Origin of the sequence: Paracoccus pantotrophus, assembly GCF_008824185.1 — a bacterium.
GTDB classification, from domain to species: domain Bacteria; phylum Pseudomonadota; class Alphaproteobacteria; order Rhodobacterales; family Rhodobacteraceae; genus Paracoccus; species Paracoccus pantotrophus.
Window position 1 is genome coordinate 1,252,648 of record NZ_CP044426.1, and the last position, 108,951, is coordinate 1,361,598.

General features: G+C 66.3%; 110 protein-coding genes, 2 tRNA genes and 9 pseudogenes (2 of these 121 cut by a window edge). 45 read left to right on the forward strand and 76 right to left on the reverse strand.

The window, feature by feature from the left end; all coding sequences use genetic code 11:
* The 9 genes from ESD82_RS16660 to ESD82_RS16700 all read right to left on the reverse strand — a co-directional run.
* Window positions 1–1,115, reverse strand: the beginning of a protein-coding gene (locus tag ESD82_RS16660; RefSeq protein ID WP_167521780.1) for a PriCT-2 domain-containing protein. Its footprint begins 1,159 nt before the window's first position; 1,115 of the gene's 2,274 nt are visible here — the first part of the coding sequence; it begins with the start codon at window positions 1,113–1,115; its stop codon lies off the left edge, out of view.
* Entirely contained in the window at window positions 1,115–1,339 is a 225-nt protein-coding gene (locus tag ESD82_RS16665; protein ID WP_119896261.1) for a DUF6511 domain-containing protein, read from the reverse strand. The genes ESD82_RS16660 and ESD82_RS16665 overlap by 1 nt, the downstream gene beginning before the upstream one ends.
* Window positions 1,336–3,072 carry a DEAD/DEAH box helicase gene (locus ESD82_RS16670; protein ID WP_147427788.1) on the reverse strand — a complete coding sequence of 579 codons (1,737 nt, stop codon included), beginning with the start codon at window positions 3,070–3,072 and terminating at the stop codon, window positions 1,336–1,338. The genes ESD82_RS16665 and ESD82_RS16670 overlap by 4 nt, the downstream gene beginning before the upstream one ends.
* On the reverse strand, window positions 3,066–4,070 hold the full coding sequence (locus ESD82_RS16675) for a PD-(D/E)XK nuclease family protein (protein WP_147427786.1): 1,005 nt from the start codon (window positions 4,068–4,070) through the stop codon (window positions 3,066–3,068). The genes ESD82_RS16670 and ESD82_RS16675 overlap by 7 nt, the downstream gene beginning before the upstream one ends.
* Complete coding sequence (locus ESD82_RS16680) at window positions 4,070–4,432, reverse strand: hypothetical protein (RefSeq protein ID WP_147427784.1); 363 nt, start codon at window positions 4,430–4,432, stop codon at window positions 4,070–4,072. The genes ESD82_RS16675 and ESD82_RS16680 overlap by 1 nt, the downstream gene beginning before the upstream one ends.
* Before the next feature lie 64 nt (window positions 4,433–4,496).
* On the reverse strand, window positions 4,497–4,997 hold the full coding sequence (locus ESD82_RS16685; protein ID WP_147427782.1) for a DUF669 domain-containing protein: 501 nt from the start codon (window positions 4,995–4,997) through the stop codon (window positions 4,497–4,499).
* A gap of 19 nt (window positions 4,998–5,016) precedes the next feature.
* The gene (locus ESD82_RS16690) at window positions 5,017–5,763 is read right to left on the reverse strand and encodes an ATP-binding protein (protein WP_043869389.1); all 747 of its coding nucleotides are present in this window, start codon (window positions 5,761–5,763) and stop codon (window positions 5,017–5,019) included.
* A complete protein-coding gene (locus tag ESD82_RS16695) occupies window positions 5,763–6,248 on the reverse strand; it encodes a hypothetical protein (RefSeq protein ID WP_147427780.1) in 486 nt (161 codons plus the stop codon). Before ESD82_RS16695 ends, ESD82_RS16690 begins: the two co-directional genes overlap by 1 nt.
* Window positions 6,249–6,259: 11 nt before the next feature.
* Window positions 6,260–6,469 carry a helix-turn-helix transcriptional regulator gene (locus tag ESD82_RS16700; protein WP_147427778.1) on the reverse strand — a complete coding sequence of 70 codons (210 nt, stop codon included), beginning with the start codon at window positions 6,467–6,469 and terminating at the stop codon, window positions 6,260–6,262.
* 106 nt (window positions 6,470–6,575) lie between these two features.
* Between ESD82_RS16700 and ESD82_RS16705 the strand changes: the two genes are divergently transcribed.
* From ESD82_RS16705 to ESD82_RS16715, 3 genes are all read left to right on the forward strand, one after another.
* The gene (locus ESD82_RS16705) at window positions 6,576–7,829 is read left to right on the forward strand and encodes a recombinase family protein (protein ID WP_147427777.1); all 1,254 of its coding nucleotides are present in this window, start codon (window positions 6,576–6,578) and stop codon (window positions 7,827–7,829) included.
* Window positions 7,826–8,215 (forward strand): hypothetical protein, encoded by a 390-nt coding sequence (locus ESD82_RS16710; RefSeq protein ID WP_147427776.1) that lies wholly within the window; start codon window positions 7,826–7,828, stop codon window positions 8,213–8,215. The genes ESD82_RS16705 and ESD82_RS16710 overlap by 4 nt, the downstream gene beginning before the upstream one ends.
* 147 nt (window positions 8,216–8,362) lie before the next feature.
* Complete coding sequence (locus tag ESD82_RS16715) at window positions 8,363–9,367, forward strand: ATP-binding protein (RefSeq protein WP_147427775.1); 1,005 nt, start codon at window positions 8,363–8,365, stop codon at window positions 9,365–9,367.
* A gap of 72 nt (window positions 9,368–9,439) precedes the next feature.
* Here the strand turns inward: ESD82_RS16715 and ESD82_RS16720 are convergent.
* Window positions 9,440–9,796: pseudogene (locus ESD82_RS16720) on the reverse strand (DUF3883 domain-containing protein); the annotation flags it as partial.
* A gap of 54 nt (window positions 9,797–9,850) precedes the next feature.
* Here ESD82_RS16720 and tnpA point away from each other — a divergent pair.
* From tnpA to ESD82_RS16740, 4 genes are all read left to right on the forward strand, one after another.
* Complete coding sequence (tnpA, locus tag ESD82_RS16725) at window positions 9,851–10,279, forward strand: IS66-like element accessory protein TnpA (RefSeq protein WP_197029475.1); 429 nt, start codon at window positions 9,851–9,853, stop codon at window positions 10,277–10,279.
* Window positions 10,276–10,623: an IS66 family insertion sequence element accessory protein TnpB gene (gene tnpB / locus ESD82_RS16730; RefSeq protein ID WP_011746417.1), complete on the forward strand. Its 348-nt coding sequence runs from the start codon at window positions 10,276–10,278 to the stop codon at window positions 10,621–10,623. The genes tnpA and tnpB overlap by 4 nt, the downstream gene beginning before the upstream one ends.
* A gap of 62 nt (window positions 10,624–10,685) precedes the next feature.
* The gene (locus ESD82_RS16735; protein WP_011746418.1) at window positions 10,686–12,314 is read left to right on the forward strand and encodes an IS66-like element ISPpa5 family transposase; all 1,629 of its coding nucleotides are present in this window, start codon (window positions 10,686–10,688) and stop codon (window positions 12,312–12,314) included.
* The gene (locus tag ESD82_RS16740; protein ID WP_011746419.1) at window positions 12,314–12,610 is read left to right on the forward strand and encodes a hypothetical protein; all 297 of its coding nucleotides are present in this window, start codon (window positions 12,314–12,316) and stop codon (window positions 12,608–12,610) included. Before ESD82_RS16735 ends, ESD82_RS16740 begins: the two co-directional genes overlap by 1 nt.
* A 14-nt stretch (window positions 12,611–12,624) precedes the next feature.
* Here the strand turns inward: ESD82_RS16740 and ESD82_RS16745 are convergent.
* From ESD82_RS16745 to ESD82_RS16755, 4 genes and pseudogenes are all read right to left on the reverse strand, one after another.
* A pseudogene (locus ESD82_RS16745) lies at window positions 12,625–13,113 on the reverse strand (DUF3883 domain-containing protein); the annotation flags it as partial.
* 663 nt (window positions 13,114–13,776) lie between these two features.
* Window positions 13,777–13,956: pseudogene (locus tag ESD82_RS22270) on the reverse strand (IS110 family transposase); the annotation flags it as partial.
* 6 nt (window positions 13,957–13,962) lie between these two features.
* Window positions 13,963–14,562: pseudogene (locus ESD82_RS22275) on the reverse strand (MsnO8 family LLM class oxidoreductase); the annotation flags it as partial.
* 117 nt (window positions 14,563–14,679) lie between these two features.
* On the reverse strand, window positions 14,680–15,228 hold the full coding sequence (locus ESD82_RS16755; RefSeq protein ID WP_147427774.1) for a cysteine hydrolase family protein: 549 nt from the start codon (window positions 15,226–15,228) through the stop codon (window positions 14,680–14,682).
* Between the two features lie 105 nt (window positions 15,229–15,333).
* Between ESD82_RS16755 and ESD82_RS16760 the strand changes: the two genes are divergently transcribed.
* From ESD82_RS16760 to ESD82_RS16770, 4 genes are all read left to right on the forward strand, one after another.
* Entirely contained in the window at window positions 15,334–16,311 is a 978-nt protein-coding gene (locus tag ESD82_RS16760; RefSeq protein WP_147427773.1) for a GlxA family transcriptional regulator, read from the forward strand.
* Window positions 16,312–16,537: 226 nt separating this feature from the next.
* Entirely contained in the window at window positions 16,538–17,464 is a 927-nt protein-coding gene (locus ESD82_RS16765; RefSeq protein WP_147427772.1) for an MBL fold metallo-hydrolase, read from the forward strand.
* 30 nt (window positions 17,465–17,494) lie between these two features.
* Window positions 17,495–17,686 (forward strand): hypothetical protein, encoded by a 192-nt coding sequence (locus ESD82_RS22695; RefSeq protein ID WP_456152425.1) that lies wholly within the window; start codon window positions 17,495–17,497, stop codon window positions 17,684–17,686.
* Window positions 17,665–18,189 (forward strand): P-type ATPase, encoded by a 525-nt coding sequence (locus tag ESD82_RS16770; protein WP_456152426.1) that lies wholly within the window; start codon window positions 17,665–17,667, stop codon window positions 18,187–18,189. Before ESD82_RS22695 ends, ESD82_RS16770 begins: the two co-directional genes overlap by 22 nt.
* 106 nt (window positions 18,190–18,295) lie before the next feature.
* On the opposite strand, the gene ehuA is transcribed toward ESD82_RS16770, so the two are convergent.
* The 4 genes from ehuA to ESD82_RS16790 all read right to left on the reverse strand — a co-directional run bounded on the left by ehuA (window position 18,296) and on the right by ESD82_RS16790 (window position 21,379).
* The gene (ehuA, locus tag ESD82_RS16775) at window positions 18,296–19,114 is read right to left on the reverse strand and encodes an ectoine/hydroxyectoine ABC transporter ATP-binding protein EhuA (protein ID WP_028710977.1); all 819 of its coding nucleotides are present in this window, start codon (window positions 19,112–19,114) and stop codon (window positions 18,296–18,298) included.
* Entirely contained in the window at window positions 19,111–19,782 is a 672-nt protein-coding gene (ehuD, locus tag ESD82_RS16780; protein ID WP_028710976.1) for an ectoine/hydroxyectoine ABC transporter permease subunit EhuD, read from the reverse strand. The genes ehuA and ehuD overlap by 4 nt, the downstream gene beginning before the upstream one ends.
* Before the next feature lie 3 nt (window positions 19,783–19,785).
* Window positions 19,786–20,451 carry an ectoine/hydroxyectoine ABC transporter permease subunit EhuC gene (gene ehuC / locus ESD82_RS16785; RefSeq protein WP_147427771.1) on the reverse strand — a complete coding sequence of 222 codons (666 nt, stop codon included), beginning with the start codon at window positions 20,449–20,451 and terminating at the stop codon, window positions 19,786–19,788.
* 97 nt (window positions 20,452–20,548) lie between these two features.
* Window positions 20,549–21,379, reverse strand: coding sequence for a transporter substrate-binding domain-containing protein (locus tag ESD82_RS16790; protein WP_197029496.1), 831 nt, complete (start codon window positions 21,377–21,379; stop codon window positions 20,549–20,551).
* A 739-nt stretch (window positions 21,380–22,118) separates the two neighbouring features.
* On the opposite strand from ESD82_RS16790, the gene ESD82_RS16795 reads away from it, so the two are divergent.
* On the forward strand, window positions 22,119–22,340 hold the full coding sequence (locus tag ESD82_RS16795) for a hypothetical protein (protein ID WP_024846230.1): 222 nt from the start codon (window positions 22,119–22,121) through the stop codon (window positions 22,338–22,340).
* Window positions 22,341–22,453: 113 nt separating this feature from the next.
* On the opposite strand, the gene ESD82_RS16800 is transcribed toward ESD82_RS16795, so the two are convergent.
* The 7 genes from ESD82_RS16800 to ESD82_RS16830 all read right to left on the reverse strand — a co-directional run bounded on the left by ESD82_RS16800 (window position 22,454) and on the right by ESD82_RS16830 (window position 30,360).
* The gene (locus ESD82_RS16800) at window positions 22,454–23,386 is read right to left on the reverse strand and encodes an IS5-like element ISPpa8 family transposase (protein ID WP_028713484.1); all 933 of its coding nucleotides are present in this window, start codon (window positions 23,384–23,386) and stop codon (window positions 22,454–22,456) included.
* Between the two features lie 74 nt (window positions 23,387–23,460).
* The gene (locus ESD82_RS16805; RefSeq protein WP_024846097.1) at window positions 23,461–23,898 is read right to left on the reverse strand and encodes a hypothetical protein; all 438 of its coding nucleotides are present in this window, start codon (window positions 23,896–23,898) and stop codon (window positions 23,461–23,463) included.
* 122 nt (window positions 23,899–24,020) lie between these two features.
* Complete coding sequence (cydX, locus tag ESD82_RS16810) at window positions 24,021–24,158, reverse strand: cytochrome bd-I oxidase subunit CydX (RefSeq protein WP_074991410.1); 138 nt, start codon at window positions 24,156–24,158, stop codon at window positions 24,021–24,023.
* Between the two features lie 14 nt (window positions 24,159–24,172).
* Window positions 24,173–25,336: a cytochrome d ubiquinol oxidase subunit II gene (gene cydB, locus ESD82_RS16815; protein ID WP_024846098.1), complete on the reverse strand. Its 1,164-nt coding sequence runs from the start codon at window positions 25,334–25,336 to the stop codon at window positions 24,173–24,175.
* A 5-nt stretch (window positions 25,337–25,341) separates the two neighbouring features.
* The gene (locus ESD82_RS16820; RefSeq protein WP_024846099.1) at window positions 25,342–26,952 is read right to left on the reverse strand and encodes a cytochrome ubiquinol oxidase subunit I; all 1,611 of its coding nucleotides are present in this window, start codon (window positions 26,950–26,952) and stop codon (window positions 25,342–25,344) included.
* Between the two features lie 124 nt (window positions 26,953–27,076).
* Window positions 27,077–28,714 (reverse strand): thiol reductant ABC exporter subunit CydC, encoded by a 1,638-nt coding sequence (cydC, locus tag ESD82_RS16825; RefSeq protein ID WP_028710959.1) that lies wholly within the window; start codon window positions 28,712–28,714, stop codon window positions 27,077–27,079.
* The gene (locus tag ESD82_RS16830) at window positions 28,711–30,360 is read right to left on the reverse strand and encodes an ABC transporter ATP-binding protein/permease (protein WP_024846100.1); all 1,650 of its coding nucleotides are present in this window, start codon (window positions 30,358–30,360) and stop codon (window positions 28,711–28,713) included. The genes cydC and ESD82_RS16830 overlap by 4 nt, the downstream gene beginning before the upstream one ends.
* Window positions 30,361–30,504: 144 nt before the next feature.
* On the opposite strand from ESD82_RS16830, the gene ESD82_RS16835 reads away from it, so the two are divergent.
* Window positions 30,505–31,002, forward strand: a complete 498-nt coding sequence (locus ESD82_RS16835) for an RrF2 family transcriptional regulator (protein ID WP_024846101.1) — start codon at window positions 30,505–30,507, stop codon at window positions 31,000–31,002.
* Window positions 31,003–31,269: 267 nt separating this feature from the next.
* On the opposite strand, the pseudogene ESD82_RS22280 reads toward ESD82_RS16835, so the two are convergent.
* Window positions 31,270–31,443 (reverse strand): annotated as a pseudogene (locus ESD82_RS22280) (type II toxin-antitoxin system RelE/ParE family toxin); the annotation flags it as partial.
* 62 nt (window positions 31,444–31,505) lie between these two features.
* Here ESD82_RS22280 and ESD82_RS16845 point away from each other — a divergent pair.
* Window positions 31,506–31,880 (forward strand): annotated as a pseudogene (locus tag ESD82_RS16845) (IS5-like element ISPpa8 family transposase); the annotation flags it as partial.
* A gap of 49 nt (window positions 31,881–31,929) precedes the next feature.
* On the opposite strand, the gene ESD82_RS16850 reads toward ESD82_RS16845, so the two are convergent.
* From ESD82_RS16850 to ESD82_RS16870, 5 genes and pseudogenes are all read right to left on the reverse strand, one after another.
* On the reverse strand, window positions 31,930–32,139 hold the full coding sequence (locus tag ESD82_RS16850) for a phage head-tail joining protein (RefSeq protein ID WP_074991569.1): 210 nt from the start codon (window positions 32,137–32,139) through the stop codon (window positions 31,930–31,932).
* Window positions 32,140–32,141: 2 nt separating this feature from the next.
* The gene (locus ESD82_RS16855; RefSeq protein WP_244314535.1) at window positions 32,142–33,920 is read right to left on the reverse strand and encodes a phage terminase large subunit family protein; all 1,779 of its coding nucleotides are present in this window, start codon (window positions 33,918–33,920) and stop codon (window positions 32,142–32,144) included.
* A 20-nt stretch (window positions 33,921–33,940) separates the two neighbouring features.
* Window positions 33,941–34,731: pseudogene (locus ESD82_RS16860) on the reverse strand (IS3 family transposase); the annotation flags it as partial.
* A 213-nt stretch (window positions 34,732–34,944) separates the two neighbouring features.
* Complete coding sequence (locus tag ESD82_RS16865) at window positions 34,945–35,877, reverse strand: IS5-like element ISPpa8 family transposase (protein WP_028713484.1); 933 nt, start codon at window positions 35,875–35,877, stop codon at window positions 34,945–34,947.
* Window positions 35,878–36,427: 550 nt separating this feature from the next.
* Window positions 36,428–36,655, reverse strand: a complete 228-nt coding sequence (locus tag ESD82_RS16870) for a helix-turn-helix domain-containing protein (RefSeq protein ID WP_147427769.1) — start codon at window positions 36,653–36,655, stop codon at window positions 36,428–36,430.
* A 97-nt stretch (window positions 36,656–36,752) separates the two neighbouring features.
* Here ESD82_RS16870 and ESD82_RS16875 point away from each other — a divergent pair, with 97 nt between their 5' ends.
* The 5 genes from ESD82_RS16875 to ESD82_RS16895 all read left to right on the forward strand — a co-directional run bounded on the left by ESD82_RS16875 (window position 36,753) and on the right by ESD82_RS16895 (window position 38,363).
* Window positions 36,753–37,052 carry a zinc ribbon domain-containing protein gene (locus ESD82_RS16875; protein ID WP_244314536.1) on the forward strand — a complete coding sequence of 100 codons (300 nt, stop codon included), beginning with the start codon at window positions 36,753–36,755 and terminating at the stop codon, window positions 37,050–37,052.
* The gene (locus ESD82_RS16880) at window positions 37,049–37,231 is read left to right on the forward strand and encodes a hypothetical protein (protein ID WP_147427767.1); all 183 of its coding nucleotides are present in this window, start codon (window positions 37,049–37,051) and stop codon (window positions 37,229–37,231) included. The genes ESD82_RS16875 and ESD82_RS16880 overlap by 4 nt, the downstream gene beginning before the upstream one ends.
* Window positions 37,228–37,734, forward strand: coding sequence for a DUF1176 domain-containing protein (locus ESD82_RS16885; protein WP_147427766.1), 507 nt, complete (start codon window positions 37,228–37,230; stop codon window positions 37,732–37,734). Before ESD82_RS16880 ends, ESD82_RS16885 begins: the two co-directional genes overlap by 4 nt.
* The gene (locus ESD82_RS16890; protein WP_147427765.1) at window positions 37,734–38,012 is read left to right on the forward strand and encodes a hypothetical protein; all 279 of its coding nucleotides are present in this window, start codon (window positions 37,734–37,736) and stop codon (window positions 38,010–38,012) included. The genes ESD82_RS16885 and ESD82_RS16890 overlap by 1 nt, the downstream gene beginning before the upstream one ends.
* A gap of 141 nt (window positions 38,013–38,153) precedes the next feature.
* Window positions 38,154–38,363 carry a hypothetical protein gene (locus ESD82_RS16895; protein WP_147427764.1) on the forward strand — a complete coding sequence of 70 codons (210 nt, stop codon included), beginning with the start codon at window positions 38,154–38,156 and terminating at the stop codon, window positions 38,361–38,363.
* 364 nt (window positions 38,364–38,727) lie between these two features.
* Here ESD82_RS16895 and ESD82_RS16900 read toward each other — a convergent pair whose 3' ends face one another.
* The 5 genes and pseudogenes from ESD82_RS16900 to ESD82_RS16920 form a co-directional block, all read right to left on the reverse strand.
* Window positions 38,728–39,906 (reverse strand): MFS transporter, encoded by a 1,179-nt coding sequence (locus ESD82_RS16900; RefSeq protein WP_036765906.1) that lies wholly within the window; start codon window positions 39,904–39,906, stop codon window positions 38,728–38,730.
* Window positions 39,903–40,994: an ACR3 family arsenite efflux transporter gene (arsB, locus tag ESD82_RS16905; protein ID WP_028710993.1), complete on the reverse strand. Its 1,092-nt coding sequence runs from the start codon at window positions 40,992–40,994 to the stop codon at window positions 39,903–39,905. Before arsB ends, ESD82_RS16900 begins: the two co-directional genes overlap by 4 nt.
* Before the next feature lie 15 nt (window positions 40,995–41,009).
* Window positions 41,010–41,441 (reverse strand): annotated as a pseudogene (gene arsC, locus ESD82_RS16910) (arsenate reductase (glutaredoxin)).
* Window positions 41,442–41,451: 10 nt separating this feature from the next.
* Window positions 41,452–41,988: an arsenate reductase ArsC gene (locus ESD82_RS16915; protein WP_208852064.1), complete on the reverse strand. Its 537-nt coding sequence runs from the start codon at window positions 41,986–41,988 to the stop codon at window positions 41,452–41,454.
* A 5-nt stretch (window positions 41,989–41,993) separates the two neighbouring features.
* The gene (locus ESD82_RS16920; RefSeq protein WP_051419865.1) at window positions 41,994–42,515 is read right to left on the reverse strand and encodes a DUF6428 family protein; all 522 of its coding nucleotides are present in this window, start codon (window positions 42,513–42,515) and stop codon (window positions 41,994–41,996) included.
* A gap of 42 nt (window positions 42,516–42,557) precedes the next feature.
* On the opposite strand from ESD82_RS16920, the gene ESD82_RS16925 reads away from it, so the two are divergent.
* Window positions 42,558–42,896 carry an ArsR/SmtB family transcription factor gene (locus ESD82_RS16925; protein WP_028710997.1) on the forward strand — a complete coding sequence of 113 codons (339 nt, stop codon included), beginning with the start codon at window positions 42,558–42,560 and terminating at the stop codon, window positions 42,894–42,896.
* A gap of 143 nt (window positions 42,897–43,039) precedes the next feature.
* The gene (locus tag ESD82_RS16930; protein WP_147427762.1) at window positions 43,040–44,212 is read left to right on the forward strand and encodes an ATP-binding protein; all 1,173 of its coding nucleotides are present in this window, start codon (window positions 43,040–43,042) and stop codon (window positions 44,210–44,212) included.
* 223 nt (window positions 44,213–44,435) lie between these two features.
* Here the strand turns inward: ESD82_RS16930 and ESD82_RS16935 are convergent, their stop codons facing one another.
* The 6 genes from ESD82_RS16935 to ESD82_RS16960 form a co-directional block, all read right to left on the reverse strand.
* Window positions 44,436–45,008, reverse strand: a complete 573-nt coding sequence (locus ESD82_RS16935) for a hypothetical protein (protein WP_143091279.1) — start codon at window positions 45,006–45,008, stop codon at window positions 44,436–44,438.
* 18 nt (window positions 45,009–45,026) lie between these two features.
* Entirely contained in the window at window positions 45,027–45,314 is a 288-nt protein-coding gene (locus tag ESD82_RS16940; protein WP_024845134.1) for a type II toxin-antitoxin system RelE/ParE family toxin, read from the reverse strand.
* Window positions 45,311–45,556 carry a type II toxin-antitoxin system ParD family antitoxin gene (locus tag ESD82_RS16945; protein WP_024845133.1) on the reverse strand — a complete coding sequence of 82 codons (246 nt, stop codon included), beginning with the start codon at window positions 45,554–45,556 and terminating at the stop codon, window positions 45,311–45,313. Before ESD82_RS16945 ends, ESD82_RS16940 begins: the two co-directional genes overlap by 4 nt.
* A 104-nt stretch (window positions 45,557–45,660) precedes the next feature.
* Window positions 45,661–47,022 carry a plasmid recombination protein gene (locus ESD82_RS16950; RefSeq protein WP_028710598.1) on the reverse strand — a complete coding sequence of 454 codons (1,362 nt, stop codon included), beginning with the start codon at window positions 47,020–47,022 and terminating at the stop codon, window positions 45,661–45,663.
* Window positions 47,015–47,872, reverse strand: a complete 858-nt coding sequence (locus ESD82_RS16955; protein WP_028710599.1) for a hypothetical protein — start codon at window positions 47,870–47,872, stop codon at window positions 47,015–47,017. The genes ESD82_RS16950 and ESD82_RS16955 overlap by 8 nt, the downstream gene beginning before the upstream one ends.
* A 233-nt stretch (window positions 47,873–48,105) precedes the next feature.
* Window positions 48,106–48,189: transfer RNA gene (locus ESD82_RS16960), tRNA-Tyr, on the reverse strand.
* Window positions 48,190–48,353: 164 nt separating this feature from the next.
* Between ESD82_RS16960 and rlmB the strand changes: the two genes are divergently transcribed.
* From rlmB to ESD82_RS16975, 3 genes are all read left to right on the forward strand, one after another.
* The gene (gene rlmB, locus ESD82_RS16965; protein WP_024845130.1) at window positions 48,354–49,151 is read left to right on the forward strand and encodes a 23S rRNA (guanosine(2251)-2'-O)-methyltransferase RlmB; all 798 of its coding nucleotides are present in this window, start codon (window positions 48,354–48,356) and stop codon (window positions 49,149–49,151) included.
* A 99-nt stretch (window positions 49,152–49,250) separates the two neighbouring features.
* A complete protein-coding gene (locus ESD82_RS16970) occupies window positions 49,251–49,664 on the forward strand; it encodes a YHS domain-containing (seleno)protein (RefSeq protein WP_024845129.1) in 414 nt (137 codons plus the stop codon).
* Between the two features lie 183 nt (window positions 49,665–49,847).
* On the forward strand, window positions 49,848–50,300 hold the full coding sequence (locus ESD82_RS16975; protein WP_024845128.1) for a CoA-binding protein: 453 nt from the start codon (window positions 49,848–49,850) through the stop codon (window positions 50,298–50,300).
* A gap of 66 nt (window positions 50,301–50,366) precedes the next feature.
* Here the strand turns inward: ESD82_RS16975 and ESD82_RS16980 are convergent, their stop codons facing one another.
* Complete coding sequence (locus ESD82_RS16980; protein WP_024845127.1) at window positions 50,367–51,386, reverse strand: ribose-phosphate pyrophosphokinase; 1,020 nt, start codon at window positions 51,384–51,386, stop codon at window positions 50,367–50,369.
* 81 nt (window positions 51,387–51,467) lie between these two features.
* Here ESD82_RS16980 and ESD82_RS16985 point away from each other — a divergent pair, with 81 nt between their 5' ends.
* On the forward strand, window positions 51,468–52,067 hold the full coding sequence (locus tag ESD82_RS16985) for a 2-hydroxychromene-2-carboxylate isomerase (RefSeq protein WP_024845126.1): 600 nt from the start codon (window positions 51,468–51,470) through the stop codon (window positions 52,065–52,067).
* Complete coding sequence (locus ESD82_RS16990) at window positions 52,064–52,840, forward strand: alpha/beta fold hydrolase (RefSeq protein ID WP_147427761.1); 777 nt, start codon at window positions 52,064–52,066, stop codon at window positions 52,838–52,840. Before ESD82_RS16985 ends, ESD82_RS16990 begins: the two co-directional genes overlap by 4 nt.
* 6 nt (window positions 52,841–52,846) lie before the next feature.
* Here ESD82_RS16990 and ESD82_RS16995 read toward each other — a convergent pair whose 3' ends face one another.
* The 7 genes from ESD82_RS16995 to ESD82_RS17025 form a co-directional block, all read right to left on the reverse strand.
* Window positions 52,847–53,197, reverse strand: a complete 351-nt coding sequence (locus ESD82_RS16995; RefSeq protein ID WP_024845124.1) for an H-type lectin domain-containing protein — start codon at window positions 53,195–53,197, stop codon at window positions 52,847–52,849.
* 94 nt (window positions 53,198–53,291) lie between these two features.
* Window positions 53,292–53,738: a F0F1 ATP synthase subunit epsilon gene (locus tag ESD82_RS17000; protein ID WP_024845123.1), complete on the reverse strand. Its 447-nt coding sequence runs from the start codon at window positions 53,736–53,738 to the stop codon at window positions 53,292–53,294.
* 9 nt (window positions 53,739–53,747) lie between these two features.
* Window positions 53,748–55,172 (reverse strand): F0F1 ATP synthase subunit beta, encoded by a 1,425-nt coding sequence (gene atpD / locus ESD82_RS17005; RefSeq protein WP_024845122.1) that lies wholly within the window; start codon window positions 55,170–55,172, stop codon window positions 53,748–53,750.
* A 17-nt stretch (window positions 55,173–55,189) separates the two neighbouring features.
* Window positions 55,190–56,062, reverse strand: a complete 873-nt coding sequence (locus tag ESD82_RS17010; protein WP_024845121.1) for a F0F1 ATP synthase subunit gamma — start codon at window positions 56,060–56,062, stop codon at window positions 55,190–55,192.
* Between the two features lie 12 nt (window positions 56,063–56,074).
* Window positions 56,075–57,610 (reverse strand): F0F1 ATP synthase subunit alpha, encoded by a 1,536-nt coding sequence (gene atpA, locus ESD82_RS17015; RefSeq protein ID WP_024845120.1) that lies wholly within the window; start codon window positions 57,608–57,610, stop codon window positions 56,075–56,077.
* Window positions 57,610–58,176 carry a F0F1 ATP synthase subunit delta gene (locus ESD82_RS17020; RefSeq protein ID WP_024845119.1) on the reverse strand — a complete coding sequence of 189 codons (567 nt, stop codon included), beginning with the start codon at window positions 58,174–58,176 and terminating at the stop codon, window positions 57,610–57,612. Before ESD82_RS17020 ends, atpA begins: the two co-directional genes overlap by 1 nt.
* A gap of 315 nt (window positions 58,177–58,491) precedes the next feature.
* Window positions 58,492–59,274: a methyltransferase domain-containing protein gene (locus ESD82_RS17025; RefSeq protein WP_024845118.1), complete on the reverse strand. Its 783-nt coding sequence runs from the start codon at window positions 59,272–59,274 to the stop codon at window positions 58,492–58,494.
* A 51-nt stretch (window positions 59,275–59,325) separates the two neighbouring features.
* On the opposite strand from ESD82_RS17025, the gene gloB reads away from it, so the two are divergent.
* Window positions 59,326–60,072 carry a hydroxyacylglutathione hydrolase gene (gloB, locus tag ESD82_RS17030; protein ID WP_024845117.1) on the forward strand — a complete coding sequence of 249 codons (747 nt, stop codon included), beginning with the start codon at window positions 59,326–59,328 and terminating at the stop codon, window positions 60,070–60,072.
* A 261-nt stretch (window positions 60,073–60,333) separates the two neighbouring features.
* A complete protein-coding gene (gene clpA, locus ESD82_RS17035) occupies window positions 60,334–62,655 on the forward strand; it encodes an ATP-dependent Clp protease ATP-binding subunit ClpA (RefSeq protein WP_024845116.1) in 2,322 nt (773 codons plus the stop codon).
* A gap of 433 nt (window positions 62,656–63,088) precedes the next feature.
* On the opposite strand, the gene mfd is transcribed toward clpA, so the two are convergent.
* Both mfd and ESD82_RS17045 read right to left on the reverse strand, forming a co-directional pair.
* Window positions 63,089–66,553, reverse strand: coding sequence for a transcription-repair coupling factor (gene mfd, locus ESD82_RS17040; RefSeq protein ID WP_147427760.1), 3,465 nt, complete (start codon window positions 66,551–66,553; stop codon window positions 63,089–63,091).
* 42 nt (window positions 66,554–66,595) lie between these two features.
* The gene (locus tag ESD82_RS17045; RefSeq protein ID WP_147427759.1) at window positions 66,596–67,162 is read right to left on the reverse strand and encodes a hypothetical protein; all 567 of its coding nucleotides are present in this window, start codon (window positions 67,160–67,162) and stop codon (window positions 66,596–66,598) included.
* Between the two features lie 151 nt (window positions 67,163–67,313).
* Between ESD82_RS17045 and hemB the strand changes: the two genes are divergently transcribed.
* Window positions 67,314–68,312 carry a porphobilinogen synthase gene (hemB, locus tag ESD82_RS17050; protein ID WP_147427758.1) on the forward strand — a complete coding sequence of 333 codons (999 nt, stop codon included), beginning with the start codon at window positions 67,314–67,316 and terminating at the stop codon, window positions 68,310–68,312.
* Between the two features lie 70 nt (window positions 68,313–68,382).
* Complete coding sequence (locus ESD82_RS17055; RefSeq protein WP_028710600.1) at window positions 68,383–68,955, forward strand: lipid-binding SYLF domain-containing protein; 573 nt, start codon at window positions 68,383–68,385, stop codon at window positions 68,953–68,955.
* Window positions 68,956–68,996: 41 nt separating this feature from the next.
* Here the strand turns inward: ESD82_RS17055 and ESD82_RS17060 are convergent, their stop codons facing one another.
* A complete protein-coding gene (locus tag ESD82_RS17060) occupies window positions 68,997–69,644 on the reverse strand; it encodes a lytic transglycosylase domain-containing protein (protein WP_024845111.1) in 648 nt (215 codons plus the stop codon).
* 206 nt (window positions 69,645–69,850) lie between these two features.
* Here ESD82_RS17060 and ssb point away from each other — a divergent pair, with 206 nt between their 5' ends.
* The gene (gene ssb / locus ESD82_RS17065) at window positions 69,851–70,357 is read left to right on the forward strand and encodes a single-stranded DNA-binding protein (protein WP_024845110.1); all 507 of its coding nucleotides are present in this window, start codon (window positions 69,851–69,853) and stop codon (window positions 70,355–70,357) included.
* A gap of 59 nt (window positions 70,358–70,416) precedes the next feature.
* Here the strand turns inward: ssb and ESD82_RS17070 are convergent, their stop codons facing one another.
* From ESD82_RS17070 to ESD82_RS17105, 8 genes are all read right to left on the reverse strand, one after another.
* Complete coding sequence (locus ESD82_RS17070; protein ID WP_147427757.1) at window positions 70,417–71,187, reverse strand: FadR/GntR family transcriptional regulator; 771 nt, start codon at window positions 71,185–71,187, stop codon at window positions 70,417–70,419.
* A gap of 8 nt (window positions 71,188–71,195) precedes the next feature.
* Complete coding sequence (locus ESD82_RS17075; RefSeq protein WP_147427756.1) at window positions 71,196–72,680, reverse strand: M81 family metallopeptidase; 1,485 nt, start codon at window positions 72,678–72,680, stop codon at window positions 71,196–71,198.
* Window positions 72,677–73,936, reverse strand: coding sequence for a Zn-dependent hydrolase (locus tag ESD82_RS17080; RefSeq protein ID WP_167521782.1), 1,260 nt, complete (start codon window positions 73,934–73,936; stop codon window positions 72,677–72,679). Before ESD82_RS17080 ends, ESD82_RS17075 begins: the two co-directional genes overlap by 4 nt.
* A gap of 11 nt (window positions 73,937–73,947) precedes the next feature.
* Window positions 73,948–74,652: an ABC transporter ATP-binding protein gene (locus tag ESD82_RS17085; RefSeq protein ID WP_147427754.1), complete on the reverse strand. Its 705-nt coding sequence runs from the start codon at window positions 74,650–74,652 to the stop codon at window positions 73,948–73,950.
* Window positions 74,649–75,416 (reverse strand): ABC transporter ATP-binding protein, encoded by a 768-nt coding sequence (locus ESD82_RS17090; protein ID WP_147427753.1) that lies wholly within the window; start codon window positions 75,414–75,416, stop codon window positions 74,649–74,651. The genes ESD82_RS17085 and ESD82_RS17090 overlap by 4 nt, the downstream gene beginning before the upstream one ends.
* 1 nt (window position 75,417) lies before the next feature.
* On the reverse strand, window positions 75,418–76,389 hold the full coding sequence (locus ESD82_RS17095; protein ID WP_244314537.1) for a branched-chain amino acid ABC transporter permease: 972 nt from the start codon (window positions 76,387–76,389) through the stop codon (window positions 75,418–75,420).
* 2 nt (window positions 76,390–76,391) lie between these two features.
* Entirely contained in the window at window positions 76,392–77,246 is an 855-nt protein-coding gene (locus ESD82_RS17100; RefSeq protein WP_024845103.1) for a branched-chain amino acid ABC transporter permease, read from the reverse strand.
* Between the two features lie 66 nt (window positions 77,247–77,312).
* A complete protein-coding gene (locus ESD82_RS17105) occupies window positions 77,313–78,524 on the reverse strand; it encodes an ABC transporter substrate-binding protein (RefSeq protein WP_147427751.1) in 1,212 nt (403 codons plus the stop codon).
* A gap of 334 nt (window positions 78,525–78,858) precedes the next feature.
* On the opposite strand from ESD82_RS17105, the gene tpa reads away from it, so the two are divergent.
* Both tpa and pdxR read left to right on the forward strand, forming a co-directional pair.
* Window positions 78,859–80,238, forward strand: a complete 1,380-nt coding sequence (tpa, locus tag ESD82_RS17110) for a hypotaurine--pyruvate aminotransferase Tpa (protein WP_147427750.1) — start codon at window positions 78,859–78,861, stop codon at window positions 80,236–80,238.
* A 75-nt stretch (window positions 80,239–80,313) separates the two neighbouring features.
* Entirely contained in the window at window positions 80,314–81,807 is a 1,494-nt protein-coding gene (pdxR, locus tag ESD82_RS17115) for a MocR-like pyridoxine biosynthesis transcription factor PdxR (RefSeq protein WP_024845100.1), read from the forward strand.
* Between the two features lies 1 nt (window position 81,808).
* Here the strand turns inward: pdxR and zapE are convergent, their stop codons facing one another.
* The 8 genes and pseudogenes from zapE to ESD82_RS17155 form a co-directional block, all read right to left on the reverse strand.
* Window positions 81,809–82,912, reverse strand: a complete 1,104-nt coding sequence (gene zapE / locus ESD82_RS17120) for a cell division protein ZapE (RefSeq protein WP_024845099.1) — start codon at window positions 82,910–82,912, stop codon at window positions 81,809–81,811.
* A gap of 71 nt (window positions 82,913–82,983) precedes the next feature.
* Window positions 82,984–83,588 (reverse strand): annotated as a pseudogene (locus ESD82_RS22655) (DUF6778 family protein).
* 683 nt (window positions 83,589–84,271) lie between these two features.
* On the reverse strand, window positions 84,272–85,582 hold the full coding sequence (locus ESD82_RS17130; protein ID WP_024845097.1) for an MFS transporter: 1,311 nt from the start codon (window positions 85,580–85,582) through the stop codon (window positions 84,272–84,274).
* A gap of 192 nt (window positions 85,583–85,774) precedes the next feature.
* Entirely contained in the window at window positions 85,775–87,289 is a 1,515-nt protein-coding gene (locus ESD82_RS22295; protein WP_024845096.1) for a hypothetical protein, read from the reverse strand.
* A gap of 178 nt (window positions 87,290–87,467) precedes the next feature.
* A tRNA-Thr gene (locus ESD82_RS17140) sits at window positions 87,468–87,543 on the reverse strand.
* Window positions 87,544–87,594: 51 nt separating this feature from the next.
* Complete coding sequence (locus ESD82_RS17145) at window positions 87,595–89,361, reverse strand: heme biosynthesis protein HemY (RefSeq protein WP_024845007.1); 1,767 nt, start codon at window positions 89,359–89,361, stop codon at window positions 87,595–87,597.
* A gap of 10 nt (window positions 89,362–89,371) precedes the next feature.
* The gene (locus ESD82_RS17150; RefSeq protein ID WP_024845008.1) at window positions 89,372–90,853 is read right to left on the reverse strand and encodes a hypothetical protein; all 1,482 of its coding nucleotides are present in this window, start codon (window positions 90,851–90,853) and stop codon (window positions 89,372–89,374) included.
* A gap of 127 nt (window positions 90,854–90,980) precedes the next feature.
* The gene (locus tag ESD82_RS17155) at window positions 90,981–91,655 is read right to left on the reverse strand and encodes a uroporphyrinogen-III synthase (RefSeq protein WP_024845009.1); all 675 of its coding nucleotides are present in this window, start codon (window positions 91,653–91,655) and stop codon (window positions 90,981–90,983) included.
* 64 nt (window positions 91,656–91,719) lie between these two features.
* Here ESD82_RS17155 and tsaD point away from each other — a divergent pair, with 64 nt between their 5' ends.
* Genes tsaD through ESD82_RS17180 form a run of 5 tightly spaced genes read left to right on the forward strand, consistent with a single transcriptional unit; the run spans window position 91,720 to window position 96,281 of the window.
* Complete coding sequence (gene tsaD, locus ESD82_RS17160; protein WP_024845010.1) at window positions 91,720–92,790, forward strand: tRNA (adenosine(37)-N6)-threonylcarbamoyltransferase complex transferase subunit TsaD; 1,071 nt, start codon at window positions 91,720–91,722, stop codon at window positions 92,788–92,790.
* The gene (locus ESD82_RS17165; protein ID WP_024845011.1) at window positions 92,787–93,731 is read left to right on the forward strand and encodes an NAD(P)H-dependent glycerol-3-phosphate dehydrogenase; all 945 of its coding nucleotides are present in this window, start codon (window positions 92,787–92,789) and stop codon (window positions 93,729–93,731) included. Before tsaD ends, ESD82_RS17165 begins: the two co-directional genes overlap by 4 nt.
* A complete protein-coding gene (locus tag ESD82_RS17170; protein WP_147427749.1) occupies window positions 93,728–94,003 on the forward strand; it encodes a YciI family protein in 276 nt (91 codons plus the stop codon). The genes ESD82_RS17165 and ESD82_RS17170 overlap by 4 nt, the downstream gene beginning before the upstream one ends.
* Window positions 94,003–94,428, forward strand: coding sequence for an EVE domain-containing protein (locus tag ESD82_RS17175; protein ID WP_024845013.1), 426 nt, complete (start codon window positions 94,003–94,005; stop codon window positions 94,426–94,428). Before ESD82_RS17170 ends, ESD82_RS17175 begins: the two co-directional genes overlap by 1 nt.
* Window positions 94,429–94,469: 41 nt before the next feature.
* Complete coding sequence (locus tag ESD82_RS17180) at window positions 94,470–96,281, forward strand: ABC transporter transmembrane domain-containing protein (RefSeq protein ID WP_024845014.1); 1,812 nt, start codon at window positions 94,470–94,472, stop codon at window positions 96,279–96,281.
* Between the two features lie 128 nt (window positions 96,282–96,409).
* Here ESD82_RS17180 and ESD82_RS17185 read toward each other — a convergent pair whose 3' ends face one another.
* A complete protein-coding gene (locus ESD82_RS17185) occupies window positions 96,410–96,871 on the reverse strand; it encodes a CAP domain-containing protein (RefSeq protein WP_231486838.1) in 462 nt (153 codons plus the stop codon).
* A 214-nt stretch (window positions 96,872–97,085) separates the two neighbouring features.
* Between ESD82_RS17185 and lysM the strand changes: the two genes are divergently transcribed.
* The 5 genes from lysM (at window position 97,086) to ESD82_RS17210 (ending at window position 101,652) form a co-directional block, all read left to right on the forward strand.
* Window positions 97,086–97,580 carry a peptidoglycan-binding protein LysM gene (gene lysM, locus ESD82_RS17190; RefSeq protein ID WP_024845016.1) on the forward strand — a complete coding sequence of 165 codons (495 nt, stop codon included), beginning with the start codon at window positions 97,086–97,088 and terminating at the stop codon, window positions 97,578–97,580.
* Between the two features lie 128 nt (window positions 97,581–97,708).
* Complete coding sequence (locus ESD82_RS17195) at window positions 97,709–99,595, forward strand: acyl-CoA synthetase (protein WP_147427748.1); 1,887 nt, start codon at window positions 97,709–97,711, stop codon at window positions 99,593–99,595.
* A 158-nt stretch (window positions 99,596–99,753) separates the two neighbouring features.
* A complete protein-coding gene (locus ESD82_RS17200) occupies window positions 99,754–100,542 on the forward strand; it encodes a glycosyltransferase family 61 protein (protein ID WP_147427747.1) in 789 nt (262 codons plus the stop codon).
* 1 nt (window position 100,543) lies between these two features.
* Window positions 100,544–100,825, forward strand: coding sequence for a hypothetical protein (locus ESD82_RS17205; protein WP_151208818.1), 282 nt, complete (start codon window positions 100,544–100,546; stop codon window positions 100,823–100,825).
* A gap of 8 nt (window positions 100,826–100,833) precedes the next feature.
* The gene (locus ESD82_RS17210) at window positions 100,834–101,652 is read left to right on the forward strand and encodes a glycosyltransferase (RefSeq protein ID WP_147427745.1); all 819 of its coding nucleotides are present in this window, start codon (window positions 100,834–100,836) and stop codon (window positions 101,650–101,652) included.
* Between the two features lie 50 nt (window positions 101,653–101,702).
* Here the strand turns inward: ESD82_RS17210 and ettA are convergent, their stop codons facing one another.
* From ettA to rimO, 3 genes are all read right to left on the reverse strand, one after another.
* Window positions 101,703–103,358, reverse strand: coding sequence for an energy-dependent translational throttle protein EttA (gene ettA, locus ESD82_RS17215; protein WP_147427744.1), 1,656 nt, complete (start codon window positions 103,356–103,358; stop codon window positions 101,703–101,705).
* A 69-nt stretch (window positions 103,359–103,427) separates the two neighbouring features.
* Window positions 103,428–104,285, reverse strand: a complete 858-nt coding sequence (locus ESD82_RS17220; protein ID WP_024845021.1) for a sulfotransferase family protein — start codon at window positions 104,283–104,285, stop codon at window positions 103,428–103,430.
* Window positions 104,286–104,364: 79 nt separating this feature from the next.
* Entirely contained in the window at window positions 104,365–105,747 is a 1,383-nt protein-coding gene (gene rimO / locus ESD82_RS17225) for a 30S ribosomal protein S12 methylthiotransferase RimO (protein ID WP_024845022.1), read from the reverse strand.
* A gap of 109 nt (window positions 105,748–105,856) precedes the next feature.
* On the opposite strand from rimO, the gene ESD82_RS17230 reads away from it, so the two are divergent.
* Window positions 105,857–106,333, forward strand: a complete 477-nt coding sequence (locus ESD82_RS17230) for a hypothetical protein (RefSeq protein ID WP_114669383.1) — start codon at window positions 105,857–105,859, stop codon at window positions 106,331–106,333.
* A gap of 64 nt (window positions 106,334–106,397) precedes the next feature.
* Complete coding sequence (locus ESD82_RS17235) at window positions 106,398–106,754, forward strand: hypothetical protein (RefSeq protein ID WP_147427743.1); 357 nt, start codon at window positions 106,398–106,400, stop codon at window positions 106,752–106,754.
* Between the two features lie 47 nt (window positions 106,755–106,801).
* Here the strand turns inward: ESD82_RS17235 and ESD82_RS17240 are convergent, their stop codons facing one another.
* The 3 genes from ESD82_RS17240 to ESD82_RS17250 all read right to left on the reverse strand — a co-directional run.
* The gene (locus tag ESD82_RS17240; RefSeq protein WP_147427742.1) at window positions 106,802–107,563 is read right to left on the reverse strand and encodes an ABC transporter permease; all 762 of its coding nucleotides are present in this window, start codon (window positions 107,561–107,563) and stop codon (window positions 106,802–106,804) included.
* Window positions 107,560–108,489: an ABC transporter ATP-binding protein gene (locus tag ESD82_RS17245; protein WP_147427741.1), complete on the reverse strand. Its 930-nt coding sequence runs from the start codon at window positions 108,487–108,489 to the stop codon at window positions 107,560–107,562. Before ESD82_RS17245 ends, ESD82_RS17240 begins: the two co-directional genes overlap by 4 nt.
* Before the next feature lie 106 nt (window positions 108,490–108,595).
* Window positions 108,596–108,951: the 3' end of a lysophospholipid acyltransferase family protein gene (locus ESD82_RS17250; RefSeq protein ID WP_024845027.1), read on the reverse strand. The gene runs 409 nt beyond the window's last position; only the last 356 of its 765 coding nucleotides appear in the window; the start codon falls outside the window, past its right edge — the gene reads right to left on this strand; its stop codon occupies window positions 108,596–108,598.

Consider the following 108,951-nt stretch of genomic DNA (forward strand, 5'->3'; position numbering starts at 1 on the left):
CAGAGGCTCGCCCCGAGCGACAGAAGCGGTTGCGGGCGGCGGGCAGTGGCGAGCATATAGCCGGTCAGCTCGCCGACGAGACCGTCGGGGATGGTCAGGCTGAACGCGGGATTTTCCGGGTCGGCGACGGTGGGCGCGCTCCCCTCCAGCCGGGCCAGCAGGTCGGCGGCTGGATGCGGGCCGTCCGGATCGAGGCTGCCATCGAGGCGCAAGGCGGTGTCGGGCCGCCAGCCGCGTTCCATGGCGAGATGATAGATCGTGCCCGCACCAATCCGATCGGGCTTGAAGCTCGCCCAGGCGCGGGCCGTGGTCGCGGGCACGTCTTTGGCCGCCTGTGCCGACCAGGTGGCAAAGACCTCGCCGCCCTCATCGCCGAGCGCGCCCTTCAGCGCCATGCCGACGCGCATCCAGCTGTCGTAATCGAGCTCGTCATTCGGCAGCCAGTCGAGCGCCGACCGGATGGCGGGCAAGGTGCCGATCTGCCCGTGGTTGCGCAGCACGGTGGCCGGTGCTGCCGAGCGCAGCCCACGCTGGCGCAGGGCCTCGGGCAGGATCGCATAGGCTTCATCCAGAAAGGCCGCCGCCGCTTCCTCGGTGATTTCCGGAAGGTCGGTGATATCGAGATCGGCCAGCCCCTCGTCGGGCCAGACATATGGCGCACCGGTATCAGGGTGGTTGGCATAAGCCAGAAACTGCTGCCCGAGGCAGAGCACCTCAAGCGGATGGCGCTTGATGCCCCGAAACGGTGCGGCCGTGCGATAGACCAGCATGCGCTTCGGGGCGCGGCCGATGCGCAGCGCGGGCGTGTCGCCGAGGCGCGCCCGGGCCAGCACCTCGATCTGCAATGCCAGTTCGGCGTCCGCCGCGATGTCGATATCGACCGCCGCTACCGCTCCACCGACGATGCCGATGCCGCAATCGGGCCAGGCAGCCCAGGTCGCGACCTCAACCTCCGTGGTCGGGCGTTCGGCATGGCGGTTCCATTCCGGGTAATCGGCCCAACCGCCGCGCTGGAACCGGCCGGGTTTCTTGGTGCCCGGGCCGATCGGCAGGATGGCATAGCCATTGGTGACGAGCCGCGCGCCGAAGCGCGCCATCCAAGACGTGTCGGCCATCAGAACGGCACCTCCGGGGCCATCGCGTCGAGCCGGTTGCGATCCTTCGCCGCCAGCGCGCGCAGGTGGTCGCAATAGCCGGTGACGACGGCATCGAGAAACCGGGCCCATTCCTCCTCGGACAGGGTCGCGAGGTCGGACTTGCCAATGGCTTCCAGATATTCGCCGCCCATCTGGCCGCCTTTGGCCATGGCCTCGGTCTCATTCGGGGTCGGATCGATCATGCCCTTCCTCCCATGGCAGAGGTCCTGACAGGCACGGCTGCAGAGCCGCTTGCGGCTGGCGTCGCGCCGCGGGTCGGTGCGGCGGAACCCCGGCTCGAACCAGCCAAAGCCGCGAGGTTCCCGGTGGCAGACGGCGCAGAGGCCGGGGTCGGATGGGCGCATGGGGCGAACCTGTAACCGGAGATCTCAAGATAGCGGCCCGAGGGGCGGACCGAGATGTCGCTGGGGCGCGCAAGGCGGCTCGTCTGCGCGAGGGCCTCGGCCACGCTCAGCGGCACGGGGCAGCCGGGCGCGCGCTTGCGCCACCACTCGGCCGCCTTCTGGCGGGCATAGCCCTGATGCTCGAGGCAGACCCATTCGCTGTAGGTGGCAAGGCCGCTACTATAGGTCACCTTGAGCGACAGACGGCCGCCCGCCTTGTCGTGGCGGCTATAGGAAACGCCCGTGACCTTGAGCCATTGTTGCTTCGGCGAAAGCACCGGCAGCGTGGCGGCCGTCGGCGCGATCTTCACCTCGCGCGCCGGGAAGACATAGCCGCAATCTGGGCATTCGGTCGCCGAGAGCGCCATGATGCTGTCGCAGTCCGGGCAGACCTTGGTCGGTGCCTCGCCCCCGCCGCCATCACCAGGGCGGTTGGGCCGCACCAGATCGATCGGCCCGTGGCGACGGACATTGCCCGCGAAGTCCAGGACCAGGCAGTTCTCCTTGCCCGGCGCGAGACGGGTGCCGCGCCCGACCATCTGCACATAGAGCCCGGCCGATTGCGTGGGACGCAGCAGCGCGATCAGATCGACACCGGGCGCGTTGAAACCGGTGGTCAGCACGCCCATAGAGGCCAGCGCCCGGATTTCTCCGCGCTTGAAGGCGGCAAGGATCGCATCGCGCTCGTCCTTCGGCGTGTCGCCGAAGATCGTGCGGCAGCTGACGCCCTGGCGGCCGAATTCCTCGGCCACATGACGCGCGTGCTCGACGCCCGAGCAGAAGGCCAGCCAAGATTTTCGGTCACGGCCATGCTCGATGATTTCGGTGACGGCCGCGCGGGTGATGGCATCCTGGTCGACCGCCGCCGCCAGATCACGCGCGATGAAGTCGCCAGCGCGGGTGCCCACCTTCGAGACGTCGAGCCGGGTGGCGGGCTGTTTCGAGAACAGAGGGCTCAGATACCCCGCATCGATCAGCGCGCGGACCGGGGCCTCATAGGCGATGTCGGTGAAGAGCGCATTCTGCCCCTCATGCAGCATCCCGCAATCGAGCCGGAACGGCGTGGCGGTCAGCCCGATCACCTTGAGCGCCGGGTTGATCGCTTTCAGCGCGTCGAGGAAGCGCCGATACATCGTGCTCGACTTGCCGGGGATCAGATGCGCCTCGTCGATCAGCACCAGATCGGTATGGCCGATCTCGGCCGCGCGGCGGTGGATCGACTGGATACCGGCGAAGAGGATCCGCGCCTGCGCCTCGCGCTTGCCGAGGCCCGCCGAATATATGCCCGCCGGCGCTTCGGGCCAGATGCCGATCATCTCGGCATGGTTCTGGGCGATCAGCTCGCGGACATGGGTCACGATCAGGATGCGCTGATCGGGCCAGGCCTTCAGCACGCCCTCGATGAAGGACGCCATGACCAGCGACTTGCCGCCCGCGGTCGGGATGACCACCAGCGGATTGCCGGTGTGGGTCTGGAAATAGCCGTAGATCGCGGTGATCGCGGCCTGTTGATAGGGGCGCAGGGTCAGCATGGCGCAGCCTCCGGGGAACGGGCGTCGTTGGTCCAGGTCGTGCCATCGGCCATGCGGTAGGTGACGACATCGTCGCCCGCATCGATGACCTCGCCCGGGATGAGGTCGGGGATGAAGAGATGGCGGCCGCAGGAGGCGCGTTGCTCGGCAGGCGACAGCATCCGGTCGTGCCGGGCGCAGTGCCATCCACCAACGTCTTTGCTGGTCGCGCTTCCGGACGAAGAACCGGTATCCACTTCTTCTGGAAGCGCTCCGACCGGCGTCGCATGCAGGCAGGACCGGCAGGTCACCGCAGCGCCACCGCCGTCATGGCAGGCCGCATGGTGATCGCAGAACCGGCATTCGAACCAGGCCGGGTCCTCCCTGATCCGCGCAGGCGGATGCTGGGCGAAGATGATGCGCCCGGCCTTTTCTAGAAGACGCTCGGCCATGGCGCGGTCCGCCTCGATGCGCTCGACATGCAGCGCGTCGGTGTCCTTGCAGACCGCGACGTAGAGGGCGCGCGTGATGCCCGTCAGGTGCATGTAGATCTGCATCTGCGCGGCGTGCTGGGGCTTGGACAGAACGACGCCCTTCGCGACCAGCTCGTTGAAGCTCTTGACCGAGTGGGTCTTGAACTCCAGCACATGCCAGGTCTTCGGCGCCTCCAGGAGCCCGAGGGCCACGCCGTCGAGCGAGCCGCCGAAATGGCCGCCATGGGCCTCGACCCGGAACTGGCGGCCGGTCTCGGGATCGACCTCGAGCACGGTCGCCCCGGTGGCGCGGAGGTTGCGCACGAGCCGATCCTCTTCCAGCTGGCCCGTCTCGAAGAGGCGCAGAAGGCGGCCAGAATGGCGCGCGAGCGTGATCCAGCGGAAATCATACCAGAGCGCCCGGGCACAGGATTTGCCGATGATCGAGGCGCCGAGGTGATCGCGGAAACCGTCGCCTTGGCGGGCCTCATAATCGGCATAGATCGCCGTCAGCGTCGGCGTGGGGGCGCAGGGCAACTCTGCCATCACATACCCTCCCGTTCGCTGCGGGCCTGTGCCTCGGCCAGAATGCCATCCCAGGTCTCGGGGTCATGGCGTTCGCGCAGGATGCCGATCAGCGCGTCCTTGAGCTTTTCGCGGCGGCGACGGCCGGTGCCTTGGGCCAAGAGTTCCGCCCGCTCGCGGCACAGGTGACGCAAGGCCGTGCGGGCCCGGTGGAACCAGTCCGGATCGATGGGCTTCTGGCCGCGCTGGCGGGCCAGATCGGCCATCGCGATCTGCGTGCGGATCTTGGCGATGGCATCGTCGAGCTCGATCAGCCGCCGCTGGTTTTCAGGCAAGCCGGGGTTGTTCACGGCCACGGGGGCCGCGTTGGTCATGTCAGTCATGGGAGTATCCTCAGATGGGGTTGCGCGCTGCCCTGTCAGTCAGGGCGCAGGGCAGCGCGGGTGCTCAGCCCTTCTTGTTCCAGGGCGCGGAGGCCATTTTCGGCGGCACCGAAGAGCTGGCCGGATCGGGCGCGGGCTTCGCCGGGCGTCCGCCCGGGGCCGAACCCCGCTCGGGCGGCAGATAGGCAATCGCGTTGCTCTCGCCGTAGCCGTTCTTCGGCGGGCGGATCTTCACCTGGATCATCATCGGGATCAGGTGCAGCTCCTCGCTGTCGCTGACATTCATCCGGCCCGTGGCGTGGCAGATCGCCGAGAGCGTGCGCTGCGCGATTTCCACCGTGGTCGGGTTCGGATTCACCAGGTTCAGCTGGTCGAAGATCTTCCGTCCCTTATGCTCGCCCTCGAGGATGTCGAGCATCAGCCAGAGGAACTGGCCCATGCCGTTCTTGGTGACGCGCATCTCGCTCTCGACGATCTGCGCGCGGTATTTGCCGGCGGGCAGCAGCTCGTAGGCGGCGGTGGGTTCGACGCTGGTGGCGTCGAAGGACGTGTCGAAACGTGCCATGGTCTTGTCCTTGTTCAGTTCATTGGGATTGGGGCATGGCCGCGAGGAACTCCGACCACATCAGCGGAAGGGTGTCCGGAAGGCCGTAACGGTTCTTGGCGAGGAAGGCGGGGCGCTCTTCGGTGTGCATGACGCGCGCACCGGACCCGAGCGCCCGGGTCACCTTCTTGTTGAAGCCGACATCGGATTTCGCGACCGAGATCTGATAGTTGGCGAAGAGCACCACGTCCGAATGCTCCTGCAGCAGCGCCGAGGCGCGGGTCTGCAGCTTGATGACATAGCGGTCGTAGGGCTCGTGCTCGGGGCTGTCGAAACGCTTGATGTCGGTATGGGCGATCTGGATGACCACCATGCCCTTGCGGTCGCGCAGCGCGTTGAGCCGGTCGAGATATTCGCGCCAGATGGTCAGCGCCTCGGCATAGCCCTTGCCAAACCCCGGCGCCTCGATGGAGGCCCAGCCGTTGCGCTTGCAAGCCTCGGCCCAGATCAGCGGCTCCAGCCAATCGACGCTGTCGACGACGACCGTGCCGAAATCGTGGTCCTCGTTCAAAAGCGCATCAAGCGCCTCGGCCACCTCGGCATAGCTGGTCGCGAGCGGGAAGTGCGGGACCTGCAGCTTTCCCAGCCCATCCTCGGTCATGAGGAAAACGGGCCTGTCGGCATCGGCCGCGAAGGTGGATTTGCCCACCCCGGCCACACCGTGGATCAGAATACGCGGCGGGGTCAGCACGGATGTCGTGCGCAGGGACGCGAGCGAAATGGCCATCAGCGCACCTCCTCGTTCAGCACGAGGCGGAACTTCGGCTTGCCCGTGCGGACCGTGCGCGCGGGCTCGAAGCCCTTGCGCCAGCTTTCCGGCAAAGCGCCGTATTTGCGCTCGGACACCGACAGCTTGGTCTCGATGAATTCCGCCGGGTCCTCGCCCGCCGAGGCGATGTTTTCGGCGATCTGCGCCAGCAACGCCTGATCCCAGTCGATGCGCTTGGGCAGTTCGGCGATCACGGTGACGCCGTCATCCTCGAACCGGATCGTGCCGGTGTCCTTGCCCGCCTCCTGGCGGGTTTCCTGGGCGCGGTCCGCGTATTTCAGCGAGATGGCGCCGTCGAGCCAGTCCGCGACCGACTTCGCCTGCGTCAGTTGCTCGTCGGCCGCGCCTTTCAGCAGCGCGAGCTGATCGGCGGGCAGCGCCGCGATCTGGCCCACCGGCATGCGGTGGATATCGGCCAGGGTGATGTGGTTGGAGATCGTCATGTTCCGCGCCCTCACGCCGACATCGGACGATGGGGTTCGTGATCCACGCCGCGGATCTGTTCGGCCTCGAAGGCCTCGACATCCTCGAGCCGGTAGATCACCCGGCCGCCGAGCTTGATGAATTTCGGGCCTTCGCCCGTCCCCCGCCAGCGCTCCAGCGTGCGGTGCGAAATATTCCAGCGAGCCGCCAGCTCGATCTGGGAAAGGTGCCTGGTCGCCATGTGAACCTCCTTGGGATTTCTGCGAACACTTGCGGGTTCAACATGGCGGAGGGGGTGGTAGGGCTGCGCCATCTACACACGCAAGTCGAGCGAGGAAGGGCTCGACATGGAATTCAACAGCCTCGACGCCCAGCGGGAGGCCTGCGAGGCCTATATCGCCAGCCGGAAATCCGAGGGCTGGGTCGCCACCCGCGACCGCTATGACGACGGCGGCTTTTCGGGTGGAAATCTGGACCGGCCGGGGCTGAAACAGCTGCTGGCCGACATCGACGACGGGCTGATCGATGTGGTGGTGGTCTACAAGATCGACCGGCTCAGCCGCGCCCTGATGGATTTCTCGAAGCTGGTCGAGGTCTTCGACCGCAACGGCGTTACCTTCGTTTCGGTCACGCAGTCCTTCAACACGACCACGTCGATGGGGCGGCTGACGCTGAACATCCTTCTGAGCTTCGCCCAGTTCGAGCGCGAGGTAATCGGTGAACGCATCCGCGACAAGGTTGCCGCCTCGCGCAAGCGCGGGATCTGGATGGGGGGCTATGTGCCGCTCGGCTACGATGTGCAGGACCGCAAGCTGGTGATCAACGAGGCTGAGGCCGCCTCGGTACGCCGGATCTTCGAGCGGTTCGTCGAACTCGGCTCGGCCACGATGCTGGCGAAGGAGTTGCGGCGGGAGGGGTTTCGCAGTAAGCAGGGCACGCTGATCGACAAGGGTTACCTTTATCGGGTGCTCCGCAATCGCGTCTATCGCGGCGAGGCCGTCCACAAGGGCAAGGCCTATCCCGGCGAACACGACGCCATCGTCACCGACAAGGCTTGGGATCAGGTCGATGCGATCCTGCAGGGCAACCGCCACGCGCGGTCCAGCAACAGCCGCATGCAGACGCCCGCGCCGCTGAAGGGCCTGATCTTCACCGACACCGGCGCGGCGATGACCCCGACCGCGACCAAGAAACGCGGCAAGCTCTACCGCTATTACGTCTCGATGGACGTGATCAAGAACCGCACGACGGAGGACGACAGCGGCGGCGATCAAGCACCGACCCGCTTGCCTGCGGGCATGGTCGAGGACGCCATCGTCACCGAGGTCCGGCGCATCCTGCAGACACCCGAGGTGGTCACGCAGGTGCTGGCGGCGTTGAAGCGCGATCAGGTATCCGAGGCCGAGGCCATCGCGGCGCTGCATGATTTCAACACCCTCTGGGCGCAGCTGTTTCCGCTCGAGCAGGCGCGGATCATCCAGCTTCTGGTCCGGCGCGTCACTGTCACCGCCGCCGGGCTCGAGGTCGACATCCGGCGCGAAGGCGTCGCAGGCGTCATCCGCGAGATGATCGCCCCACGCGACATGGAGGCCGCCGAATGACCCGAAACAATGACACGATCCGCGTACTGATCCCCCTGAAGCTGCGCAAGAAGAACGGGCGGCCCAAGATCATGCCGCCTGCCGATTACATCCCCAGCGAGGATCAGGCGCAGGACCCGCACATCCTGCGCGCCATCGGCCGGGCATGGGGCTGGCGGCGGCGCATGGAGGCAGGCGAGTTCGCCACGATTCAGGAACTGGCCGAGGCCGTCGGCTTGGCAGAACGCCACGTCAGCCGCCAGCTGCGCCTCGCCTATCTGGCGCCCGAGGTGCTCAAACGCCTGACCTGCGGGCGCGAGGCGTCGGCGGTCAGCCTCTATGACCTGTGCTTTCTGGCGGGGGAGACATGGCAGGAGCAGGCTGAGCGGGTGTTCGGGCGCGCTTAGAAACGTGGCCAGGAATTTGACGCCGTCCCGCACTCAGTGGCGCTGGAACATGGCTGTCCAAGCATGTATTTCATGAGAAAGGTAGCGCCTGACCGTGGGCATGCCCAAATTCTGATATTTTCTAGGCTATTGGAAAGCTGATTTCGAATGCGCGTGGACGTCCCCTACGATTTGTCGCCGGTTAGCCTCGCGGGGTTCGCCTGCATGCTCCGAGATCTTCCAGACGCAGCCGAATACGAGTTCCACTTTGGCGGCGAGCGTTGGTTCCCTCCGTTTTCGATGCTGCTCCTTTCTGCTCTGCTTCGCCAGTTCCGAGGCAATCGACCAGAAGCTCGTCGACGAGCACGGGATCATGAAAATCACTCATACGCAGCGCATTTCGGCTTCTTCCGATCTTTTGGTCTCCAACATGGGAATGCTCCCGGTGAGGCACCTGGAAGTTCTAGGTATGTTCCGATCAGCGAGCTTGATGTCGCAGAGATTCGCCAAGAGGCATTCGACTCCTTTCAGGAAGTAGGAGACGTAATTGAGGGGAAAGCCGCCGAGCTTGCTGGGCTACTTACGCGCCATCAACAGGGAGAATTACAGGATACCCTTACATATTCCATCCGCGAGATCATGCGAAATGTCGTCGAGCATAGTGGTTCTGAAAAGATTTACATTTGCGCTCAATATTGGCCCCAACGCCATGAGGTGGAAGTTGGAATTGTCGATGACGGCATCGGCATCCATAGGGCTCTCACCGGGAACCCAGCCTTCGATGGCTTGACGGAACCGGAAGCCCTTCAGATGGCCTTGATGCCCGGAATCTCTGGGAATCCTCACGCCGGGCGGGGTAACGACCAATGGAACAATTCTGGCTACGGCCTCTATATGACCAGCCGCATCTGCAGGAACGGTGGAAGTTTCCTGTTATGTTCGGGCGGAACCGGAATTGAGCTAAGCCAAGAAGGGAAGCATACATTCGATTCGGATTTCCAAGGGACTGCAATCAGGCTAGTGATCGACACAGCCAATTTAAGTGCATTGCGGGAACGTCTCCAACAGTTTGCGGCGCAAGGACGAGTTGCAGCCGCTCAGATCGCCGGCGCCAACGTCAACGTTGCTTCTACTGCATCTCAGATGCTTACCCGAGATTTCCGGCAAGAATAGGCATCTATAGAGCCGTAAGGCGTTGTAATCTTGTGAAGGCGATCAAGCGGCGCAAAGGAGCTGCTTGGGGAGTCAATGAAAACTCGCCTGAAAGGACGTCGCGGTCAGCGAGACATGCGCGTCCAGCGGCGGGTGCAGCTCAAACGCTTTCGGCTCGCGCGCGAAGTTCCAGAGCCGGAACAGGGACCATTCCGAGCGCCGCTCCTCGGCCACGGCCAGCTCGTTGCGGCTGATGTGGAAAGGGGTGCGTTCCCAGCCGTTCGTCGTCTTCACCTCGATTAGGCGCGGACGGCCATCCGGCGCGAAGCTGGCGATATCGTAGCCGGCACCATCGCCATCCTCCTCCGACACCCACCTGACCTTGCGCGCAAGATCGTCACGGCCCGCTGATTTCAGGGATGCCCATTCGTGCGCCAGCACGCGTTCCTCGTAACGGCCCGATTGTTACCGCCTGCCTGAGTTTGGGCTGATGGATTAAGGCACGTGCATAGTGACGTCGTTAATGACGTGTCTTATGCGGGTGTGGGGATGCGGGGCGATATTCTTGGACTGGAGCGGCGGCGGCGGTGGAGCGACGAGGAGAAGCTCGAGATCGTTTTGTCGGTCGGCGTGGACGGGGCGACGGTGACGCAGGTTGCACAGCGGCACGATGTGACGCGGCAGCAAATCTATGCCTGGCGGCACCAACTGAAGAAGAAGGGCGTGGTTTCGGCGTCTCCGGAGACGCTGTTTCTGCCGGTTGGATTGGACCGGCCCACGGAATTGGTGATGCAGACAGCGGCCATCTGCACAGGAGCGCCTCGGCCTGCCCAGATCGAGTTGCAGTTGGCGAATGGTCGCTGCCTGCGCTTCGATCCGGCTCTGGATACCGTGACGCTGACACATGTGATCCGTGCGGTGGAAGGGGCATGATCGGGCCGGGAACCGGCGTTCGTGTCTATCTGGCCTGCGGCGTGACCGACATGAGGAAGGGAATCTCCGGGCTGGCTGCACTTGCCCAGGATGTTCTGCGCCAGAAGCCGGCCGGCGGTGCGGTTTTTGCATTCCGCGGGCGTCGCGGCGACAGGTTGAAATTGCTTCATTGGGATGGTCAGGGCTTCTGCCTGTATTACAAGGTGCTGGAGAAGGGGCGCTTTCCCTGGCCGATGCGCGGGGATGGTGCGGTTCGCCTGACCTCGGCGCAGCTGGCCATGCTGTGGGAAGGCATTGACTGGCGCAGGCCGGATTGGGGCGCGCCACCGGCCCGGGTGGGCTGATTTACCCTGCTAAAACGCCTTGTTTTTATGGCAATTTTGCCTGCCTTGTGGTAGGTGGGCGCATGTCGAATGCGGCCCAGACCCTTCCTGATGATCCGGCGCTTCTGAAGTCGCTGATCGCGGCGTTGCAGGCGGAAAACGCGAAGATCTCGGCCACGTTGCGCGCCCATGACCAGTTGATCCAGTCCCTGCGGCTGCGCATTGCCAGGCTGAAGAAGCAGGTCTTCGGCCAGTCCTCGGAAAAGATCGAGCGCGAGATCGAACAGCTGGAGCTGGCGCTCGAGGATCTCATGATCGCAGCGGCCGAAGGCCAGCCTGACGTCGTGAACGACGGCCAAAACGATGATGGGTTGGAAACGGCACCTGCCGATGAAGCTGCCGAGCGCCCATCCCGCCGACGTCCCCGGGTCTCGGACAGCACGCCGCGCGAGCGGCGGGAGCTCGACCCCGGCAGTTGCTGCCCCGATTGCGGCGGCGATTTGCGCCTGGTGGGCGAAGATGTCAGCGAGATGCTGGATCTGATCGCGGCACAATTGAAGGTTGTCCAGATCGCCCGCCTGAAAAAGTCCTGCCGCCGCTGTGAACGCATGGTGCAGATGCCGGCCCCCAGCCGGCCGATCCCCGGCAGCATGGCCGGTGCGAACCTGCTCGCCCACATCCTCGTCTCCAAGTTTGACGACCACCTTCCGCTTTATCGCCAGCATGAGATCTTCACCCGGATGGGCGCCGACATCCCGGACAGTACCTTGGTCGACTGGTGCGGTCGCGCCATGAAGGTGCTGGCACCGCTGATCGAGCGGATCGAGGTGGATGTGATGGCCAGCGACCTCCTTCATGCCGATGACACACCGATCCGGGTGCTGGATCGCGCGGGCCGCGACAAGGGGGTGGGCAAGGGTGTGAAGAAGGGCCGGATCTGGGCCTATGTCCGCGATCAGCGCCCTTGGGCAGGCGCCTCACCGCCCGGCGCGGTCTATGCCTTCGCGCCCGACTGGAAGGAAGAGCACGTCCACGGCCATCTCGCCAACACCCGCGGCATTCTCCAGGCCGATGGCTACAAGGGTTATGCCAAGCTCTATGAACCGGAACCCGACGGGAAGCCCCGCCTTCGGGAGGCCGCGTGTTGGGCTCACCTGAGGCGTGACTTCCATGATGAATGGACCAAGACCAAATCAACGATCGCCCGCGAGGCACTCGACCGTATCGGCGCGCTCTATGACATCGAGCGGGAGATCACCGGCCATCCCGCCGATATCCGCCTTGCCGCGCGCCGGAAACACAGCGTTCCGAAGGTCGAGGTCTTCTTCGCCTGGTCAGAGCAGCAGCTCTCGCGGATCCCCGGCAAGGGCGATCTGGCCAAGGCCTTTCGTTACGGGCTGAGCCGCCGGGACGCTTTCAGCCTGTTCCTTGAGGACGGCCGGGTGGCGATCGACAACAATCCTGCCGAGCGCGCGCTGCGCCCGATCGGTGTCGGGCGCCGCAACTGGCTCTTCGCCGGTGCGGATACCGGAGCCGAAACGCTGGCCCGCGCCATGACCATCGTTGAAACCGCCAAGATGAACGGCCTGGACCCCCAAGCCTATCTGGCCGACATCCTGGCCCGCATCCATGATCACAAGATCAATCGGCTCGACGATCTGTTGCCCTGGAACTGGTCGCCGCTGCCCTCCGCCCTGCACGAGGCCGCCTGATGGCAACCGTCACCCACGTCTGCACCCTCGACTACATCGCAAAGATGCTGGGCGAAGACCCCGAGCTTCTCAAAGCCATCGTCTACAACGACGACAACCTGACCTATGGCTCGATCATCAGCGTCTATACCGGCCCGGATGACACCGTCACCGCCCTGACCGATGACGGTATCGATGAACTGAAAGACATGCTCAGGGACGCGCGCATCACCACCGAAACCTGGCACGCGTTCCTCGACGACTTTGTCGATGACGCGGAACTCGTCGCCCGCATCAAGGCTCAGTCGCCGCGGTAACAATCGGCCGGTTACCGTTCCTCACCGGCACGGCCGAGCGCGCGGTTTCGCTCGTCTCGCGCCGCGACATCGAATTTGCGGGCGATGTGCAGCATCTGCTCCAGCTCTTGCGGCGGCGGCTGGTTCGACAACGTAGGCGGCGGCCCGATCCAGATCGGCCGCGCCTCCGCGAGGCCAGTCGGCGCTCCGGGACCCGAATGGCGGCCCAGCCAGGCCGGGTTCAGCGCCAGCCAGCGCACCACGGCATCCACGAGCGTCAGCTGGAAATTGAAGGCAGGCTTGTAGCCCGGGATCCAGTCCTCACCCAGCCCCTTAAGCACGGCGCTGATGTTCTGGTGCTTGAACTCGACCGATCCCTCGGACCGATCATTCAACAGCGGCAGAAGCCCACGCCGGTGTTCGGCCTTGTTGTAGGGGCGACCACAGACGTCGTCGGCCAGCATCGCGAAGTAATCCGCGACGATCAGGTCGTTCTCTTGATCGTTCCAGGCCCCATTTGACATCGCGCCAGGCTAGGGGCGGAAACTGCGTTTGTCATCAGAGACTTCGCGCAAAACTCCCAAGACATACCAACGACCACGCCGCCCGTGTCGCGCCTCCATCTGCTTTGAGACAAGCCGGAACCAGCGAAACACGGGCGCAGTGCGATCCCGTCAGCTCACTGAATTATATGGGGATTTTTCACCCGTCTCGCCGGGAGCGGGGGGCGGGTGGAAAGAGACGGTGGGCGTTTGGAGACCGATCTCGCGCGGCAGGGCAGTCTCCGAAGGGCGGATGGTCCCTGCAAACCCCTTTGGCACATAAAGAAAAAGGCCCCGCGAGGGACCTGTTTTCGGGTTTGCTATGTGCAAGTGGCGGAGGGGATGGGCCTGAAAGACAACCTTCTCTTGTGGATGCCGCTCTCATTTGCAAGGAATTTCTGAACTTTAGGCATGTGATCGAGTGCGGACTCTTGTCAGGCCTGTTCACGCGGCCCGATAGATGCCGCTGGCCGAGATGGTGATGCGCGGACTGGGGCCAAATCTCCAACAGCGAGCTCGAAGCTCTGAGAAGGTTTCTGGTTTGCCCAACCCGGATCATGTCGATCATTTGCCCATGCAGTTCATGCCTTCCTCACAACTCTGCGGTCCGGTTTCGCGGTTTGCTGCCGGATCAAGCAGCGCTGGCGGATCGCGATAGCCTTCACCGCGCGTGAGCATCGCCCAGATGCCGCGCGCCATCTTATTGGCCAGCGCAAAGGCCGCGACCAACGGCGGCTTGCGTTCCAGCATGCGCTCAAGCCAAGGGTTTTGAGGTGCACCACGACGCAGGGCCCAGCGGACCACCGCCATCGCTCCGGTGACAAGCTGCGCGGAATAGCCCGATGAGCCCAGCAACCACACCGGCGGCCGCGGAGTCGAACGCGGCAGGTCGTTCTCGCTGTCCTGCCAGGGTCCGGGGACGGCGTTCACCCGGCCTCCATAAGGGCTGCCGGCGGGGAAGTCGGCATCGAGGAAGGCGAGAAGCTCCATGAGCTGGTTTGGGAAATCCTCGGCGCCGATCTGGCCGCGCCGCAGGGCCGCGGCCGTCGTCATGTCCGTTCCGGGCGCCCGGCCGATGCCGAGGCCCACGCGGCCCGGCGCCATCGCGGCCAGCAGCCCGAACTGTTCTGCCACGACCAATGGCGGGAAGTTCGGCAGCATCAGGCCGCCCGAGCCGAGCCGGATCCGCCTTGTCTCGCCCGCCAGACGGGCAAGCAGCATCGGCGGCGAGGAGGTGGTGACGCCCGGCATGGAATGATGCTCGGCCACCCAGTAGCGGGTAAAGCCCCGCCGATCGACCAGGCGCGCCAGTTCCACGCTGGCCGCCACCGCGTCGCGCGCGGTAACGCCTTGCCCGGCCATGACGAAGTCGAGGATCGAGATGGGCACGGGCGCATTGCCGGCGCGCGTGCCGATGATCTGGGAAATCACGTCTGCTACTCCGAAAATCTTTCGCCGTGCGCAGGGCTCACCATCTGCCGGGGAGTGTCCTCGCCCGGCAGATGGATTTCGGCGGTCGAGTCTCGCCGCCGTCTCTCGCAGAGACCTCTACTGGGCGGTGTAGGCGTCGGTGTCGGTGATGGTCGCATAGGCGAAGCCGAGCGCCGACATCATCGCGGCATGGACCGATGCTGCGGGCACGGTCACGCCCTCATGCTCGAGATCGCGCGTGGCGCAGGCGTCCTGAACCACGATCGTCCTGTAGCCGTAATCGCTCGCGGCGCGGGTGGTCGCGTCGATGCACATGTGGCTCATCGCACCGACGACCACGACGTCCTCGATGCCGTCGGCGTCCAGGATCTCCTTGAGTTCGGTCTTCAGGAAGGAGTTCGGGTGGTTCTTGACCACGACCGTCTCGCCCTCGCGGGGCGCCACGGCCGGGTTGATCTTGATGCCTTCGGAATCCGGCGTGAAGAACGGCGCGTCCTGTGTGGGGAAGATGTGCTGGACGTGGATCACGCGGTCGCCCTTTTCGCGGGCGGCCTCGATCACCCGGGCCGCATTCGCGGCGGCCTTGTCGATGCCGACGAGTTCATATTTACCGCCGGGGAAATAGTCGTTCTGCAGATCGACGACGACGATGGCGCGTTTGCTCATGGTCTGACCTTCCAGTTGTTCAGGGTTTCCATGACTGGACAAATAGTCATCGTCCCGATCTATGCCCATCGGCGATATCGACATAATCAGGGGGAAAAGTGACAGATGGCTGATGAGCAAGAGACCGAGGTCGGAATCCTGCTCTATCCGGGGGCGCAGATATCCGCGGTTCTCGCGATGACCGACCTCTTCATCGTCTCCAACCGGTTTTCGCCTCCGCGAGCCACGGCTGAGCCGAACCGGATCACCGTCAGCCACTGGGGCAGCGAGGGCGAGGGCAACCCGCCACATCGTGTCTACGATACCGGCTCATCGACGCGCGCTGGTCCTGATGTCCTGATCCTGCCGCCGAGCCTCGATTCCCCGGCAACGGCGGCGATCGCCGCGCCTTATCTCGACTGGCTGCGCGACCTCCATTCCGCCGGCAGCATTCTCGCCTCGATCTGCGCCGGCGCCTTCCTGTTGGGGGAAACAGGACTTCTGGACGGCCGGCCCGCGACGACACACTGGATCCTGGAGGATCAGTTCCGCTCGCGGTTCCCCGAGGTTCTTGTCGATGTGGACCGCCTGCTGATCGACGGGGGGCAGGTTCTGACGGCCGGCGGCGTGATGTCATGGACGGATCTGTGCCTGCGGCTGGTCGAGCGCCTGCGCGGGGCCGAGGTCATGACGCAGACCGCCAGATTCCTGCTGGTAGATCCGCCGGGGCGCGAGCAGCGCTACTACAGCATTTTCTCTCCGCGAATGGGGCATGGCGATGCCGCCGTGCTCGAGGTCCAGCGCTGGTTGCAGGAAACCGAAGCCAAAGACATTTCTCTGGAAACACTAGCGAATAGGGCGGGACTCGAGCGGCGCACCTTCCTGCGCCGATTCCGCAAGGCGACCGGCATGACGACCTCGGAATACGGGCAGCGGCTGCGCGTCAGCAAAGCTTGCGAGTTGCTCCAGTTCGGCTCTCTCGCGGTCGAACAGATCGCCTGGGAAACTGGCTATGGCGATCCGGGAGCCTTCCGCAAGATCTTCGCCAGGTTCATCGGGCTCACGCCAGGCGAGTATCGCCAACGCTTCGGCATCGCGTCCTGAACGACGCGGAAGCAGGCGGACTGTCACTCTCGCCCCTGACTATGTCGCTTCCGGCAGTGGCCGCGGGATCGCGAGACGGCTATGGTTTCAAGCGGACCGATGGTGCTGCGCGACGTCCCTGCACAGGCTTGCCAAGCGGAAGCGGAGCCCTCGGGCCTGCTGTCATTAAAAGCTGTCGGTCAGTGGAGGCAGGAAACATGGGAACTCTGGCTTCGGAGGCTCGGGCATGACAATGGAACTCATCTATTCGGTCACTTTCAAACGCCGCAGTTTCCTGCAGTTTCTGGGCGCCTCGGCCCTCGCGGCGGGCATGGTCCACCCACGCCGGGCAATGCCGCAGGAAAGCCCGGCGCCCCAGATGTGCAACGACGGCTATCTGGTGCTTGACCCAGGCTTCTTTTTCCCTGACGCGCCACCTGACGCGTTGGCAGCCGAGTTAGGAACCGCCGATCTTGCGACGCCTATCCTGATGCCCTGCACTGTTCCGCTCCTGCGTCATGGCGATCAGACCATTCTCTTTGACACCGGCGCGGGGCCTGCGTTTATGGAAACAGCCGGCAGTCTTTCCGCTTCGCTTGAAAGCGCGGGTGTTCCGACCGACCAGATCACCGACATTATCTTCACCCATTGCCATCCAGACCACCTGTGGGGCGTGACAGACGACTTCGACGAACTCGCCTTCCCGAACGCGCATTATCATCTGGCGCAGAAGGAATACGATTTCTGGACCAGTGCCGATGCGATGGGAGCGATGCCCGAGAACCTGCATAACTTCGTCGCAGGCGCGCAGACCCGGTTGCCGCGCATCGCCGAACGGACAAGCTTCTTCGAAGACGGGGCCGAACCCCTGCCGGGAATCGAAGCGATCGCAACGCCGGGCCACACGCCCGGGCATTGCAGTTTCCTGCTGCATCTGGGCGATGATCCTCTGCTGTTGACCGGCGACGTGTTTTCGGATCCGCTGACAGTCCGCTACCCGGACTGGAGCTGGGGGACCGACCAGGACCCCGCCACCGCATCCGCGACGCGACGGCGAATGATCGACCGTATCGTGGGGGACCAGATGCGGGTCGCGGTCTATCACATGCCGCCGCCCGGCTTCGGTCGGATCGAGATGGGGGCGGACGGTGCCCACTGGGTACAGGAAGGTTGACCGATCACGGCCGCAACGAACGCGCTGGTGATGCTCGGCCACTATCTGGAAGCCAAGGCCAAGGGCCGGACCTCCGAGGCGAACAAGCGACTGGTCGGGCTGCAGCCGAAGGGCGAGCGTGATGGCCGGACGGTCGAAGTGCCGCTGTCTGAGGTCCGCCCCGGCGACATCGTTCAGGTCCGGCCCGGCCCGGCGACAGGGTGCCCACCGATGGCGGGGTAGTCGACGGCTCGTCCTATGTCGACGAGTCGATGATCACCGGTAAGCCGGTGGCGGTCGCCAAGGAGGCCGGATCGGAAGTCGTCGACGGCACGATCAACAAGACCGGGGCCTTCTCGTTCCGGGCGACCAGGGTCGGTGCGGAGACCGTGCTGGCGCAGATCATCCGCATGGTCGAAGAGACGCAGGGCTCGAAGTTGCCGATCCAGGCGCTGGTGGACAAGGTGACGGAGGGGTTCGTGCCGGCCGTGATGGCGGTTGCCGCGCTCACCTTCCCTATCTGGCTGTTCTTCGGACCCGAGCCCGCGCTCACCTTTGCGCTGATCAACGCGGTGGCCATGCTGATCATCGCATGTCCCTGCACAATGGATCTGTCCGTTTGCGCACAGACATTCATCAAACCCGCAAGGGGACTCTGCGCAAACGGACAGGTTCTCAGGCGAGATGCACAGCGCCGACTATGCCCCCGCTGCGGATTCCGACATCACCGGCCCGGTGGGCCATGACCCGAGGAAAGAGGTGGCGACCAAGCCACAATCATGATGTCCTCGTCGAGGAAGCGACTGTAATGCTGGGCGATGTCCGACTGAGCCAGGTAGGGGATTTATTGTTTCAGTTCGCCTGCAGCACCGCGCTCAGGAACTGCTGGGTGCGCTCTTTTTCGGGAGTCTCGAAGATCGTCGCCGGCGCGCCTTGTTCCTCGATACTGCCCCCGTAGAAGAAACAGACCCGGTCCGAAATCTCGCGCGCGAAACCCATCTGGTGGGTGACCATCAGCATCGTCAGGCTGTGCTGGTCCACCAGCGAACGGATGACGTTGGTGACCTCGCCGATCATCTCTGGGTCAAGCGCTGACGTCACCTCGTCGAACAGCATCACCGAGGGGCGCATGGCCAGCGCCCGGGCGATCGCTACGCGCTGCTGCTGTCCGCCCGACAGGCGCGAAGGGTGCTGATCGGATTTTTCGGACATGCCCACCATGCCTAGCAACTCGAGAGCCCGCTCGCGCGCCTCGTCCTTCGGCAGGCCCAGAACCTGCACCGGACCCTCCATGCAGTTTTCCAGCGCGGTCATGTGGGGAAACAGGTTGAAATGCTGGAAGCACATACCGATCTTCGCGCGCATCCGGCGCAGGTGCCGCTGGTTGGCGCGCACCAGCTTGCCGCCTTTTTCCATATGGGTCAGCGGCTCGCCGTCCACATAGATCACGCCGCCGTCGATCGTTTCCAGCGTCATCAGCGAGCGCAGGACGGTGGTCTTGCCCGACCCCGACGGCCCGATGATCGTGACCATCTCGCCCGGCGCCACGTCGAGATCAAGGCGGTCCAGCACCGTCAGGTCGCCATATTTCTTGGTCACGTTGCGGAAGCTGACCATGGGGATGTTGTCGCCTTCCAGCTTCAGCGGATAGCGGCCCGTGTCGTCATTCATTTCGTCAGTCCCAGTCTGCGACGGAGCGAGATCTCCATTTGCCTTACCAGCCAGGCGGTCGGCAGCGAGATGGCAAGGAAGATCAGCCCGACTATAGTGTAAGGTTCCAGGTACCGGTAATGCTCGGCACCTACTGCGTTGGCCGTGTGCATCAACTCGCCCACGCCGATCACCGACAGCATCGGCGTGTCCTTGAAGATGCCGACAAGATAGTTGCCCAGCCCCGCCCATGCCGTAGGCAGTGCCTGCGGGATGACGATGCGGCGGTAGGTCTTGAGGGTCGACATATTAAGGGCCTTGGCGGCCTCCCACTGGCCTTTGGGCACGCTTTCAATGCCGCCGCGATAGACCTCGGAAAGATAGGCGGCATAATGCAGGCCGATGGCGGCCAGGCCGGCCGTCCAGGGCGACAGGTTCAGCCCGAACTGCGGCCCGACATAATAGACAAAGAAGACCTGCAGCAGAAGCGGCGTGGAGCGGACGAACTCGACCACCTCGCGCGTCGCCACGGTGAGCACGCGCCAAGGCGTGCGCTGCGCCAGCGCGAATATCAGCCCCAGCACCAGAGCGACTGCATAGCCGCCCCCGGCTGCCAGGAGCGTTTTGCCCGTCGCCCCGATCAGGCGCGGAAGAATTTCGAAGGTAAATTCCCATCTCCATTCGAACATGACTCAGGCCCTTCCTATTCTGCGGGCCATCACCCGTTCCAGCCACCGCATCAGCGGCGTGACGACGAAACGCGCGAAGATATAGTAGATCACCAACGCGGTTCCGAATGCCTGGGCGGAGAGATAGGTGTTGTTGTTGATCTGCCGCGTCTCGAACATCAGATCCGGAACCGAGATCAGCGCGACCAGCGCCGTGCCCTTCAGTATCTCGACGATCAGATTGCCCCAAGGCGGCAGCATGATGACCAGCGCCTGGGGCAGGATGATGCGCCACATCCGCTGCGCGGGCGACATGTTCAACGCCAGCGCCGCCTCCCACTGGCCTCGGGGGACCGACTGGATTGCGCCTCGGACCAGCTCGGCTCCGTAGGCGCCATAACAGAGACCCACCGCGAGGAAACCGGCGACGAACTTCTCGAGGCTGACCCCGAGCAGCGGTAGGACGAAGAAGAACCAGTAGAGCTGCACCAGAAGCGAGGTGCCACGGAATATCTCGATATAGACGGTGGCGACGGCCTGTAGTGGCTTCAGCTGCGCCAGTTTGATCAGGCCGGAAATTATCGCGGCGGCGACTGCGACCAGTGCCGCCAGGACGAACTGTAGAAGCGTGATCAGGGAGCCGTCGATCAGCCGGTCGCTGTAGTTGCCGAGGAATTCTAGATAGGACATCGGCCCTCGTGGCGTCGTGTTGCGTCCTCATGCGGACGAAAAAACCGGACGGCGCATATTTCGCCGTCCGGGTCGATTGGGCGAGCTGCGCGCCCGCTCAGTCGGCCTTGCAGGCCTCTTCCGTGGTCTGCCCTGTGGGCAGGTAGGCCGCGATGTAGTCGTCGGGCGTGACGGTCTCCATCATCTGCTCGCTGCCCAGGTATTCCTTCAGCGCTTCGTTGAACTTCTCGCGGAATTCGTCGTCATCGGGGTGGAAGCCAACGCCGACGACCTGCTTTTCGCGGCCGACGAACTTGGTCGGATCGGACATTTCGAACCCATCGAACGAATCCGCTCCATGTTTCGCTTCCAGCACGTTCGTTGCCGAGGCGGCCACGCGTCCGGCCCGCAGGGCCGCCAGCGCCTCTGTCGGGCCGGGCACTTCCATGATGTTACGTTCCGGAACGCCCGCGGCCTTGGCGTCACCCAGCGTGTTATAGCCTGAGGGCGCCACCATCTTCAGATCCTTGTCGATCAGATCCTGATAGGTCTCGATGTTCTCGGGGTTGCCCGCGGGGACGACGAAGGCATCGCCAAAGGCCCCGATCGGTTCGGAGAAATCCATGTTCTCGCAACGCGCCTTGAGGATGTACATGCCACCGGTGACGATATCGACACGCCCGGCCCTGAGGCTGGGGATCAGTCCCGACCAGTCGGTCAGCACCGGTTCAATATCGGTGTATCCCATGTTCTTCAGAACATCGATGGTGATCCCGTTGACGAAGCCCTTTGGCGAGCCGTCATCGCCCTGATAGGCCCAGGGCGGCGCAGCCGCGAAGCCAAGCCGGATAGATTCGCCGGCCTCGATACGGTCTTCGAGGGGGCCAGCGGCGATCGCTCCGGCGGCCAGAGTCCCGAGCATCATCGTCGCTGCGGTGATCCTGCACATGCGCCTGACTGATTGCATCTCTTTCCCTTTCTGGTTCGTTCGACAATCGATATCGACACGTACGAACCAACCCGGAACGAAAAGCATCATCGACTGTGTGGTTGGCCTTAAGCATGAAATATATGCCCGCCGGTCGCAACCCGGAATCCCGGATGGTGCTGTCGCGGTCGCCAAGGGCGCGCCCGGGATGGCGATACATATCCTTGAAAACAAGCTGTTATGCACACCCTCGCGTGGTTGTGCCCGGTTCACCAAAAGGCACGATACGGCGACCTGTGCCATCCTCGTCGCACAGCGACTCCCCCGCCGCACCTTGCTATCGTGAACCTTTGAACCGGATGAGCTTGGCCTGCGGCTGGGGCGTCTGGTGCTTCCCTCGAGTCATTTACTCGGACGGCTCTTGACCTGCGTCCGCAGATCCGGCGAGGCAGGCTTGGTCCGTACGACCACGAAGGATGGTCACGACTGCGCTCCCGCGCTCACCCCAACCATCGCGCCATCGCCCCGACATAGCCCTACTTGATCATCGGACATCAGCTTCTCCGTTCGTTTCAGAAAAACTAATGCTTTCAATAAGACGCGCGGAGTCTCCGTTTCCACGCCTCTCCACGCCTCCGCGCCGCTCCGCAGTCGGTCCTAGCTTGCTCACACACAACCTCGCCTTGCAGCGTATCGCCCCGCTGCTGTGGATGCGGGCGGGGGCGGAGAGCCGCCGCATCGCCGACCTGCCGGCCACCGGGTGGGAGGTTGCCGATGCCTATACGGCCTGCTGGTCGATCTGGACCACGCCAGCGCCTTTTGCGACGCGGTCGCCGCCCAGGCCGGGCTGCGCATCGCCTATATCGTCACCGACGATGATCGCCGCTTTCAGGCGGTGGCCCGGTCCCTGCCGGACAGCGTCGAGCCCGTGCGGTTCTACGAATCCTACCTCTCCAATTTCCGCTTTTCGATGGGCCGCTGAACCTGCTGACCGGCATTTGCCCTTGCGGCAACTGCGGCGGGGCCATGACGCTGCGCACCGACTCTGTTGCACAAATTGACTGACGGTCAGAGTTCCCCTTTCCCCCGACGGAGTCATCCCACGGCTTGAGTTTCGGGTATGCCGAGTGCGGTGAAGCCGTTCAGGACGGCGACACGGATCTGGAACTCCGCGACCTGGCGGTCGAAGTCCCGCGCCATGAGGCGCTGACCCAGCAGTTTCACACAGTGCATCTTCGTTTCGACGCGGCTTCGGCGGTGATAGCCGCTCCATCGTCGCCAGATCGTCCTACCGAAGCGCTTCGATGCGCGCAGGGCTTCGTTCCGTGCGATTGCTCCGGCAGAGTCGGGCTTCCATGGCTTGGCGTTTTTGCGGGGTGGAATGATTGCAGCGGCACCCCGGGCGGCGATGGCGTCATGGCATTTGCGCGTGTCGAAGGCGCCATCAGCGGTGACGCTGGCGATCTCTTGATCAGGCGGAATCTGGTCGAGCAATTCGGGCAGCATGGGCGCATCGCCCACATCGCTGGTCGTGAACTCCGCCGCCCTAATTTCCAGCGTTTGCTCGTCAATTCCGATGTGGATCTTGCGCCAGACGCGGCGTTTGGTGCCGCCGTGCTTGCGCGCGTTCCACTCCCCTTCGCCCTCGACCTTGATCCCGGTGCTGTCGATCAAGAGGTGCAGCGGCCCTTGTGATCCGCGAAACGGGATGTTGACCTTCAGGGTCTTCTGGCGGCGGCTGAGGGTGCTGAAGTTCGGCACAGCCCAGTTCAGGTCGATCAGTCGAAGCAAGCTCTCGACGAACCCAGTCGTCTGCCGCAGCGCCATCCCGAACAACACCTTCATCGTCAGGCAGGTTTGGATGGCTGCGTCACTGTAGTCGGGCTGTCGCCCCCGTTTGCCGGTCGGCGCAGCCTCCCAGATCATGGAGGGATCAAACCAGATCGTCAGCGAGCCGCGGCGCTTGAGCGCTTCGTTATATGTGGGCCAGTTCCTGGTCTTGTATGCGGGGGGTGTGGGTCTGCTCATGCCCTCCAGCTACCATACTGGATTCACAAGATGAATCCCTCACAGGATTTGTGCAACAGAGCCCTTTGGGACGATCAGAAGCTCATGACCGTGGTATTCGGCGCCACGATGGCCGCGCCCATCGCATCGGGGGCGGCGGCGGTGACGCCGTCCATCAGGATGCTGGCATCCGCGCCCTTGCCGGGCAGATAGATCGCGCAGACCTGCACCTTCAGGCCGTTCTTTTCGATCATCGTCTTCAGCAGGCCCTGCGGGCTTGCCCCCTTGGGCGGCTGGCCTTCGGTGGCGCTTGCGGGCGCCTCTTTCAGCGCGATATCCCCGGCCGGACCGCACAGCAGCACCTCGGCCTCGGCCCCGGCCCCGATGGCGTTCATCGTCAACACCATCGCCATCAGCTGGGTCTGGGGTTCGGGCGCGGTCAGGATCGTCAAGAGCTTGTTCGGCCCTTCGGCCTGGGCGGCACCGGCAAGGCCCAAGCCCGCGATCAGTGTGGCAGCGGCGAGTTTACGCATGGAAATCTCCTGTCTTGCGTGTTGGGAAACCGGACGAAAGGCGGATCGCACCTGCCTTTCGCAATCATAAATGCGTGGCGGCAACGGGACGCTGTCGCCGCCACGCGGGGCCTGCGGGGGATTTACCGCAGGGTTCGACGGCTGTCGGGATCTGACCCGCCAAGCATCTTTTCGTCTTCCTTCAGCTCAAGCCACATCGCGTTCATCACGGCGAAGATGGCGGCCAGCGGCAGGCCGAGGATCCAGGCGAAATACCACATGGGCGGTTCCTTCCTCAGTAGACAGAGTGGGAGTTTTCCGAGACATCGGCCTCGGTCACCTTACCCCACAGGACTTTGTAGACCCAGGCGGTGTAGGCCAGGATCATCGGCATGAAGATCACCGCGCAGACCAGCATGATGAACAGCGTCAGATGCGAGGACGAGCTGTTCCAGACCGTCAGCGACGACCGCGGGTCCAGCGACGAGGGCATGATGAAGGGAAACATCGTCAGCCCGACCGAGGAAATCACCCCCAGGATCGCCATCTTGGAAAACAGCAGCGTCGAAACCTCGCGCCCTGCGCGCAGGCCGGCGAAGGTCAAAAGCCCCCCGGCAATCCCCATGACCGGCGCAATCGCGATCCAGGGGCGGTCGGCATAGGCCGTCAGCCAGCTGGCCGTGCGCTCGACCTCAAAATGCAGCGGGTTCGACGGGCCGCCGGTGGCATAATCGCCCACGATGCGGAACCCCTCGACGCCCAGCGCCATCCAAACCCCGGCCAGCGCGTAGAACGCCACCGCCAGCAGCGCCGCAACCGAACCGATGGCGCGCGCGCGGGCCTGCACCACGCCTTCGGTCTTGACCGTCAGCCAGGCTGCGCCATGCATCACCAGCATCGCCAGCGACACCAGCCCCGCCAGGATCGAGAACGGGTCCAGCAGGCCGATGAACTTGGCATACCAGGCGCCCTCATAGATCGTGTGCAGATCGTCGGTGAAATAGAACGGCACGCCCTGGATCACATTGCCGACCGCCACCCCGAACAGCAGCGCCGGCACCGCGCCCGAGGTGAACAGCGCCCAATCCCAGGCATTGCGCCAGCGCGGATCATCGCGCTTGGAGCGGTATTTGAACGCGACGGGGCGCACGATGAAGGCCGCCAGCACCACGAACATCGCCAGATAGAAGCCCGAGAAGGACACCGCATAAAGCGGCGGCCAGGCGGCAAAGATCGCGCCACCGCCCAGGATGAACCAGACCTGGTTGCCTTCCCACACGGGGCCGACGGTGTTGATCGCGACGCGCCGTTCCACATCGGTCCGGCCCACAAAGGGGATCAGCGCGCCCACCCCCATGTCAAAGCCGTCGGTCAGCGCAAAGCCGATCAGCAGCACCCCCAGCAGCAGCCACCAGATGACGCGAAGCAGCTCATAGCTCATGAATTCATGCAAGATCATGTCGGTCACTCCGCAGGTTGGGCGATGGCATCGGCATTGCGCCGCCCCGAGAGCCGCGCCTGATGACGCGCCACCCAGGCTTCGGTTTCCTCGACATCCTGATAGGGGCCCTTGCGGATGAATTTCAGCATCAGCCCCATCTCTATGATGAAGAGCACGGTGTAGAACAGGATGAAGCCCGCCAGCGTCAGCGCCACCTCGGTCACCGACAAAGCCGAAACCGACAGCGCAGTGGGCAGGATGCCGTCCACCGTCCAGGGCTGGCGGCCGAATTCGGCCACGAACCACCCCATCTCGGCCGCGATCCAAGGCGCGGGGATCATGATCACCGCCATGCGCAGCGCCCAGCGCGGATAGCGCATCTGCCGGAACGAGGCGCGCCAGAAGAAATAGCCCATCGTCGCGATGAACCCAAAACCCAGCGCCACCATGATCCGGAACGCCCAGAACAGCGGCCAGACCGTCGGCACCGTATCATCGGCGGCCATCTTGATCTGCTCTTCGGTCGCGGTTCGCGGATCATCGACATATTTGCGCAACAGGAAGGCAAAGCCCAGATCGGCGGAATGTTCCTCGAACCGGGCAAGTTCGACCGGGTCGGACTGGTCGCGCGCCTCACGGATGTGCATCAGGGCGTCATAGGCGATCATGCCGGACCGGATGCGGTCCTCGGCTGTGGCCACCAGTTCGCTGATCCCGGGAATTTCGGTGGTCAGCGACCGGGTGCCGATCAGGCCCATGACATAGGGCACATGCAGCGCGTAATGGGTTTCGCGCGCCTCTTGATCGGGGAAGCCGAAAGCGGTGAAGCTGGCCGGCGCGGGTTCGGTGTGCCACATGCCCTCAATCGCGGCCAGTTTCATCTTCTGGCTGTGGGTCGCCGAATAACCCGATTCATCGCCCAGCAGCACGACCGAAAAGGCCGAGGCCAAGCCAAAGGCCGCCGCCACCGTGATCGACCGGCGCGCCAGTTCGCTGTGACGACCCTTCAGTAGATACCAAGCCGACACCCCGATCACAAAGACCGACGCGGTCACATAACCCGCCGAGACGGTATGCACGAATTTCGCCTGCGCCACCTCATTGAAGACGACGGCGAAGAAATCGGTCATCTCCATGCGCATGGTCATGGGGTTGAATTCGGCGCCCACCGGGTTTTGCATCCAGCCATTGGCGATCAGGATCCACAGCGCCGAAAAGTTCGACCCGATCGCCACCAGCCAGGCAACCACAAGGTGCTGCACCTTGGTCAGCTTGGCCCAGCCAAAGAAGAACAGGCCCACGAAGGTGGCTTCCAGGAAGAAGGCCATCAGCCCTTCGATCGCCAGCGGCGCGCCGAAGATGTCGCCGACATAATGGCTGTAATAGCTCCAGTTCATGCCGAACTGGAATTCCATGGTGATGCCAGTGGCCACGCCCAGGACAAAGTTGATCCCGAACAGCGTGCCCCAGAATTTGGTCATCTGTCGCCAGATCGGCCGGTTGGTCATGACGTAGACCGTCTCCATGATCGCCACGAGGATCGACAGACCCAGGGTCAGCGGCACGAAGAGGAAGTGGTACATCGCTGTCATCGCGAATTGCAGGCGCGACAGCTCGACGATGCCGAAATCCATATCTTACGCTCCAGAATACACGGGCGGCGCCCATGTCGTGAACAGATTACGATTTCGGAATGTAAGCCCGCCGCCGAGGTCTGGCTTTGATCTGCGTCAATAAAGCTGCATTTGCGCCACAAGTTTAAAGCGCAAGGCGGCGGTCCGCGAAATCCACCTCGGCCCGGCGGTGCGAGGCCAGGACCAGCGCGGCATCGGGCAGGGTCCGCCGCACACCGGCCAGAACCGCCCGCGCGGTCGCATCATCCAGCCCCTCGGTCGGCTCATCCAGCAGCAGGACAGCCGGGCGGCGCACCAGCACCCGCGCCAGCGCCAAGCGCCGCCGCTCCCCGCCCGAAAGCCCCTGCCCCCGCGGGCCAATGCGCAGGTCCAGCCCGCCGCGCGGGCGCAGCAGGGGCGCCAACTGCACCGCCTCCAGCACGGCCCAAAGGTCGTCATCGCTGGCCTCGGGGCCCGCAAGGCGCAGGTTTTCGGCCACCGATCCAGTCAGCAGTTCGGATCGTTGCGGCAACAGCGCGAGACTGGCGCGCAAGGCCACCTCGGACCATTGGTCCAGCGGGCGATCGCCCAGGGTGATCGCGCCGCCCGCCAGCGGGTGCAGCCCGGCCAGCGCCAGAAGCAGCGTCGATTTGCCGACCCCGCTTGGCCCGGTCAGTGCCAGGGTTTCACCGGGGCCGACGGCCAGGCTGACCCCGGCCAGAATCGGCGCCGTGCTGTCCGGGCGCGTCACGGCGCAATCGGTGCAGATCAGCCGCGCCGTGGCGCGTTCGGGCGACGTGGGCGGCGGCACCGGATCGGCCAGCGCCGGGGCAATGCGGCGGGCCGCATCGGTCATGCGCCCCAGATCGGACAGCGCCCGGCGCAGCGGCGCGGCAGCCTCAAACAACGCCAGCGCCGTGAAAAAGCCGATCGCGGCCGCGGCGGGTGTGATCCGTCCCGCCTCGGCGAGCCGCAGCCCGATCCACAGCGCCCCGCCCGAAACAAGCGCTGACACCGCCATCAGCGCGGCGCCCGCACGCCGGTCGGCCCGGTCCAGCACCCGGCGCAGCGGCAACCGGCGGGTTTCGGCCGCCAGCGTCTGGGCCTGCTGGCGCGGCAACAGGCCATAGATCGCCAGATCGTCGCGCGCCTGCACAAGGTCGATCAGCCGGCTGCGGAAGGCCTGGGTGGCGGCCTCGATCCGGCGTGACGGGGCCGGGGCCTGCCGGCCCATGTGCCACAAAACCGCCCCCGCACCAACCAGCCAGCCCAGCAGCATCCAGGCCGCCACCGCCAGATCAACCAGCCACCACAGCACCGCAAAGCTGATCAGCAGCGCAAGCGCCCCCGCCGCCACCGGTAACACCAGCCGCAGCACCAAACCGTCCAGCGCATCGACATCCGCCGTCAGCCGGTTCAGCACCTGCGCCCCGCGCAGCCGGATCATCCGGTCCAGCGGCGCGCGCAAAACCCCGCGCAACAACCCCAGCCGCAGGCTTTCCAGCCCGCGCAAAACCGCGTCATGGGTCAGCAGCCGTTCGCCATAGCGCGCCGCCGTCCGCCCCAGCGCCAGAAAGCGCACCATGGCCGAGGGGCGGAAGACGTCAAAGACCGCCCCCGCCCCGGCCAGCCCCGCCGCCGCCGCCGCGGTGATGAACCAGCCCGACAAGCCCAGCAGCGCCACCCCCATCAGCAGAACCACCAGCGACAGCGCCGCCCCGCGCGCCAACGCCGGGCGCTGTTCGCGCGCGATCAGGCGCAGGATGCGGACCAGATATTTCATGCGCGCCCCCCGATCCGGATGATCCGGTCCATCCGCTGCGCCAGGTCCATATCGTGGGTTGCGATCACCAGCGTGACGCCCCGCGCCCGCGCCGCCAGCAGCCCCTCGGCAACCGCATCTGCGGTCTGGGCATCCAGATCCGCCGTCGGCTCATCGGCCAGGATAACGTCGGGCGCACCGAACAGCGCGCGCGCCAGCGTCATGCGGCGCGCCTCGCCCCCCGACAGACCGCCTCCTGTTTCGCCCAGGATCGTACCCAACCCGCGCGGAAGCCGGTCCACCACCGCCTGCGCCGCCGCGGCCTTCATCGCCGCCCCGATGTCACCCGCGCGCCCCAGCGTGACATTGCCCCGCAGCGAGGTGTTCAGAAAACTCGCCCGCTGCGGCATCCAGCCGATCCGCGCGCGCCAGACATCGGCCAGATCAGGGGTCAGATCCTGCCCCGCGACGCGCACCCGGCCCTTCGCGGGCAGATCCAGCGCCGCCATCAGCCGCAGCGCCGAGGTCTTGCCCGCCCCCGAAGGCCCGACCAGCGCCACCGCCTCGCCCGCGGCGATGGCCATGTCTGGCAGCCGCAGGCCGTGGCCCGTCACGCAGCCCGTCAGCGCGATGGTCGCAGGCCCGCCCAGCGGCGGAACGCGCGCGCCCTGCCCCGGCAATGCCGCCCCATCCTGATTGCGCCAATCGGCCAGCTCATCCGCCACCGCCTCGGCCGCGGCCTTGTCATGCCAGGCGGCGGCCAGATCGCGCAGCGGCTGATAGAAGTCCGGCGCCAGCAGCAGCAGAAAGATGCCTGCAGCCGGCGACAGCGGCACGCCCCAAGTGCCAAAGGACAGCTCGCCCAACAGCGAAAAGCCGACGAACACCGCCATCATCGCCACACCGATCGCGGCAAACAGTTCCAGCACGGTTGACGACAGAAAGGCCAGCCGCAGCACCGCCATCGTGCGCGCCCGCAGATCGCCCGCCTGCGCGGCAAAGCCCGCCTCGACCGCATGCGACGCCCCCAGCAGACGGATATCCAGCAGCGCCCCCAGCCGGTCGACCAGCAGGTCGTTCAGGCTGCCGATCTCGGCCATCTGGCGGGCGCTGGCCTCTTTCGCTGCAAGGCCCACCAGCGCCATGAAGACCGGGATCAGCGGACCCGAGATCAGGAGGATCAGCCCCGCCGCCCAGGAAAACCAGAAGGCCAGCGCCAAGATGACCAGTGGCACCACCATGACCCGCGCCCGTGCGGGGGCATAGCGGACCAGCCAAGGGGTCAGCGCCTCAAGCTTTTCCGCCGCAAGTGCGGCCACGGCCCCCGCACCCACGCCCGCCCCCTGTTGGCTGCGGCATGCCTCTTGATCCACGATCCCCGCGCGCAGGCCCGAAATCACGGTTTCCGCCAGCCCCTGCGCCTTCCGGTCGGCCAGCAGGCCGATCCCGGCGCGCACAAGACCCAACGCCACATAGCCCGCAACCATCAGCGCCGGATCGGCCAGTGCCCCGCCGACCGCCCCGCTGACCGCCGCGCCGATCGCCCCGGCAACCAAAGCCGCCTGCACCGGCCAGATCAGATTGCCCGCCACCGACAGCGCCGCAAGCCAGCGCATCGGGGCACGGACAGGCACGATCAGCCGGTCAAGGTTATGTGTCTTGGCCATTGTCCCTGGCGTCCCCGGCGATAAACCCATCTTTCAGATGCAAGTTATATCCCAAAGCGCCGCCGCGATCTGATCCAGATCATGTTCTGCCGGCACGAAATGTAACATCAACGTAAAAACCACCCCCTGGATAAGACTTTTGCCATGCGCCTGACCACCCGCACGAACCTTGCCACCCGCGTTCTGATGTTCTGCGCGGTCAATGACGGACAGATCGTGCGCACCGCCGAAATCGCGCAACGCTGCAACGCCTCGGCCAACCATCTGTTGCAGGTGGTGCATTTGTTGCAGGAAAACGGCTTCGTCGAAACCCTGCGCGGTCGGTCGGGCGGGTTGCGGCTGGCCCAACCGATGGAACGGATTTCCATCGGCCGGGTGTTCCGCATCTTTGAAAGCGGCATGCCCTTTGCCGAATGTTTCGACCCGCAGTCTAACACCTGCCCGCTGTCCGAAACCTGCCGCCTGCGCGGGTTTATCGCCCGCGCGGTCGAGGCGTTCTATCACGAACTGGACATGGTGACGCTGAAGGATCTGGTGAAGGGCAATTGCGGGCTTGAAACATTGCTCGACCTGCGGTCCACGCTCCAGACCCGCTGCAAGACGCGCGATGGCAGTGCACCCACCGCGCTGGCGCATTGCTAACCGCAGCGGCCGGGATGGTCGCGCCGCAGGCCATGCGATCTTTGCTGACCTCCCTCATGATCGGAATGCGCTGGCTCAGCGCCTGCGCGATGCCAGGTTCTGGTTCCGGCGCGCCCTGCCCGCCTAGCTGCTAGCCTATCACACCGCGGTCGCCAAGGGCCGGAGGGAATGGCTCTAGTTCCTTACCCTTCCCCGTGCCAGTGTCCGCCCCGGCGTGATGGTTGCGAAACGCTGCGCAAATCTGACGCCCATTTGAAAACCAACTCGTCAGCCCGAACCGAAGTCATCCCGAAAGCGGTCAATTTGGTGCATGCTTTCATGCAGGATGGTCACGATACCGATATCGCCATTCGAGAGATTATGCCGCCAATAGACGAAATGGTGCTCATAGCGAAAGAAGAGCCCGTTGAGGCCGAACTCGGCCGGGATGGGTTTTGATAGGCTCTGTTGCACAAATCCTGTGAGGGATTCATCTTGTGAATCCAGTATGGTAGCTGGAGGGCATGAGCAGACCCACACCCCCCGCATACAAGACCAGGAACTGGCCCACATATAACGAAGCGCTCAAGCGCCGCGGCTCGCTGACGATCTGGTTTGATCCCTCCATGATCTGGGAGGCTGCGCCGACCGGCAAACGGGGGCGACAGCCCGACTACAGTGACGCAGCCATCCAAACCTGCCTGACGATGAAGGTGTTGTTCGGGATGGCGCTGCGGCAGACGACTGGGTTCGTCGAGAGCTTGCTTCGACTGATCGACCTGAACTGGGCTGTGCCGAACTTCAGCACCCTCAGCCGCCGCCAGAAGACTCTGAAGGTCAACATCCCGTTTCGCGGATCACAAGGGCCGCTGCACCTCTTGATCGACAGCACCGGGATCATGCGTGGCGCAACCGTGGCGATGGCGTGGTCAAACCAGTTGGCGGACATCAGCGATCACCGCGCGAGAAGCCCGCCAGCCCGGCGACCGGCAATGGCCGTATCGTACCCGCGATAGCGCGTTCGATGGTCCGGATGCGGGCCAGCAGATCCTCGGCAGAGCCGTAGTCCACGGACTTGCCGTCATAGCTGACCCGGGTCGTGCCGCTGGCATAGGAACGGCGCAGCGCCGAGAGCTCAGTTTCCGTCCAGTCCGTCATGTTCAGAACCATCCCTCCCGCCGCCCGAGCCAGTCGGAGCGGCGCTTGCCCTGCGGGGCCTGTCCCTGCCTGTTGATCTGCCCGGCGGGATCGGTGTCGGTGGGGGCCGCCCCGAGTTGATCCTCGAGGTCGCGCCATTTCGCCTCAGACCAACGGTCCGCGCCCGCGATCCAGGCGGCGGCGCGGGCATAGACCCGGCAGTCCAGCGCCTCGTTACGTTCGCGCAGCTTCTGCCATTCGAGCCGGGCGAAGCCGCGCTTCGTGCGCACCGTCACCAGCTGTTCGGCCACGAACTGCTTCAGCCATTCGTTCTCGACCCAGTGCGGCAGGTGCACCGAGCCGGGCGGGAATGCCGCTCCGTCGGCCATCTCCTCCTCGGTCGGCCGCGCCAACCGCAGGAAGCGGTAGGTCTCGGCCTTGAAGGTCGAGACCGCCACGGTCCAGAGCCGCGCTCCGCGTCGCAGGCGTTTCCCGCCCTCGGTCGCGTCGACGAAGGTCGGGCCCGACACCGGGCTCGAGCGGTAGAACCCCTCCACACCCTTGACCGGCGATACCTGCCCAAAGCCGTGCGCCCGCGACCAAGAATAGACCGCCGGGGCCTCGTAGCCGGTGTCGATGGCGAGCCGCGCGATCCGCAGATGCGCGCCGCGTTCGTGCGGCCAGCTTCGATCCAGAAGCGCGGTCAGCTCCGACCACGCGTCGTGCCGATCCGGCCCACCCTCGATCACGACATGATCGACGAGCCAGGACTCAAGTCCACGACCCCAGGCCCAGACATCGACCTCGATCCGGTCCTTCTGCACGTCGGCCCCGGCGGTCAGGAACAGCCCGCCCGCAGGCACCGTGCCGGTCGTCCAGCGCTCGCGCCGGTCGTAGAGCCGCTGCCAGTCCGGCGCTTCCCCGGTCTCGACCCACGTCTCGCCGAGGATCGTGTTGCGGAACGCCTTGATTGCCTCGTCCGACCCCTGAGCCGCGTCCCATGCCCGCACGATCCGCTCCCAGCTCAGCCAGCCGATCGGCGAATAGAGCGCCGACAGGTGATATCCGACCGTGGTCGGATCGGCGGCCGTGGCGGTCGCCCGCCATTCGCCACCCTCCAGCATCGCCGTCTTGTGGTGCTCCGCGATGGGCGTCTCGCAGCCCTCGCAGTGATATTCCGCCGTCTCCGGGCGGCCCTTCTGCCAGCGCAGCCGGTCGAACTTCAGCCACTGCATCGCGCCGCAATGCGGGCACGGCACGAAGTACCGCCGCTGGTCGCTGGCCTCGAACTCCCGCTCGATGCGCGACAGCCCTCGGATGGTGGGCGTCGAGACCAGCAGCACCTTCCGCCGATGGGCGAAGGTCAGCGACCGCGCCTCGGCCAGCGTGACGGGATCGCCTTCCTCGTCGGCGGAGGCCGGATAGGCATCGACCTCGTCGAGGAAGATGTAGCGCGCCGGGGTAGACCGCAGGCCGACCGCCGAGTTGGCCCCGGTCATGATCAGGATGCCACCCGCGAACTCCTTCGACAGCATGGTGTTGCCCGCGTCCCGCGAGCGCGCCGGTTTGACCCGCTCCCGCAGCTCGGGGCTCTCGTCGATCAACGGGTCGATCCGCTGCCGCGAGTTGCGTTTCGCCAGTTCCACCGTCGGCTGGACCGCCAGCACCGGACCCGGCGCCTGGTGGATCGCGAACCCGAACCAGTTGTTGCCGGCCTCGGTCGCGCCGACCTGCGCGGCCTTCATGAACACGATCCGCTGCGTGGGATCGCCCGGCGACAGGCGGTCCATGATCTCGCGCATGTAGGGCGTGCGCACCGTGCGATACCGCCCGGGTTCGGCCGAGGCTCGGCCCGAAACTCCCGTGCCACCCTTCGGCCTGAAATCGACGTGTCGGGGATTGCCGCCAAACATTCCCGGGTCACGTCATCGACGATGTTCAGCACCCGGAATCTTCGCCCGCAATCGAACTGGTCATGGACGAAATCCAGCGACCAGCGTGCATTGGGCTGCGCCTCGACCAGGATCGGCGCCCGTGTCCCGATAGCTTTGCGCCGAGCCTTCCGTTTGCGCACCGTCAACCCTTCCTCGCGATACAAACGGTAGACCCGATTGATCCCGGAAGGCTCCCCCTCGCGTCGCAACAGGATGAAGAGTCGCCGATAGCCGAACCGACGGCGCTCATTGGCGAGCTCTCGCAGCCGCCCACGCAATTCCGTGTCGGGCCGGCGTTGTGACTGATAGCGGATCATCTTCCGATCCGCACCGGCGATGAGGCAGGCCCGTCGTTCCGACAGGCCGTGCTCAGCCTGCAGATATGCGACGGCTTCGCGCTTCACGGCGGGCCCTACCACTTTTTTGAAACCAGGTCCTTCATTGCCGCCAGGTCGAGCATCTGTTCGGCCAGCAGCTTCTTCAGCTTCGCGTTCTCGTCCTCGAGCGCCTTTAGCCGCTTCGCCTCCGACACGGTCATGCCGCCGAACTTGGCCTTCCAGTTGTAAAAGGTGCCTTCCGACATGCCGTGCTTGCGGCACAGATCGGCACACTTCGCACCGGCCTCATGCTCGGCCAGGATGCTGATGATCTGCTCGTCCGTAAATCGCGTTCGCTTCATTGTCCGTCCTCAAGTTGGGCCGGACTCTAATCGCATCTGGAGGAAAAATCCCGGGGCAGGTCAACGTCAACCGGGTGATCATTTGCTGCCTCTCACAGCGGGTAACGGCTGCGAACGAAACCCGATCCATGCTACCGGTCAAATTCTCTGGGTACTGTGGACTCTGTTGCACAAATTGACTGACGGTCAGAGTTCCCCTTTCCCCCGACGGAGTCATCCCACGGCTTGAGTTTCGGGTATGCCGAGTGCGGTGAAGCCGTTCAGGACGGCGACACGGATCTGGAACTCCGCGACCTGGCGGTCGAAGTCCCGCGCCATGAGGCGCTGACCCAGCAGTTTCACACAGTGCATCTTCGTTTCGACGCGGCTTCGGCGGTGATAGCCGCTCCATCGTCGCCAGATCGTCCTACCGAAGCGCTTCGATGCGCGCAGGGCTTCGTTCCGTGCGATTGCTCCGGCAGAGTCGGGCTTCCATGGCTTGGCGTTTTTGCGGGGTGGAATGATTGCAGCGGCACCCCGGGCGGCGATGGCGTCATGGCATTTGCGCGTGTCGAAGGCGCCATCAGCGGTGACGCTGGCGATCTCTTGATCAGGCGGAATCTGGTCGAGCAATTCGGGCAGCATGGGCGCATCGCCCACATCGCTGGTCGTGAACTCCGCCGCCCTAATTTCCAGCGTTTGCTCGTCAATTCCGATGTGGATCTTGCGCCAGACGCGGCGTTTGGTGCCGCCGTGCTTGCGCGCGTTCCACTCCCCTTCGCCCTCGACCTTGATCCCGGTGCTGTCGATCAAGAGGTGCAGCGGCCCTTGTGATCCGCGAAACGGGATGTTGACCTTCAGAGTCTTCTGGCGGCGGCTGAGGGTGCTGAAGTTCGGCACAGCCCAGTTCAGGTCGATCAGTCGAAGCAAGCTCTCGACGAACCCAGTCGTCTGCCGCAGCGCCATCCCGAACAACACCTTCATCGTCAGGCAGGTTTGGATGGCTGCGTCACTGTAGTCGGGCTGTCGCCCCCGTTTGCCGGTCGGCGCAGCCTCCCAGATCATGGAGGGATCAAACCAGATCGTCAGCGAGCCGCGGCGCTTGAGCGCTTCGTTATATGTGGGCCAGTTCCTGGTCTTGTATGCGGGGGGTGTGGGTCTGCTCATGCCCTCCAGCTACCATACTGGATTCACAAGATGAATCCCTCACAGGATTTGTGCAACAGAGCCCTCCGCTGCGTCCATGTTGCCGCGCAGTTTGTCAGCAGCAGCCCAAAGAGGTGCTTCAAACGCCCGAGAATTGGATTTTTCCGGCTCAGACACAGCTTTCCTTGGCCGCCCACGAGCCATCAAATATTCTCCATCATATCACATCCCGAACCGAGACTCATCCAGCAGGGCAAAGCCTCCTACTCTCGCCACTCAACGTTGAGGCGAATCCAGAGCAAGATCATACAGTCTCGAATACCATCTTTCCCGTTTTTGTCTAGACGCCGCGCCCGGTCGCCGTCCTCGCTCTCGAGCTTGTCCGCCATCCAAAGCAGCGCGCTACAGGGAATAGCGCTCGAACCGCAAAGCCGGATCCGCACACTTTCACAGTGGATCGAAGGCAAAGGGACAGCCGTCTGCGGCGCCTTGCACGAGTGATTTCTATCCTGACTTCACTGCGGTAGCGACGCCGCGCTTCCGTCAGACGGTTTTTCGCCCTTGCCACCGACTACTCGACCTTCAGCAATGTCCAACTCTCGACTCCTAAACCTTGTGCCACCCTGTACAGGTTGTCGATAGAGATGTTCTGCTCTGACCGCTCGACCGCGCTGAGATAGGTCCGGTTCAACCCGCATTCATGCGCCAGGTACTCCTGCGACCAGCCGCGCTCGGCCCGCAGCCTACGCATGTTGCGCGCCACGATGTCTCGCAGAGGGCTTCTGGGGGTCGTCTTCATGCACAATGCTATTGTGCACCGACGCTTTTAACTCTACCTGTTTTAACATTCATTCGACATCAAGGAGCCCGTCATGCCCCAACAATGTCCGCATTGCATGACCGAGATTCACGCCGAGGCCTCCACCTGCCCTGCCTGCGGGGCGATCCGCGGGGTGTGGGGCCGCTCGGTCGAAAGCTGGCGCCAGGCATCGGCCTTCATGCTCGGCGTGGCCGCATTCTTCGTTCTTGCCGGTATAATCTTTGGCACCTGGGTTGCATCGGTCGATGACCGAACGACGGCATTCGACGGGTTGATCGCCTTCCTGTTACTGTCGCCCTTCATGTTGTTCGCCGGCGGTGTCGGCCTGTTCCTGCGCTATGTGATCCCCCGGATGCCGGAGGGCTGGTATCGATGAGAACCGCGAAGCGGAAACCAACCGCCGGCCCGAAGCGCACCTCGATCTGCCTCAGCGCCGAGGCCCACAAATCCCTGCGGATCGAGGCACTGCGGCGCGACATCACCATGAGCCAGCTGATCGCGCAGGCGCTGGCGGATACCGGCATCGACATTCCCCCGGAGGATCTGGAAGCATGAAGCACCTGTTCACGGCCGCGCTGATCGCCCTCGCCAGCCCGGCCTTCGCCGCGGGTTGGTATTTCGAAGCGTCCGTCGAGGGCGGCGCCGAATACTGGACCTTCACCAACGAGACCGGCGAGGTCAGCCCGCGCCGGGTGCGCGGCAACGAGATCTGGATCACCCGCACCGACCAGATGAACGAACTCGACGCCAACGGCACCTGCGACTTCAACAACTGCCGCGTCAGCGTGACGCTGGACGGCCGCAACGCCGAGGCGGGCGAACGGGTCAGCATCCGGTTCTCGAATGGCGAGAGGCTGGATTTCGTGGCAGACGGCAGCGACATCCTGCTGAGCAATTTCGACACGGCCGGCATGGGCGCGACCAACCTCTTCGTCCACAACGTGCGGCAGGCGGAATGGGTCGAGATCGGCTTCGGCGGCAAGCGCCACCGCTTCAGCCTCGCCGGATCGGCGGCGGCTCTGGACGCGATCCGGCCATGGATGACGGGAGGCAAGTGATGACCTCCCACGGGACCATGCACGCAGCCAACGGATATCGGCGCAAAGGGCCTGACTATCTGAACAACCCGGACATGGTTGCGTTCACCATCGGGCGGGTCGTGATGGCAAAGATGATGGCCGGCCGCCCCCTCAGCTGGAATACGCTGCGGGCGCGGCTGATGCATATCGCGGAGGGAGATACCGTCGATCTGCCGGCAGGCGTGAATGCGGAGATGGCATTGGCAGCCCTGCGATACCTTCCCGCGCTGCCCGAGGTTTCCCGGTTCAAGGGGTGAGGGCAGGAACCTCACGCGCTGAACGGGGTTCCCGCCCAGGAAATGGTCCAGGCAAGGCATGGGCCATCTCCCCCTCTTCAGCCTCGCCGGATCAGCGGCAGTGCTGGATACCACCCAGCGGCAAATGACAGGAAACAACTGATGACCCCGCAACCGTTCAAAGGCGAACTGCCCGCATCGATCTTCGAGCCGGATGAGGTCAAGGCACGCAATTGGTGGGCCGCACTGACCGAGCCGGAGCAGGAAGAACGCATCTACGACCTCACTCAGGTGCTGGAATTCTACGGCATCGAACTGCCCGACAGCGATGAGCGCTGGATGATGGCCTGCTGGGAAAACGAATTCGCCTGACCCCGTCCCTACGGCCCGTCGTGATGCGAGCGGGCCGGGGTCAGGCTGCGCGCAAACCGCATTCCGACCGCCCCCACGAGGCTGGGGCGGAATGGGGTTTGCGCCCGCCCAACGGGCGGCACCTTTCAAGCTACCACCGACTAGAATCCCCACATCTCCAACCCGGCTGGCTTTGCTCGCTCTGCACTGTTGGCTGCCTGCTCAAGCCCCAAGACATGCAGCGTGCCTTTCAACAGTTGGGCTCATCGAAGTCAGCTCGGCAGCGGACAGGTGTCAAGCGACACTGGTAAGTATCGCAAACGACACGCAAAATTGACCCATCCCGACGATGCACGCCGCTGCTGGCATCCAGCAGCGGCCTATTTTATTCCATATCTTTCCAGAGAATGATGACGAGCAAGATGTTGGCGAGCGCTAGGGTCGCCAGCACATTCAGCGTCCAATCGGTCCCGGCAGCAGAGAGCAGCATTGCTCCGAGTGTTGGCGCAATGGCTTGGGCGATCAACGAGGGCCGCGCCAGCCTGCCCATGATCGGGGCGTAGCGGTCTGCACCGAACAGGGCCAGAGGAAGAGCACCCTTGGCTATCGAGAAGATGCCGTTCCCGGCCGCATAGAGGAAGATGGCGGCACCGACGAGCGGCAGGCCGAGGGCCAGCATGACCAGGCCCACGGCGGACAGGCCCACCGCTCCGGCCAATGTCCAGATCGGGTGATGCCGCCCGCCGCCTGCCATCTCGATCAGCCGGGCCGTCACCTGGGCGGGACCGATCAAGGCCCCGAGGGCGACGGCTTCGGCCAGCGACAGGCTCCGGCCTTGCAGCATGGTCAGCAGATGAACCGAAACGATGGTGACGGAGAGGCCCGCCAGGACCATGATCGCCATCATGGTGAGGTAGGCTCGCCGCTCCGGCCCGGAAAGCCGGATCGTGCTTTGCCGATCAGCAGCGGCGGGAGCGGCGCGCCCGTTGCCCGGCAGAACGAACAGGATCAGCGGCAGGCATAGCCCGAGCTGGATCAGGGCATAGGCGACACAGGACCAGCGCCAGCCCAGATGCTCGATGAAGAGTGCCGACAGCGGCCAGCAGACCGTGCTGGCGAACCCGCCCCACAGTGTCAGCGTGGTGATCGCGGATCGGGCCTTGCGCCCGTAGATGCCGCCCAGGGTGGCAAAGGCCGCATCATAGAGGCCAGCACCCATCCCGATCCCTAGAACGATCCACCCTGCCACGAACACCGGCAGGACCGGCGCGGTAGCGAAGATCAGCAGCCCGGCAGCGAGCAGAATGCTCGACAGCGCCAGGACCGGCCTCCCGCCATGACGCCGGATCGCCTCGCCCACGCGGGGCGAGGCCATACCGGCGACGAACAGGCCCAACGACAGGCCGCCGACGACCCACGACAGCGGCCAACCTGTCTCGGCCGCAATAGGCCCTGCGAACACGGCCAGCAGGTAGTAGGAACTGCCCCATGCGAAGATCTGGACGATCCCGAGGGCCGAGATCACCGGCCAGCGCCGGGCGCCCGGCGCGTCGGCGGCGATCATCTGGTCTTCGCCATGACCGCAGACCCGCCCGCCTTCGCCTCCTGCGGGAACCATCGCGCGCCGAGGCGCAGCGCGACATGGACCAGCAGGATCAGCGCGGGCACCTCGACCAACGGGCCGATCACCGCCGCGAAGGCGACCGGCGAGGCCAGGCCGAAGGCGGCGATGGCAACCGCAATCGCTAGCTCGAAGTTATTGCCCGCCGCCGTGAAGGCGATGGCCGTTGTGCGCGGATAGTCGGCCTCGATCAGCCGCCCCATGGCGAAGCTGACGATGAACTGGATGACGAAGTAGAGCGCCAGCGGCACCGCGATCCGCAGGGCATCGACCGGCAGGCGCACCACGTCGCCGCCTTTCAGGCTGAACATGGCAACGATGGTGAACAGGAGCGCCGCCAGCGTGATCGGGCCGATCCGGGGCAGGAAGGCGGTCTCATACCAGCCCTCGCCCTTGCGGGAGACGAGGATGCGTCGGGTCAGGAACCCAGCAGCGAAGGGGATGCCGAGGTAGATCAGCACGGCTTCGGTAATGGTCCAGAAACTCACGTCGATCACGCTGCCTTCCAGCCCGAACAGCGGCGGCAGGACCGATAGGAAGAACCAGGCATAGGTGGAGAAGAACAGGATCTGGAACACCGAGTTGAAGGCGACCAGCGCCGCGACATACTGGCCATCGCCTCGGGCGAGCTGGTTCCAGACCAGCACCATGGCGATGCAGCGCGCCAGCCCGATCAGGATCAGGCCCGTCATATATTCTGGTTGGTCGCGCAAGAAGATCACGGCAAGGGCGAACATCAGCACCGGGCCGATGATCCAGTTCTGCACCAGCGACAGAACCAGCACCCGGCGATCCGCGAAGACGCGGGGCAGTTCCTCGTATCGCACCTTCGCCAAGGGCGGATACATCATCAGGATCAGGCCGATGGCGATGGGAATGTTCGTGGTGCCGGCCGAGAGCGCATCGAGGGCGCCCGGCAGGCCGGGGAACACCGTCCCAAGCATGATGCCAAGCGCCATCGCGGCGAAGATCCACAGAGTCAGCCAACGGTCGAGGAAAGAGAGCCGCGAAGGCGGCGCGAGTGCGGTCATGGTCTTGGTCTCCGATCAGGTTGCGGCGGGCGTCACGCGGTGGCCGTCAGCCCCCACCACGGCTTCCCCGTCCTCTTTCGAGAACGCGCCTTATTGCGGGGGCAGAAGGTCCAGCACTGCTTCGGACGGGCGGCAGAGCCGCACCCCCTTGGGGCTGACCACGATGGGCCGGTTGATGAGAATCGGATGCGCCATCATCGCATCCAGAAGCTGATCCTCGGTCAGCGCCGGATCGCCAAGACCAAGCTCGGCAAAGGGTGTGCCCTTCTCGCGCAGCAGATCGCGGGCGGTGACCCCCATGCGCGCGATAAATTGCACCAGCAGTTCACGGCTCGGCGGGCATTTCAGGTATTCGATCACATGCGGCTCGACCCCGGCGTTGCGGATCAGGCCGAGCGTGTTCCTGGACGTGCCGCAGTCGGGGTTGTGGTAGATCACGACATCCATGATCCGCCCCTCACGCCACATCCGGCCGGGGTCGGGTCGCACCCTCGGCCCGGCCGATGTCGCACAACCTGGTCGCAAGACTCATCCGATCAAGGGAGGCGATGGGGAGCGCCGTAAAGGCTGCGATCCGGGCTTTCATATACCTCAGCGCGTTGATGAAGGACATTTCGCGCAAAAGCCCGGTGCCCGTCGCAGCGGCGGGATCTTCGATTCCCCAATGCGCCGTCATCGGCTGGCCGGGCCAGATCGGACAGGCCTCACCGGCAGCGTTGTCGCAGACGGTGAACACAAAATCCATCACCGGGGCATCCGGCACGGCGAACTCGTCCCAGCTCTTGGAGCGCAGGCCATCGGTCGGATAGTGGAAGTTCTCCAGCACCTTGAGCGCGGTCGGATGGACCTCACCCTTTGGGTGACTTCCGGCCGAGAAGGCACGGAAGCGTCCGCCACCATCCCGGCGCAGGACGCTTTCCGCGATGATTGACCGGGCCGAGTTGCCAGTGCAGAGGAACAGCACGTTGAACACGCGCGAAGATTGCTCGGTCATGGCGATCACCCGCAGCAGGGTTGCGCCCCGGCCGGGGCCGAGCAGCTTTTCTGGTCCTGAAACCAGCGGTCACGAGGCTTGCAGCTCGCCGGTCGAGGCGACAGCGACACGCGGACCTGCCCGCCATCGATCCGGGGCAGAGCCGCCCGATGAAGCTGCATCGGCCGCTCGCCGTCGCTGACCTCGAAGGTCAGCTTGGCGGTGCGCTCCAGATCGACATGCTCAATCACCTTTCCGATGATCTTGACGAATTTGCCCGCAGGCATATGGGCACGGTCCTCGTTCACGTCCCAAAGCTGGATGAAGATTTCGGTCCAGCTCTCCGGGTTCGCGCCGCAGTCCAGCGCCTCGAAGCGGCCCGCCTTGACTTCTGTGACGTGGTAGCCGGGCTTCACGTCCTGACCGTCATAACTGAACACCAGCGGCAGCTCGGCCGCACCATCCAGTGCTGCCAGCAACTCGCCGATGGTTATATCTTCCGGGTCGGCCGCGCCGGTCAGCGCACCGAGGTTGCCTTGAATGGTCATCTGCGATACCTTTTGATTCGACATTTATAGGATTATTGAAATATGGAAGAACGTCAAGCCCTTGCCGCATTCGCAGCGCTATCCCAGGAAACCCGTCTGCGCATCCTGCGGCTCCTGGTCGTCGCTGGTCCCGAGGGGCTGGCGGCAGGGATGATCGCTGACCAAGCCGGTGTATCCGCCTCGAACGTCAGCTTTCACATCAAGGAGTTGGAGCGCGCTGGACTGGTCGCATCGCGCCGTGAAAGCCGGTCGATCCTCTACAGTATCGATTTCGAGGCGCTGAACGGCCTGGTGCGGTTTCTGATGGAAGACTGCTGCGCCGGGCAAATCGGCCTATGCGTCGATGCAGGCCAAGCCGCCGAGTGTGGCGCGGTGCGATAGATTCGCGTGTCGTTTGAGATAAGACCCGTTGTCGCGTCCCTCTGTTCGGCCCAGCAGTGAGTACTTGCTCATGTCGGCCGACAATAGGAGCATAGACTCAAATTAACCTTGCAAATCGGGAATCAAACTCCATAATTGCAAGGATGTTGATCGAGCGCCGTATCACCGCCACCGTGAAGTCCCTGCTGGACGACAGTCCTGCCGTTGCCCTGCTGGGGCCGCGCCAGGTGGGTAAGACCACGCTGGCGCAGGAGCTGGGGGAAGAGCGCCCGTCGCTCTATCTCGACCTCGAATCCAGCGCCGACCGGGCCAGGCTCTCCGATCCCGAACTCTATTTGTCGGCGCATGAGGACAAGCTGGTCATCCTCGATGAGGTCCAGCGGGTGCCGGACCTGTTCCAGAACCTGCGCGGCCTGATCGACCGGGGACGGCGCAAGGGGCTGCGGGCGGGGCGCTTCCTGCTGCTCGGCTCGGCCTCCATCGACCTGCTGCGGCAGTCGGGTGAGACGCTGGCGGGCCGGATCGCCTATGCCGAGCTTGCTCCCCTTGATGCGCTGGAAGTGCCTGCAACCGACCTGGACCGGCTCTGGCTGCGCGGCGGCTTTCCCGACAGCTTCCTTGCCCGCGACGATCAGGCCAGCCTGCGCTGGCGGCGCGACTTCATCCGCACCTATCTGGAGCGCGACATTCCCGCGCTCGGTCCCCGCATCGCGGCCGAGACGCTGCGGCGCTTCTGGACCATGCTGGCGCATCGGCAGTCCGGCCTGTCGAACGCCGCCGAGCTTGCCCGCGCGCTCGGGGTCGATGCCAAGACCGTCGCCTCCTATCTCGACCTGCTGGTCGATCTGATGCTGGTGCGCCGGCTGGAGCCCTGGCACGCGAATATCGGCAAGCGGCTGGTCAAGTCCCCGCGCATCTATGTGCGCGACACCGGCATCCTGCATGCCCTGCTGGGACTGACGACGCTGGACGACGTTCTCGGCCACCCCGTCGCGGGCGCCAGTTGGGAGGGGCTGATCATCGAGACCGCCCATGCCCTGATGCCAGAAGGGACGCAGGCGCAGTTCTACCGCAGCGGGGCGGGGGCCGAGGTCGATCTGGTGCTGACCCTGCCGGGCGGCACGATCTGGGCCGTCGAGGTCAAGCGCAACCTTGCGCCGAAGGTGGAGCGCGGCTTTCATTCGGCCTGCGAAGACCTGCAACCTGCGCGGCGGATCGTGCTCTATCCGGGGGACGAGGCTTTCCCGCTGCCGAACGGGATCGAGGTCATGTCGCTGCACCAGTTCGGGCAGGATCTGCTGGCGCTTCATCCGTAAGCGATGCGGCCGCCCATCGGGCGGCATGGGGGATCGATCTTCTTCATGGGCGGAGAAAGCTGGGTACCGGGGCGCAGCGCCTGGTCCGACATTTTGCGGGTGGTGCTTTGCACCGGGTTCCGCAAAATAATAGTCGGTCACTAATATTTGGCGAAATCGCGAAAAGTAGCCCACTCTGGGCCATGGGTTACAGTCGGCGCAGGACAGCTTTGCACCGCCCGGATCAGGCAAGATCCAGGACCTCGAAACTATCGGGTTGGCGCGACAGGATGCGCCCATAGCCGAGAAACCCCATCGAATCGGCACTGACATTCCCGCATGCACAACTGGCCATGCCAATCCTTGCCTTTGCGGGCGCGGGACAGTCGCGATACCAGCTTTCCGCCACATCGCCACAAAGCAGGCATTTCACCCTGAAGGGGCCGGGAACCATATCCGGCTCCCCGGACAACTCGTCCATGAAGGCCTTTTCGTCGGTCATGCGCCGGAAACCATCGGCCCTGACCTGCGCCTGAAGCGCTGCAATTGGCCTGCCGGAGCCCGGCACCGGCTCGCTCGCGGCCAGGCTGTCGTAAAGCCCGCGCTCTTCCGGCCCCATCGCGCCCAGATCGGAGGCCGTCGCCAGCGCGTAAAGCCGGCGGCAGGCGCGGACGTCAAGCCGCGTGGCCTTGGTTCTGCCGGCCGCGAGCCGCGCCAGGACCGGGTAATCACTGAGCAGATAAGTCAGCATCAAGCTCTCCACGCCTAAGGGCGCATATGCCAATATTGCAATTTTACCCTTCGAGTATCGTGCCATCGCACAGACCCATGCCGGTCACAAATGCCGCTCGGCGTCCTGCGCGCCGTGCAGGATGCGGACGATTTCCAGCGTATCGCCCAGATCCCGGAAGAAGATGACATGCGATCCGCTCAGGCACTTCAGATAGCCAGGCCGAACGTCAACCGACCTGCCGCGCCTTTCACCCGATGCCAGCGCATGGCAGGTGTCGCGCAGCTCCTGCACATAGCGCCGGGCTTGCGCGAGGCCCCATTCGCCTTCCGTATAATCCCAGATATCCTCCAGATCGACCGTTGCCGCGACGGTGAAGGCCAACGCCTTCATGCGTTGCGACCGGCCATCTTGCGGGCAATGAATTGATCGAGGTCGAAGCCTTCCGCCCGGCCGGATTCCTCTCCGGCGATCAGGGCGGCTTCCAACGCCTTTACCTTGGTCTCGTGCTCCTCCAGAAGCCGCAGCCCTGCCCGCACCACGTCGCTGGCCGAGCCATAGCGGCCGCCCTTCACCTGCGCGTCGATGAAGCTGACGAAGTGATCGCCGAGCGAAACCGAAGTGTTGCGGGACATGCGGCCCTCCTGTGCGCTGATACCGAATGTTACCAAGAAATCGTATCAATCGCAATTGCCGGCTCTCCGGCGCCGGATGTGCATATTGGCATAAGCGCATGCTGTCATATGCCCGTCTGCGATGAAGCATCTGGCCGAGAGTCGCGCGGATTCGTCAGCGCCTGCACCGTGCGTGCCTGATCCAGCCGCGCTCTCGCCTCGCCGGTGAAGGATTGCCATGCCGGAGAGGCTTCGATGACCCCGGCCAGGGTCGAGGCGGCATAGGGCGTCCCGAAGGCTTCCCGCGCCCCGTTCGCGATATAGGCCACCGTTTCGGGCCACTTCAGCCAGCGCGGGCTGGCATCGGCGAGACGATTGACCCAGCCAGCCAGGCCGCGCAGGAAACCAGTGAGCCCTCCGAGCAGCCCCGGTCCTGCCGGTGGCTGGCGCAGGGCCTCCAATCCGTCGCTGAGCACCGGCGCCAGCGCGCTGTGCATCTCGCGGTTGCGATCTGCATCGTGATGCGTCCAGGCGCCCATCTCGCCTGGCGTCTCCAGACGCTTCAGCAGCACCGGGTCGGGATCGATCTGCCGGATGGCGGCGATCAGCCCGCCGGTCGCGATGGCATGCACCGCCTCGGCCTCCTGAAGTCGGCTGGCGACCGTGTCCTGCATGACCAGGTCGCGGCGGCGCTCTTCCTCGTCGGCAAGGCGACGAGCCTCTTCGGCGCGCAAAATGGCAATCTCTGCCTCCTTCTGCGCCTTCAGCCGCTCCTGCTCGGCCTTCCACGCAGCCCGGTCCAGACGGCGGCGGCGCGGCCCCGTCCGGGCCTGCGCATGCTTCGCGCCGACCTCGGCATGATAGCGGTCCTGCCAGCCGCGCATCGCCTGCTTGTAGCTGCGCGACGGCGAGCCGGACCAGCCGTGATCCTTGTGCCGGTCCTGCTCGCGATGACCTTCATGGCAGCGCTTGGCGTCCATGCGCATATTGCCCTCTGCACATAGGGGCACCGCCAGCACATGCACATGTGGGTGGGCTTCATCGAGATGCTCGATGATGCTCAGCACTTCGGCCTTGTTCCGAACCGCATCGGCCTTGGCAAAGGCGATCACGTCCCTGCGCCAGCGCAGGTAATCGGCCTGGTCCATGTCCTCGACCGGATCGGGAAAGCTGAACACGCTGGCGATCAGCACATGGGTGTCACTGCGGATGCCGCGCAGCGCCTCCTTCCGGTCCGGCTGCTCCTTGCGCAGTTGACGCAGCAGCGTGTTCTGTTCGGCGATACGCTGCTCGATGACCTCGACCACCTCCGAGGGCCGGATACCTTCGAGGATGGTGGGCGACTGCGGGTTCGCGACATGCGGGCAGGCCCCGTCCAACCGCTCCGCCTCGTCTGCAATCTCGCTGACGGACCGGCTCTTGCTGTTACCCTTGCGCGAATAGGTCTGCTTATGCGCGAAGATTGATTTCCCGCCGCGATCAGACATAACGCAATCCCTCGCTGAAGCCTGCGGCGCGCACTTCGCTGCGGGAAACCAGCTCTAGGTCCAGCGCCATGCGGACCTGCCCGACGCTCAGGGTTCGGCACAGGGGATGACGGGATTTGATCCAGTCGGCAGTTTTGGCCGCGTGCACCGGGGTCGGTTCCTGAGGCGGTTCCGGCTCGTCCTCGATGTAATCGCGCCAGCGACCCATCTTGAACCAGTTATCCGAGAAGCAGACCTTTGAGCGCGTATAGCCTGCGGTCTCCAGCGCATAGCGCTTTACAGCCGAGAGAAGCTTTTCAGGCCCGACCTTCTGCATGGCAGCCTCGACGTGATGCAGGCAGGTCGTTTCGTTGCGACATCGGTCGGCGGGATAGGCCTTCAGTATCTCCACAGATTCCGTCGCCGCCTCGCGTGCACGCGCACGCGAAGGTGGTTTATGGATGGTTTCAGGAAGGTTTGGGGTCCGCTGTGGACGGGGTACCGGGTCCGCAGCGGACCCCGTTCCGGGTTCACGGCAGACCCCGTCCTCTGTGGACCCCGTCTCATCATCGGGCTCGGCAATGCCCTCCAGGGTGCGGACGGCGGCAAGGGAAATGCGATAGACGACGGTAAAACCGTTCTTGCACGCGCGGCGGCCGGTTTCGATCAGGATGCCTTCGTTCAGGAACTCGTTGATGGTGCGCTTGACGGTGGTTTCGCCAAGCTCGGTGTGCCGCTGGATCGTCCCCTTGGAGCACCAGATGCCCGATCCGTCATCGCTGGCCTTGTCGGCCAGAAACATGATGATCTGCTTTCGGACCGGACTGCCGAAGCGCCGCCCGGCGCAAAGATTCGCGACCTTCCAGCTCATGCTGCACCTCCCCACGGGGTTGCGCGGCGGGAAGCTGTGACATAATCTTTGGACAGAAGACCTTTGACAGTGCCGTCGGATGGAGTGCCAGCTCCTCCGACGGTTTTCTTTTGCGCAGGGGGCAAGCCGCAAAACTGCGGGACACCTGCGTCATAACCTATTGATTTGCATGCTGCCGCATTGCACGAATGCGGGACACCACTTCGTTGATTTTGTTCAGTTTTCAGAAGAAGTGGTGGGCGACCCTGGAATCGAACCAGGCATGGGTCTCCCCGGCGGAGTTACAGTCCGCTGCCGCACCTTGCAGCACGTCGCCCGCCGAACGCTTTCGGCGTGAAGCGGTGATTATCCCGACCGTCCGGGGGCGTCAAGCAGGGAACCGCCGAAAAGTCGCACTTCCTTGCGCACCATGCCAACCCGCCGCGAAGGTTGCATTCGGCCGCGTTTTCTGCGCAGTCGAAACAGCAACCGGGAATGCGACATGGCCGAGAAACCACAGAAATCCAAGAAACCCGCCTGGGTCATCGACAAGGAACGCGCCCGCCGCGCCGCCGCGGCCGAAACGGTCTGGTTGTTCGGCCTGCATGCGGTGCGCGACGCCCTGGCCAATCCCCGCCGCGACAAGCTGCGGCTGGTGGTGACGCGCAACGCGCTGGACCGGCTGGGCCCCCTGCCCGCCGATCTCGCACCGGAGATCATCGACGCCCGCGTCTTCGACCGAACGGTGCCACTGTCGCCGGAAAGCGTCCATCAGGGCGCGGCGCTAGAGGTCAAGCCGCTGAAATGGGATAGCCTGGCCGACCTGGCGCTTACCGGGCCGGGCCGGCCGCTGCTGGTGGCGCTGGACCGGGTGACGGACCCGCATAACGTCGGCGCCATCCTGCGCTCGGCCGAGGTCTTTGGCGCGCGCGCGGTCATCGCGCCGGCGCGCCATTCCGCGCCCGAGACCGGGGCGCTGGCCAAAACTGCCTCGGGCGCGCTGGAGCGGCAGCCCTATCTGCGCGTCGTCAACCTGGCCGATACGCTGATCGAGCTGCAATCCATGGGCTATGTCGTGCTGGGCCTGGACGGCACCGGCACGGAGACCCTGCCGCAGGCGCTGGCGGAACTCTCGGGCCGGGCGATCTGCCTGGTCCTGGGCGCCGAGGGGCCCGGCCTGCGCGAACGCACGCGCGAGACCTGCGACCGCATCCTGCGCATCCCCTTCGCGGCAGATTTCGGCTCGCTCAACGTCTCGAACGCGGCGGCGGTGGCGCTTTACGCGGCTTCACAGAGTTGAGCCCAGCCTTCACATCGGCGCTAGAACCCGCCCGCCCCGGTTGAGAATCGCCAACCGATTTGCCAGATCGAAAGCAGTTCCACCAACCCCCCACGCGCCATGATTCGTCCGATTCTCGCCAGCCTGATGCTTGCCCTGCCCGTTCCGGCGGCGATGGCGCAGGATTGGGCATTGGACGGCATGGACCCGGTCTCCTATGGCACGGAAAATGCCGCGGTACCGGGGCGCACCGACCTGGTCACGGTCTGGCGCGGCCAGGCCTGGCATTTCGCCAGCGAACAGAACCGCAATCTTTTCGAGGCTAATCCAAAGGCTTATGCCCCAGGCCTTGGCGGGCTTTGCGTCCTGGCCCTGTCCGAAGGCCGATCCGAACCCGGCAATCCGCGCCATTTCGTGGTGATCGGCCAGCGCACCTATTTCCTGCGCTCCGAGCAGGCGCGTGAGCGGCTTCTTGCCGATCCGCAGCAAATCCTGATGCGCGCCAAGGCCGTCTGGGCACGCATGAATCCGTGAAATTTCACTTTTTTGCGAGCCGGGTGGAACTTTTTAGCCACGGTTCCCATTTATTTATCGAACATGACCACGGAACGGTCATGTTCAGATCACTGTCCCTCGTTCCGCGACTTGCGCCCGGCCAGACCTCTGGACCGGGCGCTTTTTCCATGCCACTTTCGGTTGAGATCTGGGGGAGGTCAGATGAACCTGGCAGTACTTCGCGACATCGGCACCTCGCCGGTCGACGACGACATTGCGCGCATCGCCCGCACGGTGCGCTGCATTGCCATCGTGGGCCTGTCGCCGAACGAGGCGCGACCATCCTGGGGCGTGGCCCGTTACCTGAAATCGCAGGGCTATCGCATCATTCCGGTCAATCCGGGCCATGCGGGCGGCACCATCCTGGACGAGCGGGTCTATCCCGACCTGCGCGCGATTCCGCCCGAGCAGGCGGTGGACATGGTGGACATCTTCCGTCGGGCCGAGGCCGTGCCCGCCATCGTCGACCAGGCGCTGGCGCATCTGCCCAGGCTGGACACGATCTGGATGCAATTGGGCATCCGCCATCCGCAGGCGGCCGGCCGCGCCCGCGCCCGCGGCCTGACGGTGATCGAGGATCGCTGCCCGAAGATCGAGTTCCCGCGCTTTCTTTAAAGCCTTGAAAGCACGAGAAAGGCCCCGGTCCGGCGGATCGGGGCCTTGCCTTTGCGTCGCCGGCGATCAGAAGCCGGAATAGAGCCCTTCGTAGATCGGGCCCAGCGTGTCCACCTCGAACAGCGAGCTGACCGAAGTGCCGTTCCAGATGTTCAGAATCGCCTGGGCGAACATCGGCGCCGTCGGCACGATGCGGATGTTCGAGGCGGCCTTCACCTTCTCGGTCGGTTCGATGGAATCGGTGATCACCAGCGATTTCATCACCGAGGCCTGCACCCGCTCGACCGCCGGGCCGGAAAGGACGCCGTGGGTGATATAGGCATGCACCTCGGTCGCGCCGTGCTCGGTCAGCACCTGCGCCGCCTTGCAGAGCGTGCCGGCGGTGTCGCAGATGTCGTCGACGATGATGCAGGTCTTGCCGGTCACGTCGCCGATCACCGTCATCTCGGCCACCTCACCCGGCTTCTCGCGGCGCTTGTCGACGATGGCCAGCGGCGCGCCGATGCGCTGCGCCAGCTCCCGCGCCCGCGCCACCCCGCCCACGTCGGGCGAGATCACCATCAGATCGGACAGCCGCTCGCGGAAGTGATGCTTGATGTCCAGCGCAAAGACCGGCGCGGCATAGAGATTGTCCACCGGGATGTCGAAGAAGCCCTGGATCTGCGCCGCATGCAGGTCCAGCGTCAGCACCCGGTCCACGCCCGCCTCGGTCAGCAGGTTGGCGACCAGCTTGGCGCTGATCGGCGTGCGGGCCTTGGCGCGGCGATCCTGGCGCGCATAGCCGAAATAGGGGATGACCGCGGTGATGCGCGCCGCCGACGAACGCTTGAGCGCATCCGTCATGATCAGCAGTTCCATCAGGTTGTCATTGGCCGGGTTCGAGGTCGGCTGGATGATGAACATGTCCTCGCCGCGGACATTCTCATAGACCTCGACGAAGATCTCCTGGTCGTTGAACCGCTCGACCCGCGCCTCGACGGGGGCGACATTCATCCCGCGATGCATCGACATGCGGCGGGCGATGGCATTGGCCAGAGGCCGGTTCGCATTTCCCGCGATGAGCTTGGGTTCGGTCATGGCCGGCATGGGCTTTCCCTGTCTGGATTCGTGCGATTGCACCCCGCTTAGCACCGGGCTAGCCTGCCCGCAAACCCCGAGGACGAAACCATGGCGCATATCGACTATTACTTCGGCACCCCCAGCCCCTGGAGCTATCTCGCCGGCAACCGGCTGGAGGAAATCGCCGCCCGCCACGGGGCGACGATCACCTACAAGCCCGTCGATCTGCTGCAATTGTTCGACCGCACCGGTGGGGTGCGGCCGGCGAACCGCCACCCCTCGCGCATGGAATACCGCGCGCAGGAATTGCGGCGCTGGTCCGAACACCTGGGCATGGCGCTGAACCTGAAGCCCGCCTTCTGGCCGGTGAACCCCGCGCCTTCGTCCTATGCCATCATCGCCGCACAACAGGCGGGCGGCGGCGACCTGCCGGGGCTGGTGCAGGGCTTCCTGCGCGCCGTCTGGGCCGAGAATGCCGACATCGCCGACGACGCGGTGATCCGCCGCACGCTGGCCGCGGCGGGCTTCGACCCGGACCTGGCCGACAAGGGCCTGTTCGTCGGCGCCGAGACCTTCGGCCGCAACCTGGAACAGGCGGTCGAGGCCGGGGTCTTTGGCGCCCCCTTCTATGTGGTGCGCGAAACGGGCGAACGGTTCTGGGGCCAGGATCGGCTGGATTTCCTCGACCGGCACCTGGCAAGCCTGTGAGCGCGCTGCACCTGAGGCGCTGGCCGGGCAACGAGGACCGCCCGGCCCTGGCGCTGCATTGCATGATGGGCAACGCGGTCTATTGGGGGCCGATCGCCGAGGTGCTGCGCGACCGGGTGCGGATCAGCGCGCCGGACCTGCCCGGCCATGGGCAAAGTCCGGACTGGGACGAAGACGGGGACGCGCCGGATTACCACACCGACGTCACCCGCAAGGCCGCGGCGCTGATCGACCGGCCGCTGGACCTGATCGGCCACAGCATGGGCGCGACCGTGGCGCTGCGCATCGCCGTCGCCGCCCCCGAAGCGGTGCGCAGCCTGACCCTGATCGAGCCGGTGCTGTTCGCCGCCGCCCCCGAGCCGCTGAACGACGCGCTGATGGAGGATGTCGCGGCCCGGCTTGCCGCCGGAGAGGATGCCGAGGCGGCACGCGCCTTTCTGGGCGTCTGGGGCGGGCTCGACTGGGAGTCGCAGACCGCCGCGGGCAAAGCGCGGCTCGCGCGGCAGATCCACCTGGTCCAGGCCAGCAACCAGGCGCTGCGCCAAGACAGCGCCAATATCCTGCGGGAAGGCGGGCTGGAGGCCATCGACGCGCCGGTGCTGATCGTCATGGGCGAGGATTCGCCCGCCGTGATCCCGGCCATCGCCGATGCGCTGGCAGCGCGGCTGCCCGATGTCGGGCGCGCCCGCGTTCCCGGCGCCGGCCATATGCTGCCGATCACCCATCCGCGGCAGGTGGCCGAACTGATCGCGCTGAACCTGGACCAGGCCTGAGCAGGGTCAGTCCAGATCCCAGTCGTCCGCGTGTCGCAGGGGACCGATGGCCATCCAGCTGGCGCGGACGCGCGCGACGCGGGTATCGCCCCAGGTGCTGAATTGCAGCTCGAACCCTTCGGCGGTGATGTTCACCGCCTGAATATCGGCGCGCTGGTTGGCGGTGCTGTCCACATCCCACATGCTCAGCGAGACATGCACCACCGGCGGCTCGACGAAATGTTCGTCGAAGCGCACGGATCGCACTTCCACCCGCGGTCCATGCCCGGTCCACATCGGCCCGCCGCTCTCGAAAGCCGAAAACATCTCGGTCGAGCCATTGGCGACACCGACGGCGAAATATCCGAAACGTCGCACCCCTTCCCCCCTCCCCACGCCATGACAAACGATGGCGCAGAACAGATAAAGCCCCGGAAAACCGGGGCTTACCATCCTTTTTTGTCAATCCCGGTTAATGCGGGAAATTCGCCTGGTTCGGATCAAGCCCGATATGCGTGCCGAGCGCCTCCATGTCGGCCAGGAGCTTGACCGCCGCGGCGACCAGTTCCTCGCCGGCGGATTCGCGCTCCTTGGCGACTTCGACGCGACGACGGGCCTGGGCCATCATCTCGTTGAAGACCTCCTGCGTCATCTCGGCACGGGGATGCCCGCGTTCGGCCAGCAGGGTGACGGAGTCGTTGTTGATCTCGGCGAAGCCGCCGGTCACCGCGAATTCCGTCTCGGACCCGTCGCCCGCCACCACGGTCACCAGACCGGGGCGCAGGTTGACGATGGCCGGCGCATGGCCGGGCATCGCCGTCAGGTCGCCATCGGCGCCGGGCAAGCGCACCTCGCGCACCGGGACGGAAACCAGGTTCCGTTCCGGCGAGACGAGGTCGAACTGCATCGTGTCGGCCATGTCGCCCCCTTACGCCGCGTCAGCGGCGAGACGCTGAGCCTTGGCTTTCACTTCCTCGATGCCGCCGACCATGTAGAAGGCCGCCTCGGGCAGGTGATCGTATTCGCCGGCCACGACCGCCTTGAACGACTTGATCGTATCCTCCAGCGGCACCTGCACCCCGTCCGAGCCGGTAAAGACCTTGGCCACGTCGAAGGGCTGCGACAGGAAACGCTGGATCTTCCGGGCGCGGGCCACGGTCAGCTTGTCCTCTTCCGACAGTTCGTCCATGCCGAGAATGGCGATGATGTCCTGCAGCGACTTGTATTTCTGCAGGATGCCCTGGACGTCGCGGGCGACCTGGTAATGCTCTTCGCCGACGATCGCCGGATCGAGGATCCGCGAGTTCGAGTCGAGCGGGTCCACGGCCGGGTAGATGCCCAGTTCCGAGATGGCGCGCGACAGAACCGTCGTGGCGTCCAGGTGGGCAAAGGTCGTGGCCGGGGCCGGGTCGGTCAAGTCGTCGGCCGGAACGTAGACGGCCTGGATCGAGGTGATCGAGCCGTTCTTGGTCGAGGTGATGCGCTCCTGCATCGCGCCCATGTCGGTGGCCAGCGTCGGCTGGTAGCCCACGGCCGAGGGGATGCGGCCCAGAAGCGCCGACACTTCCGAACCCGCCTGGGTGAAGCGGAAGATGTTGTCGACGAAGAACAGAACGTCGGTGCCGGTCGCGTCGCGGAACTGCTCGGCCAGGGTCAGGCCGGTCAGCGCCACGCGCATCCGCGCCCCCGGAGGCTCGTTCATCTGGCCATAGACCAGCGCCACCTGCGATTGCGCCAGGTTGTCCGGCTTGATGACGCCCGATTCCACCATCTCGTGATAGAGGTCATTGCCCTCGCGGGTCCGCTCGCCGACGCCCGCGAAGACCGAATAGCCCGAGTGCACCTTGGCGATGTTGTTGATCAGTTCCATGATCAGAACCGTCTTGCCGACGCCGGCGCCGCCGAACAGGCCGATCTTGCCGCCCTTGGAATAGGGGGCCAGCAGGTCGATGACCTTGATGCCCGTCACCAGGATCTCGGAGGCGGTCGCCTGGGCGGCGAAGTCCGGGGCCGGCTGGTGGATGGCGCGGGTCTGGGTCGCCTCGACCGGGCCGCCTTCGTCGACTGGCTCGCCGACCACGTTCAGGATGCGGCCCAGGGTCGCATCGCCGACCGGGACGGTGATCGGGCCGCCGGTGTCGCGCACCGGCAGGCCGCGGACCAGACCTTCGGTCGCGTCCATGGCGATGGTGCGGACGGTGTTCTCGCCCAGGTGCTGGGCCACTTCCAGCACCAGGCGCTTGCCGTTGTTCTCGGTTTCCAGAGCGTTCAGAATCGCAGGAAGCTGGCCGTCGAACTGCACGTCGACGACGGCGCCGATCACCTGCGTGATTTTTCCATTGGCCTCTGCCATGTCTCTACCTCTACGTGTCAGAGCGCCTCTGCGCCCGAGATGATTTCAATCAGTTCCTTGGTGATCGCGGCCTGACGCGAGCGGTTGTATTCCGTCGTCAGCCTGTCGATCATGTCGCCGGCATTGCGCGTGGCGTTGTCCATGGCGGTCATCCGCGCGCCCTGTTCGGACGCGGCATTCTCCAGCAGCGCCGCAAAGACCTGCGTCGCCACCGAGCGCGGCAGAAGGTCGTTCAGGATCGCGCTTTCATCCGGCTCGTAATCGTAGAGCGCCGAGGCCGCGGCCTCGCCCTCCTCGACCACGGCGGGGATGATCTGCCTTGCGGTCGGAACCTGGCTGATCACCGTTTCGAAGCGGTTGTAGAACAGCGTCGCCACGTCGAACTCGCCGGCGTCGAAGCGGTCGAGGATCTCGTCCGCGATCTGGCGCGCGTTCTCGTAGCCGATGCGCTTGACCTCGCTCATGTCGACGTGATGGACAAAGAGGTCGCTGTATTCGCGCTTCAGCTGCTCGCGGCCCTTCTTGCCGACGGTCAGGATCGACACCTGCTTGCCCTGCGCCTGCAACTCCTGCAGGCGCAGGCGGGCGAGCTTGACGATGGACGAGTTGAACCCGCCCGCAAGCCCGCGCTCCGAGGTCATCACCACCAGCAGGTGACGGCGGTCTTCGCCGGTCCCCGCCAGCAGCCGCGGCGCCATGTCCGAGCCCGCCGCCGCAGCGGTCAGCCCGGCCATCACCGAGGCCATCCGGTCGGCATAGGGACGCGCAGCCTCCGCCGCTTCCTGCGCGCGGCGCAGTTTCGCGGCGGCGACCATCTGCATCGCCTTGGTGATCTTGCGCGTGTTCTTGACGCTGCCGATCCGGTTCTTGAGATCCTTGAGGCTGGGCATCTATCCCTCCTCTCAGGCGTAGGTCTTGGCGTAGCCGTCCAGCGCTGCCTTGATCGCATCCTCAAGCTCGCCCGCCACCTTGCGGTCGTTCCTGGTCATGTCCTCAAGCAGATCGGCCTTCTGGTTGCGCAGATACTGGATCAGCCCCTGCTCCCATTTGGTCACGTCGCGGACCGGGATGCCGTCCAGGTAGCCCTTGGTGCCGGCATAGATGACGATGACGATCTCGGCATTGGTCAGCGGCGAGTATTGCGGCTGCTTCATCAGCTCGGTCAGGCGGGCGCCGCGGTTCAAGAGCTTCTGCGTCGCCGCGTCGAGATCCGAACCGAACTGCGCGAAGGCCGCCATCTCGCGATATTGCGCCAGTTCCAGCTTGACCGGGCCGGCGACCGATTTCATCGCCTTGGTCTGGGCGGCGGAGCCCACGCGCGACACCGAAAGGCCGGTGTTCACGGCCGGGCGGATGCCCTGGAAGAACAGCTCGGTTTCCAGGAAGATCTGGCCGTCGGTGATCGAGATCACGTTGGTCGGGATATAGGCCGACACGTCGCCCGCTTGCGTTTCGATGATCGGCAGCGCGGTCAGCGAGCCGGCGCCATTGGCCTCGTTCAGCTTGGCCGAACGCTCCAGCAGGCGCGAATGCAGGTAGAACACGTCGCCCGGATAGGCTTCGCGCCCCGGCGGACGGCGCAGCAAGAGCGACATCTGGCGATAGGCCACGGCCTGCTTGGACAGGTCGTCATAGATGATCAGCGCATCCATGCCGTTATCGCGGAAATATTCGCCCATGGCGGTGGCCGAATAGGGCGCCAGATACTGCATCGGCGCCGGGTCCGAGGCGGTCGCGGCCACGACGGTGGTGTAGGCCATGGCGCCGGTCTCTTCCAGCTTCTTCACCAGCTGGGCCACGGTCGAGCGCTTCTGGCCGACGGCGACATAGATGCAGTGCAGGGTCTTCATGCCATCGGCCTCGCGGCCGTTGTAGTTCGCCTGGTTCAGGATGGTGTCCAGCGCGATGGCGGTCTTGCCGGTCTGGCGGTCGCCGATGATCAGCTCGCGCTGGCCGCGGCCGACCGGGATCATGGCATCCACCGATTTCAGGCCGGTCGCCATCGGCTCGTGCACCGATTTGCGCGGCATGATGCCGGGGGCCTTCACGTCGGCGATGCGGCGCTCGGAGGCGTTCAGCGGGCCCTTGCCGTCGATCGGGTTGCCCAGCGCGTCGACGACGCGGCCCAGCAGTTCCTTGCCGGCGGGGACTTCCACGATGGCGCCGGTGCGCTTGACGGTGTCGCCTTCCTTGATGTCGCGGTCGTCGCCGAAGATCACGACGCCGACGTTGTCGGTTTCAAGGTTCAGCACCATGCCGCGGATGCCGCCCGGGAATTCGACCATCTCGCCGGCCTGAACCTTGTCCAGGCCATAGACGCGGGCGATGCCGTCACCGACGGACAGCACCTGCCCGACCTCGGCCACCTCGGCGTCCTGACCGAAATTCTTGATCTGATCCTTGAGGATGGCCGAGATTTCGGCTGCCTGGATTCCCATTATCCGACCTCTTTCATAGCATTCTGGAGGGAGGCGAGCTTCGAGCGGATCGAGCTGTCGATCATCTGCGAGCCCAGTTTGACGATCATGCCGCCGATGAGGCTGTCATCGACACGCGCGTTCAGTTTCACCTTCTTGCCCGATTTCGCGGCCAGCGTATCCGCAAGGCGGGCTTTCTGTTCGTCCGTCAGCGCCTGGGCGCTGACCACGTCGGCGGTGACTTCGCCCTTCGCATCGGCGATCAGGCTGCGCAGCTTGGCCAGCAGTTGCGGCAGGGCGAACAGCCGGCGGTTGCGGGCCATCAGGCGCAGCGTGTTGGCCAGTTCGGGCGAAAGCCCCATGCGGCCGGCAAGCGCGCCGATCGCAGTTTCCTGCTGCTGGCGGTCGTAGAGGGGCGAGAGGGTCAGATCGCGCAGATCCTGGCTGGCGTCATAGGCCGAGGCCAGATCGTCGATCTGGGCGGACAGGGCGTCGATGCCGCCCGAGTCCCTGACCAGATCGAACAGGGCCTGCGCGTAACGCCCGGCGATATCAGCGGAAATCGAAGCGGAATTGGCCACGGTCATCCTTCCGGTTAGCGCAAGCTCCGCAGGCGGGCCGGCGGGCGGGCCGGTCTGTCGCGGAGCGCGGGTCAAGGGCGGGCCCTGGCACAATCCGGCTGAGGCCTTCCCGAAATCTGCGGCGTCTCTAGCAGGTGATTTTCCCTGCCGCAACCGCCTTGAACACGGAAAAATGAGCGTTTGCGGCCCTTGGCCGAGGACCGGCTGCGACCGATTGCGCAAACAGCCCGTCCGCCCGGTCGCCGGCGCCTGCGCAGAACCGCGATGCGGCGCAGGCAGGCGGGGGGATTCGCCCGGCGGCGGTCGGCCCGCCCGCCCCGCTCAGCCCGGACCCCGCGCGGTGCGCCCGGCCCCCTGTCCCGCCGGCTGCGGCCGGGCGATGCCGCCCAGCACGTCGAGCGGGCTGGGCACGCTGACGCGCCGCCCCGGCCCGGCCGGCGCCTGCACCTGCTTGCTGAACTCGGTCAGCACCACGCCCGCGACCAGAACCTGGCTGATGCGCAGCCCGGCGCGCTCCCACATCTGCGCGCTTTTCAGCCAGAACCGCCGATCCGAGGGCGGGATGTAGAGCGCGGCCCCCGTGCGCTCGGTCACGAAGCCCGCCTCGCGGGCCTGCATCTCCAGCTGCCCCGCGGTATAGCTGCGCCCGAAGCCGAAGGGCGTCGTCTCGGACCGCGCCCACAGCCCGGCACGGTTCGGCACCATGATCAAAAGCCGTCCGCCCGGCCCCAGCACGCGCCAGGCCTCGTCCAGCAGGACGAAGGGATGGTCCGCCGTCTCCAGCGCGTGCAGCAGCACCAGCCGGTCCACGCTGCCGGTATCCAGCGGCCAGGCCGTCTCCTCGCACAGGACCGAGCAGTTGGGCATTCCCGTCGGCCAGGCCATCACCCCCTGCGGCCCCGGCATCAGCGAAATGACCCGCCGCGCCCGCGCCAGCCAGGGCCGCAGCAGCGGCGCGGCGAAGCCATAGCCGGCCACGGTCATGCCCTGCGCCTGATCGGGCGGCCACAGCCCGGTCAGCCGGTCGCGCAGCACGCGCTGGACCACCCGGCCCAGGGGACGGTTGTAATAGAATTTCCGCAGCTCATAGACGTCGTGATGCATTGCGCCTCCGGCCTCGCGAGGCCAGACTGCGGCAAAGAAAGGAATTTGCCAATGCCGCTGGAACTCGTGCCTGTCCGCTGCCTGACCGACAACTATGCCTGGCTCGTGCATGGCAACGGCCGGACCGCGCTGGTCGATGCGCCCGAGGCCGCGCCCATCCTGGCGGAACTGGCGGCGCGCGGCTGGTCGCTGGACCAGATCGCGCTGACCCACCACCATGCCGACCACATCCAGGCCGTGCCCGAACTGGTCGCGCAGACCGGCGCCGCGGTGATCGGCAACGCCCGGGATGCCGCCCGGCTGCCGCCGCTGGACCAGGCCGTGCGGCCCGGCGAACGCTTCGCGCTTTGCGGCGAAGCAGCCGAGGTGATCGACGTTCCCGGCCATACCATCGGCCATGTCGCCTTCCACCTGCCCGGCCCGGCCATGGTCTTCACCGCCGACAGCCTGATGGCGCTCGGCTGCGGCCGGCTGTTCGAGGGTAATGCCGAGACGATGTGGGCCAGCCTCTCACGCCTGAACGCCCTGCCGGCGGAAACGCTGGTCTGCTCGGGACATGATTATTGCCGCGGCAACGGCGCCTTCGCCCTATCGGTCGATCCGGGCAATGCCGCGCTGCGCGAAAGGCTGGCCGAAACCGCGGCCGGCACCCGGCCCTGCGCCCCCTCGACCCTGGCCGAGGAACGCGCGACCAATCCCTTCCTGCGGGTGGCCGAACTGGCCGATTCCCTTGGCTTGGCAGGGGCTTCCGAGGCCGCGGTCTTTGCCGAGCTGCGCGCCAGGAAGGATCGGTTCTGAGGTGTTTTCGCAACGCAGCAAGAGCAAGACGCCCCAGGCGCATCCCGGCCGCGCCGGTGCAATCTGCGGGAGCGGCATGCTTGAAATTCGGCCAAGGAACATCACATCTGCCTTAACCGCGGGAAATTCGGCAGGGGCGGACGCAAATACCGCTTGAACTGCGCGAGAATCCACCAAATCTTAACTGTATCGTGACAGTCTGGTCAGGTGGACCGCTAAATCTGGCGGCCCATACCGCCAGCCGACTGACAGGAGCTTGAAGTGCCGTCCTTTTCGACCTCGCTGGAACAGGCCATCCATGCCGCGCTCGCGCTGGCCAACGAACATCGCCATGAGCTTGCCACGCTTGAACACCTCCTGCTCGCGCTGACGGAAGAACCTGATGCCGTGAAGGTGATGCGCGCGTGCAATGTCGATCTGGACGAGTTGCGCCGCATGCTGGTCGAGTTCATCGAGGACGACCTTTCGACCCTCATCACCGATGTCGAGGGTTCTGAGGCCGTCCCCACCGCCGCCTTCCAGCGCGTGATCCAGCGCGCCGCGATCCATGTGCAAAGCTCGGGCCGGACCGAGGTGACGGGGGCGAACGTCCTGGTCGCCATCTTCGCCGAGCGCGAATCCAACGCCGCCTTCTTCCTGCAGGAACTGGACATGACGCGCTATGACGCGGTGAATTTCATCGCCCATGGCGTCGCCAAGAACCCTTCCTTCTCGGAAAACCGCCCGGTCCAGGGCGCCGAGCAGCAGGCCGAGCAGGCCCAGGTCGAAACCGCCCAGCCCAAGGACGAATCCGCGCTGGCGAAATATTGCGTCGACCTGAACAAGAAGGCCGCCAAGGGCGATGTCGATCCGCTGATCGGCCGCGCCGACGAGGTGGAACGCTGCATCCAGGTGCTGTGCCGGCGTCGCAAGAACAACCCGCTGCTGGTCGGCGATCCCGGCGTCGGCAAGACCGCCATCGCCGAGGGGCTGGCGCTCAAGATCACCCGCGGCGAGACGCCGGACGTGCTGGCCGGCTCGACCATCTTCTCGCTCGACATGGGCGCGCTTCTGGCCGGCACCCGCTATCGCGGCGATTTCGAGGAACGGCTGAAGGCGGTGGTCAAGGAACTGGAGGACCATCCCGACGCCATCCTCTTCATCGACGAGATCCATACGGTGATCGGCGCGGGCGCCACCTCGGGCGGCGCCATGGACGCCTCCAACCTGCTCAAGCCGGCCTTGGCCGGCGGCAAGCTGCGCTGCATGGGCTCGACCACCTACAAGGAGTTCCGCCAGCATTTCGAAAAGGACCGCGCGCTCTCGCGCCGCTTCCAGAAGATCGACGTGAACGAGCCGACCGTGCCCGACACGATCAAGATCCTGATGGGGCTGAAGCCCAGCTTCGAAAAGCATCACGACCTGCGCTATACCAATGACGCGATCAAGATGGCGGTCGAACTGTCGGCGCGCTACATCCACGACCGCAAGCTGCCCGACAAGGCCATCGACGTGATCGACGAGGCCGGCGCGGCGCAACACCTGGTCGCGGAAAGCAAGCGCCGCAAGACCATCGGCCCGAAGGAGATCGAGGCGGTGGTGGCCAAGATCGCCCGCATCCCGCCGAAAAGCGTCTCCAAGGACGATGCCGCGGTGCTCAAGGATCTGGACGCGACGCTGAAGCGGCTGGTCTTCGGCCAGGACGCGGCGATCGAGGCGCTGTCCTCGGCGATCAAGCTGGCGCGGGCCGGCCTGCGCGAGCCCGAAAAGCCGATCGGCAACTATCTCTTCGCCGGCCCCACCGGCGTCGGCAAGACCGAGGTGGCCAAGCAGCTCGCCTCGACGCTGGGGGTGGAACTGCTGCGCTTCGACATGTCGGAATACATGGAAAAGCACGCAGTCAGCCGGCTGATCGGCGCGCCTCCGGGCTATGTCGGCTTCGACCAGGGCGGGCTTCTGACCGATGGGGTGGACCAGCATCCGCATTGCGTGCTGCTGCTCGACGAGATCGAAAAGGCGCATCCGGATGTCTATAACATCCTGCTTCAGGTCATGGACCACGGCAAGCTCACCGACCATAACGGCCGCCAGGTGGATTTCCGCAACGTGATCCTGATCATGACCTCGAACGCGGGCGCGGCGGACCAGGCCAAGGCCGCCTTCGGCTTCGGCCGCGAGCGGCGCGAGGGTGAGGATACCGCCGCCATCGAGCGCACCTTCACGCCGGAATTCCGCAACCGGCTGGATGCGGTGATCAGCTTCGCGCCGCTCTCGCGCGAGATCATCGTGCAGGTGGTCGAGAAATTCGTCCTCCAGCTCGAGGCCCAGCTGATCGACCGCGGCGTCCATATCGAACTGAGCCCCGAGGCCGCCGACTGGCTGGCCGAACGCGGCTATGACGAGAAGATGGGCGCACGCCCCCTGGGCCGGGTGATCCAGGAAACGATCAAGAAGCCGCTGGCCGAGGAGCTGCTGTTCGGCCGGCTGACCAAGGGCGGCGTGGTCCGGGTGCGGATCGAGGACGACAAGCCCGTCTTCGACATCACCGGCCCCGAGACGCCCAGGATCAGCAACTCCAAGCCGCCGCTCTTGACGGCCGACTGATCCGGACCCGAAGGGCGGCGCCACCACGACGCCGCCCTTTTTCTTTCGGCCGGCCTAGCGGGGCGGGCTTGCATGCCCTTGCCAGCCAACGGCCGCCGGCAGGGCTTCGGTTATCGGCCTGGCTGCCTTCCGCACGCCTGCCAGCCGACCGCGCCGAGAGCCCCCCTTTCACTGGCCAAGAATACCCTTGCCGGGGCGTTCAGCCGGTTCGGAAACGAAGCCGCCACCTCCAGGTCAGCCCAGGCCCGATGTCCCGCAGGCAGGGGCGGTTCCGCAAAATCCCCCGCACGCTCGCCGCATCCCTTGTCTCCGGACGCCGCACATGGGTTCGCCCAGCGGGCCTGGCCTCGGCACGCCCTGCTTCTTTCTTGTCCAAATATCCTGGGGGCCCGGGGGCAAAGCCCCCGGCTTCGGCACTGCGGCCAGAGCCGCGCTATCCCTTGGCCCTGCCTTCCCTGATCTTCGCCGCCAGTTCCTTGGCGATGGCGAAACTGCCCTTGATGCGGTCGGCATCGGTCGGCCAGTCGCGCAGGACGATAATGCGGTTGTCGCTGACCTTGGCCTGGCCGCGCTGGTCGTGGATGAACTCGACCAGCCCGGCCGGGTTCGGGAACTTGTCGCCGTGGAACTGGATGGTCGCGCCCTTGGGGCCCGCATCCAGCTTGGAAATATTCGCCCGCTTGGCCATGGCCTTGATGCGGATGACCAGCAAAAGCGTGTTCACCTCGCGCGGCAAGGGCCCGAAACGGTCGATCAGCTCGGCGGCAAAGCCCTCCAGTTCCACCTTGGTCGTCAGCTCGGCCAGCCGCCGGTAAAGCCCCAGCCGCACGTCCAGGTCGGGCACATAGCTTTCCGGGATCGTCACCGGCACGCCCAGGTTCAGCTGCGGCGCCCATTCATCCTCGGGCGTGCCCTCGATCTCGCCGGATTTCAGCTTGGCGATGGTCTCCTCCAGCATCTGCTGGTAAAGTTCGAAGCCGACTTCCTTGATATGGCCGGACTGTTCCTCGCCCAGCAGGTTCCCGGCGCCGCGCAGGTCCAGATCCTGCGAGGCCAGGTTGAAGCCGGCGCCCAGGCTGTCGATGGCGCCCAGGAACTTCAGCCGCCGCATCGCCTGCGGGGTCAGCGGCACCCGCGGCTTGGTGGTCAGGTAGCAATAGGCGCGGGTCTTGGAGCGCCCGACCCGGCCGCGGATCTGGTATAGCTGCGCCAGGCCGAACATGTCGGCGCGCCAGACCACCATGGTGTTCGCGGTCGGGATATCCAGGCCCGATTCGACGATGCTGGTCGCCAGCAGCACATCAGCGCCGCGGTCGTAAAAGGCGTTCATCCGCTGGTCCAGGTCGCCCGCCGCCAACTGCCCATGAGCGACGATGGTGCTGACCTCGGGCACGTGCTCGCGCAGCCATGCCTCGATTTCGGGCAGGTCCGAGAGGCGCGGCACGACGAAGAAGCTCTGCCCGCCGCGATATTTCTCGCGCAGCAGCGCCTCGCGGATGGTCACGCTGTCGAACTCCGATACATAGGTGCGGATCGACAGCCGGTCCACCGGCGGCGTGCCGATGATCGACAGGTCCCGCACCCCGGTCAGCGACAGCTGCAAGGTGCGCGGGATCGGCGTCGCGGTCAGGGTCAGGACGTGGATGTCGCTGCGCAGCTCCTTCAGCCGCTCCTTGTGGGCGACGCCGAAATGCTGCTCCTCGTCCACGATCAACAGGCCCAGATTCTTGAAGCGCACCTGCTTGGCCAGCACCGCATGGGTGCCGACGACGATGTCCACCGTGCCCTCGGCCAGGCCCTTGCGGGTCTCGGCCGCGTCACGCGCGGAAACGAAGCGCGACAGCGGCCGGACATCGATCGCCGTGCCGCGGAAGCGTTCGGCGAAGGTGCGGAAATGCTGGCGCGCCAGCAGCGTCGTCGGCGCCACCACCGCCACCTGCCGGCCCTGGCTCGCGGCGATGAAGGCGGCGCGCATGGCGACCTCGGTCTTGCCGAAGCCCACGTCGCCCACCACCAGCCGGTCCATCGGGCGGCCGGCGGCCAGATCCTCGGCCACGTCGGCAATGGCGCTGGCCTGGTCCTCGGTCTCGGCATAGGGAAAGCGGGCGGCGAAGCTTTCGATCTCGTGATGCTCGGGCTCCAGCACCGGGGCGGGGCGCAGCATGCGCTCGGCTGCGACGCGCATCAGCTTGTCGGCGATCAGCTTGATGCGTTCCTTGAGCCGCGCTTTCCGGGCCTGCCAGGCGCCGCCGCCCAGCTTGTCCAGCAAACCCTCCTCATGCCCATAGCGGCTGAGCAGTTCGATGTTTTCCACCGGCAGGTAAAGCCGGTCGCCGCCGGCATATTCCAGCGCCACGCAATCATGCGGCACGCCAAGCGCCTTGACGGTTTCGAGGCCAGTATAGCGGCCGATGCCGTGCTCGACATGCACGACTAGGTCGCCGGGGGTCAGCGTGGTGGTGTCGCGCAGGAAATTCTCGGCCTTGCGGCGCTTCTTCGCCCCCCGGATCAGCCGGTCGCCCAGCACGTCCTGTTCCGAGATCACCGCCAGGGCCCCGGTGGCCGAGCCGTCCGAGGTGAAGCCCTCCTCCAGCGGCCAGACCGCCAGCCCCAGCGCGCCGGGCTGGTCGGGCAGGTCACGCAGATCGGCGATGGGCTTGGCGCCCTTGATGCCCTCGTCGGCGATCAGCCCGGCAAGCCGCTCGCGCGCGCCTTCCGAGAAACTGGCGATCACCACCCGGCGCGAAGCTTGAAGATTTCGAATATGATCCGCGAGTGCATTGAAAAGATTTCCCTTCTCGGCCTGCCGCTCGGGCGCAAAATTGCGACCGACCCGGCCGCCGGCATCCAGCACGCCCGGACCAGGAGGTTGCGGCAGCACCGACAGGCGCAGCAGCCGATGCGCGGCCAGCCAGCGCGCCCATTCGGCCTCGTCGGGGAACATCCCGGCGGGGGGCACGGGGCGATAGACGGTGTCACTGCCGCCCTTGCGGGCCAGCGCCTCGCGCCGGGCGTCGAACTGTTCGGTGATCGTGTGCCAGCGCGCATCGCGCACCTGGTCCAGGTGATCGTCCGCAACCACCGAGGCGCCGGGCAGGTAATCGAACAGGCTTTCCAGCCGCTCGTGGAACCAGGGCAGCCAATGCTCCATGCCCGCCATCTTGCGGCCGGCGCTGATGCCTTCGTAAAGCGGATCGTTGGCGGCGGCGCCATATTCCACGCGGTAGTTCTGGCGAAAGCGGGTGATGGCAGCCTCGTCCAGGATCACCTCGGACATGGGCGCAAGCTCGATACGGTCAAGCTTTTCGACGGAACGCTGTGTTTCTGCATCGAATCTGCGCGCGCCCTCCAGCACGTCGCCGAACATATCCAGCCGGATCGGCCCCGATTCACCGGGCGGGAAGATGTCGATGATGCCGCCGCGGATCGCGAAATCGCCGGGCTCGGTCACGGTCGGGGCCTGCGAGAATCCCATGCGGGCCAGGAAGGCGCGCAAGGCGGCCTCGTCCATGCGGTCGCCCACCGCGGCCGAGAAGCCGGCATCGCGCAGCACCTCGCGCGCGGGCACGCGCTGCATGGCGGCCGACAGCGTGGTCAGCACCACGAAGGGCCCTTTCAGCGCGCCATGCGCCAGCGCCGTCAGCACCGCCATGCGCGCCGCCATCACCCCGGCGGCGGGCGAGACGCGGTCATAGGGCGTGGTGTCCCAGGCCGGGAATTCCAGCACCGCGGCCGCAGGCGCAAAGAACGCCAGCGCCGCCCGCATCGCGGCCATGCGCCGGTCGTCGCGGGCGATATGGATGACGGGATTGCCGCGGGCCAGTTCGCGCGCGACCAGCGCGGCGTCCATGCCCTCGGGCGCGCCGGACAGGGTCAGGTGTTCGGGAAGCGGTGCCATGCGCCCCGAGGTAAAGCGGGCATCGGCGAAGTCAAGACCGGTTCAGAAGCCGAAGGGATGCAGGATCATCCAGAGCGCGCCGTAAAAGGCGGTCAGCGCCACCGCCAGGACCGACATGGCCAGGATCACCATCCGGTGCCGGCGCATCAGCCGCGCGGCCTCGGCCCCGGCCTCGTTGACCGGCTGGCCCACCTCGGCGCGGGCCAGGATCACGCGCAGGCGCCGCGCCAGCCGCAATTCCAACCCGAAAAGCAGGGCGAAGGGCAGAACCAGCAGCACCAGCGCCTGCGCCATCTCCAGCCCGTAGCCAAAGCCCAGGATGGCCAGCGTCGTCAGCAGGAACGAGCCCAGGCCCAAGAGGATCGCGCCCTCGCGCCGGTCGAGGCGCCAGCGCGGCAAGGTCAGCGACAGCCAGTCGAGCAGCGCCAGGGCGGCGGGGTCGTCCTCGGGGCCCGGCTCGGCGCTGATGGCCCCGGAAATCACGTCCGAGGGCACGCCCAGGATGCGGCGTCCCGCCAGGGTCCAGGCCAGAGTCAGGATCACCCAGAACCAGATCGAGCCGAAAGACCGGCTGTCCAGCAGGGCGAGGATTCCCTCGGGTCGGGGCACGTCTTCTCCTTGCAGCGGTTGCGCGGGGCAAACTAACCGGGTGCGGCGCAAAGGAAAACCTCGATTTTCGGCGCCGGGCGGCAAGGGGTTGCGCGGCGCGGGGCATGGGTGCAGGTTCGGGCCAGATCATTGCAAGCCACAGGCCCTGCCCATGTCCCCGACCCCGATCACCGCCCCCTTCCCCGCCGCCCGCCTGCGCCGGCTGCGCCGCACGCCGGCGCTGCGCGCCATGGTGACGGAAACGACCCTGACCCCCGCCAACCTGATCTGGCCGATCTTCGTGACCGAGATCGCCGGCGGCGAGGGCGAGATCCCCTCGATGCCCGGCGTCGAGCGGCTGACGCTGGACGGCGCCAAGCGCGCCGCGGAAACCGCGATGCGGCTGGGCATCCCGGCGATCTGCATCTTTCCCCATTCCGACCCGGACCTGAAGACCGAGAGCTGCGAGCGCGCCTGGGATCCCGACAACATCGGCAACCGCGCCATCCGCGCCATCAAGCAGGTGGCCCCCGAACTGGCGGTGATGACCGACATCGCGCTGGACCCCTATAACGCCAACGGCCATGACGGGCTGGTGCGCGACGGGGTGATCCTGAACGACGAGACGGTCGAGGCGCTTGGCCGCATGGCGCTGGTCCAGGCCGAGGCGGGGGCGGACATCCTGGGCCCCTCGGACATGATGGACGGGCGCATCGGCGCATTGCGCGGGCGGCTGGAGGAAAACGGCCACAAGGACGTGGCGATCCTGTCCTATGCGGCGAAATTCGCCAGCGGGTTCTATGGGCCGTTCCGCGACGCGGTGGGCGCCTCGGGGCGGCTGGTGGGCGACAAGAAGACCTATCAGGTGAACCCCGCCAATCGCGAAGAGGCGATGCGCTGCGTCGCCCGCGACCTCTCCGAGGGCGCCGACATGGTCATGGTCAAGCCCGGCATGCCCTATCTGGACATCTGCCGCATGGTCAAAGACCAGTTCGCGGCACCGACCTTCGCCTATCAGGTCAGCGGCGAATATGCGATGATCGAGGGCGCGATCCGCAACGGCTGGCTGGCGCGCGAGGTGGTGGTGGAAAGCCTGCTCGCCTTCCGCCGCGCCGGCTGCGACGGCATCCTGACCTATTACGCGCCGCAGGTGGCCGAAAGGCTGGCATGAGGGCGCGCGCCCGTCTATCATCGCCGCCTTGACAGGTGGGGCAACCGCCGAACAGGGAACGAGGGCTAGGATGATGTATTCCAACGGGATGAGCCGGCGATTTGTGCTGCTGGGCGGGGCGGCGCTGGGGCTCGCGGGCTGCTCGAACGCGATCGGACAGGATGCGCCCTCGCGGCTGGACGCGCGCGTCGATGCGACGCGGGACTTCCTGCTGCGCAGCTATCCCAATGTCGCGCCCATGGTGCAGAACGCCAAGGGCGTGCTTTACATGCCGCTGATGACCGAGGCGGGCTTCGGCGTCGGCGGCGCCTATGGCCAGGGCGCGCTGCGCATCAACGACGTGACGGTGGATTACTATTCGGCGGCGCAGGCCAGCGTCGGCTTCCAGATCGGCGCGCAGCAATATGCCCATGTGCTGATCTTCCAGACCGATGCCGCGCTGGCCGATTTCCGCCGCGCGCCGGGCTGGGTGGCCGAGGCCGGGGCCTATTACGCGCTGCCCGCCGGGGGCGTCTCGATGGGCACCGATACCATCACCGCGCAGCAGCCGGTGGTGGCGATGATCTTCGGCCAGTCGGGTCTGATGGCCGGCGCCTCGATCGCCGGGACGAAATACAGCCGCGTCATCCCCTCGACCTTCTGAGGAAAAACGCCAAGGCCGGACGCCCTGCCCGGCCCTGCCTTTCAGCTGCCGTGGATGATGCGGACGTAGTTGCGCGTCTCGCGATAGGGCGGCACGCCGCCGTATTTCGCCACCGCCGCCGGCCCGGCATTATAGGCCGCCAGCGCCAGCCGCCAGCTGCCGAAGGTATTGTACATCATGCGCAGGTAGCGCGCGCCGCCTTCCAGGTTCTGGATCGGGTCGTTCGGATCGACGCCCAGCTTGGCCGCCGTGCCCGGCATCAGCTGCGCCAGCCCCTGCGCGCCCTTGTGCGAGCGCGCCGACGGGTTCCAGCCCGATTCCTGCTGCACCAGGCGCAGGAACAGATCCTCGGGGATGCCGTGCTTGCGCGCGACGGCGCGGGCATGGGGCAGATACTGGCTGCGCCGGTTGCCGCGATAGGCGGGAATCGCGGTGGGGATGTCCAGTTCCACCACGCTCTTGGTCGAGGTGCCGCCGGGGCGCAGCCGGGCCGACTGCTGGTATTGCGCGGCCAGACGCGAATCCATCAGCCGGGTCTGGCGCTCGAACTGGGCCAGCCGCGACTTGCCGCTTTTCGCCTGCAGCCGCAGCCCGTCGGCCGCGGCGGGGGCGGCCAGCCCGGCCGAAAACGCCAGGACCATCACGGCCCGGCCCAACTGGCGCATCATCGCCCGATCGCGTGAAAGCATCATTCGTCCCTCATGCATGGCGTCTTCTTTTTTGGCTGCACTATAGCGCAAAGCCCGGCGCGTGCCGCAAGGGGATTTTACCGCGCGCCGGCGGCCGCGATCATCGGCGGATTTCCGCCTGTGCCCGCTGATGCCATTCCGCTTGCTCCCCCGCCCCCTCACGCGCTACACCCCGCGGGAACGAAGCCAACGAAAGGGACCGCAGCATGGCTGGCAGCGTGAACAAGGTGATCCTGGTCGGCAACCTGGGCCAAGACCCGGAGATCCGCAGCTTTCCCAGCGGCGGCAAGGTCGCCAACCTGCGCATCGCCACGTCCGAGACCTGGAAGGACCGCAATACCGGCGAGCGCAAGGAGCGCACCGAATGGCACACGGTCGCCATCTATTCCGAGCCCCTGGTCCGCGTGGCCGAGCAATATCTGAAAAAGGGCTCCAAGGTCTATGTCGAGGGCCAGCTGGAAACCCGCAAGTGGCAGGACCAGAGCGGCAACGACCGCTATTCGACCGAGGTGGCGCTGCGCCCCTTCCGCAGCGAGCTGCACATGCTCGACAGCCGCGGCGGCGGCGGTGGCGGCGGCCGCGATGACGGTTATGGCGGCGGCGGTTACGGTGGCGGCGGCTATGGCGGCGGCAGCTCGTCGGGCGGCAGTTCCTCGGGCGGCGGCGGGCAATCGCAGAACCGGCCCGATTTCGACGACGACATCCCGTTCTGATCGCGGGTGCCCAACCCGGTCCCACAAATCCCGGCCCCTCGCGGCCGGGATTTTCCGTTTCAGAACCGGCTCAGCAGGTCCGAGCGGAACGAGGCGTCCAGCCGGCGCATGTAGCTTTCGGCGCAGCACATGTGATCGTGCATGATGCGGGCCGCGGCATCGCCATCCTCGGCGCGAAAGGCGGCCAGCAGCTGCCGGTGGCTTTCGATATTCGCCTCGCCGAAGATCTCGTGCTCGCGCATGCTTTCGCTGCGATAGCTGACCAGGTCGCGCAGCATGCTGTTCAGGAAGCGGCACATGAAGACCAGGATCACGTTGTCCGAGGCCTCGCAGAGGATGTCGTGGAACTCGGTCTCGGCCCGGCGCACCAGGGCGCGGTCCTGGGCCGCGTTCGCCGCTTCGCAGATGCGGATGTTCTCTTCCAGCCGACGGAAATGCTCGGGCGTCAGCTTGCCGATGACGTTACGCGCCAGGCTGACTTCCAGCGACTGGCGCAGCTCGTAGACCTGGGCGAAGTCGATCCTCTGGAAATGCAGGTATTGCCGCAGCTGCTGGGTGACGATGTCGATCGAGGCGGGCTGGATCTCGGGCCCGCCGTTCGGACCCGAGAGCATGCGCACCAGCCCCTCGACCTCTAGCGCCTTCAGCGCCTCGCGGATGGTGCCTTTCGAGCAGCCGTAATGTTCCATCAGCGCGCGCTCATGCGGCAATCGGTCGCCGGGGCGCAAGCCGTCGCGGGCGATGCGGCGGCGGATGTCCTCGGCCACCTGGTCCGACAGCTTGATGCGGGTAAGCCTGCGTTCCTTGCCTGCCGGCGCGTCCTGATCCATGCGGTCCTTCAATCCTGCCAGGTTGTCCCCAGGTCCAGCGGATATATGGGCCGGGCGAGTTTTTTGAAAGCGAACAGATCGTAATCCGAGGCGGTTACGCCCGAGCTTGCGCATTCCACCACGGCTTGCGCAAGCGGCTCGAAGACCGGGCGACAATACATGCGCGATTTCAGGTGCAGGAAGCGCGCCTGCGCGGCGTCAAGCCCCAGGCAGGAAAAGCAACCCAGGTCCAGCGGCTCGTGCGGCTGCTCGCAGACGACGATGCGCGCGGCGCCGGTGTCGAAGGCGGCGGCGCGGCCCATCGACAGCTCCTGCCCGTGATAGATCGGCCCGGCGACGCGATAGCGCCCGTCCGACAGCGCCGTCACCCGACCCTTCAGCCGCAGCGGCGGGCGCGGCGCGGGCAGGCCCTCGGCCGGGGTCTTGTTGCCCAAGGTGATTTCCAGCTCGGCTCCCTCGCCTGCGGCGAAAAGCTGCACCACGGTTTCGGGATCGGCGACGGGACCGACCAGGATGCCCTGCTGCCCGGCGGCCAGCAATTCCTCCAGCACGTCCATCACGTCGCAGCTGCCGCCCGACATGCAATTGTCGCCATGATCCAGCAGCAGAACCGGCGCCGAACCGTCTGCCAGAGCCGCGGCGCGGGCGACGGATTGCGCCAGCGGCTCCTCGACATAGACATATTCGGCGCGCCGCCGCCATGCCTCGCGGCCAAGCTCCTGCGCGACCGCGCGCGCAAGCTCGGGCGTGTCGGCAACGGTGACGATGGAGAGGCCGGTCTCGGCCAGGTCGGCGATGGGAAAGCCGCCAAAGACCGTCGCCGCCTGCACGCCCGGCCGCGCCTCGGCCTGCCGCGCCAGCGCGATCAGGTCGGTCATGGCGCAATCGGTCGTGGTGTTCATGCACAGCGTCGCCGCCAGCATCGGCGGGTGGCACAGCGCCATGGCCGGGCGCGGGCCGCCGGATAGCAGCGGCTCGAACAGGCGCGCGACATGCTCGCCGGTCGCGACCATGTCCACATGCGGATAGGTCTTGAAGCCGACGATCACGTCGCAATGCTCCAGCATCGCTTGGGTGATGTTGCCATGCAGGTCCAGCGCCACGCCGATGGGCACGCCCGGCGCGGCGGCGCGGACGCGGCGCAGAAGCTCGCCTTCGCCATCGTCATGGCTGCGCGTCACCATGGCGCCGTGCAGGTCCAGCAGGATGCCGTCGCAGCCCCCTTCCACCGCCGCCAGGATCGCCTGCGCCATGGCCTCGAAGGCCTCGTCCTCGACGGGCCCCGAGGGCATGGCATGGGCGATCAGCGGCACTTCCACCTCGGCACCGATGCGGTGGGCGAAGGCGTGGAAGGCGCCGATGGCGGCGGGATAGTTCTCGGCCGCCGCCAGCGCCTCCCCGCCCCATTTCGGGGCAAAGGCGGCCAAGGGCGTCTTGACCGGCGAGAAGCTGTTGGTCTCGTGGTTCAGCCGGGCCAGGACAAGGCGGGTCATGCGGCGGCCTCCTTGCGGGCCTCGGCCATGCGGCGGTCATAGTCCAGAACCGCCTCCAGCAGCACCTGCGCGCCGGCGGCGCATTCCTCGGGCTCGGTCGATTCGGCGGGGTTGTGGCTCAGCCCGTCCCTGCAGGGCACGAAGATCATCGTCGTCGGCGCCAGTGCCGCCGCATGGGCCGCGTCATGGCCGGCGCCCGAGATGATGTCGCGCGTCGAATAGCCCGCCGCCTGCGCCCCCGCCCTGACCGAGGCGATGCATTCGGCGTCGAAGACCACCGGCGCGGTGCGCGAGATCTGCTCCAGCCGGCTTTCCAGCCCGACCGCTTGGGCGGCATCCCGCACCAGTTCCTCGACCTCGGCCTGCATCCGGTCCAGCACCGCGTCCGAAGGATGGCGCAGGTCGATGGTGGCGCGCACCTGGCCGGGGATCACGTTATGCGAATTGGGGCTGATCTCCAGGAAGCCGATGGTGCCTACCGCGTCCCTATGCGCCTTGGCGATGCGGTCGATCCCCTCGATCACCCGCGCCATGCCCAGCAGCGCGTTGCGGCGCATCCCCATCGGGGTCGAGCCGGTATGCGCCGCCGTACCGGTCAGCGTCAGTTCGAACCAGCGCATGCCCTGGATGCCCTGCACCACGCCGATCTCAACCTCCTCGGCCTCCAGGATCGGCCCCTGCTCGATATGCAACTCGAACATGGCGCCGAAGCGGACTGATCCCGCCTTGGTCTCGCCGCGATAGCCGATGCGGTCGAGGCTGGCGCCGAAGCTGTCGCCGCGGGCGTCCGTGCGCCCGTCGCCATAGTCGCGGCTGTAGACCCCGGCCCAGATCCCCGAGCCGAGCATCGCCGGCGAAAAGCGCGAGCCTTCCTCGTTGGTCCAGTTGACCAGCATCAGGGGCGCCTCGGTCTGGTAGCCGGCGGCGTCGAGCGTGCGCAGCACCTCGAGCCCGGCCAGCACCCCCAGCACGCCGTCGAACTTGCCGCCCGTGGGCTGGGTATCCAGATGGCTGCCCATGGCGATGGCAGGCAGGTCCGCGCGGGTGCCGGGACGGGTGGCGAACATGTTGCCGGCCTCGTCCACGGTCATGCTGAGACCCAGCGCGGCGCATTGGGCGCGCAGCCAGTCGCGCACGCGGCGGTCGTCCTCGGACAGCGTCAGCCGGGCAATGCCGCCGTCGGGCGTGGCCCCGATCCGCGCCGTCTCCATCAGGCTGTCCCACAGCCTTTCGGCGTCGATTGTCAGGTTGGACATGGTGTTTTCCTTCATGCCTTGACGCCCAGATAGCGGTCGATGGTGTCGGGGTCGCTGCGGAACTGCTCGGCGCTGGCGCAATGCACGATGCGGCCCAGTTCCAGGATGTAATGCCGGTCGGCCAGCTGGCTGCAGACGGCCAGGTTCTGCTCGACCAGCAGGATCGGCACGCCGGCCTCGCGGATCAGGCGGATCTGGGCGACGATCTCCTCGACGATGATCGGGGCGAGGCCCTCGACCGGCTCGTCCAGCATCAGCACCTTGGGACCGTTGAGCAGCGCCCGGGCGATCGAGAGCATCTGCTGCTCGCCCCCCGAAAGCTGGCCGCCGCCGTTCTTCCTGCGCTCTTCCAGCCGCGGGAAGATGCGATAGATGTCGGCCAAAGCCCAGGGCGAGCCGCGGCGCGCGGCGATGCGCAGGTTCTCCTCGACGGTCAGCAGCTGGAAGATGCCGCGATCCTCGGGCACCAGCGACAGCCCGGCCGCGGCGATGCGATGCGCCGGCTGGCCGGTCACGTCGCGGCCGGCCAATTCGACGCGCCCCTGACGCGGCGCGATCAGGCCCACGGCGGTTTTCAGCGTCGTGCTTTTGCCGGCGCCGTTGCGGCCCAGCAGGGTGACGATCTCGCCCGGCCCGACCTCCAGCGTGACGCCCTGCAGGATGTGGCTCTTGCCGTAATAGGCGTGCAGGTCGATCAGTTTCAGCGCGGCGGTCATGCGATGTCCCCCGTGATCATGTTGCCCAGATAGGCGCGCTGCACCTCGGGGTCGTCGCGGACCTGGGCGGGCGTGCCCTCGACCAGCTTGCGGCCCAGCCGCATCACCGTGACCACGTCCGAGATGTTCATGACGATGCCCATGTTATGCTCGATGAACAGCACGGTATGGTCGCGGCCGAGGTCGCGGATCAGCTGCTTCATCGCCTCGATATCGTCGATGCCCATGCCGGATGTCGGCTCGTCCAGCAGGATGACGCGCGGCCGCGCCGCCATGGCCATGCCCACCTCCAGCCGGCGCTGCTGGCCATGCGACAGCTCGCCCGCCAGCCGGTTCGACACGGGGGCAAGCGCCAGACGCTCGATCACCTCGTCGGCGATGGCCAGCGCCTCGGCATTGGCTTCCGCCCGCCGCCAGGGCGCCAGCGCCTGCCAGGGCGTGCGGCCCTGGGCGGCAAGGCGCAGGTTCTCGCGCAGGGCCAGGTTGGGAAACAGGCTGGTGACCTGGAACGAGCGCGCGATCCCCAGCCGCACCCGGTCGTCGTCCGAGGTGTCGGTGATGTCGCGCCCGTCCAGCTCGATCCGCCCCGAGGATGCCCGCACCCGCCCGGTCAGCGCGTGAAACAGCGTGGTCTTGCCCGCCCCGTTCGGCCCGATGATCGAATGGACCGAGTTGCGGCGGATCTGCAGGTCCACCTCGGCCAGCGCGTGGAAATTGCCGTATTTGACCCCCAGGCCGCGGGTCTGCAAGGCGATGTCGGTCATCTCAATGCTCCTCGGCCGGGGTTTCGGGCGCCCGCTCGCGGCGGAAGACCAGGTCGTAGCCGCGCTCGACCAGCCCCCAGAGCCCGCGTTGCAGGAACAGCGCCACCGTGACCAGCACCAGGCCCAGAAGCAGCAGCCAGCGCGGCCAGACGGTGGACAGCGCATCGGCCAAGAGCAGGTAGAACCCCGCCCCCAGCACCGAGCCGAACAGGCTGGAACTGCCGCCGATGATGGTCATGATCAGGATCAGCTCGCTGGTGTGGTATTCGATGTTCGACAGCGGCGCGACGCCGATCAGCATCGCATGCAGCGCGCCGCCAAAGGCCGTGACCGCGCCCGAGATGGCGAAAGCCTCGATCTTGAACAGCCGGGTCGGGAAGCCGATGGCGGCCGCCCGCCCCTCGTTCTCGCGGATCGCCAGCAGGGTGCGGCCGAAGGTCGATTGCGTGACCATGACCAGCACCGCGAAGACCGCCACGAAGCAGATGGCGACGAAGGTGTAATAGGACCAGGGCGCGTTCAGCACCGTGCCGCCGACCGAGGGGCGCGGCACGCCCAGCAGCCCGTTGTCGCCGCCGGTCACGCCGCTGAACGTATAGGCGACGAAATAGAACAGCTGCGAGAAGGCCAGCGTCAGCATGACGAAATAGACCCCCTGCCGGCGGATCGACAGCCAGCCGACCAGCGTGGCCGTGGCCGCGCCCAGCACCGCCGCGCCGGCCAGCACCAAGGGCACCGGGACCTGCCAGCGCGTCAGGCAGATGCCCGCGACATAGGTGCCGATGCCGAAGAAGATGCCCTGGCCGAAGGACAGAAGGCCGGTATAGCCCAGCAGCAGGTTGCAGGCCGCGACGACCATGGCGAAGATCAGGATCTCGGTCGCCAGGATGCCGGATTTCAGGAACAGCGGCAGCACCAGCACGGTCAGCAGCGCCAGCGCCAGCTGCGCATAGGGTTTGTCGAGCGGGTTCATGCTCATGCCCTCCCCAACAGGCCGCGGGGCATCAGCGCGATGACCAGCGCCATGCCGACATAGATCATCAGCCGCGCGCCCTCGGGCCACAGCGTGGTCATGACGCTTTGCACCACGCCGACCAGCAGGCCCGCGACCAGCGCGCCGGTATAGCTGCCCATGCCGCCGATCACGACGACGACGAAGGCCACCGACAGCGCCTCGATCCCCATGAAGGGCTCGACGCCGCGGATCGGCGCGGCCAGCGCACCCGCCAGCCCGGCCAGCCCGGCGCCGAAGCCGAAGACGGCCGTGTTGATGCGCAGCGTGTTGTAGCCCAGGAGCGCCATGTTCGCGGGCGACTCGGACCCGCCGCGCACGATGGCGCCCAGCCGCGTGCCCTCCAGCAGCCACCACAGCAGCCCGGCCAGAACGGCGGTGAAGCCGATGGTGAACAGCCGGTATTGCGGATAGATGAAATCGCCCAGGATCACGACGCCCTGCAGCCCCTCGGGTGCCGGCACCGAGCCGCCCAGCGGCCCCCAGGCGATGATGACCAGTTCCTGCACGACCAGCGCCAGGCCCACGGTCACCAGGATGTGGAAGGTATGCGGCAGCTTGTAGATGCGATGCAGCAGCACCGCCTCGATCAGCGCGGCGATGCCGGCGACGATCAGCGTGGCCAGCGGCATGGCGGCCCAGAAGCTGAAGCCGCGCATGGTCAGGTCATAGGTCAGATAGGCGCCCAGCAGGTAGAAGGCGCCATGGGCGAAGTTCACGAACTGCAAGAGGCCGAAGATGACGCTGAGGCCGACGGCAAGCAGGAAATACAGCATCCCCAGACCGATGCCGTTCAGAACCTGGAAAAGGTAGATCACGGGCTTCTCCCTGAAACCGGGCGAAAAGGCCCCGCGCGACCTGCGGCCGCGCGGGGAGGCGGGGGATCAGGCGGGCATGGCGCAGCCGGCATCCTCGGGCGCAAGGAAGGATTTGCCGGCGCTGATGACCTCGGCGTAATCGTCCTTGTCGGCCATGTCGGCCTTGGCCTTGCCCTTGAGCAGGTAGTAGTCCTTGATGACCTGATGGTCGGCGGCGCGGATCTCTTCCTCGCCGGTCAGGCCCTGGTATTTCAGCCCGTTCAGCGCCGCGGCGACGCCCGTCCCATCCGGCGAGCCGGCCTTGACAGCGGCTTCCAGCAGCAGTTTCGCGCAGATATAGCTGCCGGCAAAGGAATAGTTCGGGTTGAAGCCGTGCTTTTCCTGCACCTTGGCGACCAGCTCGCGGTTCAGCGCCGAATCGGCGCCGTGCCAGTATTGCGCGCCGAAATAGACGCCTTCGCAGATATCCGGCCCCAGCGCCTCGAACTGCTCCAGCCCCGAGGCCCAGGCGACGACGATGGTCATGCGTTGCTTGAGGCCAAAGCTGACCGCCTGCCGCAGCGTGTCCGAGCTTTGCGCACCGAAGTTCAGCAGCAAGAGCACGTCGGGCTGCGCGGCGATGGCATTGGTCAGGTAGCCGGAAAATTCCTTGTCGGTCAGCGAATGGTAGCTGTTGCCGACATGCTCGATGCCCTTTTCCGCGAACACGTCCTTGGCGGCGTTCAGCAGCCCGTCGCCAAAGACATATTGCGGGGTGATCGTATACCATTTCTTGGCATCGGGCAGCGCGTCGATGATCGGGCGCACGGTTTCGTTGATGGCGCCATAGGTCGGCACCGACCAGCGGAAGGTGGCCTTGTTGCAATCGACGCCAGTGATCTCGTCGGCGCCGGCGGTGGTCATGAAGGCACCGCCGCCGCGCTCGACCTCCTTGCCCATGGCCAGCGATTCCGACGACAGGATGCCGCCCGCGAACAGCTTGACCCCGTCCTGCGCCAGCGCGTCCTGCACCTTGCGCACCGCGGTCGCAGGCTTGCCCTCGGTGTCGAGGTCGAGGGTCGAGACCTGCACGCCATGCGCGGCCGCGACCTCTTCGGCGGCCATCAGCGCGCCGATGGTGGCGAACTTGCCATTGGCGGCGAAGGCGCCCGAAATCGGCACCGGCACACCGATCTTCAGCGCCTCGCCCTGGGCAAGCGCGCGGGTGACAAGTCCCGGCGCGGCCAGCGCGGCGGCGGCCAGGGTGGATGTGGTCAGAAAGCGACGACGATTGAGCATGAGGAAACCCTGTTGTTGGCGTTGCATTGGTTCTTGGGGAGGCAACTTTCAAAACTATACGGATAGATAGGATTATCTGTCCATAAGCAGATTCGCATGTCGCTGCGAATATTTTATATTAAAAACAGCATATTGATTGTTTTTGCAGCGCAGCGTTGCTTTCGCGCTCGCAGAAACGGCAGCGGAAAAATGCGCATTTCCGGCCCGAATCCCAACCCGATTCGGCCCTGCCCGGGAAGAACTGGCTCCATCTATTCACCAAATCTGGCTCTATCGCTTTGCCGCATTCGGGCGCAGTCAGGGGGAAACGCCCTTCACCCGCAGGAGTCCGGCCATGACGCTCGATCTGAACCCCAACGACATGTCCCAGGTGGTCGCGGCCGACCGCAGCCATGTCTGGCACCACCTGAGCCAGCACAAGCAGTATGAGACCATCGACCCGCGCGTCTTCGTCGAGGGCAAGGGCATGCGGCTGTGGGATGCCACCGGGCGCGAATTCCTCGATGCGGTCTCGGGCGGCGTCTGGACCGTGAACGTCGGCTATGGCCGCGAAAGCATCGCCGATGCGATCCGCGACCAGCTGGTCAAGCTGAACTATTACGCCGGCGCCGCCGGCACCGTGCCGGGCGCCATCTTTGCCCAGAAGCTGATCGAGAAGATGCCGGGCATGACCCGGGTCTATTACTCGAACTCCGGCTCCGAAGCGAACGAGAAGGTCTACAAGATGGTGCGCCAGATCGCGGCGCGCCACCATGGCGGCAAGAAATGGAAGATCCTCTATCGCGACCGCGACTATCACGGCACCACCATCGGCACGCTCGCGACCTCGGGCCAGGACCAGCGCGCCATCGCCTATGGCCCCTTCCCCGACGGCTTCGTGCGCGTGCCGCATTGCCTTGAATACCGCAAGCAATGGGATGTGGAAAACTACGGCGAGCGCGCCGCCGACGCCATCGAGGAGGTGATCCTGCGCGAGGGCCCCGACACCGTCGGCGCCATCGTGCTGGAGCCGGTGACGGCCGGCGGCGGCGTCATCACGCCCCCCGAGGGCTATTGGCAGCGCGTGCAGGAAATCTGCCGCAAATACGACATCCTGCTGCATATCGACGAGGTGGTCTGCGGGCTTGGCCGCACCGGCACCTGGTTCGGCTATCAGCAATACGGGATTCAGCCGGATTTCGTGACCATGGCCAAGGGCGTCGCCTCGGGCTATGCCGCGATCTCCTGCACCGTCACCACCGAACGCGTCTTCGAGATGTTCAAGGACGCGCCCGAGGACGGCATGAGCTTCTTCCGCGACATCTCGACCTTCGGCGGCTGCACCTCGGGGCCGGTGGCGGCGATCGAGAACATGCGCATCATCGAGGACGAGGGGCTGCTGGCCAACACCGTCGCCATGGGCGAGCGCACGCTTTCGAACCTGCGCGCGCTGATGGAAAAGCACGCGGTCATCGGCGACGTGCGCGGCAAGGGCCTGTTCTGCGGCGCCGAACTGGTCGCGGACCGCGCCAGCAAGGAACCGATGGACGAGAAGAAGGTGCAGGCCGTGGTCGCCGAATGCCTGGCGCAGGGCGTCATCATCGGCGCGACCAACCGCTCGCTGCCGGGCTTCAACAACACGCTCTGCCTGTCGCCGGCGCTGATCGCGACCGCCGACGACATCGACCGCATCACCGATGCCATCGACAATGCCCTGACCAAGGTCTTTGCCTGACCCTTGATCCGAACCCTTGATCCGGGGCGGCATTCGGGGGAGTGATGAACCCCGCCAGCCGCCGCGGATCACCCCATGCCGATTCCCCCCGACGCCTTCTTCCTGGACCATGCCGCCGGCCTGCCCTTGCAGGTCCAGCTGCGGCGCCAGATCATCGCCGCGGTAACGGCCGGCCGCTTTCGCGCGGGCGAGAAACTGCCCTCGACCCGCGCCCTGGCCCGGCACCTGGGCGTGGCACGGGTGACGGTGGCGCAGGCCTTCGCCGAACTCGTCTCGACCGATTACCTGGCCAGCCGCGACCGGTCCGGCCATTACATCTCGGACAGCATCGAGCGGCGGCTGGAAGCCGAGCCGCCCGCGCCCGACACGCCGCGCTTTGACTGGGACAGCCAGATCGAGGGCCGCTTCGTGCGCGCGCAACGCACCGATCGCGAGCGCGACTGGCGCGGCTTTGCCTATCCCTTCGTCTATGGCCAGGCCGATCCGGCGCTGGTCGACCACGCCGCCTGGCGCGACTGCGCCATGCGCGCGCTTGGCCGGCGCGAGTTTGACAGCCTGACCGGCGATCTCTACGACGCCGACGACCCGGAACTGGTCGACCATATCGCCCGCCAGATCCTGCCCCGGCGCGGCATCAGCGCCGGGCGCGACGAAATCCTGCTGACCCTGGGGGCGCAGAACGCGCTGTGGCTGGTGGCGCAGGTGCTCTTGCGCCCCGGCGCCTCCTGCGCGGTCGAGGATCCCTCCTATCCCGGCCAGCGCGAGATCCTGCTGGCCAGCCGCGCCCGCATCCTGCCGGTCCCCGTCGATGCGCGCGGCCTGCCGCCCGACGCCATCCCGCCCGGGGTCGCGGCGGTCTTCACCACCGCCAGCCACCAATGCCCGACCAATTCCACCATGCCGCTGGCCCGGCGCAAGGAACTGCTGGCGCGCGCCCAGGCGCAGGGCTTCGCCGTGGTCGAGGACGATTACGAATTCGAGATGTCCTTCGCCGGCGCGCCCTCGCCGGCGCTCAAGGCCATCGACCGCGCAGGGGCGGTGATCTATATCGGCTCGTTTTCGAAATCGGTCTTTCCCGGCGTGCGGCTGGGCTATGTCGTGGCCGATCCGCGCGTCATCGCCGAGGCCCGCGCCCTGCGCGGCATGGTGCTGCGCCACCCGCCCGGCCACATGCAGCGCACGCTGGCGCATTTCCTGTCGCTGGGCCATTACGACGCGCAGGCGAACCGCATGCGCCGCGCCTATGCCCGGCGGCGCGAGGTGATGCTGGCCGCCATCGCGCGCGAAGGGCTGCGGCTTGCCTCACCCGAGGCGACCGGGGGTTCCAGCTTCTGGCTGGCGACACCCGAGGGGGTGGATTCCTCGGCGCTTGCTACCCGGCTCAAGGCGCGCGGGGTTCTGATCGAGGGCGGCGCGGCCTTCTTCGCCCAGCCGGCGCGGGGGCGGGGCTTCTTTCGCCTCGCCTATTCCTCGATCTCGGCCGAGCGTATCCCCGAAGGCATCCGCCGCATCGCCGAGGCCCTGCGCGAACAGGGCCAAGACGCGCTGCCACCCGCGCCCGAGGGCTAGGCTAGCCCCTGCCCCAATCGGCGTCGCGCATCTCGCGCAGCCGGCTGGCGGTGCGCTCGAACTCAAAGGCGCCCTCGCCCTCGGCGTAAAGCTGCTCGGGCTCGTCCGCGGCGCTGGCGACCAGCCGCACCCTGGCCTCGTAGAGCGCGTCGATCAGGGTCACGAAGCGCTTGGCCTCGTTGTAGTTCGACTGGCCCAGGCGGGGGATGGCGTCGATGAACAGCAGGTCCAGCACCTCGGCCATGGCCAGGTAATCGGCCGGGCCCAGGGGCTTGCCGCAAAGATCCCAGAAGCCCGCGCGCCCGATGCGGCCGGCATGCCGCGGGATCTCGACCTTGCGGCCCTTGACCTCCAGCAGCAGGGGCGCGGCGGCCGCGCCGCCGGTTTCGGCCTGCCACAACGCATCCATCTGCGCCCGCGCCGCCGCATCGGCGGGAACGAACCAGACCTGCCCGCCCTCGTCGCGGTTCTGGCGGTGGTCGGTGGCGCTGGCCAGTTCCACCACCTCCAGCTTTTCGCGGATCAGCGCGATGAAGGGCAGGAAAAGCTGGCGGTTAAGGCCATTCTTGTAAAGATCCTCGGGCACCCGGTTCGAGGTGGTGACGATGGTCACGCCTTCCTCGAACAGCACCTGGAACAGCCGGCCGACGATCATCGCATCGGCGATGTCGGTGATCTGCATCTCGTCGAAGCACAAGAGCCGCGCCTGCTGCGCCACCGCCTTGGCGACCGGGCGCACGGCGTCCTGCTGGCCGGTCTTGCGCACGCCTTCCAGCGCAGCCTGGATCTCCTGCATGAATTCGTGGAAATGCACCCGGCGCTTGGCCGCGACGGGAGCCGCCTCCATCACCAGGTCCATCAGCATGGACTTGCCGCGGCCGACGCCGCCCCACAGGTACAGCCCGCGCACCGCGGCCGCCGCAGGCGCGGGGGCACCGCCCCGCAACCGCGCGAGCCAGCCATTCTTCTGCGGCGCTGGCACAGGAGCCGCGGCCAATTCCCGCACCAGCCGGTCCAGCACCGGCAGGACGCCGCGCTGCGCCGCGTCGGGTTCCAGCCGCCCCGCCGTCACGCGGGCCTCGTAAAGTTCGGATACGCTTGCCATATCCGCCCCCTGCCAAAGAAAGGACCGGCCCGCAAGGGCCGGCCCGGCAATTCCCATGAATTTCGTCGGGTTCAGCGCCCGCGGCGCTGGAAACTGCCGCGCGGATCGGGGCCGCGGCCCAGCCAGTTCTGCGTCGCCGCGGCGATCTGGTTCACGATCTGCACCCGCTGGGTCTGGCCCTTGGCATCGGCCTCGTCCCCGGCCCGGCCGACAAGGGCGGGAAGCTCGACCTTGACCAGTTGCGGCTGGCTCAGCGCGGCGCCGCTGCGGGCGTCGAAGACCTGCACGGTATAGTGGATGCTATGCACGCCGGAATTCTGCAGCCGCTCGCGCACCACCGGGGTGATGGCATGGAAACGGGTAAGCGTGGCGACGATGCGCACGCCCGTCTTGCCCTTCAGCCCGGCCCCGCCCCTTTCATGCCTTCCTTCAGGATGGCAGCCACCTGGACGCGCCGGTCGCCCGCCGGCTCGCCATGCCAGACGATGTCGACATTGGGCATATAGCTGTTCGCCTCGGTGGTGGTCAGTGTGTCGGGCACCGCGACCTCGACCGCGGCAAGGCGCCAGCCGGCGGTCTGGGCCGGCTCAAGTTGCTCGTAAGCGGTTTCCCAGGTGCTCGCGCAGCCCGAAAGGCCAAGGGCCAGGCCAAGCACCAGAAGCGCAGGTTTCAACATGGGGTGGTTCCTCGTTAAAATCGAATGGATGGAAGGCCGCCGACAGGCCGGCCGTTGAAATTGCGCCAAGGTCTTTGGGCATGATCATGACCAGGAGAGAAGGGATGGATCAGAAAAGCGCCTTTCGCAAATTGGCAGGCTAGCCCCGCCCTCGGGCCACGGGGAGAATCCCGCAAACCGATCAAAGGATAGACATTCTCTTTCAATCCGCAAGAGATTCAGCTTCATGCGCCGCCGGCACAAGCGGTGGACAGGACCATGATCGGCAAGCGGCTCGGCGCCGGCCGGACCTGCGGCGCCCGTCTGGCGACACAGCGCCGGTCCCAGGCGGCCGCGGATGCCGCGGCCGATCGTGATCGGCACAGAGGGTCCGCCGAGATCTGCGGCCCCGGCCGGCGGCCGATTCCCCTGCGACAGACCGCGCGGGGTCGTGGATCACATCCCCGCTTCGCAGCGGCCGCCGGCCCCTTATCCCTTTCCCCAGGACGACGAGCCGTTGGCGCGGCGGTGTCACGGCCAGCGGCACGCCGCACAGCGGCATGGGCGCCTGGCGCCGCGCAGCGGGCCCGGCCGCATGTCGCATCCGGTGCCGGGACTCAGCCAGGCGCGGCGAAACGACGCAGGGCGGCTTGCCTCGCCCATGTCGCGCGGTTCCGCATGCCGATGCGCCGGATGCCGCGGCTCTAGACGATGGACTGGTTGCGGGTCTCGGCCCGGATGAACAGCGTGCCGATGGCGGCCAGCAGCAGCAGCGCCGCGAAGACGCCGATGGCGACCCCGAAGCCGCGCGCCACCACATAGCCCATGAGCGAGGGCGCAAGCAGCCCGCCCACCCGCGCCACCGCGCTGGCCGTGCCCATGCCGGTGCCGCGCAGCCCGGTCGGGTAAAGCTCGGGCGTATAGGCGTAAAGCGCGCCCCAGGTGCCCAGAAGCGCAAAGCTCATCAGCAGCAGCGCGAGGGCGACCAGCCAGGGGCTGACGGCAACGGTGAAAAGGAAGCAGCCCGCGGCGCTGAGCAGCAGGAAGACCTGCAGGGTGGGTTTTCTGCCCCAGCTTTCCACGCCATGCGCCGCCAGCGCATAGCCCGGCAGCTGCGCCAGCGCCATCAGCACCAGGAAGCCATAGCCGCGCACGAAGCCGAAACCGCCCTTGGCCAGTTCCGCCGGCAGCCAGACGAAGACGCCGTAATAAGACAGCGATACCAGGAACCAGGCGGCAAAGATGCCCAGGCTGCGGTTGCGCAGCTCGGGGCCGAAAAGCCGCGCCTCGGCGGTGACGGGCGGCGCGGTCAGGCGGGTGCTCTGGGGCAGCGCGCGGGCGCCGTTCGCGGTCAGCACCCGGTCGACCACCCTTCGCGCGCCGGCCTCGTCGCCCTTGCGCAGCAGGTACATCGGCGATTCCGGCACCCAGAGCCGCAGCCAGATGCCGATCAGCGCCGGCAGCGCCGCCACAGCAAAGATCCAGCGCCAGGGCTCGGCCGCACCAGCCAGATGCGCGATCCAGGCGGTCAGGGCGATGGCGATGGTTCCGATGGCCCAGAACCCCTCCAGCCAGACCAGCCAGCGGCCGCGGTTCCGCGGCGGCAGGAACTCGGCCATCATGGCGTAATCCACGGGCAGCGTGCCGCCGACCGCCATGCCGGTCAGGAAGCGCAGCAGCATCAGCGACCAGATGTCCGGCGCGAAGACCGAGGCCAGGCCGAAGACCGCGTCGCAGCCCACCGTCAGAAGCAGCACGTTGCGCCGCCCGATCCGGTCGGCGATGCGCCCGAACAGCGTCGCGCCCGCGAACATGCCCAGGAAGAACAGCGTGCCGGTCTGCAAGGCCTGCGGCACGGTCAGCCCGAAGCTCGTCGCGATCGAGGCGGCGGTGAAGCCTATGGCGATGACCTGCATCGCATCCGCCGCCCAGACCAGGCCGAAGATGCCCAGCAGCCGCTGCTGGAAACGGCCCGCGCCGCCCTGGGCCAGCGCCTCGTCGATGGTCAGGTTCATGGGTCTTCTCCGCCTTGACGCCTGCGCCGCGGTCTTGCAGCGATCACCGCCATGTCCCACAGGGAAACGCCCGCCGACAAGCGGTTTTGCGCAAGGCGATGCGGGGCTGGCCGCACAGGCATGAAAAGCAGGCATGAAAAAGGCCGCCCCGGCAGGGCGACCGCTGGCAGAACGGGCAGGGCTGCGGGGCCGTCAGGCGGACAGGAAATCCTCGATCACCTGCTCGAAGCTGGCGGCAAAGCTGCCGCCCGCCGGGCGGCCGAACAGCGCCGCGCGCGTCAGCGTGCCGTGCAGCCTCTGGCCGATGGCGACGGTCCCGTATTCCACGCCCGGAATGCCTGGCACGCTGAAGGTCGCGATGCTTCCCCCCCGCGTATAGGCGCGCACCGTCTGCGCCGCATTGTCGATCTCGATCCCGATCACGAAGGCCTCGGGCGTGGCGGGTGCCCCGCCGAGATTGACCACGCGCGAGGTTTCCCCGTCGTGGTAATAGGCTTGCAGCTTGCCCTTGTTGCTGGTGATCGAGACGGGGCCGCCGGCGGGATTGGTCGCGAAAAGCTGCGCCACCCCGGAGTTGTGATGCTCGATCGCCACGCGCAGGACGAGGAACATCCCGCCGATGCCGCTGGTCGATATCCCCGAGGCCTGCAGGAAGCTGCCGCCGTCGAAGCGGATGCCCGCGGGCGTCATGGCGATAGCCTGTCCCGAGCCGACCCGCGCAAGGTCCCAGCCGCCATTGCCGCCGTTCGCCACCCCCGAGACGGCCTCGGCCGTGCCGGAAAACACGGAACCGGCGTGAAAATACCCCGCCGCCCGCGCGTAATCCAGGCCCGGCGCCCCCGGCTCGGCGACCGTCAGCAGCGCCGGGGCGGCGGCGGCCGTGCCCGAGGCATTGCTCCAGTTGACGGCCAGCGCATATTCGCCGGGCTCGGACAGGTCCATGCTCAGTTGGTCCGGGTCGACCTGGTCGCGAATCGAGCTTTCGCCCAGCGTCAGATCCCATTCCGCGACTGGCGGCGGCGCGCCCTCCGCCGCGCCCAGGTCCAGGGTGATGCTGTCGCCCAGCCCCGCCCCTTCGGGCAGCAACGCGGGCTGGCGGGTGATCGTCGGGGCCGCCGCAGGGACGGAGGATTGCGCTTCGATCAGCACTGCGCCGCTCGCCTCCAGCAAGGCCGCCGGCTCGCCGCCCAGATAGACCTGCTGCACCCCCTGGAACAGGCTGCGCTCGATGGTGCCATGGATCACCGGCGCCGCTTCCCGCCCGTCCACGACCAGCAGGTCGTTCGGCCGCCTCTGGCTTTCGGGCAGGGCCAGGTAGCGGTCGTAATCCGGGACGCTGATCAGCCGCGCCGCGTTGCCCTCGCGCGCGGCCCGCAGGTTCGGCGCGCTGCTCCGCTCCAGATCGCCCAGCGTCGTCGCCAGCGCCGAGGCCAAAAACAGCGATTTCGCCTCGAACACCTTGGCCACATATTGGTTGTAGCCCGTGATCGTCCAGGTCGTGCCCGCCCGCTCGCCCTCGCCGTTCACGATCAGATCCAGCGACCAGCCGCCCTGCGCATCCGTCGTCGCCTCGACCTGCTGCGTCACCACCCGCAGCCCGCCGTCGAATATGTCCGAGCCCTGAAGCGTCGCGACGATCTTGCCCGAAGCGATCGGCGCAAGCGTCGCATCCATCAAAACGCCCCTGACCGTGGCCTTGTTCGGCATCTCACCCTCTCCTCATCCGAAATCGCCACGCATTATCGGGGAAGGGAAAGGGCGTTGCGCCGCGGCCGGGTGCAACGGCCGGGCCAGGGGGCGTGCCGGACGAACGGGGCCGAAAACGGGACGGAAACGCAAAAATCCCAGGGAAACCAGCGCAATGCGTCGATTTCCCTGGGATTTCTGGTGCCGGTGAAGGGACTCGAACCCCCGACCCCATCATTACGAATGACGTGCTCTACCAGCTGAGCTACACCGGCCTCTCATGTGCCGCGCCGGATAGCAGGTTCCGGCGCGGGCGAAAAGGGGGGTCAGCGATTTTTCCCCGCCATCTTCACTTCCTCCTCGTCGATCGGCTCGACATCGGGGCGCACGGGCAGCAGATCGCCCGGTTCGTCAAGCGCCGGCCGGCCTGCGGGTTCGGGCGCAGACGGCGCGGCCAGCACCGGTTCGGGATCGGTGACGGTCATCGCCGGCTCGGATGCGGCCGCAGCCGGAGAGACGCGGCGATAATCCGATTCGCGCGGCACCATGCCGGGCGAAACATCCGCGATCTCGACCGGGCCGGTCGTCTCCGGCGGCTTGCGCGGCTCGGGTTGCGGACCGCCCATGCCGGCGGGGCCGGCGGCAACCGCAGGATCCGCGGCGGCCGGGGCGCTCGGCTCGGCCGCCGCGGTTCCCGCTGCCGTGCCATGCGCCGTGCCCACCAGCAGCGGCAGCATCTCGACCCCGTTCGGGGCGGTGGCGCCCCAAGCGGGGGTGTCGGGCTCACGCCATGTCAGCGTGTCGAAACCGCCGCAGCTGTCGCAGGTCGGCGACCAATCGGCCATGACATTGTGGCACTTGTCGCAGACCCATTGCGGGCCGCGGCTGGCAACCAGCGCCCGCGCCAGGATGCCGCGCACCACCGCGTCGTCCGAACCCTCACCCCGTTCCACGGCGGCCAGGATCGACAGCGAACGCACCGTGGGATGCTTCTCTGCCAGATTGCCGAGCGCGCGGCGGGCGCCGGGGAAATCCTCGGCCGCCAGCAGCAGTTCGGCACGCAGCAGCCGGGTTTCCTCGTCATCCGGGTTCTGCCGCATCAGATCCTCGAAGCGGCGCAGCCGCGCGGCCGGCTTTTCATCCGGCACGATCTCGGCATAGGCCGCGGCGACCGAGGGATGCGGGCGCACGCTCCAGGTCTTTTGCAGCACCCGGCTGGCGTTGCGCGGATCGTTCTGCGCGATATAGCTGCGCGCCGCCAGCACCGCGGCCGGGATCAGGTCGGGGCTGGCGCGGTTGGCGGAAATCGCCGCCTCGCGGGCGCTGATCGAATTGCCATGCGCCAGCACCTCGGAGGCCTCCTTCAGCGCCAGGACCGCGTCGCGGCGGACATGCACGTCCTTGGGCAGCTGGCCCTGCTGGCGCTTGTCCTTGAGCACGGCGCGCGCGCCCTTCCAGTCGCCCTCGCGGGTCTGCAGTTGCAAGAGCGTGTCCTGCAACTCGGCGTGCTTCGGCTTCAGCGCATAGGCTTTCTCGGCCAGTTTCAACGCGGTAGCCGTATCGCCTTCATCCAGTTTCTGGCGCATCAGCCCGCGGATGCCGACAAAGCGCGTGCGCGGATCCGACAGCAGCCGGCGATAGACCTCGCCGGCCTTGCGGCGGTCGCCCGCCACCTCGGCCGCCTGGGCGGCCAGAAGGTCGGTGACATGCGGCTTGTCCAGAAGCTTGGCCGCCTTGGCGGCCTTGTCCTGCGCAAGCTTGCCCTCGCCCGAGGCGACGGCCAGCATGCCCTCGGACAGCGCATCATAGCCCTTGCGCTCGCGCGAGCGGGCGAAATAGCGATTGATCGCCGTCTCGTCGCCCAGAAGGAAGCGCAGGAAGGCCAGAAGCAGCCCCAGCAGCCGCACGGTGATCCAGCCCAGCAGCACGACGACCAGCGCCGCGATCACCAGTTGCACCGGACCCAGCGTGTATTCGGTGCCGCCATAGACCATGCTCAAGCCCTGGCCGGTTTCCGAAAGCTGCATCGCACCCAGCGTCAAAACCAGCACGATGGCGAAAAAGATCAGGATTTTCAGTGCCGAAAGCAGCATGGCGCGCCCCTTACATGCTGCCCGCGGCCAAAGCGGCCAGCGCGGCATTGGCTTCGACCCAGGCCTGGGCCCCGGCAGTCCAGTCGGCCATCGCCGCCTGGGCCGATTGCGGCAGGGCGGCGATCTCGGCCAGCGCGCCCTTGATGTCGCCGGCATTCACCGCGGCATCGGCGCGCGACAGCACGGCATCGGGATCGCTGCCTTCGCGCGGTTCGACCGAGCGGGCGCCGGTCTGCACGCGCAGGAAATTCCCGATCGCCCCCAGCGCGCCGTCCTGCGGCGCCTCCTGGCGCGCGGCGGCCAGTGCCTCGCGCGCGGCGGCGGGAAAGCCCGCGCGCAACTGGGCCAGCGTCGGGATATCGCCGGTCAGCGCGGCCGGCGGCTCGACCCCGGCGGCGCGCAGATCGGCCAGCGCCTGATCGCGGGGGCCGCCGGTCTCGATCGCGGCCTGCAGCGCGGCGGCGGCCTTGGCCGCCTGGGCGCGGCGGTTCGCCGCCTCGGCCGTCTCCTGCAGCACGGATGCCTGCGCCTGGGCGGCAGCGATGCGCTTTTCGGCCTCATCCGCCGCGGCGGTGATGCGGGCTTGCAGCGCCTCGGCCTGGGCGGTCAGTTCCTGGACCTGCCCTGCCGCCGCCTGCGCGTCGGGCCGCGCGGCCAGCGCATCGATGCGGTTCTGCTGCGCCGCCAGTCGCGCGGTCAATTCGTTCAGCACCTGCTGCAGCCCGTCGCTGCCCTCGCCCGAGACCACGGGCGCCACCACGGGCCGCGCGGCCAGATCGGCCAGGGTCTTTTCCAGCGCGGCCAGCTTTTCCTGCTGCGCCTGCAACGCCTCGGCATCGCCGCCCCGCGCCTCGACATCGGCCAGCGCCTGTCGTGCCGCATCCGCACCCGCCTCGGAGGCGCGGTTGGCAAAGGCGTCGGCCTGGGTCTGGATCTCTTCGCGCGCCGCCTCGACGGCCGCCTCGCGGGCAGCGGCGATCTGCGCCTCGGTCGGGGCCGGGTCGGCACCGAGCGGCTGCCAGGCTGGCGGCAGATGCGGGATCGCCCACCAGGCTGCGGCAGCACCCAGGCCGGCGGCGACGACGCCGCCCAGGAAGGTCGGCATGAAACCGGCCTTGCGCACCTCGACCACGCGGGTCTCGACCTTGGCCGGCTGGGGCGGGATCGGCACAGCCTCCGGCCTGGCGACCGGCGGCACGCCGCCATGCTTCGCTTCGGTCGCAGCCTGGGATGAAGGGGGCTTCGATTCGGCAACCGCCTCGCCGGCAGCGGACCGGCCCGCGTCCGGCTTGGGCGCGGCGGCTTCGGGACCGGGGCCGGTGCCGACCAGCCTTGATTCGATCTGCGGCTTGGGCTCGGGCTTTGCGGCCTGGGCACCTTCACCGGAACCGACCGGGCGGCTGTCGATGACCGAGCCCGAAACCGCCTTCTTCTTGCCGTCTTTTCCGGGGCTTGCCTTGTTCTCGCTGGAATTGGTTTCTGGCTTCTTCACAATTCTTCCCCGTTCCCTTTCGCATCGCGGCCCGGCTGGCATGGGGCGAGGCCCGCCCCTGCCGCCCGCAATCATGATTGGCTCCAGCCGGCAGTCTAGTCGGCGGTGCGTGGCGCCTCAACCGCCCTCATGTGGATTGTTCCGCGGCCAGCAGCCGCTGGATGGCGCGAAGCACCCCCTCGGCGTCCGGGGTCGGCGCCGGCACGCAGCGCGCTGCCGGACCCTGCCAGGCATCCCGCGCCGCCGGGCTGATCGGCGCCAGCCACAAGGGCGCCCGCGCGCCCGCCGCCTGGCCCGAGAGCAGCCGCGCCGAGCGGGGCGAGAACAGCGGCAGGATCACCGGCGCGCGCCCCGCCAGCGCCGCCAGCGCCACGGCATTCAGCGGTTCGGGCAACTGGTCATAGACCACCATGCCCGGCACCGGCAGCACCTTGGCGACATGGGCGCCGTGCGGATGCAGCCAGCCCTCGCCCAGCCCGTCCAGCATCGGCAGCATCCGCGCCGCGTCGCCCGGCCCTTCGGTCACGTCGAAACCCGCCGCCTGCGCCGCCTCGGCCGTAGCGGGGCCGACGCAGATCGCCGGCCGGCCGCGTCCCGCCCCCGCCGCCGGCACCGCGTTGACCGAGGTGAAGACCAGCCCCTGCGCCGCGGCCAGCCGCGCCGCGTCATGCACGACTGGACGGATGCGCAGCACGGGCGAGATCAGCACCTCCAGCCCAAGCGGCGCGACCTCTGCGGCAAATCGCCGCGAGGCCGGCTCGGGTCGGGTCAGAAGCAGGATGGGCGCGGGGTTCGGCGGCATGGCAATCGGCCTGACAAGATGTTACTTCGCATCTGCCTAGGCCCTTGGCGGCGCGGGAACAAGGATGAGCATGGGACTGACCTTTCTGGGCATCGAAAGCAGCTGCGACGACAGTGCCGCGGCGGTGGTGCGCGGCGACCGCGCGATCCTGGCCTCGGTCGTGGCCGGGCAGACGGCGCTGCATGCCGATTTCGGCGGCGTGGTGCCCGAGATCGCCGCCCGCGCCCATGCCGAAAGGCTGGATCTTTGCGTCGAAGAGGCGCTGGCCCAAGCCGGGCTGCGGCTGCCAGACCTGGACGGCATCGCCGTCACCGCCGGGCCGGGGCTGATCGGCGGCGTGCTGTCGGGGGTGATGCTGGCCAAGGGGCTGGCGGCGGGCAGCGGCCTGCCGCTGGTCGGCGTGAACCACCTGGCCGGCCATGCGCTGACGCCGCGGCTGACCGACGGCGTTCCCTTTCCCTATCTGATGCTGCTGGTCTCGGGCGGGCATTGCCAGTTCCTGCGCGTGGACGGCCCCCAGGACTTCACCCGGCTGGGCGGCACCATCGACGACGCGCCGGGCGAGGCTTTCGACAAGGCGGCCAAGCTTCTGGGTCTGCCGCAACCCGGCGGTCCCTCGGTCGAGGCCGCCGCGCGGGCGGGCGATCCGCGCCGCTTCGCCCTGCCCCGGCCGTTGCTGGACCGGCCGGGCTGCGACCTCAGCTTTTCCGGTCTCAAGACCGCCGTGCTGCGCCAGCGCGACGACCTGGTCGCGGCGCAGGGCGGCCTGCACGAACAGGACCGCGCCGATCTATGCGCCGGCTTCCAGGCGGCGGTCGCCGAAGTGCTGGCCGAAAAGACCCGCCGGGCGCTGGCGCTGACCCCTGCCCCGGTGCTTGCCGTGGCGGGCGGGGTCGCGGCCAACGAAACCCTGCGCGCGGCCTTGCAGCGGGTCGCGGCCGAGGCCGGCGCGACCTTCCTGGCGCCGCCGTTGCGGCTTTGCACCGACAATGCCGCGATGATCGCCTGGGCCGGGATCGAGGCCTACCAGGCCGGCCGGCGCGACGGCATGGAACTGGCCGCGCGCCCGCGCTGGCCGCTGGACCAGAAGGCCGCGCCGATGCTGGGCGCCGGCAAGCGGGGGGCCAAGGCATGAGCGTGGCGATCATCGGCGCAGGCGCATTCGGCACGGCGCTGGCGGTTTCGCTGGCAAGCAAGGGGCCGGTCACGCTCTGGGGCCGCGATACCGGCTGGGCCGCGGCGCGCGAGAACCCGCGCCTGCCCGGCGTCGCCCTGCCGCCGGCGCTGCATGTCACCGGCCGGCTGGACCAGATCGCGGCCGAAACCGTGCTGCTCGCGCTGCCCGCGCAGGTGCTGGGCGGGTTTCTGGCCGAGCATGGCGCGCGCTTCGACCGCCGCAACCTGGTCAGTTGCGCCAAGGGCATCGACCTCGCCACGCTGACCGGGCCCTCGGCGCTGATCGCCGCCGCCTGCCCGCATGCCACGGTGGCGGTGCTGACCGGCCCCAGCTTTGCCGCCGACATCGCCCGCGGCCTGCCCACGGCGCTAACGCTTGCCTGCGCCGATGCAGGGGCGGCCGAGGCGCTGCAACGCCAGCTTTCCACCGCCACGCTGCGGCTTTACCGCACCACCGACATGGCCGGGGCCGAGCTGGGCGGGGCGCTGAAGAACATCATCGCCATCGCCGCCGGCGCCGCCATCGGCGCGGGCTATGGCGACAGCGCGCGGGCCAGCATCGTCACCCGCGGCTTTGCCGAGATGCTGCGGCTGGCCACCGCGCTCGGCGCCCGGCCCGAGACCTTGCCGGGCCTGTCGGGCCTGGGCGACCTTGTGCTGACCTGCACCTCGGAACAGTCGCGCAATTTCCGCTATGGGCTGGCCCTGGGCGCCGGGCGCGACTTCGCCGCCGGCACCACGGTCGAGGGCGCCGCCACCGCCCGCGCCGTCACCCGGCTGGCCGAAAGGCTGGGGATCGAGATGCCGATCTCGAATCTGGTGGCGGGGCTTGCCCAAGGCAGCATCGCCATGGAACATGCGCTGGATTTTCTGCTCAACCGCCCCCTCAAGGAGGAATGATGCCCCTTTTCGCCGTCATCTGCCGCGACCATGCCGGCAAGCTGCAAACCCGTCTCGACACCCGCGAAAGCCATCTGGCCTTCCTGGGCGCGCAGCCCGGCGTCAAGCTGGCCGGCCCGCTGATCGAGAACGGCCAGCCCTGCGGCTCGCTGCTGCTGGTCGAGGGCGAGAGCTTGACGGAGGTCAAGGAATGGGCGGCACAGGATCCCTACAAGGCAGCCGGACTGTTCGCCTCGGTCGAGGTGATCGAGTGGAAGAAGGTGATCGGCTGATGGCGTATTGGCTGTTCAAATCCGAGCCGGACGTCTTCAGCTTCGACGACCTGATCGGCCGCGGCGAGACGGGCGAGCAATGGGACGGCGTGCGCAACTACCAGGCCCGCAACAACATGCGCGCCATGAAGAAGGGCGAGCGCGGCTTCTTCTATCACTCGAACATCGGCAAGGAGATCGTCGGCATCTGCGAGGTGGTGGCCGAGGCACATCCCGACACGACAGCCGCCGACCCGAAATGGGAATGCGTCGATGTCCGCGCCGTCGCCCGCGTCAACCGCCCCGTCTCGCTGGACGAGGCCAAGGCCGAGCCGCGGCTGAAGGACATGGTGCTGGTCAACAATTCGCGCCTTTCGGTGCAGCCGGTCTCGGATGCGGAATGGGAAATCATTCTGGAACTGGCCGGCGGCACCAAGCCGCTGTGAACGCGCCAGCAGGCAGCCATCCGGCGACCCAGGGAGGATAAATGGCACGCGGACCCAAACCCATCGTGGATCGGCCGACCACGAAACGTATCGGCGCGCTGCGTGCGCTTTGGCCCTTCATCCGGCCCTATCGCGGCTTGCTGGCGGCGGCGCTGCTGGCGCTGGCGGTCACGGCGGGCATCAGCCTGGTCCTGCCGCTGGCGGTGCGACGCGTCGTGGACGGCTTCGACGCCGGCGCGCATCTCCTGGACCAGTATTTCGGCGCGGCGCTGGCCATCGTGGCGCTGCTCGCGCTGGGGACGGGGATGCGCTATTACCTCGTCACCCGGCTGGGCGAGCGGGTGGTCGCCGACATCCGCAAGGCCGTCTTCCAGCGCGTCATCGCCATGAGCCCGGCCTTCTACGAGCGGGTGCTGACCGGCGAGATCATCAGCCGCATCACCACCGATACCACGCTGATCCAGTCGGTGATCGGCTCGTCCGTGTCGATCGCGCTGCGCAACTTCCTGATCCTGGTCGGCGGCATGGCGATGCTGGTCTGGACCTCGGCCAAGCTGTCGGGCCTGGTGCTGCTGCTGGTGCCGGTGATCGTGGTGCCCATCGTGGTGCTGGGCCGGCGGCTGCGCAAGCTGTCGCGCGAGAACCAGGACTGGATCGCGCAATCATCGGGCGCGGCATCGGAAAGCCTGCTTTCGGCGCAGACCGTGCAGGCCTTTACCCAAGAGGGGCCGACGCGCGCGCGCTTCGACGACGTGACCGAGCGGTCCTATGATTCGGCGCTGAACCGGGTCAGGACGCGGACGGTGATGACGGTGATCGTCATCTTCCTGATCTTCTCGGGCGTTCTGGGGGTGCTGTGGATCGGCGCCCGCGACGTGCGGCTGGAGATGATGACCGTGGGCGAGCTGGTGCAGTTCGTCATCTACGCGGTGCTGGTCGCCGGCGCGGTGGGCGCGCTGTCCGAGATCTGGGGCGAATTGCAGCGTGCCGCCGGCGCCACCGAGCGGCTGACCGAGCTGCTGACGGCGCAGGATTCGCTGACCGATCCGGCCCAGCCGATTGCCCTGCCCCGGCCGGTCCAGGGCGCGATCCGCCTCGACGATGTGACCTTCCACTATCCCTCGCGTCCCGACCGCTCGGCGCTGGAAGGGGTCACGCTGGACATCCGCCCCGGCGAGACGGTGGCGCTGGTCGGGCCTTCGGGCGCCGGCAAGACCACGGTGATCCAGCTGCTGCTGCGCTTCTGGGATCCCGATTCCGGCGCGGTGCGCATCGACGGCATCGACCTGCGCGACATGGCGCGGGGCGATTTCCGCCAGGCCATCGCGCTGGTGCCGCAAGACCCGGTGATCTTTGCCGCCACAGCGCGCGAGAACATCCGCTTCGGCCGCCCCGACGCCTCGGATGCCGAAGTCGAGGCCGCGGCCCGCGCCGCCCATGCCGACGAGTTCCTGAACCTGCTGCCCGAAGGCTATGACAGTTATGTCGGCGAGCGCGGGGTGATGCTGTCGGGCGGGCAGAAGCAGCGCATCGCCATCGCCCGCGCCATCCTGCGCGACGCGCCGATCCTGCTTCTGGACGAGGCGACCTCGGCGCTGGATGCCGAATCCGAGCGGCTGGTGCAGCATGCCGTGGACGAGCTGGCCCGGACCCGCACCACGATCATCATCGCGCATCGGCTGGCCACGGTGAAGAAGGCCGACCGGATCGTCGTCTTCGACCATGGCCGCATCGTGGCCCAGGGCCGGCACGAGGAACTGGTGGCGCAGGGCGGGCTTTATGCCCGGCTGGCACGGCTGCAATTCACCGAGGGAACCATGGAAGCGGCGGAAGTGGTGGAGGGTATCGCCTGACCGCAAGGACAGGCCGCGGGCCAAGCCGCCGGCAACCAGTCGCGCGACCAGGCGACGCAAGCCCGCAGGCACGGCCGGGGATGAAAAGCCTGCGGCCCCGGCTTGCCGGCCGCAGCGCGCGCCGCCGCTCAGCGCGGCGCGCTATAGACCGCCGCCCAGAAGACGGTCCTGCCATCCGCCCCCAAGGCCTTGCCGATGCCGTAATGGCGGGCCTGCGGGATCAGGATATTGGCCAGGTGCCCGCTGGAACGCGCCCATTCGACCAGAACGCGATCCTGCCCCCAGGGACCGGCGGCGATGTTTTCGGCCGCGATGCTCGGGCGGTAGCCTTCCTGCTTCAGCCGCTGCATCGGCCCCTTGGTCTTGCTGCCCCGATGCGACATCACCCCGCGCCGGGCCATGTCGCAGGCATGGCGGGCCGCAGCCGCGGCCAGGTCGCGATTCGGCTTCAGCGGCGACAGCCCGCGCGCCTGGCGCGTGGCATTGGTGGCGCGGACCGCTGCCTCATTTTCGCGCATCGAGGTCTGGAAGCAGGTGACGCTTCCCGGACGCGCCGGATCCCCCGCATTGGACTTGGTCGAGATTCGCACCCCATCCTCGGCAAGGGCGGGCAGCGCCGCCAATCCAAGAAAAGACGCCAAAACCAGTGATTTGCAGTATTTGTTCAAATTTTCTATCCCCTAAGACCCGCGAAAGCTAGGGATCGGCCCGGCATTCCTCAACCTCAGATTGCTGAAATTTGTCTGGAACCGCCGCTTTCGGCGAAACGTTGCCGCTCCAGACACAGCCCTGAAAGGAGAGGTCATGGCCATCTGGGATTTCGTGAAGGACGCCGGAAAATCGCTTTTCGGATCCGAGGCCGAGGCGCAAGAGGCACCCGCCCCCGCCCCTGCCCCGCAAAGCGACACCGACCGCAAGGTGGCCGCGCTCAAGGCCGAACTCTCGGCCCTGGGCCTGACCGGCAAGGACGTGCACCTGACCCTGCGCGGCGATACGGTGGTCATCTCGGGCAAGGCGCGCGATCAGGAGACCCTGGAAAAGCTGATCCTGGCGGTCGGCAACATCAAGGGCATCGCCCATGTCGAGCTGGCCGAGGGCGCCGGCACCGAAACCCCCGCCCCCGCGGCGGCGATGCCCGTGTTCCATACCGTGCAGAAAGGCGAGACGCTGTCGGCCATCGCGCAGAAATACCTGGGCAAAGCCGGCCGCTACCCCGAGATCTTCGAGGCCAACAAGCCCATGCTCAGCCATCCCGACAAGATCTATCCCGGCCAGACCCTGCGCATTCCCCAGGGCTGAGCCCGCGAAGCGACGCAGCGTTTTGACGCCGGCATGGCGTCGCGGAATGCTTGCCATCATGCTGATCGTTGCACCATTCTGCCTGTCAGTGGGGCACGACCCCGAATGGGAGAACGGGAGGTAAGGGAATGGCCAGGTTCGCGAGCGTCGCAGACCGCGATGCGGTCGAGACGGAAATGTCCTATGCGCAGCGCCAGGTGCCGCGCACCGTCTATCAGGCGCTGACCCAGACCCGCGACCGCCATCCCCAGCGTCCCGCGATCAGCTTCCAGCTGTTCTCGGACCCCAAGGCACCGGCCCGGACCCTGACCTGGAGCGAGCTGCACGAGCGCGTGACCGAGACGGCGAACCTGTTTCGCAGCCTGGGCGTCGGGCCGGGCGATGTCGTGGCCTATCTGCTGCCCAATTGCGTCGAGGCGCCGGTCGTGCTGCTGGCCGGCGCGACGGCGGGGATCGTGAACCCGATCAACCCGCTGCTGGAGCCCGACCACATCGCGGCCATCCTGCGCGAAACCGGCGCCAAGGTGTTGGTGACACTGAAAAGCTTTCCGAAATCCGAGGTCGCGCAAAAGGCGGCCGAGGCGGTGGCGCAGGCCCCGGACGTGCAGACCGTGCTGGAGGTCGACCTGCGCGGCTACCTGACCGGGATCAAGCGCCTGCTGGTGCCGCTGATGCGGCCCAAGGTTCCCGCCCGGCACCATGCCAAGGTCATGGATTTCGAAGCCGCCGCCAGCGCGCAAAAGCACGACCGCCTGACCTTCGACGAGCCGGCCGAGGACCGCGTCGCCGCCTTTTTCCACACCGGCGGCACCACCGGCATGCCCAAGGTCGCCCAGCACAAGCAATCGGGCATGGTCTATAACGGCTGGCTGGGCGCCACGCTCTTGTTCACCGAGACCGACGTGCTGATGTGCCCCTTGCCGATGTTCCACGTCTTCGCGGCCTATCCGGTGCTGATGTCCTGCCTGATGTCGGGGGCGCAGCTGGTCATGCCGACGCCCGCCGGCTATCGCGGCGAGGGCGTGTTCGACAATTTCTGGAAGCTGATCGAACGCTGGCAGGCGACCTTCCTGATCACCGTGCCCACCGCCATCGCCGCGCTGATGCAGCGCCCGGTCGATGCCGATGTCACCTCGCTCAAGACCGCGATCTCGGGCTCGGCGCCGCTGCCGATCGAGCTTTACAACCGCTTCAAGGCTGCGACCGGGGTCGAGATCGCCGAAGGCTACGGGCTGACCGAAGCGACCTGCCTGGTCTCCTGCAACCCCATCGACGGGCTCAAGAAGGTCGGCTCGGTCGGCATCCCGCTGCCCTATACCCATGTGCGCATCCTGCAGCGCCGCAACGGCGATTTCCACGAATGCGCCACCGACGAGATCGGCGAGATCTGCGTGGCCAATCCCGGCGTCTTCGAGGGCTCGACCTATACCGAGGCCGACAAGAACCACGACCTGTTCGCCGAAAGCCGCTTCCTGCGCACCGGCGACCTGGGCCGGATGGACGCCGACGGCTATCTGTGGATCACCGGGCGCGCCAAGGATCTGATCATCCGCGGCGGCCACAATATCGACCCCGCCGAGATCGAGGACGCGCTGCTGTCCCACCCCAAGGTCGCCGCCGCCGCCGCCATCGGCCAGCCCGACTCCTTCGCGGGCGAACTGCCCTGCGCCTATGTCGAGCTGATCGCCGGGGCCGAGGTCTCGCTGGACGAGTTGATGGAGCATGCCCGCGCCCATATCCACGAACGCGCGGCGGTGCCCAAGCACGTCGAGATCCTGCCCGAGCTGCCCAAGACCGCGGTGGGCAAGATCTTCAAGCCCGACCTGCGCAAGCTGGCGATCCGCCGCGTCTATGACGCCGCCCTGGCCGAGGCCGGGCTGGCGGCCGCTGTGGCCGCGGTGGTCGACGACCGCAAGCGCGGCCTGGTCGCCCGCATCCGGCCGAACGGCGAGGTCGACCGCAGCGCCGTCGCCCAGCTGCTTGGCCAATACGCCCTGCCCTGGGAATGGGAATAGGGATCAGCCGACCTTTGGCGGAGCGCCGTCACAGGCCGGTTTGACTTGCATTGTCAAGGAGGTGTTGCCAAACAGGGCGGTGGTTGGGATGTTCGCCTTTTCTGGCGAATCGCTGTGTATGAGTTTGAGAGCGTAAATTGAACGAGCCTTGTCCCCCGTTGCCCGATCAGGGTTGGTCCAGAAAAACGATTACCCTGCAAAATGCGATTGTGGTCCCTCCGTGGGAATCCCGCCCCCGAACCCCAAGCGGCGTCTGGAAGGACGGCGACATCGCCGAGGCGGCCGCCTGGCGTGGTGCTGGACGCATGTCGCTTGCGCTTGAAGAGGCTCCCGAGCCGGTTGAAAAGCTGGAAGGGCATTTCCTTTTCGCGGGGATGTTTTATGGCCATTTCGGGCATTTCATTACCGAAACGATCAGCAGGCTTTGGGCCGCGAACAGCGATTATGATGGGGTCTTGTTCACTCCCAAGCACTCGACCCTGACGCATTTCAAGAAGCCGCATCGAGAGATTTTCGATATTTTCGGCATCAGGTGCCCGACCCTGGTCGTCAAACAGCCTTCTCTGGTCGAAAACCTCACCATCCCCGGCCAGGGATTTGGACTTGGTGAAATCGCCACCGGCACGGAAGAGTTCCGAAATTTCCTGCGCGAGACCGTGGGCAAGCTTCCCCCAAACGGGCCGGAAAAGATCTATATCTCCAGAACGAAATATGTTGCAAACGGCGGGTTGCTGGCTGAAGCGATCCTCGAGGAAAACCTGAGGCGTTCCGGCTATGTCCCCGTTTTCCCCCAAGCAGCTGTCCTGGAAAGATCAGTTCGCACTTTACCGTGCCGCCCGGAAAATCATCAGCCTGGACACATCCGCCCTGCACATGGCCGGGATGGCAGCCGACCCGGACAAGGATATTGCCGTCATCCTGCGCAGGAACAATGCCGAACACCATAGCATGCGCCTGCAGCTTCGGGGAATGACGGGAAAGGATCCCTTGCTCATCAACAGCCTCGTCGCCGAATATCTGACGCCAGGCAAGAAGCCGAACCACAACAGCTGGGGCCAGGCGGATTTCACGGAAATCCATGCGGCATTGCTGGAACATGGCTATCTGGACGCTGATGCGGTCTGGGACATTCCTTCGGACGAAATCATTAAGGCCGACGTCGCCGAGGCCGAGCGGCGCGCAAAGGGAAGCCTTGTCTACACACCGGTCACGAAACGGTTCGCACTATGAAGAACACGATGACCATAGTCGGGATTTGCCGCTTTTCCATGATCGGGCGCGGCGACTGGAAAGCCTATCGCAACGTCGCGGAAAGCGACCTGGAGCCGATCTACAAGCAAAAGGAGCAGGAGCTTTTCGGCGACGAGCGGATGAAGGCCCGTTTCGTGACGTTCGAGCAGTTGACGCTCGCCTCCCTGGACGCGCAAACCGATCCCGATTTCAAGCTGCTCGTCATCTCTTCGGACCGGATGCCCAAGGTCTATCGCGACCAGCTGCAAAGGCTTTGCGACGCGCGCCCCTATGTGGTTCTGCGCTTTGTCCCGCCGATGCATGTCGCCGATGCCCAGGTCCAGACCCTCAAGGAAATCGGACTGGAACTGCAGGATTGCCTTCAATTCCGCCTCGATGACGATGATTGCCTCTCCAAGGATTATATCAGGAAGCTGCGCAAGCATGGCGATACCCTGTGGAAGGCGCATGGGGTCTTCGCCGTCAGCTTCCCCACGGTGATCTATTCGGTCATCGACGGGCCGACGCAGGGGCTTTACCGCTGGTTCAACCCCTTCCTTGGCGTGGGTGTCGCCGTGCGCCATCCCCAGCGCACGGTATTCGGCTTTGCCCATTATCGCATCCCGACAGTGATGGTCGCCCTGACCGACCCCTCGGTTCCCAGCATCGTGACCCATTATGGGATGAACGACACGCCGCGGCACGCCAAGGAAATCCTGGCCAAGAGGGGCATGAAGAAAGCCCCGCGCGACGAATTGGACCGCCTGATCACGCGGCATTTCGACTACCTGTCGGAAACGGGCATGAAGGCCGCCGGATTTCGATAACGGCCTGCGAAGAAAAAAGGGGGCAGATCTGCCCCCTTTCCTCCATCTTATTACCGCGTGAACTTCTTGTATTTCACCCGCTTCGGCTCGACCGAATCGGGGCCGAGGCGGCGGATCTTGTCGGCCTCGTAATCCTCGAAGTTGCCCTCGAACCATTCCACATGCGCGTCGCCCTCGAAGGCCAGGATATGCGTGCAGAGCCGGTCGAGGAAGAAGCGGTCGTGCGAGATGATGACCGCGCAGCCGGCGAAATCCTCCAGCGCCGCCTCCAGCGCCTGCAGGGTTTCCACGTCCAGGTCGTTGGTCGGCTCGTCCAGCAGCAGCACGTTGCCGCCGGATTTCAGCAGCTTGGCCATATGCACCCGGTTGCGTTCGCCGCCCGAGAGCAGGCCGACCTTCTTCTGCTGGTCGCCGCCCTTGAAGTTGAAGGCCGAGCAATAGGCGCGGCTGTTCATCGTGGCGTCGCCCAGCTCGATCTGCTCGGCCCCGCCCGAGATTTCCTCCCACACCGTCTTGTTGGGATCCAGCGCGTCGCGCGACTGGTCCACATAGGAAAGCTTCACCGTGTCGCCATAGGTGATTTCGCCGGCATCGGGCTGTTCCTGCCCGGTCAGCATCTTGAACAGCGTCGATTTGCCGGCGCCGTTCGGGCCGATCACGCCGACGATGCCGCCCGGCGGCAGGCTGAAACTCAGATCCTCGATCAGCAGCTTGTCGCCCATGGCCTTTTTCAGCCCGTTGACCTCGATCACCTTGCTGCCCAGCCGCTCGCCGTTGGGGATGATGATCTGGGCGCGGGTCAGCTTCTCGCGCTCGGACTGGCTGGCCAGTTCGTTATAGGCGTTGATCCGGGCCTTCTGCTTGGCCTGCCGCGCCTTGGCGCCGGCGCGGATCCATTCCAGTTCGCGCTCCAGCGTCTTCTGCTTGGCCTTGTCCTCGCGCGCTTCCTGTTCCAGCCGCTTGGCCTTCTGCTCCAGCCAGGCCGAGTAATTGCCCTCATAGGGGATGCCGCGGCCGCGATCGAGTTCCAGGATCCAGCCGGTGATGTCGTCCAGGAAATAGCGGTCGTGGGTGACGATCAGGATGGTGCCGGGATATTCGATCAGGTGCTTTTGCAGCCAGGCGATGGTCTCGGCATCCAGGTGGTTGGTCGGTTCGTCCAGAAGCAGCATGTCGGGCTGTTCCAAGAGCAGCTTGCACAGCGCGACGCGGCGGCGCTCGCCGCCCGACAGGCTTTCCACATCGGCATCGTCCGGCGGGCAGCGCAGCGCCTCCATGGCCACGTCGATCTGGCTGTCGAGATCCCAGAGGTTCTCGGCATCGATCTCGTCCTGCAGCTTGGCCATCTCCTCGGCGGTCTCGTCCGAGTAGTTCATGGCCAGCTCGTTATAGCGGTCGAGCTTGGCCTGCTTGGCCTTGACGCCCTCCATGACGTTGCCGCGCACGTTCAAGGCGGGGTCGAGCTGCGGCTCTTGCGGCAGGTAGCCTACGGTCGCGCCCTTCGCCGCCCAGGCCTCGCCGGTAAAGTCCTTGTCGATGCCGGCCATGATGCGCAGCAGCGTGGATTTGCCGGCGCCGTTGACGCCCACGACGCCGATCTTGACGCCGGGCAGAAAGTTCAGGCGGATGTTCTCGAAGGTCTTCTTGCCGCCCGGATAGGTCTTGGACACCCCGTCCATGTAGTAAACGAACTGGTAGGAGGCCATGATCTTTCCTCGTTGCTGAACCCGTGAAGTTGCGCGCTATGTAGTCGAGCAGCGGCGAAAGGGGAAGGCTCAGCGGAACTGCCGGATGAATTCCGGCCCGAAGGTCCGGTCGAGAAACTCGAATTGCGGTTCCAGCTTCTCGCGCAGCCGGGCGCGGGCCCGGTCGGGCACCACCAGCGCATTGTCCGAGGCGAAGACCTTCTTGCCGAGGTCGCGATAGTCGTGCGGGGCCAGGCCCAGGAAGTCCTCGACCCGGCGCAGGAAGCTCAGCGGATCGCGGGCGATCATGCCGAAGGGCAGGTAAAGCAGCCGGTCGGGGCCGAAATGCGCGTTCCAGCGCGGCACATAGCTCATGTAATCGCCACGATCCATCAGCTCGGGGGCCTCGACCTCCTTGAGCCAGTCCTCGACGGTCGCCGGCTTTCGCCCCGCCCGCGTCAGGTTCATCTTGAGCTGCGAGATGGCGCGATCGACGGGGTGGCGGATGATATAGACGAACTTCGCCTGCGGCAGGAATTTCGTTACGAAATCCACGCCTTCCGGCGGAAGGGTCGAATATTCCGGGGTAACGTCGATCGCCTTTGTCCCCTGGGGCGCGGGGGCGAAGACCAGCTTGTACCAATGGTTGGTGAACATCGGTTCACGGGTGACGCGGTCCAGATAGCGCACCATCGCGCGCGGCATCTCCTCGCCGCGGGCGGCCCAGCGTTTCTCGATGTTCTGGCGGCCGCGGCGGAAATGCCAGGGCAGCCATTTGCGATGCTCTTCGACGAAGCGGTGATTGAAGAACTGCACCTCCTTGAAGGGGGGAGCCCAGACATCAGGATGCTGGCCCAGCATCTGCGACAGCCAGGTGGTGCCGGCCTTTTGCGCGCCGATGCCCAGGACATCGGGTTTTCGGGGTTTGCCTTCGGGATCCCAGTTCATCCATGCCGCCTTGTTGCGTCGCGCTGCCGCCTGATTAAGCCAGCGGCGCCGGCGCCACAACCGGCACGATTGTCGCCGCCTAGAGCCGGCCCCAGAGGTCGTATTCGCCGGCCTCGTCCACGGTGACGCTGACGATGTCGCCCGGCGCCAGTGCCTCGAACCCCTGGTCGATGAACAGGTTGCCGTCGATTTCCGGCGCATCGGCCTTGGTGCGGCAGGTCGCGCCCTCGTCGTCCACGCTGTCCACGATCACCTCGATGCGGCTGCCGACCTTGGCCGCCAGCTTGGCCTCGGAAATCGCCTGCGCCTTCTGCATGAAGCGGTCCCAACGGTCCTGCTTGACCTCGTCGGGCAGGTGGTCGGGCAACTCGTTGGCGCGCGCGCCCTTGACGTTTTCGTATTGGAAGCAGCCGACCCGGTCCAGCTGCGCCTCGTCCAGCCAGTCCAGCAGGGTCTGGAACTCGGCCTCGGTCTCGCCGGGATAGCCGACGATGAAGGTCGAGCGCAGGGTGATCTCGGGACAGGCGGCCCGCCAGGCGGCGATCTCGTCCAGGGTCTTGGCCGCCGCCGCCGGCCGCGCCATGCGCTTCAGCACATCCGGGTGGGCGTGCTGGAAGGGGATGTCCAGATAGGGCAGCACCAGCCCCTCGGCCATCAAGGGGATCAGGTCGCGCACATGCGGATAGGGATAGACGTAATGCAGCCGCACCCAGGCGCCCAAAGACCCCAGGTCGCGCGCCAGGTCGGTGATATGCGCCCGATGCCCGCGCTCCTCCGCGAACTTGCGGTCGAGCCCATAGGCCGAGGTGTCCTGCGAGATCACCAGAAGCTCGCGCACGCCGGCCTCGACCAGCTTCTCGGCCTCGCGGATCACCGCATGCGCCGGGCGGCTGACCAGTTTCCCGCGCATGTCGGGGATGATGCAAAACTTGCAGGCGTGGTTGCAGCCCTCGGAAATCTTCAGGTAGCTGTAATGGCGCGGCGTCAGCTTCACGCCCGAGGCCGGCAGCAGGTCCACGAAGGGATCGGGCGAGGGCGGCACGGCAGAATGCACCGCATCCAGCACCTGCTCGTATTGCTGCGGCCCCGTCACGGCCAGGACCGAGGGATGCGCGCCGGTGATATATTCGGGCTCGGCGCCCAGGCAGCCGGTGACGATGACCTTGCCGTTTTCCGCCAGCGCCTCGCCAATGGCCTGCAGCGATTCCGCCTTGGCCGAATCGAGGAAGCCGCAGGTGTTCACGATCACCGCGCCGGCGCCCTTGTAGTCGGGGCTGATGGCATAGCCCTCGGCCCGCAGGCGGGTCAGGATGCGCTCGCTGTCCACCAGCGCCTTGGGACAGCCGAGGCTGACCATGCCGATGGTCGGTTGCCCGTCCCTTCGCCCCCCCTCCCCTTGTGCAGAGTCGAAGATCGGGCTGGGGGCTAGATCGGGGCGCAACAGGGGCGGGTTCTGGCTCATGATGCGCGGCATATAGTGGCAAGCAGGCCGCTTGTTAAGCAGGAAGCGCGGCTCGCCGGAACGTCATTTGGACTTGCGCGTTCAGCGAGGCATAGCAAAGGACATGAACATGTCTTCCCTTCTGACCCGCCTTTCTTCGGCGCTTGCCCTGTCGCTGGCCCTTGGCACCGGCGTCGCCGGTGTCGCCGGCCTGCCCGCGCCCGCCGAGGCGCAGCCGCGCGGCAAGCCGATCGTGATCATGAACAATCGTGGCGGCAATGTCGTCGAGGCGATCCGCTATCGCAACAAGCTGGCCGCCAGCGGCCGCCCGGTCGAGGTGCGCGGCTATTGCCGTTCGGCCTGCACGATCTATATCACCCTGCCCAATGCCTGTCTGGGACCGAAGGCGACGGTCGGCTTTCACGCCCCCCGCATCCCCGGCACCACCATCATCCCGCCCATCGTGGACGAGTTGATGGCGCAATATTACCGAAACGGCATCCTGCGTATGTGGAACACGCAATGGAAGCATTCGCTGAAGATGCACAGGATCTCGGCCCGCGAATATGTCCGGCTGGACCCGCAGACCCGGCTGTGCCGGGGCTGAGGCGCATCCCAAGGGATGACCGGGGCGCGGTTTTATGGCAGGCTCGGCGCAAAGGAGGACAGCCATGTCGGGACAAGGATGGGCCGCGGTCGCCGCGGCCATGATCTGGGCTGGCGCGGCCGGCGCGCAGACGCCGTGGTTCGACGCCGGAAACCAGGCGATGATCATGCATCAGGGCGACCTGCTGGAACAGCAGACCGCACCGAACGGCGGCGCGCCCGCCGGCAAGGCGGGCAAGAAGCCGGTGCGGACGGCCGATTGCTCGATCTCGGCCAGCCGCGAGCAGTTGCGGCCGGAATACCACCGGCGGGTACAGGCGCAGGGGCGCAAGGCGGCGGATGCCTGGCTGCAACGGCAGGCGGCGGCGCTTGGCCGGCACGCGGCGCAGATGGCCAAGGCCGGGACACCGTGCCGGCCGTAAATGGGCGGCGCCTATGGGGTGCGCCTGAACGCACCCCATAGGCGCGGTCACTCCCGCAGCCGCCAACCGGTCAGGAAGATCCAGCGGATCGCGCCCATGCAGACCAGGATCATCAGCGCCACCGCGCCCAAGGACAGCCCGACCGGCACATCGGCAAAGCCGAAGAAGCTCCAGCGGAAGCCCGAGATCAGGTAAAGCACCGGGTTGAGTTTGGCGACCCCCTCCCAGAAGGGCGGCAGCATCGAGGCCGAATAGAAGGCGCCGCCCAGGAACACCAGCGGCGTGATGACCATCATCGGCACGATCTGCAACTGCTCGAAATTCTTGGCCCAAAGGCCGATGATGAAGCCCAGCAGCGAAAAGGCGATGGCGGTCAGGACCAGGAAGGCCAGCATCCAGAACGGATGCGCGATATGCACGCCGGTGAACCAGAAGCTGGTCAGAAGGATCACCAGCGCGATCATCACCGCCTTGGTGGCGGCGGCGCCGACGAAGCCCAGCGTGACCTCGATCCAGCCGGTGGGCGCGACGAGGATCTCGTAGATCGTGCCGGCGAATTTCGGGAAATAGATGCCGAAGCTGGCATTGGCCACCGATTGCTGCAGCACGGTCAGCATCATCAGCCCCGGCACGATGAAGGCGCCATAGGCCACGCCCTCGACCGCCTGGATGCGCCCGCCGATGGCGGCGCCGAAGACAACGAAGTAAAGCACCGTGGACAGCACCGGCGAGGCCAGCGACTGCCAGATCGTGCGGAAGAACCGCGCCATCTCATGTCCGAAGACGGCGCGGGCGGAACGCCAGTTCATACGGTTTCCTCCTCGACCAGCGACATGAAGATTTCCTCAAGGCTGCTTTGCTTGGTCGACACGTCGCGCACCGCCAGGCCCAGCCCCGCCAGTTCGGCCAGCAGATGCGCGATCCCGGTGCGCTCGGCCCTGGTGTCGTAGTCATAGCCCAGTTCGCGCCCGTCGGCCGAAAGCACCAGCCCGCGCCCCGCCAGTTCGGCGGGCAGCGCCGCCAGCGGCTCGGAAAGCGAGACGGTCAGGCGCTTCTTGCCGAATTCGCCCATCAGCGCGTCCTTGGACCGGACCAGCAGCAATTCGCCGCGGTTGATGACGCCGATGCGGTCAGCCATGTCCTCGGCCTCTTCCAGGTAATGCGTGGTCAGGATGATGGTCACGCCCTCGGCGCGCAACTGCCGCACCACCTGCCACATCTCGCGCCGCAGCGTCACGTCCACGCCCGCCGTGGGCTCGTCCAGGAACAGCACCTTGGGCCGGTGCGACAGCGCCTTGGCGATCAGCACCCGGCGCTTCATGCCGCCCGACAGCTCGCGCGTCTTGGCCTCGCGCTTGTCCCACAGCGCCAGGCTGCGCAGCAATTGCTCGATATAGGCGTCGTCCGGCGGCTCGCCGTAAAGCCCGCGGGTAAAGCGCACGCAGTCGATGACGCTCTCGAAGGGCTCCAGCGCGACCTCTTGCGGGACCAGACCGATCAGCTTACGCGCCGCGCGCCAGTCGCGGCCGATGTCGTGGCCGCCGACGCGCACCGTGCCGCCGCTGGGCACCACCAGGCCGCAGATGATCGAGATCAGCGTGGTCTTGCCCGCCCCGTTCGGGCCGAGCAGCGCCAGGATCTCGCCCTCCTCGATCTGCAGCGAGACGTCGTTCAGCGCCACCGTGCCGCTGCCGTAGCGCTTGGAAACATGGTCGATGTCGATGATCGGACGCATCCCGTCCCCCTGTTCTGGCCCGAAGGCCCGCAAATCCGCCGGGCAGGGTGGACCGCAACCACGGGCGGGCGCAATGGCGAAAACGCCCCTGACCTTGCGTCAACCGTCAGGCCGGCGGCAGGCCGCCCGCTTCGGCCAGCAGCCGGTCGCTGGCGGCCTCGATCCGCGCCTCCAGAAGCTCCATCACCGCGCTCGAGCGCGGGCCGGCCGGGATCGGCGGCAGGAACTCGATCACCGCGATGCCGCCGCGGATCGGGATGCCGCGCTTGGGCCAGAACAGGCCGCAATTCACCGCAACGGGACGGATGGAGAGGCCGGTCGCGCGCTGAATCGTGCCGGCGCCGTGCTTGTAGGGCAGTTTCTGCCCCGGCCGGGTGCGGGTGCCCTCGGGATAGATGATAAGCTGGCCCAGACCCTCGGGGCGGGCGCGGGCAGCCTCGATGCCGGCGATGATCTGCTTCA

What these genes read in the sequence shown, in the direction of transcription:
- ESD82_RS16665 (WP_119896261.1), bottom strand. Translation starts at nt 1,339, where the DNA reads ATGATCGATCCGACCCCGAATGAGACCGAGGCCATGGCCAAAGGCGGC.
- ESD82_RS16670 (WP_147427788.1), bottom strand. Translation starts at nt 3,072, where the DNA reads ATGCTGACCCTGCGCCCCTATCAACAGGCCGCGATCACCGCGATCTAC.
- ESD82_RS16675 (WP_147427786.1), bottom strand. Translation starts at nt 4,070, where the DNA reads ATGGCAGAGTTGCCCTGCGCCCCCACGCCGACGCTGACGGCGATCTAT.
- ESD82_RS16680 (WP_147427784.1), bottom strand. Translation starts at nt 4,432, where the DNA reads ATGACTGACATGACCAACGCGGCCCCCGTGGCCGTGAACAACCCCGGC.
- ESD82_RS16685 (WP_147427782.1), bottom strand. Translation starts at nt 4,997, where the DNA reads ATGGCACGTTTCGACACGTCCTTCGACGCCACCAGCGTCGAACCCACC.
- ESD82_RS16690 (WP_043869389.1), bottom strand. Translation starts at nt 5,763, where the DNA reads ATGGCCATTTCGCTCGCGTCCCTGCGCACGACATCCGTGCTGACCCCG.
- ESD82_RS16695 (WP_147427780.1), bottom strand. Translation starts at nt 6,248, where the DNA reads ATGACGATCTCCAACCACATCACCCTGGCCGATATCCACCGCATGCCG.
- ESD82_RS16700 (WP_147427778.1), bottom strand. Translation starts at nt 6,469, where the DNA reads ATGGCGACCAGGCACCTTTCCCAGATCGAGCTGGCGGCTCGCTGGAAT.
- ESD82_RS16705 (WP_147427777.1), top strand. Translation starts at nt 6,576, where the DNA reads ATGGAATTCAACAGCCTCGACGCCCAGCGGGAGGCCTGCGAGGCCTAT.
- ESD82_RS16710 (WP_147427776.1), top strand. Translation starts at nt 7,826, where the DNA reads ATGACCCGAAACAATGACACGATCCGCGTACTGATCCCCCTGAAGCTG.
- ESD82_RS16715 (WP_147427775.1), top strand. Translation starts at nt 8,363, where the DNA reads ATGCGCGTGGACGTCCCCTACGATTTGTCGCCGGTTAGCCTCGCGGGG.
- tnpB (WP_011746417.1), top strand. Translation starts at nt 10,276, where the DNA reads ATGATCGGGCCGGGAACCGGCGTTCGTGTCTATCTGGCCTGCGGCGTG.
- ESD82_RS16735 (WP_011746418.1), top strand. Translation starts at nt 10,686, where the DNA reads ATGTCGAATGCGGCCCAGACCCTTCCTGATGATCCGGCGCTTCTGAAG.
- ESD82_RS16740 (WP_011746419.1), top strand. Translation starts at nt 12,314, where the DNA reads ATGGCAACCGTCACCCACGTCTGCACCCTCGACTACATCGCAAAGATG.
- ESD82_RS16755 (WP_147427774.1), bottom strand. Translation starts at nt 15,228, where the DNA reads ATGAGCAAACGCGCCATCGTCGTCGTCGATCTGCAGAACGACTATTTC.
- ESD82_RS16760 (WP_147427773.1), top strand. Translation starts at nt 15,334, where the DNA reads ATGGCTGATGAGCAAGAGACCGAGGTCGGAATCCTGCTCTATCCGGGG.
- ESD82_RS16765 (WP_147427772.1), top strand. Translation starts at nt 16,538, where the DNA reads ATGACAATGGAACTCATCTATTCGGTCACTTTCAAACGCCGCAGTTTC.
- ESD82_RS22695 (WP_456152425.1), top strand. Translation starts at nt 17,495, where the DNA reads ATGCTCGGCCACTATCTGGAAGCCAAGGCCAAGGGCCGGACCTCCGAG.
- ehuA (WP_028710977.1), bottom strand. Translation starts at nt 19,114, where the DNA reads ATGAATGACGACACGGGCCGCTATCCGCTGAAGCTGGAAGGCGACAAC.
- ehuD (WP_028710976.1), bottom strand. Translation starts at nt 19,782, where the DNA reads ATGTTCGAATGGAGATGGGAATTTACCTTCGAAATTCTTCCGCGCCTG.
- ehuC (WP_147427771.1), bottom strand. Translation starts at nt 20,451, where the DNA reads ATGTCCTATCTAGAATTCCTCGGCAACTACAGCGACCGGCTGATCGAC.
- ESD82_RS16790 (WP_197029496.1), bottom strand. Translation starts at nt 21,379, where the DNA reads ATGTGCAGGATCACCGCAGCGACGATGATGCTCGGGACTCTGGCCGCC.
- ESD82_RS16800 (WP_028713484.1), bottom strand. Translation starts at nt 23,386, where the DNA reads ATGAGCAGACCCACACCCCCCGCATACAAGACCAGGAACTGGCCCACA.
- ESD82_RS16805 (WP_024846097.1), bottom strand. Translation starts at nt 23,898, where the DNA reads ATGCGTAAACTCGCCGCTGCCACACTGATCGCGGGCTTGGGCCTTGCC.
- cydX (WP_074991410.1), bottom strand. Translation starts at nt 24,158, where the DNA reads ATGTGGTATTTCGCCTGGATCCTCGGCCTGCCGCTGGCCGCCATCTTC.
- cydB (WP_024846098.1), bottom strand. Translation starts at nt 25,336, where the DNA reads ATGATCTTGCATGAATTCATGAGCTATGAGCTGCTTCGCGTCATCTGG.
- ESD82_RS16820 (WP_024846099.1), bottom strand. Translation starts at nt 26,952, where the DNA reads ATGGATTTCGGCATCGTCGAGCTGTCGCGCCTGCAATTCGCGATGACA.
- cydC (WP_028710959.1), bottom strand. Translation starts at nt 28,714, where the DNA reads ATGAAATATCTGGTCCGCATCCTGCGCCTGATCGCGCGCGAACAGCGC.
- ESD82_RS16830 (WP_024846100.1), bottom strand. Translation starts at nt 30,360, where the DNA reads ATGGCCAAGACACATAACCTTGACCGGCTGATCGTGCCTGTCCGTGCC.
- ESD82_RS16835 (WP_024846101.1), top strand. Translation starts at nt 30,505, where the DNA reads ATGCGCCTGACCACCCGCACGAACCTTGCCACCCGCGTTCTGATGTTC.
- ESD82_RS16850 (WP_074991569.1), bottom strand. Translation starts at nt 32,139, where the DNA reads ATGACGGACTGGACGGAAACTGAGCTCTCGGCGCTGCGCCGTTCCTAT.
- ESD82_RS16855 (WP_244314535.1), bottom strand. Translation starts at nt 33,920, where the DNA reads ATGCGCGAGATCATGGACCGCCTGTCGCCGGGCGATCCCACGCAGCGG.
- ESD82_RS16865 (WP_028713484.1), bottom strand. Translation starts at nt 35,877, where the DNA reads ATGAGCAGACCCACACCCCCCGCATACAAGACCAGGAACTGGCCCACA.
- ESD82_RS16870 (WP_147427769.1), bottom strand. Translation starts at nt 36,655, where the DNA reads ATGAAGACGACCCCCAGAAGCCCTCTGCGAGACATCGTGGCGCGCAAC.
- ESD82_RS16875 (WP_244314536.1), top strand. Translation starts at nt 36,753, where the DNA reads ATGACCGAGATTCACGCCGAGGCCTCCACCTGCCCTGCCTGCGGGGCG.
- ESD82_RS16880 (WP_147427767.1), top strand. Translation starts at nt 37,049, where the DNA reads ATGAGAACCGCGAAGCGGAAACCAACCGCCGGCCCGAAGCGCACCTCG.
- ESD82_RS16885 (WP_147427766.1), top strand. Translation starts at nt 37,228, where the DNA reads ATGAAGCACCTGTTCACGGCCGCGCTGATCGCCCTCGCCAGCCCGGCC.
- ESD82_RS16890 (WP_147427765.1), top strand. Translation starts at nt 37,734, where the DNA reads ATGACCTCCCACGGGACCATGCACGCAGCCAACGGATATCGGCGCAAA.
- ESD82_RS16895 (WP_147427764.1), top strand. Translation starts at nt 38,154, where the DNA reads ATGACCCCGCAACCGTTCAAAGGCGAACTGCCCGCATCGATCTTCGAG.
- ESD82_RS16900 (WP_036765906.1), bottom strand. Translation starts at nt 39,906, where the DNA reads ATGATCGCCGCCGACGCGCCGGGCGCCCGGCGCTGGCCGGTGATCTCG.
- arsB (WP_028710993.1), bottom strand. Translation starts at nt 40,994, where the DNA reads ATGACCGCACTCGCGCCGCCTTCGCGGCTCTCTTTCCTCGACCGTTGG.
- ESD82_RS16915 (WP_208852064.1), bottom strand. Translation starts at nt 41,988, where the DNA reads ATGACCGAGCAATCTTCGCGCGTGTTCAACGTGCTGTTCCTCTGCACT.
- ESD82_RS16920 (WP_051419865.1), bottom strand. Translation starts at nt 42,515, where the DNA reads ATGACCATTCAAGGCAACCTCGGTGCGCTGACCGGCGCGGCCGACCCG.
- ESD82_RS16925 (WP_028710997.1), top strand. Translation starts at nt 42,558, where the DNA reads ATGGAAGAACGTCAAGCCCTTGCCGCATTCGCAGCGCTATCCCAGGAA.
- ESD82_RS16930 (WP_147427762.1), top strand. Translation starts at nt 43,040, where the DNA reads ATGTTGATCGAGCGCCGTATCACCGCCACCGTGAAGTCCCTGCTGGAC.
- ESD82_RS16935 (WP_143091279.1), bottom strand. Translation starts at nt 45,008, where the DNA reads ATGGCACGATACTCGAAGGGTAAAATTGCAATATTGGCATATGCGCCC.
- ESD82_RS16940 (WP_024845134.1), bottom strand. Translation starts at nt 45,314, where the DNA reads ATGAAGGCGTTGGCCTTCACCGTCGCGGCAACGGTCGATCTGGAGGAT.
- ESD82_RS16945 (WP_024845133.1), bottom strand. Translation starts at nt 45,556, where the DNA reads ATGTCCCGCAACACTTCGGTTTCGCTCGGCGATCACTTCGTCAGCTTC.
- ESD82_RS16950 (WP_028710598.1), bottom strand. Translation starts at nt 47,022, where the DNA reads ATGTCTGATCGCGGCGGGAAATCAATCTTCGCGCATAAGCAGACCTAT.
- ESD82_RS16955 (WP_028710599.1), bottom strand. Translation starts at nt 47,872, where the DNA reads ATGAGCTGGAAGGTCGCGAATCTTTGCGCCGGGCGGCGCTTCGGCAGT.
- rlmB (WP_024845130.1), top strand. Translation starts at nt 48,354, where the DNA reads ATGGCCGAGAAACCACAGAAATCCAAGAAACCCGCCTGGGTCATCGAC.
- ESD82_RS16970 (WP_024845129.1), top strand. Translation starts at nt 49,251, where the DNA reads ATGATTCGTCCGATTCTCGCCAGCCTGATGCTTGCCCTGCCCGTTCCG.
- ESD82_RS16975 (WP_024845128.1), top strand. Translation starts at nt 49,848, where the DNA reads ATGAACCTGGCAGTACTTCGCGACATCGGCACCTCGCCGGTCGACGAC.
- ESD82_RS16980 (WP_024845127.1), bottom strand. Translation starts at nt 51,386, where the DNA reads ATGCCGGCCATGACCGAACCCAAGCTCATCGCGGGAAATGCGAACCGG.
- ESD82_RS16985 (WP_024845126.1), top strand. Translation starts at nt 51,468, where the DNA reads ATGGCGCATATCGACTATTACTTCGGCACCCCCAGCCCCTGGAGCTAT.
- ESD82_RS17000 (WP_024845123.1), bottom strand. Translation starts at nt 53,738, where the DNA reads ATGGCCGACACGATGCAGTTCGACCTCGTCTCGCCGGAACGGAACCTG.
- atpD (WP_024845122.1), bottom strand. Translation starts at nt 55,172, where the DNA reads ATGGCAGAGGCCAATGGAAAAATCACGCAGGTGATCGGCGCCGTCGTC.
- ESD82_RS17010 (WP_024845121.1), bottom strand. Translation starts at nt 56,062, where the DNA reads ATGCCCAGCCTCAAGGATCTCAAGAACCGGATCGGCAGCGTCAAGAAC.
- atpA (WP_024845120.1), bottom strand. Translation starts at nt 57,610, where the DNA reads ATGGGAATCCAGGCAGCCGAAATCTCGGCCATCCTCAAGGATCAGATC.
- ESD82_RS17020 (WP_024845119.1), bottom strand. Translation starts at nt 58,176, where the DNA reads ATGACCGTGGCCAATTCCGCTTCGATTTCCGCTGATATCGCCGGGCGT.
- ESD82_RS17025 (WP_024845118.1), bottom strand. Translation starts at nt 59,274, where the DNA reads ATGCATCACGACGTCTATGAGCTGCGGAAATTCTATTACAACCGTCCC.
- gloB (WP_024845117.1), top strand. Translation starts at nt 59,326, where the DNA reads ATGCCGCTGGAACTCGTGCCTGTCCGCTGCCTGACCGACAACTATGCC.
- mfd (WP_147427760.1), bottom strand. Translation starts at nt 66,553, where the DNA reads ATGGCACCGCTTCCCGAACACCTGACCCTGTCCGGCGCGCCCGAGGGC.
- hemB (WP_147427758.1), top strand. Translation starts at nt 67,314, where the DNA reads ATGTCCCCGACCCCGATCACCGCCCCCTTCCCCGCCGCCCGCCTGCGC.
- ESD82_RS17055 (WP_028710600.1), top strand. Translation starts at nt 68,383, where the DNA reads ATGATGTATTCCAACGGGATGAGCCGGCGATTTGTGCTGCTGGGCGGG.
- ESD82_RS17060 (WP_024845111.1), bottom strand. Translation starts at nt 69,644, where the DNA reads ATGCTTTCACGCGATCGGGCGATGATGCGCCAGTTGGGCCGGGCCGTG.
- ssb (WP_024845110.1), top strand. Translation starts at nt 69,851, where the DNA reads ATGGCTGGCAGCGTGAACAAGGTGATCCTGGTCGGCAACCTGGGCCAA.
- ESD82_RS17070 (WP_147427757.1), bottom strand. Translation starts at nt 71,187, where the DNA reads ATGGATCAGGACGCGCCGGCAGGCAAGGAACGCAGGCTTACCCGCATC.
- ESD82_RS17075 (WP_147427756.1), bottom strand. Translation starts at nt 72,680, where the DNA reads ATGACCCGCCTTGTCCTGGCCCGGCTGAACCACGAGACCAACAGCTTC.
- ESD82_RS17080 (WP_167521782.1), bottom strand. Translation starts at nt 73,936, where the DNA reads ATGTCCAACCTGACAATCGACGCCGAAAGGCTGTGGGACAGCCTGATG.
- ESD82_RS17085 (WP_147427754.1), bottom strand. Translation starts at nt 74,652, where the DNA reads ATGACCGCCGCGCTGAAACTGATCGACCTGCACGCCTATTACGGCAAG.
- ESD82_RS17090 (WP_147427753.1), bottom strand. Translation starts at nt 75,416, where the DNA reads ATGACCGACATCGCCTTGCAGACCCGCGGCCTGGGGGTCAAATACGGC.
- ESD82_RS17095 (WP_244314537.1), bottom strand. Translation starts at nt 76,389, where the DNA reads ATGAACCCGCTCGACAAACCCTATGCGCAGCTGGCGCTGGCGCTGCTG.
- ESD82_RS17105 (WP_147427751.1), bottom strand. Translation starts at nt 78,524, where the DNA reads ATGCTCAATCGTCGTCGCTTTCTGACCACATCCACCCTGGCCGCCGCC.
- tpa (WP_147427750.1), top strand. Translation starts at nt 78,859, where the DNA reads ATGACGCTCGATCTGAACCCCAACGACATGTCCCAGGTGGTCGCGGCC.
- pdxR (WP_024845100.1), top strand. Translation starts at nt 80,314, where the DNA reads ATGCCGATTCCCCCCGACGCCTTCTTCCTGGACCATGCCGCCGGCCTG.
- zapE (WP_024845099.1), bottom strand. Translation starts at nt 82,912, where the DNA reads ATGGCAAGCGTATCCGAACTTTACGAGGCCCGCGTGACGGCGGGGCGG.
- ESD82_RS17130 (WP_024845097.1), bottom strand. Translation starts at nt 85,582, where the DNA reads ATGAACCTGACCATCGACGAGGCGCTGGCCCAGGGCGGCGCGGGCCGT.
- ESD82_RS22295 (WP_024845096.1), bottom strand. Translation starts at nt 87,289, where the DNA reads ATGCCGAACAAGGCCACGGTCAGGGGCGTTTTGATGGATGCGACGCTT.
- ESD82_RS17145 (WP_024845007.1), bottom strand. Translation starts at nt 89,361, where the DNA reads ATGCTGCTTTCGGCACTGAAAATCCTGATCTTTTTCGCCATCGTGCTG.
- ESD82_RS17155 (WP_024845009.1), bottom strand. Translation starts at nt 91,655, where the DNA reads ATGCCGCCGAACCCCGCGCCCATCCTGCTTCTGACCCGACCCGAGCCG.
- tsaD (WP_024845010.1), top strand. Translation starts at nt 91,720, where the DNA reads ATGAGCATGGGACTGACCTTTCTGGGCATCGAAAGCAGCTGCGACGAC.
- ESD82_RS17165 (WP_024845011.1), top strand. Translation starts at nt 92,787, where the DNA reads ATGAGCGTGGCGATCATCGGCGCAGGCGCATTCGGCACGGCGCTGGCG.
- ESD82_RS17170 (WP_147427749.1), top strand. Translation starts at nt 93,728, where the DNA reads ATGATGCCCCTTTTCGCCGTCATCTGCCGCGACCATGCCGGCAAGCTG.
- ESD82_RS17175 (WP_024845013.1), top strand. Translation starts at nt 94,003, where the DNA reads ATGGCGTATTGGCTGTTCAAATCCGAGCCGGACGTCTTCAGCTTCGAC.
- ESD82_RS17180 (WP_024845014.1), top strand. Translation starts at nt 94,470, where the DNA reads ATGGCACGCGGACCCAAACCCATCGTGGATCGGCCGACCACGAAACGT.
- lysM (WP_024845016.1), top strand. Translation starts at nt 97,086, where the DNA reads ATGGCCATCTGGGATTTCGTGAAGGACGCCGGAAAATCGCTTTTCGGA.
- ESD82_RS17195 (WP_147427748.1), top strand. Translation starts at nt 97,709, where the DNA reads ATGGCCAGGTTCGCGAGCGTCGCAGACCGCGATGCGGTCGAGACGGAA.
- ESD82_RS17205 (WP_151208818.1), top strand. Translation starts at nt 100,544, where the DNA reads ATGCGCCTGCAGCTTCGGGGAATGACGGGAAAGGATCCCTTGCTCATC.
- ESD82_RS17210 (WP_147427745.1), top strand. Translation starts at nt 100,834, where the DNA reads ATGACCATAGTCGGGATTTGCCGCTTTTCCATGATCGGGCGCGGCGAC.
- ettA (WP_147427744.1), bottom strand. Translation starts at nt 103,358, where the DNA reads ATGGCCTCCTACCAGTTCGTTTACTACATGGACGGGGTGTCCAAGACC.
- ESD82_RS17220 (WP_024845021.1), bottom strand. Translation starts at nt 104,285, where the DNA reads ATGAACTGGGATCCCGAAGGCAAACCCCGAAAACCCGATGTCCTGGGC.
- rimO (WP_024845022.1), bottom strand. Translation starts at nt 105,747, where the DNA reads ATGAGCCAGAACCCGCCCCTGTTGCGCCCCGATCTAGCCCCCAGCCCG.
- ESD82_RS17230 (WP_114669383.1), top strand. Translation starts at nt 105,857, where the DNA reads ATGTCTTCCCTTCTGACCCGCCTTTCTTCGGCGCTTGCCCTGTCGCTG.
- ESD82_RS17235 (WP_147427743.1), top strand. Translation starts at nt 106,398, where the DNA reads ATGTCGGGACAAGGATGGGCCGCGGTCGCCGCGGCCATGATCTGGGCT.
- ESD82_RS17240 (WP_147427742.1), bottom strand. Translation starts at nt 107,563, where the DNA reads ATGAACTGGCGTTCCGCCCGCGCCGTCTTCGGACATGAGATGGCGCGG.
- ESD82_RS17245 (WP_147427741.1), bottom strand. Translation starts at nt 108,489, where the DNA reads ATGCGTCCGATCATCGACATCGACCATGTTTCCAAGCGCTACGGCAGC.